The sequence below is a fragment of the Pseudomonas putida genome (assembly GCF_026625125.1).
Lineage (GTDB): Bacteria > Pseudomonadota > Gammaproteobacteria > Pseudomonadales > Pseudomonadaceae > Aquipseudomonas > Aquipseudomonas putida_X.
On record NZ_CP113097.1, the window covers coordinates 4,286,442 to 4,401,784 of the forward strand.

100 protein-coding genes (2 of these 100 cut by a window edge) are annotated in these 115,343 nt (G+C 62.0%); 51 read left to right on the plus strand and 49 right to left on the minus strand.

Annotation, left to right across the window (positions count from 1 at the left end; all coding sequences use genetic code 11):
- The 4 genes from OSW16_RS19730 to acs form a co-directional block, all read right to left on the minus strand.
- Nucleotides 1–492, minus strand: partial view of an ABC transporter permease gene (locus OSW16_RS19730; RefSeq protein ID WP_241804635.1) — the 5' portion only. It extends 207 nt beyond the left edge of the window; the window shows 492 of its 699 coding nt (coding positions 1–492); it begins with the start codon at nt 490–492; its stop codon lies off the left edge, out of view.
- On the minus strand, nt 489–1,178 hold the full coding sequence (locus OSW16_RS19735; protein WP_267817820.1) for an ABC transporter permease: 690 nt from the start codon (nt 1,176–1,178) through the stop codon (nt 489–491). The genes OSW16_RS19730 and OSW16_RS19735 overlap by 4 nt, the downstream gene beginning before the upstream one ends.
- Before the next feature lie 88 nt (nt 1,179–1,266).
- Complete coding sequence (locus OSW16_RS19740; RefSeq protein ID WP_267817822.1) at nt 1,267–2,052, minus strand: ABC transporter substrate-binding protein; 786 nt, start codon at nt 2,050–2,052, stop codon at nt 1,267–1,269.
- Between the two features lie 507 nt (nt 2,053–2,559).
- Nucleotides 2,560–4,521: an acetate--CoA ligase gene (gene acs, locus OSW16_RS19745; RefSeq protein WP_241804638.1), complete on the minus strand. Its 1,962-nt coding sequence runs from the start codon at nt 4,519–4,521 to the stop codon at nt 2,560–2,562.
- Nucleotides 4,522–4,947: 426 nt separating this feature from the next.
- Between acs and OSW16_RS19750 the strand changes: the two genes are divergently transcribed.
- Nucleotides 4,948–5,202, plus strand: coding sequence for a DUF2790 domain-containing protein (locus OSW16_RS19750; protein ID WP_241804639.1), 255 nt, complete (start codon nt 4,948–4,950; stop codon nt 5,200–5,202).
- A 71-nt stretch (nt 5,203–5,273) separates the two neighbouring features.
- Here OSW16_RS19750 and OSW16_RS19755 read toward each other — a convergent pair whose 3' ends face one another.
- On the minus strand, nt 5,274–6,833 hold the full coding sequence (locus OSW16_RS19755; protein WP_267817825.1) for a sigma-54-dependent transcriptional regulator: 1,560 nt from the start codon (nt 6,831–6,833) through the stop codon (nt 5,274–5,276).
- 256 nt (nt 6,834–7,089) lie between these two features.
- On the opposite strand from OSW16_RS19755, the gene phhA reads away from it, so the two are divergent.
- The 4 genes from phhA (at nt 7,090) to OSW16_RS19775 (ending at nt 9,895) form a co-directional block, all read left to right on the plus strand.
- Complete coding sequence (phhA, locus tag OSW16_RS19760; protein ID WP_012315607.1) at nt 7,090–7,878, plus strand: phenylalanine 4-monooxygenase; 789 nt, start codon at nt 7,090–7,092, stop codon at nt 7,876–7,878.
- A gap of 39 nt (nt 7,879–7,917) precedes the next feature.
- Nucleotides 7,918–8,274 (plus strand): 4a-hydroxytetrahydrobiopterin dehydratase, encoded by a 357-nt coding sequence (locus tag OSW16_RS19765; RefSeq protein ID WP_003254532.1) that lies wholly within the window; start codon nt 7,918–7,920, stop codon nt 8,272–8,274.
- Between the two features lie 212 nt (nt 8,275–8,486).
- Entirely contained in the window at nt 8,487–8,612 is a 126-nt protein-coding gene (locus OSW16_RS19770; protein WP_256215917.1) for a hypothetical protein, read from the plus strand.
- Nucleotides 8,613–8,707: 95 nt separating this feature from the next.
- Complete coding sequence (locus tag OSW16_RS19775) at nt 8,708–9,895, plus strand: MFS transporter (protein ID WP_267817829.1); 1,188 nt, start codon at nt 8,708–8,710, stop codon at nt 9,893–9,895.
- Between the two features lie 29 nt (nt 9,896–9,924).
- Here OSW16_RS19775 and OSW16_RS19780 read toward each other — a convergent pair whose 3' ends face one another.
- Entirely contained in the window at nt 9,925–12,942 is a 3,018-nt protein-coding gene (locus OSW16_RS19780) for an FAD-binding and (Fe-S)-binding domain-containing protein (protein ID WP_267817831.1), read from the minus strand.
- Between the two features lie 152 nt (nt 12,943–13,094).
- Between OSW16_RS19780 and OSW16_RS19785 the strand changes: the two genes are divergently transcribed.
- Nucleotides 13,095–13,979, plus strand: a complete 885-nt coding sequence (locus OSW16_RS19785) for a LysR substrate-binding domain-containing protein (protein ID WP_267817833.1) — start codon at nt 13,095–13,097, stop codon at nt 13,977–13,979.
- A gap of 142 nt (nt 13,980–14,121) precedes the next feature.
- Here OSW16_RS19785 and OSW16_RS19790 read toward each other — a convergent pair whose 3' ends face one another.
- The 6 genes from OSW16_RS19790 to OSW16_RS19815 all read right to left on the minus strand — a co-directional run bounded on the left by OSW16_RS19790 (nt 14,122) and on the right by OSW16_RS19815 (nt 20,964).
- The gene (locus OSW16_RS19790; protein ID WP_241804644.1) at nt 14,122–15,543 is read right to left on the minus strand and encodes an amino acid permease; all 1,422 of its coding nucleotides are present in this window, start codon (nt 15,541–15,543) and stop codon (nt 14,122–14,124) included.
- Between the two features lie 990 nt (nt 15,544–16,533).
- The gene (gene rluB, locus OSW16_RS19795) at nt 16,534–17,598 is read right to left on the minus strand and encodes a 23S rRNA pseudouridine(2605) synthase RluB (protein WP_267817835.1); all 1,065 of its coding nucleotides are present in this window, start codon (nt 17,596–17,598) and stop codon (nt 16,534–16,536) included.
- 227 nt (nt 17,599–17,825) lie between these two features.
- Nucleotides 17,826–18,623 carry an SMC-Scp complex subunit ScpB gene (gene scpB, locus OSW16_RS19800; protein WP_267817837.1) on the minus strand — a complete coding sequence of 266 codons (798 nt, stop codon included), beginning with the start codon at nt 18,621–18,623 and terminating at the stop codon, nt 17,826–17,828.
- The gene (locus OSW16_RS19805; RefSeq protein WP_241804692.1) at nt 18,610–19,335 is read right to left on the minus strand and encodes a segregation and condensation protein A; all 726 of its coding nucleotides are present in this window, start codon (nt 19,333–19,335) and stop codon (nt 18,610–18,612) included. Before OSW16_RS19805 ends, scpB begins: the two co-directional genes overlap by 14 nt.
- 125 nt (nt 19,336–19,460) lie before the next feature.
- On the minus strand, nt 19,461–20,090 hold the full coding sequence (locus OSW16_RS19810) for an L-threonylcarbamoyladenylate synthase (RefSeq protein WP_267817839.1): 630 nt from the start codon (nt 20,088–20,090) through the stop codon (nt 19,461–19,463).
- A 13-nt stretch (nt 20,091–20,103) separates the two neighbouring features.
- On the minus strand, nt 20,104–20,964 hold the full coding sequence (locus OSW16_RS19815) for a PHP domain-containing protein (protein ID WP_267817841.1): 861 nt from the start codon (nt 20,962–20,964) through the stop codon (nt 20,104–20,106).
- Between the two features lie 67 nt (nt 20,965–21,031).
- On the opposite strand from OSW16_RS19815, the gene OSW16_RS19820 reads away from it, so the two are divergent.
- The 5 genes from OSW16_RS19820 to OSW16_RS19840 all read left to right on the plus strand — a co-directional run bounded on the left by OSW16_RS19820 (nt 21,032) and on the right by OSW16_RS19840 (nt 24,771).
- Entirely contained in the window at nt 21,032–21,625 is a 594-nt protein-coding gene (locus OSW16_RS19820; protein WP_267817843.1) for a septation protein A, read from the plus strand.
- A 1-nt stretch (nt 21,626) separates the two neighbouring features.
- On the plus strand, nt 21,627–21,926 hold the full coding sequence (locus OSW16_RS19825) for a YciI family protein (protein ID WP_039604111.1): 300 nt from the start codon (nt 21,627–21,629) through the stop codon (nt 21,924–21,926).
- A gap of 78 nt (nt 21,927–22,004) precedes the next feature.
- Complete coding sequence (locus OSW16_RS19830; protein WP_241804650.1) at nt 22,005–22,682, plus strand: response regulator transcription factor; 678 nt, start codon at nt 22,005–22,007, stop codon at nt 22,680–22,682.
- Between the two features lie 273 nt (nt 22,683–22,955).
- Nucleotides 22,956–23,372 (plus strand): Spy/CpxP family protein refolding chaperone, encoded by a 417-nt coding sequence (locus OSW16_RS19835; RefSeq protein ID WP_241804651.1) that lies wholly within the window; start codon nt 22,956–22,958, stop codon nt 23,370–23,372.
- A gap of 58 nt (nt 23,373–23,430) precedes the next feature.
- Complete coding sequence (locus OSW16_RS19840; protein WP_267817847.1) at nt 23,431–24,771, plus strand: sensor histidine kinase; 1,341 nt, start codon at nt 23,431–23,433, stop codon at nt 24,769–24,771.
- A gap of 113 nt (nt 24,772–24,884) precedes the next feature.
- On the opposite strand, the gene OSW16_RS19845 is transcribed toward OSW16_RS19840, so the two are convergent.
- Nucleotides 24,885–25,442, minus strand: a complete 558-nt coding sequence (locus OSW16_RS19845) for an NAD(P)H nitroreductase (protein ID WP_267817849.1) — start codon at nt 25,440–25,442, stop codon at nt 24,885–24,887.
- Nucleotides 25,443–25,623: 181 nt separating this feature from the next.
- On the opposite strand from OSW16_RS19845, the gene OSW16_RS19850 reads away from it, so the two are divergent.
- Nucleotides 25,624–27,078, plus strand: a complete 1,455-nt coding sequence (locus OSW16_RS19850) for a TrkH family potassium uptake protein (protein ID WP_241804654.1) — start codon at nt 25,624–25,626, stop codon at nt 27,076–27,078.
- Here the strand turns inward: OSW16_RS19850 and OSW16_RS19855 are convergent.
- Nucleotides 27,035–28,096: an AraC family transcriptional regulator gene (locus OSW16_RS19855; protein ID WP_267817853.1), complete on the minus strand. Its 1,062-nt coding sequence runs from the start codon at nt 28,094–28,096 to the stop codon at nt 27,035–27,037. The genes OSW16_RS19850 and OSW16_RS19855 overlap by 44 nt on opposite strands.
- Nucleotides 28,097–28,251: 155 nt before the next feature.
- Here OSW16_RS19855 and OSW16_RS19860 point away from each other — a divergent pair, with 155 nt between their 5' ends.
- On the plus strand, nt 28,252–28,563 hold the full coding sequence (locus OSW16_RS19860) for a DUF962 domain-containing protein (RefSeq protein ID WP_241804656.1): 312 nt from the start codon (nt 28,252–28,254) through the stop codon (nt 28,561–28,563).
- Nucleotides 28,564–28,578: 15 nt separating this feature from the next.
- Here the strand turns inward: OSW16_RS19860 and OSW16_RS19865 are convergent, their stop codons facing one another.
- Nucleotides 28,579–29,391 carry a UDP-2,3-diacylglucosamine diphosphatase gene (locus OSW16_RS19865; protein ID WP_267817855.1) on the minus strand — a complete coding sequence of 271 codons (813 nt, stop codon included), beginning with the start codon at nt 29,389–29,391 and terminating at the stop codon, nt 28,579–28,581.
- 127 nt (nt 29,392–29,518) lie between these two features.
- Here OSW16_RS19865 and OSW16_RS19870 point away from each other — a divergent pair, with 127 nt between their 5' ends.
- Together OSW16_RS19870 and OSW16_RS19875 are read left to right on the plus strand one after the other, a co-directional pair.
- Nucleotides 29,519–30,292: a helix-turn-helix domain-containing protein gene (locus OSW16_RS19870; protein ID WP_267817857.1), complete on the plus strand. Its 774-nt coding sequence runs from the start codon at nt 29,519–29,521 to the stop codon at nt 30,290–30,292.
- 110 nt (nt 30,293–30,402) lie between these two features.
- Nucleotides 30,403–31,293 (plus strand): DMT family transporter, encoded by an 891-nt coding sequence (locus OSW16_RS19875; RefSeq protein ID WP_267817859.1) that lies wholly within the window; start codon nt 30,403–30,405, stop codon nt 31,291–31,293.
- Here OSW16_RS19875 and OSW16_RS19880 read toward each other — a convergent pair whose 3' ends face one another.
- Nucleotides 31,294–31,575 (minus strand): SelT/SelW/SelH family protein, encoded by a 282-nt coding sequence (locus tag OSW16_RS19880; protein WP_267817862.1) that lies wholly within the window; start codon nt 31,573–31,575, stop codon nt 31,294–31,296.
- Between the two features lie 66 nt (nt 31,576–31,641).
- On the opposite strand from OSW16_RS19880, the gene OSW16_RS19885 reads away from it, so the two are divergent.
- Nucleotides 31,642–33,825: a patatin-like phospholipase family protein gene (locus OSW16_RS19885; RefSeq protein WP_267817864.1), complete on the plus strand. Its 2,184-nt coding sequence runs from the start codon at nt 31,642–31,644 to the stop codon at nt 33,823–33,825.
- A gap of 21 nt (nt 33,826–33,846) precedes the next feature.
- Here the strand turns inward: OSW16_RS19885 and OSW16_RS19890 are convergent, their stop codons facing one another.
- Together OSW16_RS19890 and recQ are read right to left on the minus strand one after the other, a co-directional pair.
- Nucleotides 33,847–34,284, minus strand: a complete 438-nt coding sequence (locus tag OSW16_RS19890; RefSeq protein WP_267817866.1) for a MarR family transcriptional regulator — start codon at nt 34,282–34,284, stop codon at nt 33,847–33,849.
- Nucleotides 34,285–34,425: 141 nt separating this feature from the next.
- Nucleotides 34,426–36,570, minus strand: a complete 2,145-nt coding sequence (gene recQ, locus OSW16_RS19895) for a DNA helicase RecQ (protein ID WP_267817868.1) — start codon at nt 36,568–36,570, stop codon at nt 34,426–34,428.
- A 244-nt stretch (nt 36,571–36,814) separates the two neighbouring features.
- Between recQ and OSW16_RS19900 the strand changes: the two genes are divergently transcribed.
- The 13 genes from OSW16_RS19900 to OSW16_RS19955 all read left to right on the plus strand — a co-directional run bounded on the left by OSW16_RS19900 (nt 36,815) and on the right by OSW16_RS19955 (nt 49,494).
- The gene (locus OSW16_RS19900; RefSeq protein WP_012315632.1) at nt 36,815–37,402 is read left to right on the plus strand and encodes a YecA family protein; all 588 of its coding nucleotides are present in this window, start codon (nt 36,815–36,817) and stop codon (nt 37,400–37,402) included.
- A gap of 7 nt (nt 37,403–37,409) precedes the next feature.
- Nucleotides 37,410–37,775, plus strand: coding sequence for a YbaN family protein (locus OSW16_RS19905; RefSeq protein WP_241804664.1), 366 nt, complete (start codon nt 37,410–37,412; stop codon nt 37,773–37,775).
- A 195-nt stretch (nt 37,776–37,970) separates the two neighbouring features.
- Nucleotides 37,971–38,852, plus strand: a complete 882-nt coding sequence (icmH, locus tag OSW16_RS19910) for a type IVB secretion system protein IcmH/DotU (RefSeq protein WP_267817871.1) — start codon at nt 37,971–37,973, stop codon at nt 38,850–38,852.
- A gap of 26 nt (nt 38,853–38,878) precedes the next feature.
- Nucleotides 38,879–40,951 carry a type VI secretion system Vgr family protein gene (locus tag OSW16_RS19915; protein WP_267817873.1) on the plus strand — a complete coding sequence of 691 codons (2,073 nt, stop codon included), beginning with the start codon at nt 38,879–38,881 and terminating at the stop codon, nt 40,949–40,951.
- Nucleotides 40,948–41,871, plus strand: a complete 924-nt coding sequence (locus OSW16_RS19920) for a hypothetical protein (protein WP_267817875.1) — start codon at nt 40,948–40,950, stop codon at nt 41,869–41,871. The genes OSW16_RS19915 and OSW16_RS19920 overlap by 4 nt, the downstream gene beginning before the upstream one ends.
- Entirely contained in the window at nt 41,868–45,080 is a 3,213-nt protein-coding gene (locus OSW16_RS19925) for a T6SS effector BTH_I2691 family protein (RefSeq protein WP_267817877.1), read from the plus strand. The genes OSW16_RS19920 and OSW16_RS19925 overlap by 4 nt, the downstream gene beginning before the upstream one ends.
- Complete coding sequence (locus OSW16_RS19930) at nt 45,077–45,877, plus strand: DUF6708 domain-containing protein (RefSeq protein WP_267817880.1); 801 nt, start codon at nt 45,077–45,079, stop codon at nt 45,875–45,877. The genes OSW16_RS19925 and OSW16_RS19930 overlap by 4 nt, the downstream gene beginning before the upstream one ends.
- Nucleotides 45,874–46,014 carry a hypothetical protein gene (locus tag OSW16_RS19935; protein ID WP_267817883.1) on the plus strand — a complete coding sequence of 47 codons (141 nt, stop codon included), beginning with the start codon at nt 45,874–45,876 and terminating at the stop codon, nt 46,012–46,014. Before OSW16_RS19930 ends, OSW16_RS19935 begins: the two co-directional genes overlap by 4 nt.
- A 472-nt stretch (nt 46,015–46,486) precedes the next feature.
- A complete protein-coding gene (locus OSW16_RS27175) occupies nt 46,487–46,891 on the plus strand; it encodes a DUF6708 domain-containing protein (RefSeq protein WP_418942208.1) in 405 nt (134 codons plus the stop codon).
- Between the two features lie 70 nt (nt 46,892–46,961).
- Nucleotides 46,962–47,222 (plus strand): PAAR domain-containing protein, encoded by a 261-nt coding sequence (locus OSW16_RS19940; protein WP_267817885.1) that lies wholly within the window; start codon nt 46,962–46,964, stop codon nt 47,220–47,222.
- 111 nt (nt 47,223–47,333) lie between these two features.
- Entirely contained in the window at nt 47,334–48,137 is an 804-nt protein-coding gene (locus tag OSW16_RS19945) for a DUF6708 domain-containing protein (protein ID WP_267817886.1), read from the plus strand.
- A gap of 299 nt (nt 48,138–48,436) precedes the next feature.
- Entirely contained in the window at nt 48,437–49,240 is an 804-nt protein-coding gene (locus tag OSW16_RS19950; protein ID WP_267817888.1) for a DUF6708 domain-containing protein, read from the plus strand.
- Nucleotides 49,237–49,494 carry a PAAR domain-containing protein gene (locus OSW16_RS19955; RefSeq protein ID WP_267817890.1) on the plus strand — a complete coding sequence of 86 codons (258 nt, stop codon included), beginning with the start codon at nt 49,237–49,239 and terminating at the stop codon, nt 49,492–49,494. The genes OSW16_RS19950 and OSW16_RS19955 overlap by 4 nt, the downstream gene beginning before the upstream one ends.
- Nucleotides 49,495–49,625: 131 nt before the next feature.
- Here the strand turns inward: OSW16_RS19955 and OSW16_RS19960 are convergent, their stop codons facing one another.
- The gene (locus tag OSW16_RS19960; protein WP_267817892.1) at nt 49,626–58,706 is read right to left on the minus strand and encodes a retention module-containing protein; all 9,081 of its coding nucleotides are present in this window, start codon (nt 58,704–58,706) and stop codon (nt 49,626–49,628) included.
- Between the two features lie 470 nt (nt 58,707–59,176).
- On the opposite strand from OSW16_RS19960, the gene OSW16_RS19965 reads away from it, so the two are divergent.
- The 3 genes from OSW16_RS19965 to OSW16_RS19975 all read left to right on the plus strand — a co-directional run bounded on the left by OSW16_RS19965 (nt 59,177) and on the right by OSW16_RS19975 (nt 64,129).
- Nucleotides 59,177–60,550 (plus strand): TolC family outer membrane protein, encoded by a 1,374-nt coding sequence (locus OSW16_RS19965; protein WP_267817894.1) that lies wholly within the window; start codon nt 59,177–59,179, stop codon nt 60,548–60,550.
- Between the two features lie 78 nt (nt 60,551–60,628).
- Nucleotides 60,629–62,764, plus strand: coding sequence for a type I secretion system permease/ATPase (locus OSW16_RS19970; RefSeq protein WP_267824054.1), 2,136 nt, complete (start codon nt 60,629–60,631; stop codon nt 62,762–62,764).
- A gap of 9 nt (nt 62,765–62,773) precedes the next feature.
- Nucleotides 62,774–64,129 (plus strand): HlyD family type I secretion periplasmic adaptor subunit, encoded by a 1,356-nt coding sequence (locus OSW16_RS19975; protein ID WP_267817896.1) that lies wholly within the window; start codon nt 62,774–62,776, stop codon nt 64,127–64,129.
- Nucleotides 64,130–64,250: 121 nt separating this feature from the next.
- Here the strand turns inward: OSW16_RS19975 and OSW16_RS19980 are convergent, their stop codons facing one another.
- The 3 genes from OSW16_RS19980 to OSW16_RS19990 form a co-directional block, all read right to left on the minus strand.
- The gene (locus tag OSW16_RS19980) at nt 64,251–64,850 is read right to left on the minus strand and encodes a tRNA-uridine aminocarboxypropyltransferase (RefSeq protein ID WP_267817898.1); all 600 of its coding nucleotides are present in this window, start codon (nt 64,848–64,850) and stop codon (nt 64,251–64,253) included.
- A gap of 75 nt (nt 64,851–64,925) precedes the next feature.
- Complete coding sequence (locus OSW16_RS19985) at nt 64,926–66,491, minus strand: methyl-accepting chemotaxis protein (protein WP_267817900.1); 1,566 nt, start codon at nt 66,489–66,491, stop codon at nt 64,926–64,928.
- A 138-nt stretch (nt 66,492–66,629) separates the two neighbouring features.
- Nucleotides 66,630–67,523 carry a LysR family transcriptional regulator gene (locus OSW16_RS19990; protein ID WP_241804681.1) on the minus strand — a complete coding sequence of 298 codons (894 nt, stop codon included), beginning with the start codon at nt 67,521–67,523 and terminating at the stop codon, nt 66,630–66,632.
- A 224-nt stretch (nt 67,524–67,747) separates the two neighbouring features.
- Between OSW16_RS19990 and speB the strand changes: the two genes are divergently transcribed.
- Nucleotides 67,748–68,698, plus strand: coding sequence for an agmatinase (gene speB, locus OSW16_RS19995; RefSeq protein WP_012315641.1), 951 nt, complete (start codon nt 67,748–67,750; stop codon nt 68,696–68,698).
- Nucleotides 68,699–68,831: 133 nt separating this feature from the next.
- On the plus strand, nt 68,832–70,211 hold the full coding sequence (locus OSW16_RS20000) for a sodium:solute symporter (protein ID WP_241804682.1): 1,380 nt from the start codon (nt 68,832–68,834) through the stop codon (nt 70,209–70,211).
- 146 nt (nt 70,212–70,357) lie between these two features.
- Here OSW16_RS20000 and OSW16_RS26950 read toward each other — a convergent pair whose 3' ends face one another.
- On the minus strand, nt 70,358–70,486 hold the full coding sequence (locus OSW16_RS26950) for a PA1414 family protein (RefSeq protein ID WP_008090807.1): 129 nt from the start codon (nt 70,484–70,486) through the stop codon (nt 70,358–70,360).
- Between the two features lie 124 nt (nt 70,487–70,610).
- Entirely contained in the window at nt 70,611–71,504 is an 894-nt protein-coding gene (ptrR, locus tag OSW16_RS20005) for a putrescine utilization regulator PtrR (RefSeq protein ID WP_241804683.1), read from the minus strand.
- A 106-nt stretch (nt 71,505–71,610) separates the two neighbouring features.
- Between ptrR and OSW16_RS20010 the strand changes: the two genes are divergently transcribed.
- Nucleotides 71,611–72,780, plus strand: coding sequence for an MFS transporter (locus OSW16_RS20010; protein ID WP_267817904.1), 1,170 nt, complete (start codon nt 71,611–71,613; stop codon nt 72,778–72,780).
- A 249-nt stretch (nt 72,781–73,029) separates the two neighbouring features.
- Here OSW16_RS20010 and OSW16_RS20015 read toward each other — a convergent pair whose 3' ends face one another.
- Both OSW16_RS20015 and OSW16_RS20020 read right to left on the minus strand, forming a co-directional pair.
- On the minus strand, nt 73,030–73,956 hold the full coding sequence (locus OSW16_RS20015; RefSeq protein WP_241807209.1) for a DMT family transporter: 927 nt from the start codon (nt 73,954–73,956) through the stop codon (nt 73,030–73,032).
- Nucleotides 73,957–74,061: 105 nt separating this feature from the next.
- Nucleotides 74,062–74,457, minus strand: a complete 396-nt coding sequence (locus tag OSW16_RS20020; protein WP_267817906.1) for a transcriptional regulator — start codon at nt 74,455–74,457, stop codon at nt 74,062–74,064.
- Between the two features lie 185 nt (nt 74,458–74,642).
- Here OSW16_RS20020 and OSW16_RS20025 point away from each other — a divergent pair, with 185 nt between their 5' ends.
- Nucleotides 74,643–74,915: a hypothetical protein gene (locus tag OSW16_RS20025; RefSeq protein WP_267817908.1), complete on the plus strand. Its 273-nt coding sequence runs from the start codon at nt 74,643–74,645 to the stop codon at nt 74,913–74,915.
- A gap of 94 nt (nt 74,916–75,009) precedes the next feature.
- On the opposite strand, the gene OSW16_RS20030 is transcribed toward OSW16_RS20025, so the two are convergent.
- On the minus strand, nt 75,010–76,371 hold the full coding sequence (locus OSW16_RS20030; protein WP_241807212.1) for a DEAD/DEAH box helicase: 1,362 nt from the start codon (nt 76,369–76,371) through the stop codon (nt 75,010–75,012).
- 105 nt (nt 76,372–76,476) lie between these two features.
- Here OSW16_RS20030 and OSW16_RS20035 point away from each other — a divergent pair, with 105 nt between their 5' ends.
- Entirely contained in the window at nt 76,477–77,778 is a 1,302-nt protein-coding gene (locus OSW16_RS20035) for a mechanosensitive ion channel family protein (protein WP_267817912.1), read from the plus strand.
- A gap of 208 nt (nt 77,779–77,986) precedes the next feature.
- On the opposite strand, the gene OSW16_RS20040 is transcribed toward OSW16_RS20035, so the two are convergent.
- The 6 genes from OSW16_RS20040 to OSW16_RS20065 all read right to left on the minus strand — a co-directional run bounded on the left by OSW16_RS20040 (nt 77,987) and on the right by OSW16_RS20065 (nt 82,003).
- The gene (locus OSW16_RS20040; protein ID WP_267817914.1) at nt 77,987–78,256 is read right to left on the minus strand and encodes a DUF3077 domain-containing protein; all 270 of its coding nucleotides are present in this window, start codon (nt 78,254–78,256) and stop codon (nt 77,987–77,989) included.
- A gap of 78 nt (nt 78,257–78,334) precedes the next feature.
- Nucleotides 78,335–78,577: a hypothetical protein gene (locus OSW16_RS20045; RefSeq protein WP_267817917.1), complete on the minus strand. Its 243-nt coding sequence runs from the start codon at nt 78,575–78,577 to the stop codon at nt 78,335–78,337.
- Nucleotides 78,578–78,977: 400 nt separating this feature from the next.
- The gene (locus OSW16_RS20050) at nt 78,978–79,913 is read right to left on the minus strand and encodes an AEC family transporter (RefSeq protein ID WP_267817919.1); all 936 of its coding nucleotides are present in this window, start codon (nt 79,911–79,913) and stop codon (nt 78,978–78,980) included.
- Between the two features lies 1 nt (nt 79,914).
- Nucleotides 79,915–80,790 (minus strand): carboxylate/amino acid/amine transporter, encoded by an 876-nt coding sequence (locus tag OSW16_RS20055; RefSeq protein WP_267817921.1) that lies wholly within the window; start codon nt 80,788–80,790, stop codon nt 79,915–79,917.
- Nucleotides 80,791–80,978: 188 nt separating this feature from the next.
- Nucleotides 80,979–81,578, minus strand: coding sequence for an FMN-dependent NADH-azoreductase (locus OSW16_RS20060; protein ID WP_267817923.1), 600 nt, complete (start codon nt 81,576–81,578; stop codon nt 80,979–80,981).
- 110 nt (nt 81,579–81,688) lie between these two features.
- On the minus strand, nt 81,689–82,003 hold the full coding sequence (locus OSW16_RS20065; protein WP_241806080.1) for a 3-phosphoglycerate kinase: 315 nt from the start codon (nt 82,001–82,003) through the stop codon (nt 81,689–81,691).
- A 48-nt stretch (nt 82,004–82,051) separates the two neighbouring features.
- Here OSW16_RS20065 and OSW16_RS20070 point away from each other — a divergent pair, with 48 nt between their 5' ends.
- The 4 genes from OSW16_RS20070 to OSW16_RS20085 all read left to right on the plus strand — a co-directional run bounded on the left by OSW16_RS20070 (nt 82,052) and on the right by OSW16_RS20085 (nt 86,248).
- Nucleotides 82,052–82,975 carry a LysR family transcriptional regulator gene (locus OSW16_RS20070; RefSeq protein ID WP_012315658.1) on the plus strand — a complete coding sequence of 308 codons (924 nt, stop codon included), beginning with the start codon at nt 82,052–82,054 and terminating at the stop codon, nt 82,973–82,975.
- Nucleotides 82,976–82,988: 13 nt separating this feature from the next.
- A complete protein-coding gene (locus tag OSW16_RS20075; RefSeq protein ID WP_267817930.1) occupies nt 82,989–83,801 on the plus strand; it encodes an alpha/beta fold hydrolase in 813 nt (270 codons plus the stop codon).
- Nucleotides 83,795–84,352, plus strand: coding sequence for a peptidylprolyl isomerase (locus OSW16_RS20080; RefSeq protein ID WP_241806077.1), 558 nt, complete (start codon nt 83,795–83,797; stop codon nt 84,350–84,352). The genes OSW16_RS20075 and OSW16_RS20080 overlap by 7 nt, the downstream gene beginning before the upstream one ends.
- Before the next feature lie 63 nt (nt 84,353–84,415).
- Nucleotides 84,416–86,248: an ABC transporter ATP-binding protein gene (locus OSW16_RS20085; protein ID WP_267817933.1), complete on the plus strand. Its 1,833-nt coding sequence runs from the start codon at nt 84,416–84,418 to the stop codon at nt 86,246–86,248.
- Between the two features lie 13 nt (nt 86,249–86,261).
- Here the strand turns inward: OSW16_RS20085 and OSW16_RS20090 are convergent, their stop codons facing one another.
- Nucleotides 86,262–87,389: a GNAT family N-acetyltransferase gene (locus tag OSW16_RS20090; RefSeq protein ID WP_267817935.1), complete on the minus strand. Its 1,128-nt coding sequence runs from the start codon at nt 87,387–87,389 to the stop codon at nt 86,262–86,264.
- A 261-nt stretch (nt 87,390–87,650) separates the two neighbouring features.
- Here OSW16_RS20090 and OSW16_RS20095 point away from each other — a divergent pair, with 261 nt between their 5' ends.
- Nucleotides 87,651–88,895: a putative porin gene (locus OSW16_RS20095; protein WP_241806074.1), complete on the plus strand. Its 1,245-nt coding sequence runs from the start codon at nt 87,651–87,653 to the stop codon at nt 88,893–88,895.
- Nucleotides 88,896–89,023: 128 nt separating this feature from the next.
- Here the strand turns inward: OSW16_RS20095 and OSW16_RS20100 are convergent, their stop codons facing one another.
- Nucleotides 89,024–90,145: a beta-ketoacyl-ACP synthase III gene (locus OSW16_RS20100; protein WP_267817938.1), complete on the minus strand. Its 1,122-nt coding sequence runs from the start codon at nt 90,143–90,145 to the stop codon at nt 89,024–89,026.
- A 145-nt stretch (nt 90,146–90,290) separates the two neighbouring features.
- Nucleotides 90,291–94,196 carry an ATP-dependent RNA helicase HrpA gene (gene hrpA / locus OSW16_RS20105; RefSeq protein ID WP_267817940.1) on the minus strand — a complete coding sequence of 1,302 codons (3,906 nt, stop codon included), beginning with the start codon at nt 94,194–94,196 and terminating at the stop codon, nt 90,291–90,293.
- A gap of 432 nt (nt 94,197–94,628) precedes the next feature.
- Here hrpA and OSW16_RS20110 point away from each other — a divergent pair, with 432 nt between their 5' ends.
- On the plus strand, nt 94,629–95,993 hold the full coding sequence (locus OSW16_RS20110; RefSeq protein ID WP_267817942.1) for a glutamine synthetase family protein: 1,365 nt from the start codon (nt 94,629–94,631) through the stop codon (nt 95,991–95,993).
- Nucleotides 95,994–96,023: 30 nt separating this feature from the next.
- Nucleotides 96,024–97,331, plus strand: a complete 1,308-nt coding sequence (locus OSW16_RS20115) for an NAD(P)/FAD-dependent oxidoreductase (RefSeq protein WP_267817944.1) — start codon at nt 96,024–96,026, stop codon at nt 97,329–97,331.
- Nucleotides 97,332–97,430: 99 nt separating this feature from the next.
- On the opposite strand, the gene fadD1 is transcribed toward OSW16_RS20115, so the two are convergent.
- Together fadD1 and fadD2 are read right to left on the minus strand one after the other, a co-directional pair.
- Nucleotides 97,431–99,128: a long-chain-fatty-acid--CoA ligase FadD1 gene (fadD1, locus tag OSW16_RS20120; RefSeq protein WP_267817946.1), complete on the minus strand. Its 1,698-nt coding sequence runs from the start codon at nt 99,126–99,128 to the stop codon at nt 97,431–97,433.
- Nucleotides 99,129–99,430: 302 nt separating this feature from the next.
- On the minus strand, nt 99,431–101,119 hold the full coding sequence (fadD2, locus tag OSW16_RS20125) for a long-chain-fatty-acid--CoA ligase FadD2 (protein ID WP_267817948.1): 1,689 nt from the start codon (nt 101,117–101,119) through the stop codon (nt 99,431–99,433).
- A gap of 209 nt (nt 101,120–101,328) precedes the next feature.
- On the opposite strand from fadD2, the gene OSW16_RS20130 reads away from it, so the two are divergent.
- Nucleotides 101,329–102,273, plus strand: coding sequence for an alpha/beta hydrolase (locus OSW16_RS20130; protein WP_267817950.1), 945 nt, complete (start codon nt 101,329–101,331; stop codon nt 102,271–102,273).
- A 33-nt stretch (nt 102,274–102,306) separates the two neighbouring features.
- Nucleotides 102,307–102,777 (plus strand): MaoC family dehydratase, encoded by a 471-nt coding sequence (locus tag OSW16_RS20135; protein ID WP_012315672.1) that lies wholly within the window; start codon nt 102,307–102,309, stop codon nt 102,775–102,777.
- Between the two features lie 40 nt (nt 102,778–102,817).
- Here OSW16_RS20135 and OSW16_RS20140 read toward each other — a convergent pair whose 3' ends face one another.
- The 6 genes from OSW16_RS20140 to OSW16_RS20165 form a co-directional block, all read right to left on the minus strand.
- A complete protein-coding gene (locus OSW16_RS20140) occupies nt 102,818–104,056 on the minus strand; it encodes an RNA polymerase sigma factor (RefSeq protein WP_267817953.1) in 1,239 nt (412 codons plus the stop codon).
- A complete protein-coding gene (locus OSW16_RS20145; protein WP_267817955.1) occupies nt 104,056–104,541 on the minus strand; it encodes an SRPBCC family protein in 486 nt (161 codons plus the stop codon). The genes OSW16_RS20140 and OSW16_RS20145 overlap by 1 nt, the downstream gene beginning before the upstream one ends.
- Before the next feature lie 21 nt (nt 104,542–104,562).
- Nucleotides 104,563–104,907, minus strand: coding sequence for a YciI family protein (locus OSW16_RS20150; protein WP_241806064.1), 345 nt, complete (start codon nt 104,905–104,907; stop codon nt 104,563–104,565).
- 44 nt (nt 104,908–104,951) lie between these two features.
- Nucleotides 104,952–105,377, minus strand: a complete 426-nt coding sequence (locus tag OSW16_RS20155; RefSeq protein ID WP_241806063.1) for a YybH family protein — start codon at nt 105,375–105,377, stop codon at nt 104,952–104,954.
- Between the two features lie 126 nt (nt 105,378–105,503).
- Entirely contained in the window at nt 105,504–106,148 is a 645-nt protein-coding gene (locus OSW16_RS20160) for a LysE family translocator (protein ID WP_267817959.1), read from the minus strand.
- 111 nt (nt 106,149–106,259) lie between these two features.
- Nucleotides 106,260–107,228 (minus strand): threonine dehydratase, encoded by a 969-nt coding sequence (locus OSW16_RS20165; protein ID WP_267817961.1) that lies wholly within the window; start codon nt 107,226–107,228, stop codon nt 106,260–106,262.
- 76 nt (nt 107,229–107,304) lie between these two features.
- Between OSW16_RS20165 and OSW16_RS20170 the strand changes: the two genes are divergently transcribed.
- The gene (locus OSW16_RS20170) at nt 107,305–108,663 is read left to right on the plus strand and encodes a PLP-dependent aminotransferase family protein (RefSeq protein ID WP_267824056.1); all 1,359 of its coding nucleotides are present in this window, start codon (nt 107,305–107,307) and stop codon (nt 108,661–108,663) included.
- 69 nt (nt 108,664–108,732) lie between these two features.
- Here the strand turns inward: OSW16_RS20170 and OSW16_RS20175 are convergent, their stop codons facing one another.
- Nucleotides 108,733–108,990 carry a DUF2790 domain-containing protein gene (locus tag OSW16_RS20175; protein WP_267817963.1) on the minus strand — a complete coding sequence of 86 codons (258 nt, stop codon included), beginning with the start codon at nt 108,988–108,990 and terminating at the stop codon, nt 108,733–108,735.
- Between the two features lie 276 nt (nt 108,991–109,266).
- Between OSW16_RS20175 and OSW16_RS20180 the strand changes: the two genes are divergently transcribed.
- Complete coding sequence (locus OSW16_RS20180) at nt 109,267–109,716, plus strand: GNAT family N-acetyltransferase (protein WP_267817965.1); 450 nt, start codon at nt 109,267–109,269, stop codon at nt 109,714–109,716.
- On the opposite strand, the gene def is transcribed toward OSW16_RS20180, so the two are convergent.
- From def to OSW16_RS20195, 3 genes are all read right to left on the minus strand, one after another.
- Entirely contained in the window at nt 109,671–110,207 is a 537-nt protein-coding gene (gene def / locus OSW16_RS20185; RefSeq protein WP_267817967.1) for a peptide deformylase, read from the minus strand. The two genes, OSW16_RS20180 and def, sit on opposite strands and share 46 nt — an antisense overlap.
- On the minus strand, nt 110,204–111,157 hold the full coding sequence (locus tag OSW16_RS20190; RefSeq protein WP_267817969.1) for a YihY/virulence factor BrkB family protein: 954 nt from the start codon (nt 111,155–111,157) through the stop codon (nt 110,204–110,206). The genes def and OSW16_RS20190 overlap by 4 nt, the downstream gene beginning before the upstream one ends.
- Before the next feature lie 154 nt (nt 111,158–111,311).
- Entirely contained in the window at nt 111,312–111,491 is a 180-nt protein-coding gene (locus OSW16_RS20195; RefSeq protein WP_267817971.1) for a CsbD family protein, read from the minus strand.
- 245 nt (nt 111,492–111,736) lie between these two features.
- Between OSW16_RS20195 and OSW16_RS20200 the strand changes: the two genes are divergently transcribed.
- Both OSW16_RS20200 and OSW16_RS20205 read left to right on the plus strand, forming a co-directional pair.
- On the plus strand, nt 111,737–113,206 hold the full coding sequence (locus OSW16_RS20200) for a right-handed parallel beta-helix repeat-containing protein (protein WP_267817973.1): 1,470 nt from the start codon (nt 111,737–111,739) through the stop codon (nt 113,204–113,206).
- A gap of 110 nt (nt 113,207–113,316) precedes the next feature.
- Complete coding sequence (locus OSW16_RS20205; protein ID WP_241806055.1) at nt 113,317–113,697, plus strand: hypothetical protein; 381 nt, start codon at nt 113,317–113,319, stop codon at nt 113,695–113,697.
- 2 nt (nt 113,698–113,699) lie between these two features.
- Here the strand turns inward: OSW16_RS20205 and OSW16_RS20210 are convergent, their stop codons facing one another.
- Complete coding sequence (locus tag OSW16_RS20210) at nt 113,700–114,536, minus strand: S1 RNA-binding domain-containing protein (protein ID WP_267817975.1); 837 nt, start codon at nt 114,534–114,536, stop codon at nt 113,700–113,702.
- Nucleotides 114,537–114,668: 132 nt separating this feature from the next.
- Here OSW16_RS20210 and OSW16_RS20215 point away from each other — a divergent pair, with 132 nt between their 5' ends.
- On the plus strand, nt 114,669–115,343 hold the 5' portion of the coding sequence (locus OSW16_RS20215; RefSeq protein WP_267817977.1) for a DUF6279 family lipoprotein. 186 nt of this gene lie beyond the right edge of the window; the window shows 675 of its 861 coding nt (coding positions 1–675); its start codon is at nt 114,669–114,671; its stop codon lies off the right edge, out of view.

Sequence of the window (115,343 nt, forward strand, 5' to 3'; positions counted from 1 at the left end):
CATGATCACTTCGTTGCTGTACTGCGGCAGCGCCCGGCGCAAGGCCGAAGGCAGCAGGATGCGGCGGTACATCTTCATGCGTGACATGCCCATGGCCTTGGCTGCCTCGATCTCGCCATGCGGCGTGGCCTTGAGGCTGCCAGCGATGATTTCGGCGGTGTAGGCGCTGGTGTTGACGGCGAACGCCAGGCAGGCACAGAAGGTCGCACTGGAAAGCCACGGCCAGAAGATGCTCTGGCGCACTGCCTCGAACTGGGCCAGGCCGTAATAGATCAGGAACAACTGCACCAGCATCGGCGTACCGCGGATGACGTAGGTGTACAGCCAGGCCGTCATGTTCACCAGCGGCTGTTTGGACACCCGCATCAGGCCCAGCGGCACCGCCGCCAGCAAACCGAACAACAGCGACAGCGCCAGCAGCTTGAGCGTGGTCAGCAGCCCGCCGATGTAAAGCGGCATCGCTTCCCAGATGACGTTGTAGTCGAAGATCATAGCTCAGCCACCTTGACGCCCACCGAGTAGCGCTTCTCGAGATACTTGAGCGCCAGCAGCGAGACACTGGTGAGCACCAGGTACAGCGCAGCCACCGCCAGGAAGAAGGTGAAAGGTTCGCGGGTGGCGTCTGCCGCCTGCTTGGCCTTGAACATCATGTCCTGCAGGCCCACTACCGAAATGAGCGCCGTAGCCTTGGTCAGCACCAGCCAGTTGTTGGTGAAGCCCGGAATCGCCAGACGGATCATCTGCGGCACCAGAATGCGGAAGAACACCTGCCGCCCGCTCATGCCGTAGGCCGCGCCGGCCTCCGCCTGCCCCTTGGGGATACCAAGGAAGGCACCACGGAAGGTTTCCGACAGATAGGCGCCAAAGATGAAGCCCAAGGTACCGATCCCTGCCACCAGCGGATTCAGGTCGATGTAATCGTCATAGCCGACCAGCGGCGCCACACGGTTGATGATGTCCTGCCCGCCGTAGAAGATCAGCAGGATCAGCACCAGGTCCGGAATACCACGGATCACCGTGGCATACATATCGCCCAACCAGGCCAGCCAGCGCACCGGCGACAAGCGCAGCGCCACGCCAATCAGGCCGAGTACGATGGCCAGGGCCATCGACGACAGGGCGAGCTGCAGCGTCAGCCACGCCCCGTCGAGGATGACTGCCCCGTAGCCTTTCAACATGATGAGGTCCTCGACCTAGAGAATGAAAAATGGTGCAAACCTCAGAGCCTCTGCTGTTTGCACCATTGCACAGGTGAAACCCGACGTCTTACTTCGAGTCTGGACCGTAGATGTCAAAATTGAAGTACTTGTCCTGGATCGCCTTGTACTTGCCGTTGGCACGGATGGCGTCGATCGCGGCATTGATGCGCTCGGCGTTGGCCTTGTCACCCTTGCGCACGGCGATGCCGACACCGTCACCGAAGTACTTCACGTCGGTGAACGACGGGCCCACGAAGGCGAAGCCCTTGCCAGCGTCGGTTTTCAGGAAGCCGTCTTCGAGCAGGGTGGCATCGGCCACGGTGCCGTCCAGGCGGCCAGCGGCGACGTCCAGGTAGATTTCGTTCTGGGTACCGTACGGCACCACGGTAGCGCCTTGCGGGGCCAGCACTTCCTTGGCGAAGCGGTCGTGGATCGAACCACGCTGCACGCCGATCTTCTTGCCCTTGAGCTCAGCCAGGCTGTCGCTCACGGCAGTCCCTTCCTTCATCACGAGGCGAGCCGGGGTCAGGTAGTAACGCTTGGTGAAGTCGACCGACTTCTTGCGGTCTTCGGTGATCGACATGGACGACAGGATCGCGTCGATCTTGCGAACTTTCAGTGCCGGGATCAGACCATCGAACTCCTGTTCTACCCAGGTGCACTTGGCTTTCATCTCTTCACACAGGGCGTTGCCGATATCGTAGTCGAAACCAGCGATGCTGCCGTCGGGCTGCTTGAAGGCGAAGGGTGGGTAAGCGGCTTCGATACCGATTTTCAACGGCTTTTCATCAGCCTGCGACACCAGGGAAAACACGGAAAGCGCCAGGGCGCCAAGCAGTGCGAGCTTCTTCATCAGGTAACTCCATCGGTACGGGGCAATACAAGGCAGGAGTAACAACTGCCCGATATGCGAATGGGTACAACGCGAGCCGCGCAGGGTTCGACCAAGGTCGCAGACCACGAGCGAGTGAGTGGCATTTTAACGACAGCCCGGTAGTCGATATTTCTTCAAAGCGACAACTACTTACAGAAGCGCTTGAAACGGCAGCGGGCGAGGTTGACAGCCCCTGCAAGATATGCAAGAGCGCAAGAAAAACAACCTACAGACCTAGCAATTACTGGGCCTATTATTGGCAAAGCCTTGTACGACGGCAAGTGCAGCGTGCCGCCATGGGAAAAATGGCGCCATGAACGCACCGAAACGAGTCATGAGTGTTCCCGCTCGCCCCGTGACTGTGCGTAATCGGTGACAAACAGAGTTACCGATGAATGTCGGGTAACAGTAAAGCAAAAACCCCGCCGGTCGCCCGTACGGGGTTTTCGTTTGAAGCAGAACTGCGCTGCAGCCCTGCTCAGCTCATCAAGCCGATGCCAGGCTCATCGCTTTGTGCGTATCGATCAAGTGCTGCACCACGCCCGGGTCGGCCAAGGTGGAGATATCCCCCAGCGAGCCGTATTCCGCCGTGGCGATCTTGCGAAGGATACGCCGCATGATCTTGCCCGAGCGCGTCTTCGGCAGCCCTGGCGCCCACTGAATGACATCTGGCGAGGCAATCGGGCCGATTTCCTTGCGCACCCAGTTCTTCAGCTCCATGCGCAACTGCTCGCTGGGCTCCACACCGGCGTTGAGGGTCACGTACACATAGATGCCCTGCCCTTTGATGTCGTGCGGCACACCCACCACCGCAGCCTCAGCCACTTTGGCATGGGCGACCATGGCGCTTTCGATCTCTGCGGTACCCATACGGTGGCCGGAAACGTTGAGCACGTCATCCACACGGCCCGTGATCCAGTAGTAACCATCCTCGTCACGGCGCGCACCGTCGCCGGTGAAATACATGCCACGGAAGGTCTTGAAGTAAGTATCGACGAAGCGGTCATGATCGCCATACAGCGAGCGGGACTGGCCCGGCCAGGAATCGAGGATGACCAGGTTGCCCTCGGCCGCGCCATCGATCAGGTTGCCCAGGTTGTCCACCAGCGCCGGCACCACACCGAAGAACGGACGGGTCGCCGAACCCGGCTTCAGGCCCGTGGCGCCTGGCAGCGGGCTGATCAGGATGCCGCCGGTCTCGGTCTGCCACCAGGTGTCGACGATCGGGCAGCGCTCCTTGCCGACGGTCTTGTAGTACCAGTTCCACGCCTCAGGGTTGATCGGCTCACCGACCGAACCCAGCAGGCGCAGGCTCGAGCCATCGGCCCCCTCAACGGCCGCCTGCCCTTCGGCCATCATGGCGCGGATCGCGGTAGGGGCGGTGTAGAGGATGTTGACCTTGTGCTTGTCGACGATCTTCGACACCCGGGTAATGTCCGGGTAGTTCGGTACGCCCTCGAACAGCAGCGTGGTAGCACCATTGGCCAGCGGGCCGTAGACGATGTAGCTGTGGCCGGTGACCCAACCGACGTCCGCGGTGCACCAGTAGACCTCGCCGGGGCGGTAGTCAAAGACGCGCTCGTGGGTCAGCGCGGCGTACACCAGGTAACCACCCGTTGTGTGCAGCACCCCTTTGGGTTTGCCGGTGGAGCCGGAGGTGTAAAGAATGAACAACGCCTCTTCGGCGCCCATTTCCTTTGGCGCACAATGGCTGGAAGCCACCTTCATCAGGTCTTCGTACCAGATGTCGCGGTGCTGGTGCCAGGCGATGTCACCACCGGTGCGCTTGCACACGATGATTTTCTGCACGCTGCTGGTTTCAGGGTTGGTCAGCGCCAGGTCGACGTTGGCCTTGAGCGGAGTACGGCGGCCGCCGCGCAAACCTTCGTCGGCGGTGATCACCACCTTGGACTTGCAATCGATGATGCGCCCGGCCAGCGCTTCAGGCGAGAAACCGCCAAACACGACCGAGTGAATCGCACCGATGCGGGCACAGGCCAGCATCGCCACCACGGCCTCGGGGATCATCGGCATGTAGATGGTGACTACATCGCCACGGTGCACGTCCTGCCCGCGCAGGGCGTTGGCGAACTTGCAGACCTGCTCGTGGAGTTCGCGGTAGGTGATGTTGCGGTGTTCGGAAGGGTCGTCGCCTTCCCAGATGATCGCCAGTTGGTCGCCGCGCTCTTCGAGGTGGCGGTCCAGGCAGTTGGAGGAAACGTTCAGAGTGCCATCGGCAAACCACTTGATATCGACATGGTGATCGTCGAAGGAAGTCTGCTTGACCTTGGTGAAAGGCTTGATCCAGTCAATGCGCTGGGCCTGCTCACGCCAGAAGCCGTCCGGATTGATCACCGATTGCTGGTACATGGCCTTGTAGGTGGCCTCGTCGGTCAGGGTAGTGGCCGCAACCTCGGGACGAACGGGATACAGTGGAGCCGCACTCATCTGTGTTACCTCGGTGTAATAGTTGTTTTTGTATGGAACCGTTTGTAACTGTACCAGAGCGGCAAAAGCCATACGACGATGGTAGTAACGCGACGGGCTGCGCACCTCGTGACCCGCCGGAAAGGCTCTAGGCCGCAGCTGGCAGCCTGGCGAGAGGTAATGCACAAGATTTTGCCGGGGGGATTGTTACAGTTTCTGTCAAAAGGCGAAAAAACTTTATCAAAACCCCTACTGTTTCCCGTAATTACCCAGGCATAACATTCACCTCGCCAGCAACGGCAAGGCGATTAACAACTGGTAACAGTAACAGCCCCCACGAAGGCAATACGTTAATCCCACGCTAATCCGACAGTTGAACACTTGGCTTTACTTGTGGCGCCACAAGCGCCGCATGCCCTCTCACGACCTTAGACAGGTAAATTGAAAATGAAAGCGTTACTGGTATTGGTACTTGGCGGTCTTTGCAGTGCGGCAATCGCCGGTGAAGCAAAGGATGTCGAGCAGATTCCGGTTGAGCAGTACAGTTATTCGCAGCACCTGGACATCGCCCGCGTCATCTCCATGAGCGAAGTGCCAAACGTGTGCGAAGTCGTGCCGGCCCGCATGACCTATGAGGACTCCAAGGGCCAGAAGCATATTCTCGAATACCGCGTGATGGGTAACGGCTGCTCCAACGGCTGATGAATGATCTGGGCCCTGCGGGGCCCATTCATTAACGATTGCATAATGAACCGCTTGAGTTCACTCCAGCACTATTCGTTCGACTTGCCCAACGAATAATCCCGCAACTTATTGGCAATGGTCGTATGTGAAACACCCAGCCGTTTGCCCAGCGCCCGGCTACTTGGGTATTCACCGATCAGACTTTCCAGTACAGCCTTTTCGAAGCGCCCGACAATCTGCGAAAGATCACCTTCAAGGGTAAACTCACCCAAGGGTTGCCGTACGCCGTAATCCGGCAAGCGAATATGTTCGCTCTTCACCATTGCGCCTTCGCACAACGATACCGCCTGGAACAATACGTTTTCCAGTTGCCGGACATTGCCCGGCCAATGGTAGTGCGCCAGCTTGTCCATCGCCGCAGGCGCCAGGCGCGGCATGGCACAGCCAATCTGCCGGCTGGCCTGATCGAGAAAGTGCTGCACCAACCCTTCCAGGCCGTCCATGCACTCGCGCAACGGCGGTATGTGCAACGACAACACATTGAGGCGATGGTACAGGTCCTGGCGAAATTCACCCCGGGCGCACAGCTCGGACAGGTCCACCTGGGTGGCGCAGATCACACGTACATCCAGGTACACCTCTTCATCACTGCCTACCCGGCGGAAGCAGCCGTCCTGCAGAAAGCGCAGCAGCTTCACCTGCAGGCGCGGGCTCATCTCCCCCACCCCGTCGAGGAACAGTGTGCCACCCGCGGTCAACTCCAGAAGGCCCAGCTTGCCTTCGGCGCGCGCGCCCTCGAACGCACCGGGGCCATAACCGAACAGCTCGGTTTCCGCCATGGACTCTGGCAGGCCGGCACAGTTGAGTGCCATCAAGGGCGCCTGGCCCCGCGGGCTGGCCAGATGACAGGCACGCGCCAGCAGCTCCTTGCCGGTGCCTGTCTCGCCTTCGATCAGCAATGGCGCGTCCAGTGGCGCCATGCGCCGTGCCTCACGCACCACCGCCGCCATCACACGCGAGCTCTGGAATATGCTGTCGAAACCGCGCAGCTCCTGCTTGCGCACGCTGTAGATCCGCTCGCCGATGCGGTCGGCACGGTGCAGGGTCAATACCGCGCCAGCCAATGCCTCGCTGTCGTCATGCTCGGACTGCAACGGGGCGATGTCGGCCAGGAAAATGTCGCCTTTGACCTTGACCCGCAGGCCATTGATTCGCGATTTGTTAGCCCGCACCAGTTCCGGCAGGTCGAAGTCTTCGGCATAACGCGCCAACGGGATGCCCGGCACCTCGTCGACCCTCACGCCCAGCAACTGCGCCGCGGTGCGGTTGGCGGCGACGATGCTGCCACCCATGTCGACCGACAGCACCGGGAAGTCCAGGGCACCCAGCAACGCGTTGAGCTCCATGTGCCGTCGCTCACTGGGCATCAGGCCGACGCGCTTGACCCCGAACACCCCGGCGATCGACTCGAATTTCGGGCGCAGAGCCTGGAACTGCAGGTTGATCAGGTTCGGGCAGTGCAGGTAGATGGCGTTGCCATGGTCGCCACCGACTTCACCACGGAGCACGTTGATACCGTACTCCACCAACAGGTTGAGAATGTCGCGCAGGATGCCGATGCGGTTCTGGCAATGCACTTTGATACGCATGAAAGCTCTCGAAGCGGCGAAGTTTTTCAACAGGCCGCATAAAACCCGTAAAGAAAAGCTGACAAAAACACAGCAATGGTCAGCCCGACACACCAAATTTTCCGCGACCCTGCGGCATTTGTAAAATTATCGTTACGTAAATCACCTGAGAACTGCCGCCCAAGGGTTCGGGCACCCCGTGCAATCGGTCGGATGAAGGGATATTTCTTGGGTATGTCGTGGACATAACAATAAAAGCCCTCACCAGGAGAGCCACATGAAACAGACGCAATACGTGGCACGCGAGCCCGATGCGCAAGGCTTTATCGACTACCCGCAGCAAGAGCATGCGGTGTGGAATACCCTGATCACCCGTCAGCTGAAGGTCATCGAAGGCCGGGCATGCCAGGAGTACCTCGATGGCATCGATCAGCTCAAACTGCCCCATGACCGCATCCCGCAGCTGGGCGAGATCAACAAGGTGCTGGGCGCCACCACCGGCTGGCAAGTTGCCCGTGTGCCGGCGCTGATCCCTTTCCAGACCTTCTTCGAGCTGCTGGCCAGCAAGCGCTTCCCGGTCGCTACGTTTATCCGCACCCCGCAAGAGCTGGATTACCTGCAAGAGCCCGACATCTTCCACGAGATCTTCGGCCACTGCCCACTGCTGACCAACCCCTGGTTCGCCGAATTCACCCACACCTATGGCAAGTTGGGCCTGGCCGCGACCAAGGAACAGCGCGTCTACCTGGCGCGGCTGTACTGGATGACCATTGAGTTCGGCCTGATGGAAACCGCGCAGGGCTGCAAGATCTATGGCGGCGGCATCCTCTCGTCGCCCAAGGAAACCGTCTACAGTCTGTCCGGTGAGCCGGAGCACCAGGCCTTCGACCCGATCGAAGCCATGCGCACCCCCTACCGTATCGACATTCTGCAGCCGCTGTACTTCGTGCTACCGAACCTCAAGCGCCTGTTCGACCTGGCCCACGAAGACATCATGGGCATGGTCCAGCAAGCCATGCAGCTGGGGCTGCATGCACCGAAATTTCCACCCAAGGTCGCCGCCTGAGCGACCTCGCCGACAACAACTCGAATCGGAAAACACCTTATGAATGCCTTGAACCAAGCCCACTGCGAAGCCTGCCGCGCCGATGCGCCAAAAGTCACCGACGAGGAACTGGCCGAACTCATCCGCGAGATCCCGGACTGGAACATCGAAGTACGTGACGGTCACATGGAGCTGGAGCGCGTGTTCCTGTTCAAGAACTTCAAGCATGCCCTGGCCTTCACCAATGCCGTAGGCGAAATCGCTGAAGCTGAAGGCCATCACCCAGGCCTGCTGACCGAGTGGGGCAAAGTGACTGTCACCTGGTGGAGCCACTCCATCAAAGGCCTGCACCGCAACGACTTCATCATGTGCGCGCGCACCGACAAGGTTGCCGAAACCGCTGAAGGGCGCAAGTAAACGCGCTGGCCAAGGCCGCTGCGCGCCCTGTTCGCGGGGGGCGCAGCGGCCTTTTCGTGCCCGGGCAATGTCCGGTATCCGCCCGCAAAACCGACAAGCGACCGGGAAAAATTACAAACTGTCATCCAGACTTGTGTATCCTGCGTCAGCTTTGCGAAGCTCCAAACGCGCCTGGCGCAGCCTTTTGACTCACACTTGCGAGGAACGACGAGATGCACGAAATCCCGAATCTTCCCTTCCCAAGCCTGAACCCCGAAGAGCAAACCGTTGCCGCTCATTCCGAACCGACGCCTGCCGTCGAGGATGGCGACGATCAATCCAGCGCTGACCAGGAATAACCGCGCAACCCCGACTGTGTGAAAACGGCTGACTTTCGGACTACCGCTGTCATCACGTTTTCACACCGTCCAGAACCTCTGCCACGTAGGCCCCCATGCCCGACTCACCGCGCCCCCTTGCGGTCACCCTGCAAGTCGTCTCCATCGTCCTGTTCACCTTCATCGGCTACCTGAACATCGGCATCCCCCTCGCCGTACTGCCTGGCTATGTGCACAACGATCTGGGTTTCAGCACCGTCGTCGCCGGCCTGGTGATCAGCGTGCAATACCTCGCCACCCTGCTCAGCCGCCCCACAGCCAGCCGCATCATCGACAACCTGGGCAGCAAGAAGGCCGTCATGTATGGCCTCGCCGGTTGCGGCCTGAGTGGCGTGTTCATGCTCGCCTGCGCCTTTCTCACCCACCTGCCCTGGCTGAGCCTGGCCTGCCTGCTGGTCGGCCGCCTGGTACTGGGAAGTGCAGAGAGCCTGGTCGGCTCGGGCTCGATAGGCTGGGGGATTGGCCGGGTCGGCGCCGAGAACACCGCTAAAGTCATCTCCTGGAACGGGATCGCCAGCTACGGTGCACTGGCCATCGGCGCCCCACTGGGCGTGCTGATGGTCAAGCACCTGGGGCTGTGGAGCATGGGGGCGAGCATCATCGCGCTGTGCGCGGCAGGCTTGCTGCTGGCATGGCCAAAACGCGCTGCGCCGATCGTCAGCGGCGTGCGCCTGCCGTTTCTGCGGGTACTGGGCAAGGTGTTCCCACACGGTTCGGGCCTGGCCTTGGGCTCGATCGGCTTTGGCACCATCGCCACCTTCATCACCCTTTACTACGCCAGCCGCGGCTGGGCGAACGCAGCACTGACCCTGAGCCTGTTCGGTGCCAGTTTCATCTGTGCGCGGCTGCTGTTCGGCAACCTCATCAACCGGATTGGCGGGTTCAAGGTGGCGATCGCGTGCCTGTCGGTCGAGACACTGGGGCTGTTGATGCTGTGGCTGGCACCCAGTGCAGAACTCGCCTTGGCCGGCGCGGCGCTAAGTGGCTTCGGCTTCTCGCTGGTATTCCCGGCACTGGGCGTGGAAGCGGTGAACCAGGTTTCGGCAGCCAATCGCGGGGCGGCGGTGGGGGCGTACTCGCTGTTCATCGACCTGTCGCTGGGGATTACCGGGCCACTGGTGGGCGCGGTGGCCTCGGGGTTCGGCTTCGCTTCGATGTTTTTGTTCGCGGCAGCGGCAGCCTGCAGCGGGCTGCTGTTGAGCCTGTATCTGTACCGTCAGGCACGGCGTTTCAGGCAGAGTTGAGTGGGGGCGAAGCGCCCCCACTCCTCGCTTCAGCGGACGTACTGCAACACCACTTCCAGCGGATGACGCATCTGCCGTTCGGTCATGCGCTTGACCTGGCTACGACACGAATAGCCGGTTGCCAGCGCCTCCCCTTGTTTGTCCAGCTTGGTCGCCCAGGATTGCTCGAAGATGGTCCGCGACGCCTGCTGGTTACGTGCCTCGTGCCCGTAGGTACCGGACATACCGCAGCACCCCGTGGCCTCGGTCACCAGCTTCAGGCCCAAGCGCGCGAATAGCTGCTCCCACTGGCGGGTGCTGGCCGGCACGTTGGTTTTTTCGGTGCAGTGGGCCATCAGCCGGAAGCTTGCAGGCTCGGCCTGCCCCTGCTCGGGCAGCACCTCCATCAACCACTCCTGCGGCAACAGCACCTTGGGGCAGCCCTCCAGGCCCGGCACCTTCTGGTACTCCTGGCGGTAGACCAGGGTCATGGCAGGGTCCAGGCCCACCAGCGGCACACCGCAGTCAGCCAGGGCCTTGAGCTGGGTGGCATTGCGGATTGCCGCTTTGGCGAATGCCCCCAAAAAGCCCTGCACGTGCAGCGGCTTGCCATTGGCACTGTAAGGCGCCAGGAATACACGGTGGCCAAGGCGATTGGCCAGCTCGATGAACGCCGCCAGTAGCGGTGTCTCGAAGTAACGGGTGAAGGCATCCTGCACCAGCACGATGCTGCGCTCGCGCTGGGCCGGGGTCAGCTCGCGCAGCGCTGGAACGCTGGCCACACCAACCCGGCAGCGCGTGAGGGTGGACTGGAAGTTGAAGCGACTGATCAGCGGGCTGTCGACCATGCCGACCTTGTCCGCCAGCAACCTGCTGACCCACTTCGACCCCATCACCGCGTTGTACAGCCCAGGTGCATGGGCCAGGTAGGGGATGGTGAACTCCAGCGAGCCTATCAGGTAGTCACGCACCGGGCGCTGGTAGCGGCCGTGGTACAGCTCGAGGAAGCGCGAGCGGAAGTCTGGCACGTTGACCTTGATCGGGCACTGGCCTGCACATGACTTGCACGCCAGGCAGCCGGCCATGGCGTCGTAGACCTCATGGGAAAAGTCCTCCTGGCCCTGGTTGCGTGCCCGGTTGTTGAGCAGCCGCGCCGGCAGCCCTTTGAGCCAGGATGCCTTGTTGCGCGCCGCAGCCAGCACATCGATGTTCGCTGCACCCTGCAGGCGCAGCCATTCACGTATCAACGAGGCGCGCCCCTTGGGCGAATGCTGGCGCTCACGGGTGGCCTTCCACGAGGGGCACATGGCGTCGTTGGGGTCGTAGTTGTAGCAGGCGCCATTGCCGTTGCAGTGCACGGCGCTGTCGAAGTCCTGCCATACACGCTCGTCGATGGTACGGTCGAGGTCGCCCCGCAAGGTCACGCCATCTACCTTGGTCAACCCTTCGGCGCTGTCCGGCGGGGTGCAGATCTTGCCAGGGTTGAGTTGGTTGCGCGGGTCGAAGGCACCCTTGAGGCGCTGCAGAGCCGGATACAGTTCGCCGAAGTACTCCGGCACATATTCCGAACGCAACCCCTTGCCGTGCTCGCCCCACAGCAGGCCGCCGTAGCGTTTGGTCAACGCTGCCACTGCATCGGAAATCGGCTTGACCAGCGCCGCCTGGGCGGGGTCTTTCATGTCCAGAGCCGGGCGTACGTGCAGCACGCCGGCGTCGACGTGGCCAAACATGCCGTAGGCCAGGCCATAGCCGTCGAGCAGCGCGCGGAAATCGGCAATGTAGTCGGCCAGTTGCTCGGGCGGCACCGCAGTGTCTTCAACGAAAGGTTGCGGGCGCACCTCGCCCTCGACGTTGCCCAGCAGCCCCACCGAACGCTTGCGCATGGTGTAGACGCGAGTCACGGCCTCAGCCCCTTCGGCCAGGGTATGGCCCAGGCGCTCGACACTGGTGTCGCGCTGCAGGTGATCGATGAAGGCTTCAACCCGAGCATTGACCTCGGCAGGCTCATCGCCACAGAACTCTACCAGGTTGATACCCAGCGTCGGGCGCTGCGGGTCGGCCGGGAAGTACTCGGCAACGCTATGCCAGACGATGTCCTTCATCGCCAGCATCAGCACCTTGGAATCCACTGTCTCGATCGACAGGGGCTTGTGCGCCATCAGTGCATTTGCATCGCGCAGCGCGTCCATGAAGCTGGTGTAGCGGACGTTGACCAGCACCGCATACTTGGGAATCGGCAGCACGTTGAGCTTGGCTTCGACCACATAACCCAACGACCCTTCGGCGCCACACAGCACGCTGTTGAGGTTGAAACGGCCCTGCTCGTCGCGCAGGTGCGCCAGGTCGTAGCCGGTCAGGCAGCGGTTGAGCTTGGGGAAGGTGGCTGCGATCAGCTCGGCCTGGGTTTGCTGGATGTCGCGGGCAGTCCGGTACACCTCACCCACCCGACCGGGGGCCGCACAAGCCTGCTCCAGCGCCGCATCGTCGATCGGCAGGCTGTGCAGGCGCTCACCACCGAGCAGCACGCTGTGCAGTTCCAGCACGTGGTCGCGGGTCTTGCCGTAGGTGCAACTGCCCTGGCCGCTGGCGTCGGTGTTGATCATACCCCCGACGGTAGCGCGGTTGGAGGTGGACAGTTCAGGCGCAAAGAACAGCCCGTGAGGCTTGAGCGCGGCATTGAGCTGGTCCTTGACCACGCCAGCCTGCACTCGCACCCAACGCTCCTGGGCATTGATTTCGAGGATGCTGTTCATGTGCCGCGAGAGGTCGACCACGATACCGTCGGTCAGCGATTGGCCATTGGTGCCGGTACCGCCACCGCGTGGGGTCAGTTTGACCTGCTGGAAGCGTTCTTCGGCCATCAGCGCGGCCACCCGCGCGACATCGTCGGCGTCCAGCGGGAATACCGCCGCCTGGGGCAGGCGCTGATAGATGGAGTTGTCAGTCGCCAGCACGGTACGGGTGGCGTAATCGGCGCTGATCTGGCCACGGAAGCCGCTGTTGCGCAGGGCTTCGAGGAATTCTGGGTAACCGGCGCTTGGCGCAGTGGTCGGCAGTTGGGCGATCATCGAAGGATGGCCTCTTGAAATGGGCTAATTCACGGGATTCCTGTCGCCTTGGCATGGATCGAACCACGCAAGGATGACGAATGGGCCAATGTTCCTGTAGTTTCGCCCCAGGGGCAAACGGATAATCCTGCCGCTATCAATGACTTTAATGAATGAATTACCGTCACCTGACACCCTCCATGTCATTGCTGCTGGCTTTCGAGGCTGCCGCCCGGCATGAAAGCTACACCCGCGCCGCTGCCGAACTGTCCCTGACCCAGAGCGCGGTCAGCCGGCAAGTGCAGGCGCTGGAACAGCAACTCGGGCTGACCCTGTTCCGCCGCGAAGGCCGCCAGGTACAACTCACCGACGTGGGCCGGCTGTACCAGCGCGAACTCAGCGAAGCGCTGGGCCGCATCCGCAGCGCCACCTTGCAAGCCCTGGCTTACCAGTCCGGGGTCGGCACGCTGCGCTTGGCTACCCTGCCCACCTTCGGCTCCAAGTGGCTGCTGCCGCGCCTGCATGCCTTCTACAGCGCCCACCCGGGCATGCTGGTACACATTCATTCGCGGATCGAAGCGATCAACTTCGATACCAGCGAGATCGATGCCGCCATCGGCGTGGCCAGCCATGACCTGCCGGGGCTTATCTGCCATCGGCTGCATGCCGAGGAGCTGGTGGTGATCCTCCCGCCGCAAGCCGGCAGCGATGCCCAGGCCTGGGACCCGGCACGCATCAGTGCCGAGGTACTGCTCAACGTCGCCAACAATCCTCATGCCTGGGGCGAATGGTTTTCGCACCATGGCCTGGCGCACCGGGCGATGCGCCTGGGGCCGAGCTTCGAGCTGACGTCACACCTGATTCAGGCGGTGCGCGCAGGGATCGGCATCGGCCTGGTGCCGCGGATATTGGTGGACGAGGAGCTGGCCAAGGGCGAACTGTTCAGCCCGGGCACGGCGTTCGCCAGCCAGCGCAGCTATTACCTGATCTACCCCCCACGGAACGAAGCGCTGCCCTCGCTGCGGGCGTTTCGTGGCTGGCTGCTCGAGCAGATCTGAGTGCTTTCTCCCGTCACAGGCCCTGTCGCTGCCAAGGCGACGCAGAAAGCCTCCAGCAATGCCCGCAAAAACGCTGAGGGCAGGCAATGAAAAACCCGATGCCAGCTACCTGACATCGGGTTTCGTTCACCGCCCGCTGCGCTTACTTGGCAACAGTACCGGCTGCTGCGCCGTTGCCCAGCTCGCGGCGTTTGGGCTTGATGATGTAGAACAGGAACATCATCAGCACCCACACTGGAATGGCATATACCGAAACCTGGATGCCCGGGATTTGCAGCATGATGCCCAGGATCAGCACCACGAACGCCAGGCAGATGTAGTTGCCATAGGGGTACCACAGCGCCTTGAACAGCGGCTTCTGGCCGGTGCGGTTCAAATGCTGGCGGAATTTCAGGTGCGAGAAACTGATCATTGCCCAGTTGATCACCAGGGTCGCCACGACCAGTGACATCAGCAGCTCCAGCGCATCATGCGGCATGAAGTAGTTGAGCAGCACGGCGATCAGGGTAACGGCTGCCGACACCAGGATCGAACGCACCGGCACACCACGTTTGTCGACCTTGGCCAGCGCTGCGGGGGCATCGCCTTGCTCGGCCATGCCCAGCAGCATGCGGGCATTGCAGTAGGTACCACTGTTGTACACCGACAGTGCCGCCGTCAGGACCACGAAGTTCAACAGGTGGGCGGCCACATCACTGCCCAGCAGCGAGAACACCTGCACGAACGGGCTGCTGCCGTAGCTGCCGCCAGAAGCATCGATGCTGGCGACCAGGGTATCCCACGGGGTCAGCGACAGCAGGACGACCAGTGCACCGATGTAGAAGATCAGGATGCGGTAGATGACCTGGTTGATGGCCTTGGGGATCACGGTTTTCGGCTTGTCTGCCTCGGCTGCAGTGAAGCCGAGCATTTCCAGGCCACCGAAGGAGAACATGATGAACGCCAGTGCCATGACCAGGCCGCTGACACCGTTCGGGAAGAAGCCATCATGCGCCCACAGGTTGGTCACCGAAGCTTCGGGGCCGCCGCTGCCGCTGGTCAGCAGGTAGGCACCCAGGCCGATCATGCCGACGATGGCGGCGACCTTGATGATGGCGAACCAGAACTCGGCTTCGCCGAACACCTTCACGTTCATGAGGTTGATGACGTTGATCAGCAGGAAGAAGCCTGCTGCCGTGACCCACGTCGGGATCTCCGGCCACCAGTAGTGAATGTACTTGCCGACCGCCGTCAGCTCCGACATGCCCACCAGGATGTACAGCACCCAGCAATTCCAGCCCGACATGAATCCGGCAAAACCGCCCCAGTACTTATGGGCAAAGTGGCTGAACGAACCGGCCACTGGCTCTTCGACGATCATCTCCCCAAGCTGGCGCATGATCATGAAGGCGATGAAACCGCAGATGGCGTAGCCCAGGATCATCGACGGGCCGGCGTATTTCATCACGCCTGCCGAGCCAAGGAACAGGCCGGTACCAATCGCGCCGCCAAGGGCGATCAACTGGATGTGGCGGTTCTTCAGGCCCCGCTTGAGCTCGCCTGAATGCATGTTGTGTTCACTCATGAACGAAGTCACCTGCATTGTTTTTATCTGTGACGGAATCGGACCCACCGCGCTCGTGGCGCAGCGGAATGGGCAAGGTGGTTACCTTGGTTTCTTGAACACAGCCGCTGCCGGAGCGGATCAGCCGGGTGTGAGCAAGAGTGCGCGGTACGCAAGAGGGTCACAGGTAAAACGCGGCGCACTGTATACCCCTGCAAGCGCGCAGGCGTCAACGCGTTGCGTCGTTTCCTCAGAAAAAACGCAGCGATCCTGTGGTAGGAAGCCTAGAAAGGCGGAGTGATCGGCGTACATGGCGCCTCCATTTGTTGTTCTGTGTGCCCGGCTCTGTGGACGGGCTTTTGCGCACGGCAATGGTCGCTATATCAGCGTGGGACGGGGGTTTGAGCAATAGGGTTGACTGGCGCAGGTGGGGTCTTGGGCGGTGGGGCGCGGCAAGATCTGTTTACAGGGAGGGGGGCCGAGTAGAGAAAGCGGGTGAATTCGTATAGTTTTCTTTACAGCGCGGTTCGAAAACTTGCCAGTCGTCCGAAAAAATCTTTTTCTTCAATATCTTGGCGCGCGGAGAGGCGGGTGCGGAGCTGCTGCGGGCGCAGTAGGCCAGGATGCAGGTTGATGTATTGCCTGTCAGCGTTGTTGGGGCTGCTTTGCAGCCCATCGCCGGCAAGCCGGCTCCCACCTGGACCGCGTTGGGCTTCAGAAGGCCGGCCTGAAGGATGGGGTGGTGCCTGTCAGCGTTGCTGGGGCTGCTGTGCAGCCCATCGCCGGCAAGCCGGCTCCCACCTGGACCGCGTTGGGCTTCAGGAAGCCGGCCTGAAAAGGATGGGGTGGTGCCTGTCAGCGTTGCTGGGGCTGCTGTGCAGCCCATCGCCGGCAAGCCGGACCACAGGTCACCGCGCAAATCTGAAGACTGCGCGGTCCGGGTGGGAGCCGGCTTGCCGGCGATGGGCCGCACAGCGGCCCCAAGTCGCTTAACTGACGGGCCGTGGCGGATCAGCCGCGCGGCTTGCCGCGACCACGCCCTGCCGGCTTATCACCGTCAGGCTTGGCCGGGCGCTTGCGCATCTCGCTCGGACGCTCAGCAACGGCGCTGCCGCGGCTGCCCTTGCGTGGCGCCTCTTCACGCGGCTGGCGAGCCGGACGCTCGGCAGCCGCGGCATCCTGCGCCGGCCGCAGGCTGCGCACACGCTCGCTACGCCCCATCGGCCGCGTCGACTTGCGCTGCAGGCGCTCCATCTTGTCCTTGGCCTTCAGGTTCATGGCAGGCAGCGCCACCGGCTGCAGGCCCACTTCAGCGGCCAGGATGTCGATTTCGCCCTGGGTCATTTCACGCCAGCGGCCCATCGGCAGATCGGAGTTGAGGAACACCGGGCCGAAACGCACGCGCTTGAGGCGGCTGACCACCATGCCCTGCGATTCCCACAGGCGGCGTACCTCACGGTTGCGCCCTTCCATCACCACACAGTGGTACCAGTGGTTGAAACCTTCACCCCCTGGAGCCTTCTGGATGTCGGTGAACTTGGCCGGGCCGTCCTCAAGCATCACGCCCGCCTTCAGGCGTTCGATCATCTCGTCATCGACCTCGCCACGCACACGCACCGCGTACTCGCGGTCCATCTCGTAGGACGGGTGCATCAGGCGGTTGGCCAGCTCACCGTCGGTGGTGAACAGCAGCAGGCCGGTGGTGTTGATGTCGAGGCGGCCAATGTTGATCCAGCGGCCTTCCTTCGGCCGCGACAGGCGGTCGAACACGGTCGGACGGCCTTCCGGGTCGTCACGGGTGCAGATCTCGCCATCGGGCTTGTTGTACATGATCACCCGGCGCGTGGCCTCGGCGGCCTCTTCGCGCTTGATCAGCTTGCCGTCGACAGCGATGGCATCGTGCAGGTCGACGCGCTGGCCGAGGGTGGCCTCGACGCCATTGACCTTGATACGGCCCTGGCTGATCCAAGCCTCGACGTCACGGCGCGAACCCACGCCAATGCGCGCCAGCACTTTCTGCAGCTTTTCGCCGGCTGGCGGGGTGATTTCGGTGTTTTGCAGGTCTTGCTCACTCATCTGGGCACCTCCCGGTGTAGGAATGAAAACAGAGATTCTGGCGACGAACGCGCCAAAAAGTCGCGCATCATACGCGCTTCTAACGGGGAACGCACTGGAGCTTAGAGGGTTTTCAGGGGGTGAAGTGGTTTTCTGCCCAGCGGTTTCGTATTGAAAGCCCCGGCCTCATCGCCGGCAAGCCGGCGCCCACCCGACCGCGCAGCGCCTGTGATCTTGGCGCACAAGACTCAGGGCTGCAGCTTGCCTTGATCCTCGACCGAGGCCTCTGGCTCTGGCTCTGGCTCTGACTCTGGCGCATCCTGCTCTGGCAAATCATCGAAATCGGTCTTGAGCCCCTCCTCCATCGCATCCAGTTCCACCAGCAGGCTACGGAAGCTCGTCTTCTCCTCGGGTTCGGCAACTGCCTGCTCGTCGGCCAGGCTGGCATCGGCCAACGCCTGCAAATGCGCCGGCACCGGTGCATCATCCGGGTCGATCGAGGGCGCCGGCTCCATTTCACGCAGCTCGGCCAAGGCCGGTAACTCGTCCAGGCTCTTGAGGTTGAAATGATCGAGAAACGCCTTGGTGGTGGCGAACATCGCCGGCCGCCCAGGTACCTCGCGATGGCCAACCACCCGGATCCATTCACGCTCCATCAGGGTCTTGATGATGTTGCTGTTGACCGCAACACCCCGCACGTCCTCGATCTCGCCGCGGGTGATGGGCTGGCGGTAAGCGATCAAGGCCATGGTTTCGAGCAGCGCACGGGAATAGCGCTGCGGCCGCTCTTCCCACAGGCGGCCCACCCACGGCGCGAAATTCTCGCGAATCTGCAAGCGATAGCCGCTGGCCACTTCCTTGAGCTCGAAGGCCCGACCACTGCAGGATTTGCCGAGCACTTCCAACGCTTTCTTGAATACCTTCGGCTCAGGGCGCTCGGCCTCCTCGAACAGCTCGTACAGCCGTTCGAGAGATTGCGGCTTGCCTGAGGCGAGTAGAAACGCCTCGATCAGCGACGCCAGGTCGCGGGGTTCATTCAGATTCATCAGGTTCTTCGACAGACTCGGCACGCACCCGGACATGGATAGCGGCGAAAGGCTCATTTTGCACCAGTTCGATCAGCGATTCCTTCACCAACTCAAGAATCGCCATGAAGGTGACCACCACCCCCAGCTTGCCTTCCTCAGCCGTGAACAGTTCGACGAAAGGCACGAAGCCGCCGCCCTTCAGGCGCGCCAGCACTTCGCTCATGCGCTCGCGGGTAGACAGCGTTTCACGGGTGATCTGGTGGCTTTCGAACAGATCGTTGCGGCGCATGACTTCGGCCATGCTGACCAACAATTCTTCCAGGCTGACCTGGGGCAACAGCTTGCGCACCTTGGCCTGGGGCGCCTCCAGACGCGGCACCACGACGTCACGGCCAACACGCGGGAGCTCGTCGATGCCTTCGGCTGCAGCCTTGAAACGCTCGTACTCCTGCAAGCGGCGAATCAGTTCAGCACGCGGGTCGCCTTCCTCCTCCTCGACCTCGGCGGAGCGTGGCAGCAACATGCGCGACTTGATCTCGGCAAGCATGGCAGCCATCACCAGGTATTCGGCGGCCAACTCCAGGCGCACGCTTTTCATCAACTCGACATAACCCATGTACTGGCGGGTGATCTCCGCCACGGGGATGTCGAGAATGTCGATGTTCTGCTTGCGGATCAGGTAAAGCAGCAGGTCGAGCGGGCCTTCGAAGGCCTCGAGGATGACCTCCAGCGCGTCCGGCGGAATGTAAAGGTCCACCGGCATCTCGGTCAGGGCTTCGCCGTAGACCAGGGCCAACTGCAATTGCCGAGGCAGTTCGGCTTCGATGGCCGAAGCCTCGGGTAGCTCCATCTGGCTCACGCGTTGACCAGAAATGGCGTGGGGTCGCCGCAACCTTCGCGGATCAGTTCAGGCTCGTCGCCGGACAGGTCGATGATGGTCGAGGCCTTGAGGTCGCCGAAACCGCCATCAATCACCAGGTCCACATGGTGTTCCAGGCGCTCGCGGATTTCATACGGGTCGGTCATCGGCTCGGTATCCCCGGGCAGGATCAGGCTCACGCTCATCAGCGGCTCACCCAGCTCAGCCAGCAATGCCAGGGTGATGGCGTGGTCCGGCACGCGCAGGCCGATGGTGCGACGCTTCTCGTGCAGCAACAGCCGCGGCACCTCACGGGTGCCATTGAGGATGAACGTGTAGGGGCCGGGTACGTGGGCCTTGAGCAGGCGGAAGGTACCGGTGTCGACCTTGGCGTAAAGGCCCAGCTGCGACATGTCGCAGCACATCAGGGTGAAATTGTGGGTCTTGTCCAGCCCACGCAGACGCCGAACCCGTTCAATCGCTGCCTTGTCACCGATCTGGCATCCCAGTGCGTAGGCCGAATCGGTCGGGTAGACGACCACACCGCCCTTGCGGATGATTTCCACCGCCTGACGGATCAGCCGCGGCTGGGGGTTTTCCGGATGAATCTGGAAAAATTGGCTCACGAAGTCTTCCTGTTCATATCGCCATAGGTTGTTCATGGCTGAATCGGCGCCACAGAGGTGGCAGATCCTCAGGCAATGGCCGGTAGGCACCGATCTCGCCCCAGGTGCCGGGGCCGTGGAAATCGCTGCCAGCGCTTGCCAGCAGGCCGAACTCACGAGTGAGGATGGACATCGTGCCCACCTGCTCGGCAGGCATCATCCCATTGACCACTTCAAGCGCCTGCCCGCCTGCCTGAATATAGTCGGCAATCAGGCGCCTGCGCTTGCTGCGGGTCAGATCGTAGTGCATCGGGTGGGCCAGGCTCACCCAGGCTTTGGACCGGCGCAAGGTGGCAACGGTTTCCTCGAGCGTCGGCCAATGCAGTTTGACGTCACCCAGCTTGCCGGCCCCCAACCACTTGCGAAACGCTTCACCACGGTCTTTGACGTGGCCCGCGCGCACCAGGTGCTCGGCAAAATGCGGCCGCGCCGGCGCGTTACCGCTGTCGCCCAACGCCTGCTGCACGGCGCGGGCACCCTCGAGGGCACCTGGCATGCCCTTGGCCGCCAGCCGCTTGTCGATTTCCTCGGCACGCAGCCAGCGGCCACGGTGCAGGGCTTCGATCGCTTCGAGCAACGGCGGGGCATCAAGCGGGAAGTCATACCCCAGCACATGGATGGTCGCGCCCCCCCACGTGCACGAAAGCTCCACGCCGCTGACCCAGCGCATACCCCGTTCGACGCAGGCCTGGCGGGCCTCGGGCAGGCCTTCAAGGGTATCGTGGTCGGTCAGTGCCAAGGTCTGCACCCCGTGCTCATGGGCCCGGGCGACCAGGACCGTAGGCGACAGGGCGCCGTCGGAGGCCGTGCTGTGACAGTGCAGATCAACATTCATGGAGGAGCGCTACCGCTGGATTCGATGTTTGTTATTATGCCGCCACATCCCGATTCTGGCTGCCATTGTGAAACAATTCATCGATTTCATCCCGCTGCTACTGTTCTTCATCGTCTACAAGCTTGACCCACGCCCCCTGGAAGTTGCCGGGAACAGCTTCGAATTCGGCGGCATCTACAGCGCCACGGCAATGCTGATCATCAGTTCGCTGGTGGTGTATGGCGCGCTGTTCCTGCGCCAGCGCAAGCTGGAGAAAGGCCAGTGGCTGACGCTGGTGGCCTGCCTGGTATTCGGCGGCCTGACCCTGACCTTCCATAGCGAAACCTTCCTCAAGTGGAAGGCGCCGGTGGTCAACTGGCTGTTCGCCTTGGGCTTTGCCGGCAGCCACTTCATCGGCGACCGGGTGCTGATCAAGCGCATCATGGGCCACGCCCTGAGCTTGCCCGATGCCATCTGGACCCGACTGAACGTGGCGTGGATCGCGTTTTTCCTGTTCTGTGGCGCGGCCAACCTGTTTGTCGCTTTCACCTTCCAGGATTTCTGGGTCGACTTCAAAGTGTTCGGCAGCCTGGGCATGACCGTGATATTCCTGGTAGCGCAAGGCTTGTACCTGTCGCGCCACCTGCACGACGACCCTTCTACCTCCAAACCCAAGGATTGACATGCTTTACGCCATCATTGCCAGCGACGTCGCAAATTCCCTGGAAAAACGCCTGGCCGCGCGCCCGGCGCACATCGAGCGCCTGAAGCAGCTGCAAAGCGAAGGCCGCGTGGTGCTGGCCGGCCCGCACCCGGCCATCGACAGCAACGACCCGGGCGAAGCCGGCTTCAGCGGCAGCCTGATCGTCGCCGAGTTCGATTCCCTGAGCGCAGCCCAGGCCTGGGCCGATGCCGACCCGTACATCGCTGCGGGTGTTTACGACCAGGTCATCGTCAAACCCTTCAAGCAAGTCTTGCCCTGATCGATAAATTGTCGGCGTCTGCGGTATCTTTGCCACTGGCGAGCGCGTCAGACGCCGTCGATTTGAATTGAGTGAGTCATGAGCGAGCTGTTACTGATTGATGATGACCAGGAACTCTGCGAGCTGCTCGGCAGCTGGCTGACCCAGGAAGGTTTTGCCGTCCGTGCCTGCCATGATGGCCAGAGCGCGCGCCAGGCATTGGCCGAACATGCGCCGGCAGCTGTGGTGCTCGATGTGATGCTGCCTGACGGTAGCGGCCTTGAGCTGCTCAAGCAGTTGCGTAGCGACCACGCAGAACTGCCGGTGCTGATGTTGTCGGCCCGCGGCGAGCCTCTGGACCGCATTCTTGGCCTGGAACTGGGCGCTGATGATTACCTGGCCAAGCCCTGCGACCCGCGCGAGCTGACCGCCCGCCTGCGCGCAGTGCTGCGCCGTAGCCACCCGACCGCCACCACGACGCAGGTGGAGATCGGCGATCTGGCCTTCAGCCCTGTGCGCGGGGTGGTCAGCATCGATGGCCGCGAGATGACCCTTACGCTGTCTGAAAGCCGCATCCTCGAAGCCTTGCTGCGCCAGCCTGGCGAGCCGCTGGACAAGCAGGAGCTTGCGCAAATCGGCCTTGGCCGCAAGCTGACCCTTTACGATCGCAGCCTGGACATGCATGTCAGCAACCTGCGCAAGAAGATCGGCCCCCACGCCGACGGCCGCCCCCGCATCGTCGCACTGCGTAGCCGCGGCTACTACTACAGTCTCTGAGCTGCAAGCTGCAAGCTGCAAGCTGCAAGCTGCAAGCTGCAAGCTGCAAGCTGCAAGCTGCAAGCTGCAAGCTTCAAGCTTCAAGCTTCAAGCTTCAAGCTTCAAGCTTCAAGCAAGAGCGAGCGCGCACGCCGGGCTTTTTCTTGCAGCTTGCAGCTTGCAGCTCAAAGCCCCTTCTTTACCCAGCCTTTACCGTTCGCTGACCGCGCCTGACCTTGATCTCCCTAAACTGAGCTCATCCGGTAACCACCGGCCCATGACAGGAGAGACACCATGCGCAAGACCTTGATCGCCCTGATGTTCGCCGCAGCCCTGCCGACCGTGGCCATGGCCATGCCCGACGGCGGCCCACGTCACGACGGCCCGCATCATCGCGGTGACGCGCCTTTCGCCCAACTGGACCTGAGCCGCGACCAGCGCCAGCAGATTGGCAAGCTGATGGGCGAGCAGATGAAAAACCGCCACGACATCACCGAACGCTACCTGGCCAAACTGCCAGCAGCAGACCAGAAAGCCATGAAAGACGAACTCAAGGCCAGCCGCGACAAGACCGACAGCCAGGTCCGCGCCCTGCTCAAGCCAGAGCAGCAAAAGAAGTTCGACGAACTGCAGAAAGCCCGCGAAGCACGCAAGGCTGAATGGAAGGAATTCCAGGCCTGGAAAGCTGAAAAAGCCGCCAAGGCCCAGTAAGCTGTCCCACCCATGCCCGGCCCGCCCCCAAGCGGGCCGGGCTTTTCCCGTTTAGGAGGTGCTCTTGCGATCTCTGTTCTGGCGCATCCTGGCCAGTTTCTGGCTGGCTATCACCCTGGTCGCAGGCCTGTCGATCCTGCTGGGCCACATGCTCAACCAGGATGCCTGGATACTCAGCCGCCACCCCGGTCTCAGTACCCTCGCCAGCCGTTGGGTCAAGCACTATGAACACGAAGGCCTGGCGTCGGCCCAGCATTTCCTCGAACGTCGCAAGCAGCGCTTCAAGATCGATGTACAGGTACTCGACGACAGTGGCCAGGCGGTGGTGCCCGGTACCTTCCCGCGCCGTGCCGCAGCCTTCGAGGCGCGCCAGCGCAATGACGAGCGGCACCTGCCGTGGCGTCGCCTGACCGAGGAGTACACCAGCCCCGAGAGCGGCGAGACGTACCTGCTGATCTACCGAATTCCACACCCGGAACTGGATGCCTGGCACCGCGAGAGCCTGCTCTGGCCGTTGAGTGCCTTGGGTATAGCCCTGGTGGTGCTGACCCTGTTCAGCCTGCTGGTGACCCTGTCCATCACCCGCCCTCTGAGCCGCTTGCGCAGTGCTGTGCACGACCTCGGCCAGGCCAGCTACCAGCAGAACAGCCTGGCGCGCCTGGCTGCACGGCGCGATGAGTTCGGCGTGCTGGCCAAGGACTTCAACAAGATGGGCGCCCGCCTGCAGAGCCTGATCGGCAGCCAGCGCCAGTTGCTGCGCGACGTTTCCCACGAACTGCGCTCGCCGCTGGCACGCCTGCGCATCGCCCTGGCGCTCGCCGAACGGGCTGAAGCCGAGCAACGCCAAGCCTTGTGGCCGCGCCTGACCCGCGAATGTGACCGCCTGGAAGACCTGATCAGCGAGATCCTCACGCTGGCCCGGGTCGATGCCGAACAGTCTCACCCCGAAACGGTCGACCTCAACGCCCTGCTGGGCAGCGTGCGCAAGGATGCACAGCTCAGCGCGCCAGAGCAGGACGTTCGGCTGGAGGCGCAACCGGGCTTGACCTTGCAAGGCTGGCCAACGCTGATTGAACGTGCCGTTGACAACCTGCTGCGCAATGCCTTGCGTTTCAACCCACAGGGGCAGCCGATCGAAGTGCGCGCCGGGCGCGAGCAGGGGCGCATCGTTGTGAGTGTGCGTGACCATGGGCCTGGGGTGTCTGCCGAGCACCTGGCGCAGCTGGGTGAGCCGTTCTTCCGTGCCCCCGGGCAGGAAGCAGCGGGGCATGGCCTGGGGCTGGCGATTGCGCGCAAGGCGGCGGAGCGCCATGGCGGGAGCCTGGTACTTGCGAACCACCCACAGGGTGGTTTTGTCGCGCGCCTGGAGTTGCCGCTGGAAGTGGAGGTTGGCAGCTGAATTCAGCGCTCCCGCACCAGTGGGAGCAGCTGCCTTACCCAATGTCTAAACGTTGACGCAAACCACCTTGTGGGGGCCTGCTTGCCGGCGATCAAGCCACAGCGGCCCTGGCGTTACTGGCCCCAGGCGCTGACGAACTCGGCGGTTTGCAGCACTGGCGCCGTACGCGGCTCGGCCAGCGGCGTGCCGACATACAGGTAGCCGATCAACTCTTCGTTCTCGCCCAGCCCCAAGCCCTTGTGCACATGGGCATCGAAGGCCATGTCGCCGGTACGCCACACGGCACCGATGCCTTGGGCATGCGCGGCAATCAGAATGCCATGCGCGGCACAGCCAGCGGCCAGGCGCTGTTCTGACATCGGCACCTTGTAGTGCTCCTGCAGCTTGGCGATCACCACGATCAGCAGCGGCGCACGCAACGGCATGGCGCGGGCCTTGTCCAGCGCAGCCTGGGTGGCATCGCCCTTGTTCTGCACCGCTTCGGCAAACAGCTCGCCGAGCTTGTCGCGGCCCTGGCCTTCGATGGTCAGAAAGCGCCATGGCCGCAGCTGGCCGTGATCGGGCGCGCGCAGCGCAGCCTGGAACAGCGCCTCGCGCTGGGCGGCATTGGGCGCAGGTTCAGTCAGGCGTGGCACGGATACACGGTTGAGCAATGCGTCGAGAGCCTCCATCGGCTACCCTCCTGGCAGTTGAATGTGCGGCCATTCTCAAGCTGCAAGCCACAAGCTGCAAGCGCCACGCAGAAGCCACCCGGTGCACACTGCCATTTCTGCCTGCGGGTAGCTCTCGGCTTGCAGCTGGCAGGCCCATAGGTAGAATGGCGCCCCTCCGTTCAAAGTCAGAGCAGATCACATGGCGTTGCCGACCTTAAGGATCATTGGTTTCATCATCGGCATCTTCCTGATCACCCTGGCGGTCAGCATGGTCGTACCCATGGCGACGCTGGTGATCTTCGAACGTACCGGCGACATGCCGTCGTTCCTCTGGTCAAGCCTGATCACCTTCGTCGCAGGCTTGCTCCTGATCGTCCAAGGCCGTCCGGAGCATGTGCACCTGCGTCCGCGCGACATGTACCTGCTGACCGTCAGCAGCTGGCTGGTGGTAGGCGTATTCGCCGCCCTGCCCTTCCTGCTGACCCAGCACATCAGCTACACCGACGCCTTCTTCGAAAGCATGTCCGGCATCACTGCCACGGGTGCCACCGTGCTCAGCGGGCTGGATACCATGTCGCCGGGCATCCTGATGTGGCGCTCGATGCTGCACTGGCTCGGCGGTATCGGCTTCATCGCCATGGCGGTGGCGATCCTGCCGCTGCTGCGCATCGGTGGCATGCGCCTGTTCCAGACCGAATCGTCCGACCGCTCGGAAAAGGTCATGCCGCGCTCACACATGGTCGCCAAGTCTATCGTCGGGGTGTACGTCTGCTTCTCGGTGCTTGGCGCCCTGGCCTTCTGGTGGGCCGGCATGAAGCCGTTCGACGCCATCAACCACGCCATGTCAGCCATTTCCACCGGGGGGTTCTCCACCTCTGACCAGTCCCTGGCCAAGTGGGACATCCCTGCCGTGCACTGGGTCGCGGTGGTCGTGATGATTCTGGGCAGCCTGCCCTTCGCCTTGTACGTGGCCACCTTGCGCGGCAACCGCAGGGCGCTGATTCGCGACCAGCAGGTCCAGGGGCTGCTTGGCTTGCTGGTGGTCACCTGGCTGGTGCTGGGCACCTGGTACTGGGTCACCACCAACCTGCCTTGGCTCGATGCCTTGCGCCACGTTGCGTTCAACGTGACCTCCGTGGTCACCACCACCGGTTTCGCCCTGGGCGATTACAGCCTGTGGGGCAATTTTTCGCTGATGCTGTTCTTCTACCTGGGCTTCGTCGGTGGCTGCTCTGGTTCGACCGCCGGCGGTATCAAGATCTTCCGCTTCCAAGTGGCCTACATCCTGCTCAAGGCCAGCCTCAACCAGTTGATCCATCCACGTGCGGTGATCAAGCAGAAATACAACGGCCATCGCCTGGACGAAGAGATCGTGCGCTCGATCCTGACCTTCTCGTTCTTCTTCGCGATCACCATCTGCGTGATGGCGTTGCTATTGTCGCTGCTGGGCGTGGACTGGATGACCGCACTGACCGGCGCCGCGGCAACCGTTTCAGGCGTCGGCCCGGGCCTGGGTGAAGTGATCGGCCCGGCAGGCAACTACGCCATGCTGCCGGACGCTGCCAAGTGGATTCTTGCCGGCGGCATGCTGCTCGGCCGCCTGGAGATCATCACGGTGCTGGTGCTGTGCATGCCGGCGTTCTGGCGTCACTGACCGCCTCGGGGTCCGCGCCCAGACGGGCGCGGTACTCGCTGGGGGTAACGTCGAACCAGCGGCGGAAGGCCCGGTAGAAGTTGCTCGGGTCAGCGAACCCCAACAGGTAGGCGGTTTCCAGCAAGGTCATGCCGGGCTGGGCGAGGTACTGCTCGGCCAGCTCACGACGGGTGTCGTCCAGCAATGCCTGAAAGCTGGTGCCCTCCTCCTGCAGGCGGCGCTGCAGCGTGCGCTGGGACAGGTGCAGCGCCTGGGCCAGGGTTTCCCGCTTCGGTTCGCCCTGAGGCAGGATGCGGCATAGCACCTGGCGCACCCGGTGGGTCACCCGGCTTTCAGAGAAGCGTGCCAGGTATTCCCCGGCAAACCGGTCGTGCAGAATGGCCATGGCCTCATTGGCGGTAGGTAGCGCAGCTTCCATGTCGGCGCGCTCGAACACCAGCGCATCGTGGGGCGCACCGAACACCAGCGGGGAATGGAAAGCCACCTTGTAGGGCTCGACGTCCTTGGGTTGAGGCCCCTGGATCAGTACCCGCCGCGGCTGGATGGGTCGCCCGCTGAGCCACTTGCACAGCGCCAGCGCACAGGCCAGCGAAGCCTCCGCACTGTGCCGCGTCGGCGGCAGGTGATCACCGTGCACGGTGAGGATCAGCGAATACCCCTCAGGCCCCAGGCGGAAGCTCAGATCGGAGCTTTCGGCGATGATGCGCTGGTAGCGCACCAGGCGCTCGAAACCTTCGGCCAAGGTGCGGCTGGACATCAACGCGTAGCCCACCACATGGAACGAAGCCGGCCTGACCACCCGTGCCATGTTCAGGCCAATCGCTTCATTGCCCGACAGCTCTACAGCCAGTTGCCAAAGGCGGGTCATGGCATCCTGCGGGAAGCGCGCATCGGGGTCGTCGAGGGCAGCGAAATCCAGGCCGAGCTGCTCGAACATGGCCGGGCAATCGAGCCCTTCCAGCTCGAGCGCCTTCACAATCCCTGATGCCCAGCTGGCTGACGTGGTTCTCTCGCTCATGACAGGCTTCTTATGCTCACCGCTTCATGCGGTTAACCCCAAGGATACTCATTTGGCGCCTATTGTCACTGGTAGGCTCCGCCAATGACTCTAGACTCGATTCAGGCTCCACGCCGTGTATCCTGTCAAAAAGTGTCAATCCTGGAGCACTGCCCATGAACAGCTCAGCGCAGTTTCGCAGTTTTGCCGAGTTCTACCCCTATTACCTGGGGGAGCACAGCAACCCCACCTGTCGGCGCCTGCACTTCGTCGGCACCAGCCTGGTGATCGCCCTGCTGGCGTACACCATCGCCAGCGGCAAATGGCTGCTGTTATTGGCGGTGCCGGTGTTCGGCTATGGGTTTGCCTGGGTCGGGCACTTCTTTTTCGAGAAAAACCGGCCAGCGACCTTCAAGCATCCGCTGTACAGCCTGATTGGCGATTTCGCCATGTTCCGCGACATTCTGCTGGGCAGGATCAGCCTCTAGTTGCCCGGGCGGCTGTCACGCAGGTTCGCGCGACGCCGCCACGCCCTCTGCCTGCCGTAGCTGGGTGTCGGCCAACCGGTACAGCTCGATGCTGCCATCCCAATGCTCGATCAGCGCAGTGCAGGACTCCACCCAATCGCCACAGTTGAGGTAATCCACGTTCCCGACCTTGCGGATTTCGGCATGGTGGATATGCCCGCACACCACCCCGTGAAAGCCACGACGGGTGCACTCATGGGCAATGGCATCCTCGAAATCGCTGATGAAGTTCACCGCACCTTTGACCTTGTGCTTGAGGTAGGCCGAAAGTGACCAATAACCATAGCCGTAGCGGGCCCGCCAATGGTTGAGCCAGCGGTTGAGCACCAAGGTGCATTCATAGGCACGATCGCCAAGGAACGCTAGCCAGCGGTGGTAGCGGGTAATCACATCGAACTGGTCACCATGGATCACCAGCAACCGACGGCCATCGGCCGTGAGGTGCTCAGCCTCGTCCACCAGGTGGATGTTGCCCAGAACCAGCCGGGAGTAGCGCCGCAGGAACTCATCATGGTTGCCCGTCACGTAGATCACCTCGGTGCCGCGTTTGCTCAGGGTCAACAAGCGGCGGATCACATTGGTGTGGGCCTGGGGCCAGTAGATACCGCCACGCAGCTTCCAGCCATCGATGATGTCGCCGACCAGGTAGAGACGGTCGGCCTGGTAGCCCTTGAGGAAGCGCGACAGGTGTTCGGCCTGACAGTCGCGGGTGCCCAGGTGCACGTCAGAGATCCACAGGGTGCGTACGCGCTGCTTGCGCGACGGGCGAGAGAGTTCGGCATGGGTCATGGGGCGGGCTCCGGCGCTGTTTGCTGGAGACTGGCATCGGTACATGACAGGCTGGTGGCAGCGATGTGACCGGTGCTGAGCAGCCAGGATTGATGCACAATGGCGCTCTGCCCTGCGAGGACCCACCATGGCCGCCGGCCCGATTCTTTCCCTTCGCCACTACCGCGATGACGTGATCGCTCACAGCCACGACCACCCACAGTTGGTGTTCGGCCTGCGCGGCCGGCTGGATTTCGAGGTACAAGGGCACGGGGCGCGGATCGACCGTCAAGGCCTGATCGTGGTGCCCGCCGGTGCTCACCATACCTGTGGCAGCGATACTGGCAGCCACTGCCTGGTGCTCGATGTCCCGAGCGACCATTGGCTGGACGAGCAACTCGGCGAGCATGCCGACGCCAGCCGCCGCCTGCTGGACCGCTCTGGCGCGCTGGGCCTGGACCCTCGCCAACAGCAACTGGTGGACTGGCTGGCGGCAAGCCCGGTGGACGACCCGCTGATCGCCCGCCAAGGCGCAGCGCTGTTGCTGACCTGCCTCAACCCTGCGGCGTCGGCCAATGTCACACCCAGCCATCGCCTGCCTTACGCCGCTTTCGACAGCCACATCGAGCAGCATGCAGCCTACCCGCTGCAGGTCGCCGACCTGGCGCGCATCGCCGGATTGTCCAGTGCGCGGCTGCATGCGCGATTTACGGCCGAGTGCGGCATGACGCCCATGGATTACCTCCGCCAGCGGCGCTTGCTCAAGGCGCGCGAACTGGTTACCCAGACATTGCTGCCGATGGGAGAGATCGCCGCGCAGGTGGGGTACAGCTCACAAAGTGCGTTTTCAGCGGCGATGCTGCGCATGTTCGGATGCGTGCCGAGTGCATTGCGACGAGAATCTGGCGACAAACCGCGCTAGGGTGGCGACAGACCGGGCTTGGCAGCGGCTTTACACTGTGCCTGCCCCGGCCTGTTGGGGTCACCGCACGACAAGGCCGGGCCTGACCAGACGGATTTCAAAGGACCACCATGAACCACCGTACCGCCCTGGGCGCCCTGCACATCGGCGCACTGTTCTTCGGCCTGACCGGCGTCTTTGGCAAACTGGCCGCCAGCGCGAGCCCAGCCATCATCGTCTTCGGCCGTGCCGCCTTTGCCGTGCTTGCCCTTGCGCTGTTCGCCAGCATCGCCGGCCCAGGCTGGCAGCGCCTGCGCAGCCAGGACGTCCAGCGCCTCTTGCTGGGCGGTGTGCTACTGGCCGGCCACTGGGTCAGCTTCTTCATCGCCGTCAAAGTCGGTGGCGTGGCTATCGCCACCCTGGGCTTCGCCAGTTTCCCGGCATTTACCGTGATGCTCGAAGGGCTGCTGTTCCGTGAACGCATCCGCCGCAACGAAGCGCTGCTGGTGTTGCTGGTGAGTATCGGCCTGGTGCTGGTGACGCCCTCTTTCGACCTGGCCAGCGACGCCACGGGCGGGCTGCTATGGGCCCTGCTTTCCGGCCTGCTGTTTTCGCTACTGTCGCTGACCAACCGGGCAGGCTCCGGGCGCTTGCCTGCCGTTCAGGCAGCGCTGTGGCAAAACCTCGTGGTCGGCCTGTGCCTGCTGCCGTTCGCTGCGCAGGGCCTGGGTACGGTAGAGCCCATGGATTGGCTGTGGATCGCCCTGCTGGGGGTTTTCTGCACGGGCGTCGCCCATAGCCTGTTCGTCGCCAGCCTGGCGGTGATCAAGGCACGTACTGCCGCGTTGGTTTTCGGCATGGAACCGATCTACGGCATCGCTGTTGCCTGGATGGTGTTCGCCGAAACCCCAACCCTGCGCATGCTGCTGGGCGGTGCACTGATCATCTTCGCCATCGTGCTCTCCAGCCGCCTTGCCGCCGAGCAGCCGCCCAGGCCACGCACCGTGGCCGAGGGCGCCTGATCAGCGGTCGTTGTGCCCAAGGTCGCGCTGCGGGTCGATCTGGTCACGCACACGCTGCTTGAGCACCTTGGCCTCAGGGAAGCCACCGTCAGCCTTGCGCTCCCAGATCTGCACGCCATTGCAAGTGATGCGGAAAGTACCGCCGGTAGCAGGCTCCAGCACCACCCTGGCCAGGTCATCGGCGAAGGTGCTGAGCAGTTCCTGGGCGAGCCAGGCGGCGCGCAGCAGCCATTGGCACTGCGTGCAATAGGTGATGATGATTTCCGGCTTGTTGTCGGCCATGGTGCGCTTTCTCCAGGTGATGGCCGCTTATACTAGCGGTCTTTAGCCCCCTGTTTGAGACTCACGATGCGCCGCCTGCTGTTCTGCCTCCTGCTGACGCTCAGCTCCTTCACCGTGCTCGCCGAGGCGGCACGCCCCAAGGTCGGTTTGGTACTCTCCGGGGGCGCCGCCCGTGGCCTGGCCCACATCGGCGTGCTCAAGGCCCTGGAGGAACAGGGCGTGCGCATCGACGCCATCGCCGGCACCAGCATGGGCGCTGTGGTTGGCGGCCTGTATGCGTCCGGCTACAGCGTCGAGGAGCTGGAAAAGCTCGCCACCACGCTGGACTGGCAGGAAGCCTTGTCCGATGCCCCACCGCGCAAGGACGTGCCCTTCCGGCGCAAGCAGGACGACCGCGACTTTCTGGTCAAGCAGAAGCTGAGTTTTCGAGACGACGGCAGCCTCGGCCTGCCACTGGGCGTGATTCAAGGCCAGAACCTCGCACTGCTGCTGGAAAGCAAGCTGGCCCACACCGCCGATACCCGCGATTTCGACAAATTGCCGATACCGTTCCGCGCCGTGGCAACCGACATCGCCAGCGGCGAGAAAGTGGTATTCCGCCGCGGCCACCTGCCCCAAGTGATCCGCGCCAGCATGTCGATCCCGGCGGTATTCGCCCCGGTCGAGCTTGATGGGCGCCTGCTGGTCGATGGCGGCATGGTCGACAACATACCCGTGGATGTCGCCCGGGACATGGGCGTTGACCTGGCCATCGTGGTCGATATCGGCACCCCGCTGCGTGACCGCAAACAACTGGCCACGGTGGTGGACGTACTCAACCAGTCCATCACGCTGATGACCCGGCGCAATTCCGAAGAGCAGCTGGCCAGTTTGCACAGAGATGACATCCTCATCCAGCCACAGCTGGCCGCGTTCGGCGTCACCGACTTCGGCCGCGCGCGCGACATGATCGAAGCCGGCTACCGCGCAACCCGCCTGCTCGACCCTCGCCTGGCGGCCCTGCGCCAGCCTGAAGGGGATGCCGAACTGGCCATGGCACGCTCACCACGCCAACGCACCCCGGTGATCACCGCCATCAAGGTGGAGAACGACTCCAAGGTCAGCGATGACGTGATCCGCTATTACATCCGCCAGCCGATCGGCGAGCCGCTGGAGCTCGACCGGCTGCAAACCGACATGGGCACCTTGTATGGCCTGGACTACTTCGACCGCGTGCAATACCGCGTGGTCCACAAAGGCAACGACAACACCTTGGTGATCAACGCCCGCGGCAAGCGCGGCGGCACCGATTACCTGCGCCTGGGCCTGAACCTGTCGGATGACCTGCGCGGGGACAGTGCCTTCAACCTGGGCGCCAGCTATCGGGTCAACGGTATCAACCAACTGGGCGCCGAGTGGCTGACGCGCGCGCAGATCGGGGACAAGCAAGAGCTTTACAGCGAGTTCTACCAGCCACTTGACGTGGGTTCACGCTACTTCATCGCCCCTTATCTGGACTTCGGCTCGCAGAATATCGAAGCCACCCTGGACAGCGATCCGATAGCCGAATACCGCCTCGAACGCTATGGCTTTGGCCTCAACATCGGCCGCCAGATCGGCACCTATGGCGAAGTGCGCCTGGGTGCGGGCAAGGCCTGGGGCGAGGCCGAGGTGCGCATCGGCGAACAGGACCTGCCCAAGCTCAGTTTCAACGAAGGCTTCTACGAGCTGAAATACTCGTTCGACACGCTCGACAATGTGTACTTCCCGCACAGTGGCGAGAACATAGGCCTGACCCTGCGCAAATACGACAAATCGCTGGACTCGGACGCGGACTACCGCCAATGGATGTTCAATCTGGACAAGGCATTGAGCAGCGGGCCGAACACGCTGGTGCTCGGTGGGGGGTATGGTCGCACGCTCGACGACACCGAGGTGGTGACGTCGAGCTTTGTGCTTGGCGGGGCACGGCAACTGTCCGGCTTCCGCCAGGACTCGGTATCCGGGCAGAACGTGAGCCTGCTGCGCATGGTCTATTACCGCCGCCTCACGCCGCGCTCTTATCTGCCGCTGGACTTTCCACTCTACATCGGCGGGTCCCTGGAGCGCGGGCGGGCGTGGAACAATGACAATGAGTTCGACAGTGGCTACATCAATGCCGCCAGTATCTTCCTGGGGCTGGACACGCCCCTGGGGCCGCTGAGCCTCAGCTATGGCGCTAACACCGCGGATGAGCAGGCAATCTACTTGAACCTGGGGAACACGTTCTAAGCCTGAAGGCCGAATCGGGCCTCAGGACTTTTCCAGGTTGGCCAGAATCTTTGCATGCACGCGCATGCACACGTCCAGGTCAGCCTCATCAACCCCGGTGAACAATTCCAGGCGCAAGGCATTGGCGATGGTTTCGATCTGCTCGATCAGCGGCTTTGCCGGAGGACACAGCTGGATCTTCTTCGCCCGCCGGTCCTCAAGCACCGCCTGGCGTCGAACCAGGCTCTGGCTTTCCAGGCTGTCCAGCAGACGCGCCAAGGTCGGGCCTTCAACGCCGACGCTTTTGGCCAGCTCGCGCTGGGTAGGCGCTTCTTCGAAACGAGCCAGGTGCAGCAACACCAGCCAGCGCGCCTGGGACAGGTTGAGCCCGGCCAAGCGGCGATCCAGTTCGGCGCGCCAGCCACGGGACATCTGGGCCAGCTGCATGCCGAAACGGTGTTGGTTGTCGGTCAGGGGCATAAACAACTCATTGACTAGAACTAATTATTAGTCAGCTAACCATGCCCCGGGCCATCAGGCAAGGCTGCCCCGCCCGGAAATGTCTGAAAGTCGTCAAAAAGGATGACATTGATCAGTGGATGTCCGAAATGTCTTCCATCATCAAAGCTCGAACTCAGCTGCCAGCGCAGCACGCACGCAGTACAACACCCCTTCGGGCAGGCGCGCGCCGAACAGCGGAGCGATGGCCGAAACCGGCGGCAGCTCGCCTTCGCCATCGAGGAAGGCATCCTGCACCTCCATCAGCAAGTCTTCTGGCAGGTCCAGCGCCTGGTCCAGGCTCAGCTCCTGACGGCCGATAGCTTCGGCCAGCAGGCTGTAGACGTTCTTTTCGCTGCAATTGAGCTGGCCGGCGATCTGCGCCGGGGTCATGCCGGCACGGGCCAGGCTGACCAGTTCGTGGCGCAGATCGAGTACCACCTTGGGCGCCTCCGTGGTGCCACCGGCGTCATTGAGCACTTCGAGGAAGGCCTGCCCGTAGCGCTCCAGCTTGCGCGCACCCACGCCGCTGACCTGGGCCATGTCGCTGAGGCTGGTGGGCTGGCTACGCAGCATCTCCAGCAGCGTTGAGTCCGGGAAGATGACATAAGGCGGCACGCTGTGCTCTTCGGCCAGCTTGCGGCGCAACGTGCGCAGCGCGTCCCACAGTTCGCGCTCCTCGGCGCGCACCAACTGGCTGGCCGGGCTGCCGCCGCCCGAGGACGTTTTCGCCACGGTCTGGGGCTTTAGGTCGCGACGCAACTGCAAGGTCACTTCGCCGCGCAGCAGCGGCCGGCAGCTGTCGGACAGGCGCAGGCCACCGTAGCCTTCCAGGTCGATGTCGACCAGGCCGCGCGCCACCAACTGGCGGAACAGCGAGCGCCATTCGACCTCGGCCATCGCCTTGCCAACACCAAACACCGACAGTTTCTCGTGGCCGAAATTGCGTACCTTTTCGGTATCCTTGCCAAGCAGCACATCGATCAGGTGGCCGACACCATACCGCTGGCCGGTACGGAACACCGCCGACAGCGCCTGGCGCGCAGGCTCAGTGGCGTCCCAGGTCTGGACCTGGTCGACGCAGTTGTCGCAATGCCCGCACGGCTGTTCGAGGACTTCATCGAAATAGGCCAGCAACGCCTGGCGGCGACAACGGGTTTCCTCGCACAGCGCCAACATGGCATCGAGCTTGTGTTGCTCGACGCGCTTGTGGCGCTCGTCCCCGTCGGAGTTCTGCAGCATCTGCTTGAGCATCACCATGTCCTGCAGGCCGTAGGCCATCCAGGCATCGGACGGCAGGCCATCCCGGCCGGCACGCCCCGTCTCCTGGTAATAAGCCTCGAGCGACTTGGGCAGGTCGAGGTGGGCGACGAAGCGCACGTTGGGCTTGTCGATGCCCATGCCGAAGGCGATGGTGGCGACCATGATCAGCCCTTCCTCGTTGAGGAAGCGATGCTGGTTGGCCGAACGGGTTTCAGCAGCCAGGCCGGCGTGGTACGGCAGCGCCGGGAAGCCTTGGGCGCACAGGTAGGCGGCGGTCTCATCGACCTTCTTGCGTGACAGGCAGTAGACGATGCCGGCATTGCCGCGGCGCTCGCCGAGGAAGGCCATCAACTGCTTGCGCGGCGACTCCTTGGGCACGATGCGGTAGAAGATATTGGGCCGGTCGAAGCTCGACAGGAAGCGCTCGGCGCCCTGCAGGTGCAGGCGCTGGACGATTTCCTCACGGGTGCGCATGTCGGCGGTGGCGGTAAGGGCGATGCGTGGCACATGCGGGAAAAGCTCGGCCAGCTGGCCCAGTTGCAGGTATTCGGGGCGGAAGTCGTGGCCCCATTGCGAAACGCAGTGGGCCTCGTCGATGGCGAACAGGGAAACGTCCAGGCCGCGCAGGAAATCCAGCATCCGCGGCTGCACCAGGCGCTCAGGCGCCAGGTACAGCATCTTCACTTCACCGCGGCGCAGCCGCCCGGCCAGATCACGCTGCTGTTCGGCACTGAGGGTGGAGTTCAGGGCCGCGGCCGCGACCCCGAGTTCATCGAGCGTGGCGACCTGATCGTCCATCAGCGCGATCAGCGGCGACACCACTACGGTCAGGCCCGGGCGCAATAACCCCGGTACCTGGAAACACAGCGACTTGCCGCCGCCGGTGGGCATCAGCACCAGGGCATCGCCGCCATTGGCCACGCATTCGATGATTGCTGCCTGGCGCCCACGGAAACTGTCGTAGCCGAAGATATCCTTGAGAACGCGCTGAGCCTGTTCGAGCATGTGCAACTCCACAAATCGCCGTACCATCCTGGACACAGGCTGGACGAAAAACCCGCTCCGCACACGCCAAATGCGTAAGCGGCTTTTGCCAGAAGCCGGGGAAACCCGCCCCTGGGTGAAAAACCGCGAAGTATACCCCAGTGCCAGCCTGTACAGGATGCCCGGTGACAGACGTTCCCTTTGCCCCGCCATCGCCGCAAGGTGCTAGAATTCACTATCGTTTATTCCCCAAGGTAGCCCTGTAATGTCCTTCGCCGAGCAACTGACCCGCCTGCAAGCCTTCCTCGACGCCGACGAGCTGCACGAAGAAGCGCTGGACTACGTCGCCGCCCACGGCTACCTGACCGCGCTGTCGATCTGCTCGGAAGACGTCCCCGAGCGTGAATGGATCGACGCGCTGTTCGCCGAAGAGCCTCATTACGCCAGCGATGCCCAGCGCACCGAGATCGAAGCTACCTTGGTGGCACTGAAGGGCCACATCGCCCGTCAGCTGGCCAGCGACGAAGAATTCGACCTGCCGTGCGACCTGGACCTGACCGACGAGCCGGACGACTCCGACCTGCGCGGCTGGTGCATCGGCTTCATGGAAGGCGTTTTCCTGCGTGAAGAGGCCTGGTTCGAGAACGCCGAAGAAGAAGTCAGCGAGATGCTGCTGCCGATCATGGTCGGTTCGGGCCTGTTCGACGAGCAGCCGGAGTTCGCCGACATCGCCAGCAACGCCAACCTGCAGGACGACATGATCGTGCAGATCCCAGAGGCGCTGAGCGCGTTGTTCCTGCTGCTGCACGCGCCTGACGAGAAGCCTGCGCTGCTCAAGCCCCGCCACCACTGAGTCGGCTGTGCGCTACCTGCTGCTGGCCATCGGCTGGCTCAGCGTTGCGCTGGGGGTGCTGGGGATCTTCCTGCCGGTGTTGCCCACCACCCCTTTTCTGCTGCTGGCGGCGGCCTGCTTCGCCCGCAGCTCGCCACGCTTTCATCACTGGCTGGTCAACCACCCCACCCTGGGGCCGTGGATCCGCGACTACCTGAGCGGTGAAGGTATCCCCTTGAAGGGCAAGGTATACGCCATCGGCCTGATGTGGGCGAGCATCGGCCTGTCGTGCTTCCTGGTACCCCTGTTTTGGGCGCGGGCATTCATGCTGACCAGTGCGGTGCTGGTCAGCCTGTACATCCTGAAGCAGAAGACGTTGCGCAAACCTGACTGAATTGGCCCTGTTGCCAACGGGTCCTTCCTGTTGATTAATTGTTGCCGTTTATTTTCACTGCAACAATTACAAATATATATTAGCGACAATTCCTACATCATTTTAGGACGCCAAAATCTGCACTAAGATTCAGTTCCCCGTTAGTGTTAGGTCCACAGCTAAAACATGGACACTAACAGTGCGCGAGGACTACCAATGCCAGATAAAACGAGGCGTTGCACTGAAACGGACGATTCGAATACTCCTCCTTACGACGTAACCGAGCGCCGAGCAAATCTGCTGCTCAAACAGGCGGTGTGGGGCGATCCCCCCTCATCGGCTCAAGGCGCTTCAGCCGGCCCTGAAATCAACGTGTGCGGCTATCCAGCCGACCCGCAATTCCAGCTGAGGGGCGGCCACAGCAACCTGATGGTCGATGCAGCCATGCCGCTGTTCGGCCTGGCCATGCGCCTTCGCACCCTGGACGCACTCCCCCATATCGCGGCGCTACGCCAGCAGGTGCACACGCAGATTTGCGCCATTCTCGAAGAGGTGGGCCAGCGCGGCTACGACGCTATCCAGATGCAGGCCTACTCCTATGCCTTGTGCCTGCACCTCGACGAAATCGTCATGGCCACACCGTGGGGCAGCAACTCCGTCTGGAGTGGCCGAACATTGCTCAGCGATTTTCATCAGGACACTCAGGGTGGCGAAAAAATATTCGCGGTGCTTTCGCGCATGATGCAAGAGCCTGAGCGTTTCCAGGATGTTCTGGAATTTGTCTACTTGTGCCTGTGCTTTGGCCTGAAAGGCAAGTACGCCCTAGAGCCCAAAGGCGATGAACTGCTGGACGCACTGATAACGGAACTTCACGGCATCATCCGCCAACTTCGCGGGCCCGTGCCTGAAGACGTTTGCGACCCTTACACCAATGTCGTCATGCGCCCGTACAAAAAGCCACGCGATTGGCTGCCTTGGTGGAGTCCATTGGTGATATCGGCTTTGGCCATGGTAGCTGCGTACAACTATTACAGCTACCGCCTGGGCCTGCTCACCGCAGAAGTACTCGAATCGCTCGACCTCATTTTGCAGCAGTAGCTGGAAAAGTGCTTCCAGGAGGAACCGTGTCTAGCCAATCCGATCTGCGTTACACCTTTGAGCCGCTCGTGGGCGATGGCGAATTCGATGTGGTGTCGTTCACCCTCGAAGAGGAACTGAGCCAGCCGTTCACACTGACGCTGGAACTGGTCAGTTTCGAGCACGCTGTCGACTTCGGTCACCTGCTCGACAAACCTGTGCTGTTCACGATCTGGCGTGACGAGTGCCCGGTGCGTTATGTGCACGGCCTGGTCAGCAGCTTCACTCAAGGGGAGACCGGCTTTCATCGTACGCGCTACAAAGCACTGGTCGAACCGCAACTGGCCCGGGCCAGCCTGCGCTCGAACTGGCGCATCTTCCAGCACAAAACCACACGACAGATTCTTGAGCTGATGCTCGAACGCCAAGGCATTACCCGGTCCCAGTTCATCATCAGAAACGACGACCCACCCCGCGAGTTTTGTGTTCAGGCTGGCGAAACCGACCTTGACTTCTTCGCCCGCCTGGCAGGCGAGGCAGGGTTCGTCTATCGCTTCAAGCACACCGCTGAACGGCACGAACTGGTCATCACTGACCGGGTGCTTTCGCTGGGCACGATCAGCGTGATCAAGGATAGAGAGCTGGCCCGCGTCGAGCGCGATGAAACCGCAGCTGGCTACACCGTGCTGTACAACCCAAACAGCGGCGGCTATCAGGCCGAACCCTGCCTGCGTCGTTTCCACTACAGCGAACAAGTACGCACAGCACGCCAGGTGCAACGCGACCATACCTTCACCAACCCCGAGTACCGCCAGGAGCATCGCGCCACCGGTGCTCACCTCGAGCACCAGTCCAAGGCGTACGAACGCTTCGATTACCCCGGCCGCTACAAGCGCGACGCGGTCGGCAAGCCCTTCACCGAAACCCGCATCACCGGTTTGCGCCATGACGCACGCGTTGCCGAGGTCGAAGGCGATGACGAGCGCTTGCAACCCGGCCTGAGTTTCAACCTCGTCAACCACGAGCGTGACGACCTCAACGTGCACTGGCGCGTGAAAAGCGTGGCCCACGAAGGCATCCAGTACTCCAGCCTGGAGGACGAAGCCGCCGGTGCCGAGCAGGGTACCCGTTACCAGCAGACTGCAGTACTGGTACCCGGCCGCTTCGAGTGGCGCCCACAGCCGCTGCCCAAACCGCGCATCGATGGCCCACACATGGCCACCGTGGTCGGTCCGGCCGGCGAAGAGATCTATTGCGATGAGTGGGGCCGGGTCAAGGTCAGCTTCCCCTGGGACCGGGAAAGCAAGAACAACGAATTCAGTTCCTGCTGGGTGCGTGTTTCGCAAGGTTGGGCCGGTGGGAGCTGGGGCTCGATGGCCATCCCGCGCATTGGCCAGGACGTGATCATCCACTACGTCAACGCCGACCCGGACCAACCGATGATCACCGGGCGCACCTACTGCGGTAATCAGCTGCCCCCTTACGATTTGCCACAGCACAAGACGCGCATGACCATCAAGAGCCAGACTCACAAGGGCACAGGCTTCAATGAGCTGCGCTTCGAGGATGAGCTGGGGCGCGAGGAACTCTATATCCATGCGCAACGGGACCAGAACATCGAAGTCGGCAACGATGAGTCGACCTGCATCGGGCGCAACCGTGTAGAGCAAGTGGGCAATGATGAACAGCTGAGTGTTGGCAACAATCTTTGCCAGGACATAGGCCAGGACCGCACCGAACGGACGGGGCGAACGTGCAAGGTGAAGGTTGGCCACGACCTGATCGAGCACGTTGGCAATGACCGCTGCGAATCCACGGGGGTCAATCACTCTGTCACCATCGGAGGTCAAAGCGCACTACTCGTCAAAGGCGGCCAGAAGATCAGCGTCGGCGATGGCGTGGATCAGCAAACGACCGTCTACCAGCTCCGCGCCAGCGAACGTATCGAGTTCAGAAGCCCGGGGGGCAGCATCGTGCTGGACGCCGAAGGCATCACCCTCAATGGCCTGTCACTCACCCTGCTTGGGCCGACCAAAGCCGGGGCAAAAGGCGCTGGAAACGCCCTGGCACTGGACCTCGCCGCCGTTACCGGCAGCCAGTGCGAGGAACGACGCCGATGAGCACAGAAGCCTTGCTCCAACTCATCGCCGACTACCACACCCCACAGCTGCACTGCCATGTACTGATCGACCCGCTGGCAATACCCGAGAACAGCGACCAATCCGTGCTTTCACACTTGAACAAAGCGTTGGGGGAAGGTGCGATGAGTCGGGTGATTCGAGCCGACTTGCCCCATGCCCCGCAGCTGCACCCCGTGCTGGCCTGCCTGTCATCACCCGGCGCGAAACCGAGCCCGCCACTGCTGAAGATGACTGCCCATGCAGCACAACGTGATAACCAGCGCCGAAAGCGCCACGTGTGTGGCTGGTTGCTGAGCGAAGCACCGGCACCGGTCATCGCTGCGCACCTGGCGGCGCTGTGCCGGCTTCCCGGTTCCGCAAGCGAGCCCCGTTTCTACCCCCTCTACGAACCCGTGCGCCTCGAACTGCTGGCTGCGAGCTTCGAACACGTGGAGCGCGGGCCTTGGTGGCCGATCAAGCACTGGCTGTTCGTGAGCAGCGGCGCGCAGCTGGCTGGTTTCAGCGGTGAAGCCCGTCCTCGCAGCGGCTTGCCTGCGTCCGCCTTGCGCATTCAGGACGACGTGGCGTTGATCGAAATGCTCCTCGCGGCCTGGCGAGCCCTGCCATCAGGCCCTGCTGATCCGAAGCCAAGGCCGCTCCCGCCGTTCGCTGCGGTAAAAGCCTCCAACCACATAGATGACGCTCGCAGGCTGGGCTTGAGCGCAACCGATGACATCCTGATTTTCGCCCTGTACCACCTGTACCTGCACCCTCGCCTGCACGCCGCGCCCTACGTGCGCCAGATCATCGACGCCGCTGTGCAACAGCAACGTCCCCTCGCGCCACTGCTCGCCCGCCACGACGATGCGCACTGGCGGCAAATGATCGCCACCCTTGGCCCTTCAGAGGTTCGCCCATGAGCATCAGCCAACGCGTCGCCACCGCCCTCGCCGAAGCCGCAGTCTCGGTCGACCCGTGCAGGGCCTGTGAGCGGCAAGGCCTGCCGATCCTGCCACTGCGCCGCGCCCTGGTGCCCGACACGCGCCCGGGCTACGCCGGCACCGTGGCCGGCGAGCCCCATGTCGAGACCCGAATGGGGCTGCGCACCTTGCGCTCCGGTTATCTGTACGTGCTGCTCGACCAGCGCATCTGGCAGGCCTACGAGGTCACCGACCAAGGCCACCTGCGCCGCTTCAACCCCTACGAGCCACCGCCCGGCCCACCGCCTTCGCTGCCCGCCCGGTGCCTGAACGAAAACCACGATATCCCCTCGTCTTTTCTCACCCTCGACAGCGAAGCCTACGGCTCGGCCTGGCTCGCCTTCTCCAGTGACGCCTGGCCGCGCAGCGTGCTGGATGCGTACAAGCGCGGCCATGCACCTGCGCAGCGTTTCGAGGGCCTGGACCTGGTCCAGGCGCGTGAGCACCCGCAACTGCTGGGCTTGGCGATGACCCCGGACAACCTGCAGGTAGACAAGCAGGTCTTTGAATACGCCCAGCAGCTTTGCGCACCCTTCGACAGTGCACATGGCTTTCACAGCCGGCTGTTGCGCCGAACCGCCCTGCGTGGCTTCGTGGTCAATGCCATGAACAGGCACCAACTGGAACAGGGCGTGCTAGCCGTGGTGCTGGATGACACGGTCGGGCTGGTGCAGGAGTACAACCATCAGCGCCTGAGCTGGCTCGTCAAACGCCAGGCATGGCGCGAGGACCCGCTGCGCGCCTACCAATTCCAGACATCGCAAATTCTGCAGATCATTCGGGCTACGCACAGACAGTGGGCGGCGCAGCAGGTCGCGCCGTTCGGAGCCCCGACTACAGGTGATGGGGCACCGGCCTTTGCTGCGCCCGAGGTGGAGAGGCAACGGCTCGTCGCGGTGCAGGAGCAACAAAGCGATAAACGCCTTGAGGAGCGCTACCACGAGCCCCAGCGTGCCGCCTTCCAGGACGAATACGATCGGCAGGAACGCCAGTTTCAGGCCTATATCGACCAGAACGCCAACGCCTATGCCGAACGCTGCCAAAGCCAGATGTTCACGCTGATCGAGCAATACGACTATGACGGCCATGATCGTGAGTCCGGCGTGGCCTACAGCAAGACCATGGCCGGTTGCCTGGCTGGCGGCGTCACCGAGGCGGCTGCAACCAGCGCAGCGCATGGCCAGCCGCCCTCCGGCACCAGCGAAGCGCTGTGGCTCAAATGGCTGCAGGACCCTAACAGCCCACCCTACCGCGCCGTGTTGCTACGCAATGAATTTCTACTGGCGGCACTGCTGCCCAGTTTTTCCGCCAGCGCCCCCATCAACTGGAACGACAGCGAAAAGCTCTACGCGGCGTTGAGCAAGATGATCACCAGCGAAGAGGGTCGTCTTCACCTGCGTCATCAGCTCAATCAGGCGGTCGCGCAAACTCAAGGCGCGTTGAATGCAGCCAGTCAACGCCTGCAGGCCCTGCTCGGCCCAGGCATCCAGCAAGCCGTGCGACATCTGAACAGCGCCAGTCAGTACCTCTATAACGGCGTACACCTGGTGGAGCTGCAGGTAAAGATGAAACTGAGCGAGTACTACGCCCTGCAGAGCGCGCACCTTCGGGAATTGCAAAACAAGGCAAGCACCACGCTGGCCAAAGCGCGAGACCGGATGATGCCCAGTCTCGAAGAACTGAAAGCCGGCGCCCAGATGAACGCCCGCAAGGTACAACCGATTATCCAGAGCGGTTTGTTGAGCCTAGCGGTCCTCGATCCCAAGGTGGCGCATACGCTGATCGACGTCAGCGTCTGGGTCGAGGGCAAGGCTGAGGTGTTGCGAGAGCAGCTGCTCCAGGAGGTCAGCCAGAATGTGAACCAGCTCAGTCACGCGGCGCAGATGAGCCTGGTAGACATACGGGTCGCGGCGGGCACGTTAGAGCCCGGTGCGCGGAAAATGCTCGAGGGGATACGGATCAGCGCGCTGCAGGCGTCGCAGATGGTGCGACGCAGTTTTTCTGGGCTGAAGGGGGTGGCGGGAAGTGGAGAGTTGCTGCTCACGCTGGGCGGGTTGTATTTGCTGAGTGACAGCCTGGGCAAGAACCTGAAAAAAGTGGAAGAGGAAACTGGGGCGAAGTCTGCTGAAGCCATATTGGCGCTCTATGGAACCAGCTTCGGCCTTCTCGGCGGTGGCTTAGAGGCTCTAGGGTTTGCAGCAATAAAGGCAAATATGGACAGCCTCGTGAGCCAAGGAAAAGCAGCAATTAGGATAGGTTCAACAATCGGTGCAATTGTCGGACTATTCGACTCCATCCAAGCCTCACTCGCAATGAAGCGAAGTTACGAAAGCGGTGATATTCAAGCTGGCAAATTTTACAGATATTCCGCAATCGCATCAGCCTTGGGTACGATCCCTGCCATCCTAAGCATATCCAAACCCGTACTATTGGGTCCTTTAGGATGGGCGATTGCTCTTGGCGTAGCCGCATACGGTTTAAACAAGAATGCCTCGGGGAATGAGTCAACAGCACTAGAACAATGGGTGAAACGCTGTTACTTCGGGGTAGCTAATGAAACCCCCATCATTCACTGGAACTCTCCGGAATATTCAGACATTGCCTTTGCAGAGCTTAACGCTGCAACACTGGAGCTAAGCGGAACGGTTGCTTTCCAATCAGTCCATGCAGATCCATCGACAGACTCAGAAATTGCAAAATTATTTACGATTGCAAAACCAAGACGATTGAAATTTCGAGTGTCAATGCCAAAGTTCATCGAAGCGATTTCAAGCTATCAGATCACCCTCCTATTTCATCGTCGTGGCGATGGCGGAGCGCCACATCAAACTGGCGGCGAACTCATCATGAATAAAGGTTTTTTCACACCCTCGCGAGCGACTAGAACTTCCAACTCAACCAATTTCAATGAATCTTACTCACCAAAAAAACCGGACTACAAACCCGGAAGCATAACTTTCGAGGCGACTCAAAACTCTCAGCCTCTAGGAGCAGATGCTAATATTAGAGAGTTTATTGGCAGCGTTGAACTCACACCCGACGAAGGTGCACCTAGTATTCTCGCCGCATCACTATTCATCTGCTATTGGCCAGACCGGGGGCTGCCTGATTCATATGCTGAGCTTGTAATCCAGGAGCGTAACGAATGAATTTGCCACATCGCGATTTCGGATGGAAATTTGACCTCTGTGGTCCAGATAAAACCCCCGATCCACAGCTAATCTCCGGCTTTATAAACCCACCCCCGAATCACGTTGATGAGAACTATTTAGAGCTACCCACCAACTTATTCAAGACCAGGGGAGCATACATAGTTGGAATAGGCCTTATGTTAGCAATTAACACCTTCTTAATGATTAACATTATTTTTTTCGACTTAAGTTGGTCTTGGCATAGTCTAGACCCGTCTGTATTTATGCTTTTCGTGTCCCTTGCTATATTTATTTGGACACCCTCTTACATCCGCCTGGATATTGGCCACCCTCGCGACCAGCCAATTCGTTTCAACAGACATCGCCGAAAAGTGTATTTCTATCGATATAAATTTGACAACATGCACCCTTATGGAACTAAGAACTGGGGCATCCAACCTGTCTCCTACAATTGGGATGACCTCACAGCCGAAGTTTATCGAATTCACGCCCCCCTTGGATACGGTGGGATTATAGAGAAAGTAATGATAACAGTGCGCAAACATGACACCAATGAAGTGATCGATCGCCTATTTTTGGCTGACGACATAGAGCAAGGGAAACACTACTGGGCCCTTGCTAGACTTTTCATGCAAAAAGGCCCTGAAGCACTTCCGGATTTCGCCTCCCCCCCTGTCGACTGGAACAGTGACGACACCACAAACCCATTCGACCAACTAGCCCCCAAAGTCCAATGGCCACCCGAAATGGATCTTGAATCCCGCACCGCCCCCGGCCAAGGAGAACAACCATGAATTCCGTCGTCCTGCTAGATCACCGCCATGACTGCCCAAAACATGGCATTGGCGTAGTGGAAAAAGGTAGCGCCCACTACACCTTCAATGGCAAGGCCGTTGCGCGAGTACGGGCACAGCCCCCGCCCCGCTGCTGACCTCGATGGTCGAGACCACATCGCCCCCCTGTGCCGCTGACCTTGAAGTGTAGGTAGTCGCCCGATGACGCGGCCGTACTGTGCTCACACTGCAGCAGTTGCGACAGCCGAACAGTTACGCCGAGATCACAATTCAGGATTACATCTAATGCCAGAAGTCTATCGCCCACGGGGTAGGGTTTACAACTTACCCGGCCCAAACACTCCAGCCAAAACGGATAGCAACACAGCTCAACTGGACATACCACCCAACCATGTGAATAGTATCTACATGGAGCTTACCAGAAGGACGATAAGAATCAGAGGCTATTGGATTGTAACAGGAATCATAATAACACTACTGAGCTTCTTCGTGACACTTCCGCCGATACTGGAATTATTGATCTCACCATCAGAAATTAAATTGGATGCTATTGGAATCGGCATTTCCACACTCTTGTTTTGTTATTGGGCCATGATTCCATACATAAGAATGGAAATAGAAACACCGTGCAACGAACCTATTCGCTTCAACAGGGCTCGTCGAAAGGTCTACTTCTACCAGTACCGGTTCGATCGACTTAACCCTTTAGGTAAAAGAAATTGGGGTGTCAAACCTGTCGCCTACAACTGGGATGATCTTACGGCAGAGGTCTATCGTGTCTACAGACCCATGGGGGCCGGCGGACTCATTGAAAACATCCTGTTATCAGTTCGCAACCCGGAAACTGATGAGGTAATCGACCGGGTATTTTTTCCTGTGATCTCGAACAAGGGAAGCAGTACTGGGAGCTTGCCAAGCTTTTCATGCAGGACGGTATCGAAGCTATTCCAGCGTTCGTGCATAGCTCCGTTGACTGGAATACAAAATACTCTTCCAACCCGTTCGAACGCCTAGCCCCCAAAGTTCAATGGCCACCCGAAATGGATCTTGAATCCCGCACCGCCCCCGGCCAAGGAGAACAACCATGAATCCCGTCGTCCTGGTAGATCACCGCCATGACTGCCCAAAACATCGCATTGGCGTAGTGGAAACAGGCAGCGCCGACTACGCCTTCAATGGCAAGGCCGTTGCCCGAGTGGGCGGCCGGATCAGCAGTGGTGCGCTGATCACTGATGGTTCGGCGGGTTATCTGATCAAGGGCAGAGAGGTCGAATGCGAAGGAGATCAGACGATCTACGATGGGGGTCGCCATTACTGGCCTCATCGCGGGCAAGCCCGCCTCTAAGGCCAGCGACAAACCTTTACGAGCGGGCTTGGCCGCGACGAGGTTTGACCTATTGCCAGAGCGCGACATCCCAAGTGCATAGGCCGAAATTTAACCACAGGAAGTTAACATATGACGTTGCCCGGAAGAGCTTTCGGCTGGAAATATGACTTACCCGCCCCGTCCACCCCTTTAGATTTTCGCCCAGTGATAGAAAGATCTCTAACACCACCAAGCCATGTTGACTCAATATACATTGAGCTTCCGAGATCACTATTCAAATTCAGAGGCTACAACCCTATTGTAGGCGGCTCACTCATGCTCGCGGGGTTAATTATGCTCATCTACTTCATCTACGACGATTTCACCTCCCCCACCAGAGCAGACGTTAGCGGACTACTCACAATTGCAGCCACTTATGCAATTTGTTTCTTCATCACATTTGCGTACATACGCATGGACCTTACATACCCACGCAACGAGCCTATTCGATTCAACAGGCGCCGCCAGAGGGTTTATTTCTATCAATACAGATTTGATCGACTTCACCCCTTTGGTCGGAAAGACTGGGGTGTTAAACCTGTTGCCTACGACTGGGAACAGCTTACTGCCGAAGTCTATAGTGTTAATGCCCCAATGGGATACGGTGGGCGAGTTGAAAAAGTCATGATCTCAGTCCGCAAACCCGGCTCCGACGAAGTGATCGACCGCGTTTTTTTCGCCGGTAATATTGAACAGGGCAAACAATTCTGGGCACTTGCAAGAATTTTTATGCAGGAAGGCCAGGACGCCCTCCCAACATTTACCCACGCGCCTACGGACTGGAACAGTGATGATCTGCGCAACCCCTTTCATCGCCTAGCCCCCAAAGTCCAATGGCCACCCGAAATGGACCTTGAATCCCGCACCGCCCCCGGCCAAGGAGACAAAACATGAACGCCGTCGCCCTGATAGGTCACCGCCGTTGCCCGAATGGGCGGCCGGATCAGTAAGTGGGGCGGTGATCACCGATGGTTAGGCGGGTTATCTAATTGAGGGTGAAGGGGTCGCATGCGAACGAGATCAGACGATCCGCGCTGGGGGTCGCCATTACTGGCCTCATCGCGGGCAAACCCGCCCCTAGAGGCTAGCGACAAAACTGTACGGGCGGGCTTGCCCGCGATGAGGTTTGACCTATTGACCTGAGCGCGACATCCAAGTGCATATGCCGAAATTTAACTACAGGAAGTTAACATATGACTTTGCCCAGAAGAGCTTTCGGCTGGAAATATGATTTACCCGACACAGCCATCCCTTCAGATTTTCGCCCAGTGATAGAAGAATTTCTGGCACCACCAAGCCATATTGACTCAATATACATTGAGCTTCCGAGATCGATATTCAAAATGAGAGGCTACGACCCTATCGTAGGCGGCTCAATCTTGCTCGTGGGGTTAATTACGCTGATCTCGTTCATCTACAACGATTTCACCTCCACCACCAAAGCAGACGCTGGTGGACTGCTCATATTTGCAGCCAGTTATGCTTTTGTTTTTTTCTTCATATTTGCGCAAATACGCATGGACCTTACATATCCGCGCAACGAGCCTATTCGTTTCAACAGACTTCGCCAGAGGGTTTATTTCTATCAATACAGGCATGATCAACTTCATCCCTTTGGTTGGAAAAACTGGGGCGTTAAACCTGTGGCCTACGACTGGGAACAGCTTACCGCCGAGGTATATAGTGTTTATTCCCCAATGGGATACGGTGGGCGAGCTGAGAAAGTCATGATCTCGGTCCGCAAACCAGGCACTGACGAAGTGATCGACCGCGTTTTTTTCGCCGGTAATATTGAACAGGGCAAAAAATTCTGGGCACTTGCAAGAATTTTTATGCAGGAAGGCCAGGACGCCCTCCCAACATTTACCCACGCGCCTACGGACTGGAACAGTGATGATCTGCGCAACCCCTTTCATCGCCTAGCCCCCAAAGTCCAATGGCCACCCGAAATGGACCTTGAATCCCGCACCGCCCCCGCCCAAGGAGAACATTCATGAATCCCGTCGTCCTGGTAGGTCACCGCCATGATTGCCCGATACATGGCATTGGCGTAGTGGAAACAGGCAGCGCCGACTACACCTTCAATGGCAAGGCCGTTGCCCGAGTGGGCGACCGCATCAGTTGTGGTGCGGTGATCACTGGAGGTTCGGCGGGTTATCTGATCGAGGGCAAAGAGGTCGCACGCGAAGGCGATCGGACGGACCACGATGGGATGCTGGTCGAGGGCGATAGTGATTGGCTAGTTGAATGACTGGGCTTGGTGTTTTAGGTCGCCAGTGCTGGCCTGATCGCGGCAAGCCCGCTCCTACAGGCCAGCGGCAAACCTGTACGAGCGGGCTTGCCCGCGATTAGGCCAGCCCGTTCAACGTACGTCCGGACACCTCACACCGTATCCACCTTCAACGAATGATCATCCAGCATCCCGTTGATGATGGTCGCCGTGTCATGCCCCGCCGATACCACTCCCCCTGCCCCTGCCGACACCCCGTAATGCTGAGCCAGGTCTACGCCAGCCAAGTCGATGGTCTGTACCGGCGCAGCGCCCGCCACACTGCTGACCTCGATGGTCGAGACCACATCGGCCCCTGTGCCGCTGACCTTGAAGTGCAGGTAGTCGTCCAATGACGCGGCGGTGCCGTGTTCCCCCTGCAGCAGTTGCGACAGGTCCAGCTTATCGCTGCCCGGGGTGAAGTCGGTGACGGTGTCATGGCCCGTGTCGCCTTTGTGCCAGACGAACGTGTCGTTACCGTTGCCGCCGGTCATGCTGTCGTTGCCCGGCCCGCCGATCAGGATGTCGTTGCCACCCCCACCCTTGAGCACATCATTGCCCGCGCCGCCGTCGAGCACGTTGTCGGCGCTGTTGCCGATGAGGGTATCGCCGTAGTCCGAGCCGACCAGGTTGTGGATGCCGTTCAAGGTCTCCACACCGGCACCACCGGTGTCCTGCGCGCCTTCATGGCTCAGGTCGATTGTTACCGCGGCCTTGGCCTGCGCGTAGTTGGCAGTGTGGCCGTCGTGCTCATCGCCGGCAGGTGCAGGCGCCTGCAGCGATGCGATGTCGACCGGGCTGGAGAGGCCCGCAGCGGAGTGCTCAGTGCCGCCATTGATGTGCGGCGCCGCAGCCTGCGCATAGTCCACGACCAGGCTCAGCTTGTAGCTTTCGCCCGCCTTGCCCGCCCCCGTCGGGTCGCTGGCATGGATGCTGTACACCCCGTCATGGCTGGCCGTGAAGCTGCCACCGGCGTCAATGGGCTGGTAACTGCCACCGGCGTCCTTCCACTGCAGCGCCAGGTTGCCACCGTGCTGGTCGTGGTCGAGCTGCAGGGTCTCACCCTTGCGCAGGCTAACGTTGATCACCTCTTCGGCATTGCCTTGCGCCGCAGCCGCGCCTGTGGCGCCGAGGTAGCCGAGCACCACCAACGCTGCAGTCATGCTGCTGGCATCGAGGGTGAACGCGCCGCGATCGATCACCCGCTGCCCCTGCGCCCTGCCATAGCCGTCAGCACATTCGGACATCGAGCTGTCGTGCACATTGATGGTAATGGTCGCGGTGCTCTCGTCGCCGTCGCCATCGCGGAGGGTGTAGACGAACGTGTCGATGGCATCGCGCGGCGCAGCAACGTTCGGGTCGGCGTGGTAGACCGCGTTGCCCTGGGCATCCAGGGTGAGGTAGCCGAACTGGCCTGCCACATGGCTACCCAGCTGGCCGATGGCCGAGGTGGAGGTGTCATGGCCGGCGCGCACGCCCACCACGTAGCCGCAGTCGGCGGGCAGATCGGCACCGATGGCGTCGTTGTACAGCACGTTGCCCCGCACCTCATCGCCTTTGCTGACACTCACGGTGTCGCAATGGGCCTGCGGTACGTCGTCGACGATGGTGATGTTGACTGTGCTGGTGGTCCAATTGCCCACCGTGTCCTCGACCCTGTAGGTGAAGGATTCGCTCACGGTAGTGGCGCCATCGTTGGCGTGGGGTTGGGAATTGGCTGGCGAGGTCAGCGTGTAGGTGTAGGAACCGTCTGCGTTCAGATGGATCTGGCCGTACTGGCCGACGGCGTGCCCGATCAAGGTGTAGGTCAGTGCCCCCACTCCACCCCCCACCTGCCCGACCAGGCTGCCGGAGGCGGTTTCCGCTGGCGAACCTGGGTCACTGCCATTGACGCTACCGGCCGCCAGGTCATGGCCGTCCTTGTTGAGGTCCAGGGCTTTCTCGAACACGGTGACGCCGCCATCGCCGCATGGGTGCAGCGATTTGTCGTGCACGTTGATGGTCACGGTGGCGGTGCTTTCGTCGCCGTCGCCATCGCGCAGGGTGTAGACGAAGGTGTCGATCGCGTCGCGCGGCGCCACGGCATTGGGGTTGGCGTGGTACTCCGCGTTGCCCTGGGCATCGAGGGTCAGGTAGCCGTATTGGCCGTAGACGTGGCTGCCGAGCTGGCCAACCGCCGAACTGGAGGTGTCATGACCGGCGCGCACCCCTACCACGTAGGCGCCGTCGCCCAGGGTGTCGGCACCGACCACGTCGTTGTACATCACGTTGCCGCGCACGATGTCGCCTTTGGCCACGCTGACAAAGTCGCAATGGGCCTGAGGGACGTCATCGACGACGGTGATCTTGACCGTGCTGGTGGTCCAGTTGCCCACCGTGTCCTCCACCCGGTAGGTGAAGGATTCACTGACGGTATTGGCGCCGTCGTTGGCATGGGTCGGCGAATTCGCCGGCGAGGTCAGCGTGTAGGTATAGGAGCCGTCAGCGTTCAAGTGCAACTGGCCGAATTGGCCGACGGCATTGCCGACCAGGGTGTAGGTCAACGCCCCCACGCCACCAGCGACTTGCCCGACCAGGCTGCCGGACGCAGTCTCGCGGGTTGAGCTGGGGTCACTGCCAGTGACGCTGCCGGCCGCTAGGTCGTTGCCATCCTTGTACAGGTCCAGGGCGTTCTCGTACACCCACACGCCACCGTCACCGCACGGCTGCAGCGCCGGGTTGTGCACATTGATGGTGAGGGTCGTGGTGCTCTCGTCGCCATCGCCATCGCGAATGGTGTAGACGAACGTGTCGAGCGCATCACGCGGTGCCACGGCATCCGGGTTGGAGTGGTACTGGGCATTGCCCTGGGCATCGATGGTCAGGTAACCATACTGGCCATGCACCTGGCTGTTGAGCTGGCCGATGGCAGACGTGGAGGTGTCACTGCCGGCGCGCACGCCGACCACGTACTGGCCGTCGCCACGGGTGTCGGCACCGACCACGTCGTTGTACATCACGTTGCCGCTTACCACGTCGCCCTTGTACACACTGACGAAGTCGCTGTTGGCGGTGGGCACGTCGTCGACGATGGTGATGACGATGGTGCTGGTGGTCGAATGGCCGGCGGAATCCTGCACCTGGTAGGTGAAGCTTTCCGTCAAGGTATTCGCGCCATCGTTGGCGTGGGTGGGCGAATTGGCGGGCGAGGTAAGCGTGTAAGTGTAGGAGCCATCTGCGTTCAGGTGGATCTGCCCGTATTGGCCTACAGCGTTGCCGACCAAGGTGTAGGTCAGCGCGCCAACGCCGCCGCTGGTGGAGCCGGCCAAGGTGCCGGCAGCTGTTTCCTGCGGCGAGCCGGGGTCGCTCCCCGTAACCGTGCCTGCCGCAAGATCGTTGCCGTCCTTTTGCAGGTCCAGGGCCTTCTCGTACACCGTCACATCGCGGTCCTCACAGGTCATCAGTGCACTGTGCACGTTGATGGTGAGGGTGGTGGTGCTTTCGTCGCCATCGGCATCGCGGACGGTGTAGACGAAGGTGTCGACGGCATCACGCGGCGAGGCAACGTTGGGGTTGGAGTGGTACTCGGCATTGCCGTAGGCATCGATGGTCAGGTAGCCAAACTGGCCATTGACCTGGGTGTTGAGCTGGCCGATGGCTGAGGTCGAAGTATCGCTGCCGGCGCGCACGCCGACCACATACTGGCCGTCGCCACGGGTGTCAGCACCGACCACGTCGTTGTACATGACGTTGCCACGCACCACATCGCCTTTGTCCACGCTGACGAAATCGCTGTTGGCGGTGGGTACGTCGTCGACGATGGTGATCACGATGGTATTGATGGCCGAATTGCCCAGCGAATCCTGCACCTGGTAGGTGAAGGTCTCGGTCACGGCATTCGCCCCATCGTTGGCATGGGTGGGCGAATTGGCGGGCGAGGTAAGCGTGTAGGTGTAGGAGCCATCCGCGTTCAGCTGGATCTGGCCGTATTGGCCTACGGCATTGCCCACCAGGGTAAAGGTCAACGCGCCCACCCCACCGACCGTAAGCGTGCCGGACGCCGTTTCGTGGGTCGAGCCAGGGTTGCTGCCGGTGACCGTGCCTGCCGCCAGGTCGCTACCGTCCTTGTGCAAGTCCAGCGCGTTTTCATACACGGTCACATCACGGTCAGCACAGACGATCAGACCGTTGTGCACATTGACGGTGAGGGTCGTGGTGCTTTCGTCACCGTCGGCGTCACGGATGGTGTAGACGAAGGTGTCGATGGCATCCCGGGAAGAGGCGATAGCGGGGTTGGAATGGTATTCCGCGTTGCCATAGGCATCGATGGTCAGGTAGCCGTACTGGCCGTTCACCTGCGTGTTGAGCTGGCCGATGGCCGAACTGGAGGTATCGCTGCCAGCACGCACACCCACCACATACTGGCCGTCGCCGCGGGTATCGGCGCCCACCACGTCGTTGTACATCACGTTGCCGCGCACCACGTCGCCTTTGAAGACGCTGACAAAATCGCTGTTGGCGGTGGGCACGTCGTCGACGACGGTTATGACGATGGTACTGGTGGTCGAATTGCCGAGGGAGTCCTGCACCTGGTAGGTGAAGGTTTCGGTCACGGTATTGGCGCCGTCATTGGCAGGGTTCGGGGAGTTCGCCGGCGAAGTCAGCGTATAGGTGTAGGAGCCGTCAGCGTTGAGCTGAATCTGGCCGTACTGGCCTACGGCATTTCCGACCAGTGTGTAGGTAAGCGCACCTACCCCGCCGCTGGCTGAGCCGACCAATGTACCGGATGTGGTTTCCTGGCTCGAACCCGGGTCGCTGCCCGTGACATTGCCGGCGGCCAGGTCGTTACCGTCCCTTTGCAGGTCCAGGGCTTTCTCGTAAACCGTGATGTCACGGTCTTCGCAGGCCATCAACGAATTGTGCACATTCACGGTTATGGTCGTGGTGCTTTCGTCGCCATCGGCGTCGCGAATGGTATAGACGAAGGTGTCTACAGCGTCCCGTGGAGAAACGACACTGGGGTTGGAGTGGTACTCGGCGTTGCCCTGGGCATCGATGATCAGGTAGCCGTACTGGCCGTTGACCTGGGTATTGAGCTGGCCGATAGCCGATGTGGAGGTATCGCTGCCGGCACGCACGCCGACCACATGCTGGCCGTCGCCGCGTGTATCGGCACCGACCACGTCGTTGTACATCACATTGCCGTACACCACACCGCCTTTATCCACGGCGGCGTGATCGTCATGAGCCTGAGGCAGGTCGTCGATTATGTTGACGTCCAGGCTGCCGGTCGCGGTGCTGCCATCGACATCCTTGGCGATCACTTGGAAGTGCTCGCTCAGCGAGTTGCTGCCCGCACCGTCGGCATGCTGCTCTGCCTCCGTCAGGGTGTAGCTGTAGCTCACCACGCCCGTCGCCGGGTCATACCCGGTCACGGTCAGGGTGTTGCCTTCAGACGTGACAATCGACTGCGGGAAGCCCGCCACCACGCCACCGCTGACTACACTGATGCCACCCACGCTCAGGCTCTGCAAACCGTCTGGTGCGGTGACCTTGAAGGTGCCCTGCTGGGTCAGGGCGCCGGCATCGGGTGCGCTGCCGTCCTGCAGGTTCTTTTCGTAGACCGTCAGCTCGCCGCCCTGCACGCCAAGGCCATCGAGCGAGACCGGGTCGTTGAGGTTGGTCACGTTCAGCGTCAACGTCGCGCTGCTGGTGTCGCCGTCGGCGTCCTTGATGGTGTAGTTGAAACTCTCCACGCCCTGGCCGCCGCCACCCAGGTTTTTGAAGTCCGGGTCGCTGGTGTTCAGCGTGTAGGTGTAGGAACCGTCTGCGGCAAGCACCAAGGTGCCGTAAGTACCGGTGAAGGTCCCAGCGATTACCGGGCCACCGGGCACACGGTCGGCGCCCTGTATGTCATTGCCCAGTACATTCCCGGTCAGTGCGGTGTGCTGTTCGGTGGCCGCAACAGCGTTGCTGTCATCCACAGCTTGGGGCACATCGTCCCGGATGGTCACATCCAGGCTGCCGGTCGCCGTGCTGCCATCGACATCCTTGGCGACCACTTGGAAGTGCTCGCTCAGCGAATTGCTGCCCGCGCCGTCGGCATGCTGCTCTGTCCCTGTCAGGGTGTAGCTGTAGCTCACCACGCCCGTCGCCGGGTCATACCCGGTCACGGTCAGGGTGTTGCCTTCAGGCGTGACAATCGACTGCGGGAAGCCCGTCACCACGCCACCGCTGACCACGCTGATGCCACCCACGCTCAGGCTTTGCAAACCGTCTGGTGCAGTGATCTTGAAGGTACCCTGCTGGGTCAGGGCGCCAGCATCGGGTGCGCTGCCGTCCTGCAGGTTCTTTTCGTAGACCGTCAGCTCGCCGCCCTGCACGCCAAGGCCATCGAGCGAGACCGGGTCGTTGAGGTTGGTCACGTTCAGCGTCAACGTCGCGCTGCTGGTGTCGCCGTCGGCGTCCTTGATGGTGTAGTTGAAACTCTCCACGCCCTGGCCGCCGCCACCCAGGTTTTTGAAGTCCGGGTCGCTGGTGTTCAGCGTGTAGGTGTAGGAACCGTCTGCGGCAAGCACCAAGGTGCCGTAAGTACCGGTGAAGGTCCCAGCGATTACCGGGCCACCGGGCACACGGTCGGCGCCCTGTATGTCATTGCCCAGTACATTCCCGGTCAGTGCGGTGTGCTGTTCGGTGGCCGCAACAGCGTTGCTGTCATCCACAGCTTGGGGCACATCGTCCCGGATGGTCACATCCAGGCTGCCGGTCGCCGTGCTGCCATCGACATCCTTGGCGACCACTTGGAAGTGCTCGCTCAGCGAATTGCTGCCCGCGCCGTCGGCATGCTGCTCTGTCCCTGTCAGGGTGTAGCTGTAGCTCACCACGCCCGTCGCCGGGTCATACCCGGTCACGGTCAGGGTGTTGCCTTCAGGCGTGACAATCGACTGCGGGAAGCCCGTCACCACGCCACCGCTGACCACGCTGATGCCACCCACGCTCAGGCTTTGCAAACCGTCTGGTGCAGTGATCTTGAAGGTACCCTGCTGGGTCAGGGCGCCAGCATCGGGTGCGCTGCCGTCCTGCAGGTTCTTTTCGTAGACCGTCAGCTCGCCGCCCTGCACGCCAAGGCCATCGAGCGAGACCGGGTCGTTGAGGTTGGTCACGTTCAGCGTCAACGTCGCGCTGCTGGTGTCGCCGTCGGCGTCCTTGATGGTGTAGTTGAAACTCTCCACGCCCTGGCCGCCGCCACCCAGGTTTTTGAAGTCCGGGTCGCTGGTGTTCAGCGTGTAGGTGTAGGAACCGTCTGCGGCAAGCACCAAGGTGCCGTAAGTACCGGTGAAGGTCCCAGCGATTACCGGGCCACCGGGCACACGGTCGGCGCCCTGTATGTCATTGCCCAGTACATTCCCGGTCAGTGCGGTGTGCTGTTCGGTGGCCGCAACAGCGTTGCTGTCATCCACAGCTTGGGGCACATCGTCCCGGATGGTCACATCCAGGCTGCCGGTCGCCGTGCTGCCATCGACATCCTTGGCGACCACTTGGAAGTGCTCGCTCAGCGAATTGCTGCCCGCGCCGTCGGCATGCTGCTCTGTCCCTGTCAGGGTGTAGCTGTAGCTCACCACGCCCGTCGCCGGGTCATACCCGGTCACGGTCAGGGTGTTGCCTTCAGGCGTGACAATCGACTGCGGGAAGCCCGCCACCACGCCACCACTGATCACGCTGATGCCACCCACGCTCAGGCTTTGCAAACCGTCTGGTGCAGTGACCTTGAAGGTGCCCTGCTGGGTCAGGGCGCCGGCATCGGGTGCGCTGCCGTCCTGCAGGTTTTTCTCGTAGACCGTCAGCTCGCCACCCTGCACACCCAGGCCATCGAGCAAGACCGGGTCGTTGAGGTTGGTCACGTTCAGCGTCAACGTCGCGCTGCTGGTGTCGCCGTCGGCGTCCTTGATGGTGTAGTTGAAACTCTCCACGCCCTGGCCGCCGCCACCCAGGTTCTTGAAGTCCGGGTCGCTGGTGTTCAGGGTGTAGGTGTAGGAACCGTCTGCAGCAAGCACCAAGGTGCCGTAAGTACCGGTGAAGGTCCCGGCGATTACCGGGCCACCGGGCACACGGTCGGCGCCCTGTATGTCATTGCCCAGTACATTCCCGGTCAATTCGGTGTGCTGTTCGGTGGCGGCAACCGTATTGCTGTCATCCACAGCCTGGGGCACATCGTCACGGATGACCACGTCCAGCGACCCTTGGGCGACATCGCCGTCACTGTCGCTGACCAGTACCGGGAGATGTTCGCTCTGGGAGTTGTTGCCCGCGCCGTCGACGTGCTGCTCGGCACCGCTCAGGGTGTAGCTGTAGCTCACCACGCCTGTGGCAGGGTTATACCCGGTGATGGTCAGGGTGTTGCCCAGGCCTGTGGTTATCGATTGGCCAACACCGGTGACCACACCAGCCGTCACCACGTTGATGCCACCCACACTGAGGTTGTACACCCCGTCTGGCGCCAGCACGGTAAAGCTGCCTTGCTGGGTCAGGGCTGCGGGGTCGCTGGCCGAGCCCAGGGGCAGACTGGCCTCATCCAGCGTCAGCTCGCCAGGGCTCACATTCAACCCGGAAAGCTCTACCGGGCGGTCTTCATCGATGGGCGTGACGGGTGGATTTGGCTGCTCCGGCGGACTGGGCGGCAAGCCCGCGTTGCCTGCGTTGTCAGCGCCAAATTCGTCACCCACATAGCGGTTGGCCAATTCAGGAATGCCATTGAAGCCAGCCGTGGGAAAGCCCACCACCGGGTCAACCCGATCCGCCACTTCGGTAAGCATCACAAAACTGTGGCCACCGCCCAGTGCCCCTGGCGCGCCGTTGCCACCATTACCAGCGGCAGGCGCTTCAGTGCTGACACTGGGGTCGTCGCCGGCGGCAATCGCCCGCTGAATACGCTCGACGTCGCTCAATTGCGCCTGGCTCGGCGCAACATCCTGCGTCTGAACGTGGGCTGGCTGGTTAGCCAAGAGTTCGTGGGTCATCACAAGGCTGCTATCGCGGCCGAGTGTCAGCTCGGCGCCGTTATCCAAGCGCACAGCCACGGCGCCGGCGACACCCGTTTGCAGCTGCTCGCCCGCGTACAGGCGGTCACCTTCGATCAGAAGACGCTGGCTGCCATCGCTGCCAACGGCGAATACCTGCCCCACCACCTTGCTGACCACACCGACTGACTTAGCCATGAGCGCACGCCTCCCTAACCGATTGGCTACACAGCCAACAACATGGCAGAGGGAGGTCAACGGCTTCGCGTCCGTCCGATTGTCTCAACCGTGAGCATCGTGCGCGAAGGTCACTGATCTGGCGATAGTAACAATGTAAATTTGCCATCAGCTGATGCCAAATTTTTGTCGCCAAATTCCGCTTTTACCTACCTACCCCACGTCCTTAGCCATAAAAACTCTGGAACTCTTTGCGATGCAGGAAACTCGCAGGCTACAGCGGCTTCCCAAATCACTTGGGTAAAACAATGTCTTGGTTTCGATAGAGCGCATAAGTTTTTTTTCGCATAGGGCTTATGAAAAAATCTTCTTAGCTCGCGCGCTAAATGTTCTTAGCTCTGTTGTTACAAACATGAAACGGTTTTAACTAAAAAAATCGTCATTTTTTTGGCGAATAGCAGGACCATTTTGAGATCAGGGAGAAGTACCCCATGCGCGTTTTCAACCCCATCACCAGTGCAATTCTGTTGGCCATGGCGTGCGCCAACGTTCAGGCGATGTCACTCACCGAGGCCGTCCAGAGCGCCGTGGACTACCACCCGGAAATAAGCTCCAACCGTAACAGCCGGTTATCCGCCGACGAGGACGTGAAATTCGCCCGTGGCGGCTACTACCCAACCGTCGACCTGGTAGCCGGGTACGGCAGGCAGCGTTCGGACAACCTCAACACCCGCGGCCTGAACCCTGACGGTACGCGCAACCACAACAAAGAAACCCTGAACTACACCCAGTCGGAGTTGCGTCTTCGGCAAATGATCTTCGATGGTTTCAACACCGCCAACGAAGTGGGGCGTACCGAGGCGGTAGCGACCTCCCGCGCCTACTACACACAGGCCGTCGCCCAAGATGTCGCCCTGCGCGCGATCGAGGTGTACCTGGAAGTGCTCAAACGCCGCGAGTTGGTGACCCTGGCAAAGAACAACCTGCAGGCGCACTTGCGCGTCAGCGACCAGATAGGCCTGCGTAGCGAGCGGGGCGTGGGCAGCACTGCCGACCTTGACCAATCCCGCGCACGCCGGGCTCTGGCAGAAAACAATCTGGACACCGCCGAGGTCGACCTGGCCGATGCCGAAGCCAATTTCTACAGCGTGGTCGGCCGCCTGCCGGATGAGCTGGAAGGCCCGCAATCGGTCAAGGTGCAAATGCCGGGCACGCTGGACGAGGCGCGCGAAGGCATGCGCCAGAACAACCCCTACCTGAAATCTGCCCAGGCCGACGTCAACGCCGCCGAGCAGCAGTACGAAGTGGCCAAATCACCGTTCTACCCGCGCCTGGACGCGGTGCTGGCCACCGGCGCCAACAACAACCTCGGTGGTGAAAAAGGCCACAGCAACAACGACTGGCAGGCCGGCGTAGAACTCACCTACAACCTGTTCCGCGGCGGCAGCGACAAGGCCCGCCTGCAGTCCGACGCTCACAAGATCAACCAGGCGCTGGACATCCGCAACAACGCGTTGCGCGAGCTGACCGAAAACCTCAGCCTGGCCTGGAACGCCATGAACAACGCGCGTAAGCAGACCCCTACCGCCCGCGAGTACGCAGAAACGACGCAGCGTGTGCGCGCCGCTTATCAGGACCAGTTCGGCCTGGGCCAACGCACCCTGCTCGATGTGCTCGACAGCGAGAATGAGCTCTACAACGCCAACCGCCGTTACACCGAGGTGCGTTACACCGAGGAGTACTCGATGTATCGGGTGCTGGCGACCATGGGTGAGCTGCTGAGCAAACAGCGTATTTCGCTGCCGCCGGAGGCCATTGCCAACAACGACGTACGCACCGAGGCCAGGTTGCCTGACATGCGTTGAGCCAGCCGCTCGCAACTGGCACGCAGTACCGCACCTCACCCCCTAACACCGTGGCGGGAGTAGTTCATCGTGACCAGTATGCAAAGCGCACAACCGCGCCCCGATATCGATGACCCGCTGCTCGATGGCCTGCTGATCCTATGCCACCTGCATGGTCGGCCGGCCAGCCGCGCCAGCCTGAGCAGTGGGCTGCCACTGTTCCAGCAACGCCTGGGGGCGGATTTGCTGCCACGCGCTGCGGCGCGTGCCGGTTTGCAAGGGCGTGTGTTGCAGCGTGAACTGGAGGCCATTTCGCCGCTCAACCTGCCGGTGCTGCTGTTGCTCAAAGACGGCCGCAGTGCCGTGCTGCAGCGCTGGGGCGAAGATGGCCGGGCGCTGATCCTGCCCTGCGAGGCTGAAGGCGGCGAACAATGGGTAGAGCGCGAGGCGCTGGAACAGGCCTACGCAGGCCACGCCCTGTTCGCACGCCCCCGTCATACCCTGGAGGAGGTCCGCTCGCCACTGCTACCGCGGGTCGAGGCCTGGTTCCGCGATACCTTGCGCCATTCCCGCTGGCTGTACGGCGATGCGTTGCTGGCCAGCCTGCTGATCAACCTGCTGGGCCTGATGGTGCCGCTGTTCGTGATGCAGACCTACGACCGCGTAGTACCCAACCAGGCTCTTTCGACCCTGTGGGTGCTGGTCGCTGGCCTGTTCATCGGCACCGCCTTCGAGCTGGTGCTGCGCATGGTCCGCGCCCACCTGCTGGACCAAGCCGGCAAGAAGACCGACCTGATCCTCTCCGCCGCCCTGTTCGAACGCATCACCGGCATGGCGATAAAGGCCAAACCTGCCAGCATCGGCGGCTTCGCCCAGAGCATCCACGACTTCCAGGGCCTGCGCGAATTCCTCACCGCAGTCACCCTGACCAGCATCATCGACCTGCCCTTCGTCGCCCTCATGCTACTGGTGATCGGCCTGCTGGGCGGCTGGCTGGTACTGATCCCGCTGATCGCCTTCCCGCTGGCGGTGGGCTTTGCCCTGCTCATTCAGGCACGCCTGCGCGACACCGTGCAAAAAAGCCTCAGCCTCGGTGCGGTACGCCAGGCATTGCTGATCGAAACCCTCGGTGGCCTGGAAACCCTCAAGGCCTGCGGTGCTCAGAGCGAGCGCCAGTACCAGTGGGAACACACCAATGGCGCCATCGCCCGGCTCGACGCCCACGCCCGCAACCTGTCGTCGCTGGCGAGCAACGGCACGCTGTTCATCCAACAGTTCTGCGGCATGGCCACCATCGTCGCCGGGGTGTACAGCATCATCGCCGGTAACCTCAGTGTCGGCGCCCTGGTCGCCAGCTACATGCTCGGTAGCCGAGTACTGGCACCGCTCGGGCAGATCGCAGGGCTGATCACCCGCTATCAGCAAGCGCAACTGACGATGCGCAGCACCGATGCCCTGATGGCCCTGCCGCAAGAACGCCAGGCCGAACAGCAAGCCCTGGAACACACCGCCCTCAAGGGCGGCCTGACCCTCAGCCATGTCAGCTTCCGTTACCCAGCACAGATCGGCCCGGCACTGCAGGATGTCAATGTGACCATCAAGCCGGGTGAGCGGATCGGCATCATTGGCCGCAGCGGCTCGGGCAAAAGCACCTTGGGCCGGCTACTGATGGGCTTTCATCACCCAGAAGAAGGCCAGGTGTTGCTGGACAACCTCGACCTGCGCCAACTGGACATCGCCGACCTGCGCAGCCAGCTTGGCTACGTGGCCCATGACCTGCCCCTGCTGGCCGGCAGCCTGCGTGACAACCTCACCCTCGGTGCCCGCCACGTGAGCGATGCGCGCATGCTCGAAGTGGCCGAGCTGACCGGCGTCAGCGAGCTGGCCCGCCAGCACCCGCAGGGTTTCGACCGCCCGGTGGGCGAACGCGGCCAGCTGCTCTCCGGCGGGCAGCGCCAGGCCGTGCTACTGGCCCGTGCGCTGCTGCTGGAGCCGCCCATCCTGATCCTCGACGAACCTACCAGCCACATGGACAACAGCAGCGAAGAGCAACTGCGCCAACGCCTGCTGAACTGGGTGCCTGGCAAGACCCTGCTGCTGGTCACCCACCGCACCTCGATGCTGAGCCTGGTGGACCGCCTGCTGGTGCTGGACAACGGCAAGATCGTCGCCGACGGGCCCAAGGATGCGGTCATCGATGCCCTGCGCAAGGGCCGCATCGGCGCAGCTCTCTAGGAGGTTTACATGCCCATCGGCCACAGCGTGCGCAGCACCCACAGCAGCGCCGACAAGCGCACCGAACACGACTACATGCCAGAGCTGGCCAGCGCCACCCTGCAGGATTCCCCGCGCCTGTCGCGCCTGACCGTGTGGCTGGCGGCGGCGCTACTGCTGGCGGCCGTGATCTGGGCAAGCCTGGCAGTGCTCGACGAGGTGACGGTCGGCGAAGGCAAGGCGATCCCTTCGAGCAAGGTGCAGGTGGTGCAGAACCTTGAAGGCGGCATCGTCACCGAGATCTTCGTGCGCGAAGGCCAGATGGTGGACAAAGGCGCCACCCTGCTGCGCCTGGACGACACGCGGTTCCAGTCCAACAAAGGCGAAAGCGAGGCTGACCGCTATGCCTTGACTGCCCAGGTCGAGCGCCTGTCAGCAGAAGCCGAAGGCCGGCCCTTCGTGCTGTCCGACGAGGTACGGGCCAAGGCGCCCCAGGTGGCCGAGGACGAGCGGTCGCTGTACGACTCGCGCCAGCGTCGCCTGGCCAGTGAAAAGCAGACCCTCAACGAGCAGTTGCGACAGAAGACCCAGGAATTGGCCGAGTTCCGTTCCAAGGTCGAGCAGTACCGCTCGGCGGTAGGCCTGCTGCAACAGGAATTGGACATGTCGGCCCCCCTGGTGAGCAAAGGTGCCATCTCACCGGTGGAAATCCTGCGGCTCAAGCAACGCACCGTAGAAGCTCGCGGCCAACTCAACGCCACCAACCTGGCCATCCCCCGTGCCGAGGCCGCCGTGGCTGAGATCAGGAGCAAGATCCAGGAATCAGAGGCCGGCTTTCGCTCCGACGCCGCCAAGGAGCTCAACGACAAACGCACGGAGCTGTCGAAGATCACCGCCACCAGCATCGCCATCGACGACCGGGTCAACCGCACCACCGTGGTGTCGCCGGTGCGAGGTATCGTCAAGATGCTCAAGGTCAACACCATTGGCGGCGTGGTGCAGCCGGGCAGCGACCTGGTGGAGATCGTGCCGATCGAGGACAACCTGCTGATCGAGGCGAAGGTGCGGCCACAGGACGTGGCGTTCCTGCACCCGGGGCAACCGGCGATGGTGAAGTTCAGTGCGTATGACTACACCATTTATGGCGGTATGAAGGCCAAGCTCGAGCTGATCGGTGCCGATACCGTGACCGATGACAAAGGCAATGCGTTTTACCTGATTCAGGTACGCACCGAGAAGAACCACCTGGGCGGCGACAACAAGCCGCTGCTGATCATCCCCGGGATGGTGGCCACGGTGGATATCATCACCGGGCAGAAGAGTGTGCTGGATTATCTGCTCAAGCCGGTGCTCAAAGCACGGACCGAGGCGTTGCGGGAGCGGTGAACCGGGAGCCTGGAACTCGGCAGACCTTGAGGTCTCCCGCGCACAGCCGCCTTGGCACGAGGCTACAGGCTAAATAAACGCCTGCAATCGTTGGCAGATAAAGGCCCCGCCTGTGCCGTTATCAGCCTTCGCCATGATTTCTTTGGAACGTCTCAGTCCCCATCGCCCTGATCTGCCCTTCGATCAACGCTTCGAACGGGCGCAGCAACGCATCGAAACACGCCGGCTGCTCCAGCACATTCAAGGCCTGCACCACCGCCTCTATGGTCGACACCGCTCCCGGCTCCGGCGCCTTGCGCACGCGGTAGCGCGAGGGCGACACCTGCGCCAGCGTCACCCTGGGCAACGCTTCGAGCAATGGATTGAGGTACAAAAGCTTGCGAGCCTTGCGCCAGGTGCCATCGGGGACAATCAGCATGAGCGGCCTGCCCTCAGCATCGCCATAGGCGGCGAGCACCTGGGCCTGCTCACCTGGGAACAAGAGCACCGGCCGATACCCCGGTGCGCTCAGCAAATCACCCAGGTCTTCAAACACCTCGCCAACGCGCAACTCGGCATTGACCAGCCCAAGCGCAGCCAGGCGTGCGGTGTTCAGGGCGTGCGAGGTTTCACTGGGGTGCTGCAGCAGGAGCACACGGGTGCGGCTGTCGAGCGAGGGGATCAGTGGGCAAAGGCAGTGATGGAGCGGGCGCTGGCAGCGCTCGCAGCGGGGTCTGGACATCGGCTTCTCCTTACCGGGCGCAGTGTGCCACAGCCCTGAGGAAAAGCCCCACATCCTTGTGGGAGAGGCTGTGAATCAGCGGTTGAAACGCTCCGCCAGGCTGTGCAGATACTCCGCCATTCGCTCCAGGTCCTGGCTGATCTCAGCCCCCTGCTTGGCCTGCCCCGCCGTTTGGTCACACAACTGGGCGATGCGCACGATCTGCTGGTTGATGTCTTCAGCCACGTGGCTTTGCTGCTCGGACGCCGTCGCCATCTGCTGGCTCATGCCCGTGATACGGCTGACCGCCTGGGCGATCCCGGCCAGCGCCGACTGCACCGCCTCGACACTGTGCACGCTGTCGCGTGAAATCTGTTCGCCACGGCTGGCAGTGCTCACCGCCCGCTCGGCGCCAGCGCGCAGCGAGGCGATGATCTGGTGGATCTCCTCGGTCGAGGTGCGCGTGCGCTGCGCCAGCGAGCGCACCTCATCGGCCACCACGGCAAAGCCCCTGCCCTGCTCACCCGCCCGCGCCGCCTCGATCGCGGCATTGAGCGCCAGCAAATTGGTCTGTTCGGCAATCGAGGTGATGGTGTCGACCACACTGCCGATCGACTGGGTCTGTTCAGCCAGGGCATTGACCGCCTGGCCAATGTCGCTGACCGCCTCGCTCATGCTGCCCATCGCCTTGAGGCTCTGCTGGGCCAGTTCGCTGCCCTGCTGCGCCAACTGGTCGGCATCGCCTGCTGCATGCGCGGTGCTTTGCACGTTATGCGTCACTTCCTGGATGGTCGCCGCCATTTGCGCAATGGCGGTGGCCGACTGGTCGGTCTCACTGCGCTGGCGATCGAGCATCTGTGCCTGGGCATCGGACAGGTCGGCCGACTGGGCGGCCCGCGACTTCACGCCGACGCCGGCGTCCACCAGCCGCGTCAGGGCGGTCTGCAGCCTGGCTTCCTCGCTGATGATTGCCAGGTCGAGCTGGCCATGCAGGCCCGGATTGTCACTGTACGTCAGCGCTACCAGCGGGCTGGTGAAGGCCTTGGGATGTTCGGCCAGTGTGCGGCGGATCGCCTGGTTATGCCGCTGTTCGATCAGGTACCAGGCCAACAGCATGCTGGCCATCAGTACGCCCAGCGCTGCATAGGGCGGTAACCAGAGGTAGCCGGCGGCCGACAGTAGGCCTGCACCGATCAGCGGCCAGCCATCGCCAACGCCACGCCCCAGCCGCGCGGCCCAGGGTACGGCCGGGCGCCCGGCGCGCAGGCGTGCATACAGCCGCTCTGCACGGTGGATCTGTTCACGGCTGGGCACCGAACGCACCGACTCGTAACCGCTGACGCGGCCGTTCTCATAGATGGCGGTGACATAGGCACTCACCCAGTAGAAATCACCATTCTTGGCGCGGTTCTTCACCACGCCCATCCAAGGTTTACCTTGTTTGAGGGTGTCCCACATATGCCCGAAAACCGCCGGTGGCATGTCGGGGTGACGCACCAGGTTGTGGGGCTGGCCCACCAGCTCGTCGTAGGTGAACCCGCTGATCGCCACGAACGCGTCGTTGCAGTACGTGATGTGGCTGTTCAGGTCGGTGGTAGAGATCAGCCGCTGGTCGCTGGAAAAGGTTCTTTCATGCTCAGTGACGGGCAAATTCATGCGCATCTGGGCGGTCCTTGCTTGTATAGATGAAGGGGAAAATCATCAAAGCAAGTAGAGGTTTAGCAGAACGCCATCAGCGTAGTGGTCAGGTTTGTAGGAAATTTACTCATCCCGACGGAATGACCGGAAACGCCTTGTACATCAGCCAACATTGAGTTGGCTTTTGAGCAAATCGCGGAAGGTCTGAATCAAGGGCTCCCGGCTGCGGCCGCGGCGGATGATCAACGAAAATGGCGCTTGATAGCCGAAAGTAGCCGGAGATAGTACACGCAAGTCGCCCTTATCGACCCAAGCCTGGGCATAGTGCTCGGGCAGGTAGCCGATATAGGCACCGGACAGGATCAGAATCAGCTGCGCCTCCATACTCTCGACGGTCGCCGCGCTATGTTTGAAGCCGTGCCGGGCCAACTCCGCCTGGCTCCAGTAACCACGCCCGACCATGCGCTGTTGGGTCACCACCGGCTCGGGAATGCGCCGCTCGACGAACAACGGGTGGCGACTGCTGCAGTACAACCAATGCTGCTCGCGGTACAGCGGCTGGTAAACCAGGCCACTCATGCGCGAGGAGAATGCCCCGATCGCCAGGTCCAGGCGGTTGTCCTGCACGCCCAGCTGCAGCTCATAGGGGCTGGACACCGAAAGGTGCAGGTGCACCGCCGGGTGCTCCTGGCTGTAGGCGCCGATCGCTTCAGCCAAAGGCAGCGCGCGGTCGCCCACGGTTGAGTCGATCACCCCGAGGTTGAGCGTACCGCGCAGCTCCCCCTTGAGCGCTGCGGCGTATTGCTCGAAGCCATCGAGCTCCGCCAGCAGGCGCAAGGTCTCCTGGTGGAACAGCTCGCCCTTGCTGGTCAGGCTGAAGCCGCCACGGCCCCGGTGGCACAGCACGATGCCCAAGGCACCTTCGAGCTGGCTCATGTAGGTACTGATGGCCGAGGTCGACAGGTTGAGATCGCGCTGTGCATTGGCGAAGCCTTGGTGGCGCACCACGCTGACAAAGATGCGCAGCAGTTTCAGGTCAGGCAGGGTCGAGGCCATGGTGCAACGGTTCCGCAGTGTCGTTTGCGCGCAGTCTACCCGCTACGGTGGCGTTTAGTTCAGAAATTCCTGAAGTAAGTATTTGCCGGTAGCGATTTTTCCCACGCACTACCTTCAGCAGACTTGGCCGAAATGTCCCTGCCCGCCGGCATGACCGTATTTCAAGGCGCGCGGCGGCACAGGTTCGAACAAACAAAACAATCGACCGACTGATGAGGCCCACCGTGGACAAAGTTCTCCATCAACCACTGGGCGGCAACGAAATGCCGCGTTTCGGCGGCATCGCCACCATGCTCCGTCTACCCCACCTGCAAAGCGCTGAAGGCCTGGATGCCGCGTTCATCGGCGTGCCCCTGGACATCGGCACCTCGCTGCGCTCCGGCACCCGCTTCGGGCCACGGCAGATCCGCGCCGAATCGGTGATGATCCGCCCGTACAACATGGCCACCGGTGCCGCCCCGTTCGACTCGCTGTCGGTGGCCGATATCGGTGACGTGGCGATCAACACCTTCAACCTGCTCGATGCCGTGCGCATCATCGAAGAAGCCTACGACGAGATCGTCGAGCACAACGTCATCCCGATGACGCTGGGTGGCGACCACACCATCACCCTGCCGATCCTGCGCGCCCTGCACAAGAAACACGGCAAGATCGGCCTGGTGCACATCGACGCTCACGCCGACGTCAACGACCATATGTTCGGCGAGAAGATCGCCCACGGCACCACCTTCCGCCGCGCGGTGGAAGAGGGCCTGCTCGATTGCGACCGCGTGGTCCAGATCGGCCTGCGCGCCCAGGGCTATACCGCCGACGACTTCAACTGGAGCCGCCGCCAAGGTTTTCGCGTGGTGCAGGCCGAAGAGTGCTGGCACAAGTCACTGGAACCGCTGATGGCCGAAGTACGTGAAAAGGTCGGCGGCGGCCCGGTGTACCTGTCCTTCGACATCGACGGTATCGACCCGGCCTGGGCACCTGGCACCGGCACCCCGGAAATTGGCGGCTTGACCACCATCCAGGCGATGGAGATCATTCGCGGCTGCCACGGCCTGGACCTGATCGGCTGTGACCTTGTCGAAGTCTCCCCGCCTTACGACACCACCGGTAACACCTCGCTGCTCGGTGCCAACCTGCTGTTTGAAATGCTCTGCGTGCTACCGGGCGTCGTGCGCCGCTGAAACTTGTTGCACCCCGGCAGGAGCCATGAGGGAGGGCCACAGAGGCCCGCCAACACAAGACAAGACCGCCAGGTGCCGTGAGGCCGCCTGAGTGGTCGATCTCGCCATAATAAAGATAATCGGGAGACCCCCAATGGCCTTGGACATCATTGTTGTAATGATCTATACCGCCGGCATGCTCGGGCTGGGCTGGTATGGCATGCGGCGCGCGAAAACACACGAAGACTACCTGGTGGCAGGGCGCAACCTGGGCCCGACCTTGTACATGGGCACCATGGCCACCACCGTGCTCGGCGGCGCCTCCACCGTCGGCACCGTACGCCTTGGCTATGTGCACGGCATCTCCGGCTTCTGGCTATGCGCAGCCTTGGGCCTGGGCATCATCGCCCTCAACCTGTTCCTCGCCAAACCGCTGCTGCGCCTGAAGATCTTCACCGTGACCCAGGTACTGGAGCGGCGCTACAACCCCATGGCGCGCCAGGCCAGTGCGGCAATCATGCTGGCCTACGCGCTGATGATCGGCGTCACCTCGACCCTGGCCATGGCGACTGTCCTGCAGGTATTGCTGGACTTGCCGTTCTGGATGTCGCTGCTGCTCGGCGGCGGGGTGGTGGTGGTCTACTCGACCATCGGCGGCATGTGGTCGTTGACCCTGACCGACATCGTCCAGTTCGTGATCAAGACCGTGGGCCTGATGTTCATCCTGCTGCCGGTGTGCCTGTACAACGCTGGTGGCTGGGACACCCTGGTAGCCAAGCTGCCGGCGGCCAGCTTCGCCTGGACCACCATCGGCTGGGACACCATCATCACCTACTTCCTGATCTACTTCTTCGGCATCCTGATTGGCCAGGACATCTGGCAGCGGGTATTCACCGCCCGCGACGAGAAGGTCTGCCAACGTGCCGGTACCACTGCAGGCCTGTACTGCGTGCTCTATGGCCTGGCTTGTGCCCTGATCGGCATGGCCGCGCACGTGCTGATGCCGGACCTGGCCAACCCGAACAACGCGTTCGCAGAGATGATCAAGAGCCAGTTGCCTGATGGTATCCGTGGCCTGCTGATGGCCGCTGCCCTGGCTGCGATGATGTCGACCGCCAGTGCCGGCCTGCTGGCCGCCTCGACCACCATTACCGAAGACCTGCTGCCTAAATTGCGTGGCGGCAAGCAATCGAGCCTGGGTGTCAGTCGCCTGTTCACCCTGCTCACCGGCTTGGTGGTGCTGGGCATCGCGCTGGCGGTGAACGATGTGATCAGCGCACTGACCCTGGCTTATAACCTGCTGGTCGGCGGCATGCTGATCCCGCTGATCGGGGCGATCTTCTGGAAACGTGCGACCACCGCAGGGGCCATTGCCAGCATGACGCTGGGCTTTGCCACGGCGCTGTTGTTCATGTTCAAGGATGGGTTGGACGCCAATACGCCGATCTACTACAGCCTGGCGGTTGGCCTGGTGAGCTTCGTGCTGGTCAGCCTGCTGTCGCGCAAACCGGTGGGAGTGGTTACGCTGGCTTGAGGATGGCGCAGGCCTTAACAGCGCCCTTGGGATCGAGTGCCGCGCGGGCAGTGCTCGGTCCCATACAAGCTCAAAATCAAAGCATGCATCCCGGCAACAACGAAAAAAGCCGCGCCATCATCACTGATATCGCGGCCTCGTTGTGTTCAGCGACGACGCGGCTGGCGCCTGCGCTGCTCTTCATCAGTCGGGATCGGCACCGGCTGTAGAGGTGGTGGTATCAGCCCCAGGGCGACAGCCAAGTCGTGGAGCCAGTTGAACATTTGGTTTTTCATAGTGCCCCCTTGACGGGTCAGCCTCTCGGTCAATCAATCCTACGATGTTTCATACAGATCATAGTCCGATGTCCTGTATTACGCATGCCCTTGTTGTTACAGATAGGGGCAAGTTTGACGCGGATCAAGCGGAAACGGTGGATTCCGACGGCTGGTTAATCGTTTCGCTTTGTTGCAAATCGACCCACGCCTGCAAATTCGCCCCACGCATCCCCTGCCGCCACATCAGCCAGGTCACCGCCTGATCGAACGGCGCCTGCAGCCGGTGGACCCGCACGCGGTCCCGCCCCGGCAGGCTGTCGAGCATCGACTGCGCCATCAGCGCCACCCCTGCGCCGGCTATCACACAAGCCAGCATGCTCTGATAAGACTCGATTTCCATTACCCGCCCCATTGGCGTATGGGCATGGGCATACCACGCCTCCAGGCGCATCCGGTAGGAGCACCCTTGACGAAAAGTGAACACCGCCTTGCCCGCCACATCGCTGGCGCTGTGCACCGGTGGGTGTTCGGGGCTGGTGATCAGTACCAGTTCTTCTTCGCACAAGGGCACACCATCCAGCCCCGCCAGGCTCGGCGGCCCGTCCACCAGGGCGGCGTCCAGGCGGTGGCTGAGCAATCCCTCAAGCAACTCGCCACTGGGGGCAGCCTGCACCTGCAGGTTAACGGCCGGATAGGCCTGATGGTAACGCGCCAACAACGCTGGCAGGTGAATGGCCGCGGTGCTGTACATGGTGCCCAGGATGAAATCGCCGGCCGGCTGCCCGCCCTGCACGGCGGCCATGGCTTCGTCCCGCAGCGCCGCCAGACGGTTGGCGTAATCCAGCAGCACCTTACCGGCGGGTGACAACTGCAGGCGCTGGCGCTCACGCAAGAACAGTTCCACGCCCAGTTGCTCTTCGAGTTGGCGCAAGCGCGTCGAAAGGTTCGACGGCACCCGGTGCAAGCGCTCGGCGGCGCGGGTGATGGAACCTTCCTCAGCGACCGCCTGGAAAATACGCAGCTGGCTGAACTCCATGACATTCTCCAAAACAGAACAACTTCATCATCATTATTCAATTTTATTGAAAACAAAAGCGCCCTAACCTCCCCTTCATCGTTTACAGGCTTGCGGGAGTGTTCTCATGTCGCCATTCGTACAACTGTTGGCCAGCGCCGTGGCGCTGATGATGGCCATGGGCATCGGCCGCTTCGCTCTCACCCCGCAACTGCCGCAACTGATCGCCGAAGGCCAGTTCGACCTGACCAGCGCAGGGCTTGTCGCAGCAGCCAACTACCTTGGCTATTTCGTTGGTGCCGCGTATGCCATGTTCGCCCGCACCCCCGCCCAGGTCAGGCTGTGCCTGCACGGCGGGCTGTGGCTCTGTGTGGTGCTGACCCTGGCGTCCTGGGCTGCGGACGGGTTCTGGAGCCACCTGCTGCTGCGTTTCGGTACGGGCGTAGCCAGTGCGTGGGTGCTGGTGATGATCACCAGCCTCAGCCAGCAACTGGCCAACGCCAACAATCGTCCGCGCCTTGGCGCCCTGGTGTTCGCCGGGCCTGGGCTGGGCATCGCCGTGACCGGCCTGCTGGCACTGGTCGCTCACTCGCTTGGGTTGAGCTCCGCGGCGTTGTGGCTGGTGTATAGCGTTGCCGCGCTGGTCATGTTGCTGGCGGTGCGCCCTTGGCTGCCTCGCGCTCAGGCACCCGCTGTGGTGCTGAGCACGGTGCAGGGAGGCGCGACACGCAGCGTTGGCATCGGCCGCCTTGGCCTGGTGTATGGCTTGTATGGCGTGGGCTACATCCTGCCGGCCACGTTCCTGGCGCAAATGGCCAACCAACAGTTCCAAGGCAACTGGATGGCGGACCTGTTCTGGCCGGGGTTTGGTGTGGCGGCGGCGTTGGGCGTGGTGCTGGTGAGTGTGCGACGCGCCGGCCGCACTTCGGCCTGGCTGACCGCGACCTTGTGGCTGCAAGGCCTTGGCGTACTGGCCTGCCTGATGGGCGGCGGCCTTGGCTTGGCCTTGGGCGTGGTGCTCTGCGGTACGCCGTTTCTGGCATGCATGCAGCTGGTGATGCAACGCTCGCGGGAGCTGGCGCCCCATGCCACGCAGCGCAATGCCGGGCAGCTGACAGCGTGCTTTGCGCTGGGACAGTTGAGCGGCCCGTTGCTGGCGGCGCTGAGCAACCATTACAGCGGGGGCTTGCAGCCGGCGCTGGCAACGGCGGCGGCTGGGTTGGGGCTGGCGGGGGTGTTGGTGCTTACGGGCACACGCCATAACCGCGACTGCCAGATTGCGGGACGGGTTGCCTGATGGATCGAGGCTGATCAGTACCGGCCCTATCGCCGGCAAGCCGGCTCTCACATGAATTGCGCCGACTGTTAGAAACTGGACAAGGCGGTTGAGTGCACAGGTGAAGCGTAGGCCTGAAGAACTGCGCGGTCGGAGGTGGGAGCCGGCTTGCCGGCGATGGGCCGCATAGCGGCCCCAAAGCCACGCTAATCTCATCGAGCGCGATCGAATGATTACCGATCCGGTCGGCACGTACAGCAAAGACGACGCCTACCCCACAAACCTGCGCAACTGCTGCTTCACCCAAGGCTCGGCACTGACCAGCACCACGCCGAGCAAAACCATCACTGCCCCAAGCACGAAATTCACGCTCAGCGGTTCATCCAGCAACAGCACGCCAAACGTCACCCCAAACAACGGGGTAATGAAGGAAAACACCGCCAGATTCGAAGCCAGGTACTTGCGCAGCAACCAGAACCACGTCAGGTAGCTGACAAATGAAACCACAATACCCTGGAACAGCACGCTGCCGACCGCCAAAGGCGTCCACACGACCTTGTCGATCTGCCCGCTAAGCAAGGCGATCAGCACCAACCCGACAAACCCCACCGCCAGCTGATAGAACAGCGTCAACGTCGCAGGCGCCTCAGACAAACGCGAACCCCGTACCACCACCGTCGTTGCCCCCCAAGCCAAACCGGCCAGGACACCGAATGCATCGCCGAGCAGCATGCGCCCGTCCATCTCCTCGAACGACAGCCCCCCGGCAAATGCGGTAGCGATGCCGCCGAACGCCAAGACGATGCCCAGCCACTGCAACAGGCGCAGCCGCTCGCTGGGCAGCATCAGGTGCAGCCCAAGTGCCGTGAACACCGGTGCGGTGTAGAGAAACACAGACATATGCGCCGCGGATGTCAGCTTCAGCCCCTCGGCGATGAACAGGAACTCCAGGCCAAACAAACCGCCGGCCAGCAGCCCGCCACGCCAAGTGCTCCCGACCTGCCCCCAGCCACCGCGCCAGCAGATCATCAAGCCAACCAGCACGGCGGCAAGGCCGTTACGCAGTGCAGCCTGCATCACCGGCGCAATATCAACCGCAGCGGATTTGATCAATACCTGTTGGCAACCCCAGATCAGGCACAGCCCCAGCATGACCTGAAAGGCAAACGCATCGGGATTCTTGCGGGCCGCACTCATGGGCGGACCTCTTGGGTGATCGATGACATGGGCAAGGCTCGGCAGTATTCAGGAACTGCCGATTATCGGTTTTTCCGAGCAGGCCTTGCCAGCCTCAATGCGACCTCAAGCGATCTGCGCCTTCGCCGACACCTGCTCGAAGGTGGTTTCGTCCAGCGCATCCTCCTGTTCATCGAGCACCTGGCGGGGGTGCTCGAAGCCCGGGATGCTGCTGTCGATCAGGCTCATCAGCCGCGAACCACGCTCGGTCAGCACGAAGTTCTCACCGTTACCACCCTCTTCCGGCGGCCGGCTTTCGATGAAGCCGCGCTCGAACAGCAGCTTCTCGTACTCGCAGGCACGGGTCTTGAGTTGATCCACATCGGTGACTTGCTGACCTTCGCAGGCCATCGCCGCAGCGTGCTGCTCGGCATAGGGGCGTGGTGTAAAGCTATGACCGGCGCCGTTCTGCACCTCGTGCAACAAACGCTCGATCAAGTCCCAGTCGTAGGTGATGCTCATGGCTATGGCCTCTTGCGATGTACGAATGGAGTACACAGGTTGGGACCAGCCGGGGTTTGAGTACGTTCCAATCTTCTCGGCACAGGGGTAGCCAGATTTGCCGGCACGGCCGCCCGTCACGGACGCTGAACTTCCGGGCCTCACGAGCTCTCCACCGAGCACAACCACCGCCGGAGGTATAAAGGATGAAACCGCTGCTGCGCATCGCCTGTGCGACTGCCGTGTTCTGCGCCCTGCCCGCCTGGGCCTGCACACCGGAAGAGGCTACCCAGAAACGTGAGGAACTGGCAGAGCTGGTGAGCCATTTGACCGAACAAAACCCGCAGAAAGCGAAGGAGATCAATGATGAGCTCCAAGGGATGGAGCTGGGCACGGCGAGTAAGGACCTGCCCGACAAGTGTCAGCTGATCGAAAAGCGGATCAAGGAATTGAAAGAGGCGGAAAAGAAAGCGGATTGACAGCAGGACTGCTGGCGCAATCGCCGACAAAGCAGCGCTCGCAGGTGAACACCCGGGAGCCGGCTTGCCGACGAATGCGCCTTAGCGCAGGGTATTACTCAGCAGCAGGCTTGCGCTTCTTCAACGGCGCCATGCCATCGGAGCTCGCCAGTGGCGCGTTGGCCTTTGGCTTGGCGGTCGGCTTACGCTTGGCAGCCGCTTTTTTGTCGCCAGCCTTCTTCTCGGTCTTTTTCTTCTTGGTGCCGGCAGCCTTGCCCGACGCCTTGACCTTCTTCGGCCCGTTGTAGGTGCCTTTGACTTCCTTGATCACACGGCGCTCGAACTGCTGCTTGAGGTAGCGCTCGATGCTGGACATCAGGTTCCAGTCATTGTGGGTGATCAACGAGATCGCCAGGCCTTCGCCGCCGGCACGGCCGGTGCGGCCAATGCGGTGCACATACTCGTCGCCGCTGCGCGGCATGTCGAAGTTGATCACCAGGTCCAGGCCGTCGATGTCCAGGCCACGGGCGGCCACGTCGGTGGCCACCAGTACCTTGGAGCTGCCTTGCTTGAAGCGCTCGATGGCCAGTTTGCGGTCCTTCTGGTCCTTTTCACCGTGCAGCACGAACGCTTTTACGTCTTTGGCGACCAGGTGGCCATAGATGCGGTCAGCGAGCACGCGGGTATTGGTGAAGATGATCGCCTTGTCGAACTTTTCGTTGGCCAGCAGCCACTGCACGATCGCCTCTTTGTGCTGGTCGTGGTCCGCGGTGATGACCTGCTGGCGGGTGCCTTCGGCCAGCTGCGAAACACTGTTGAGCATCAGGTGCTCAGGGTTTTTCAGCACTTTGCCGATGATGTCGCGCAGGGCCGCGCCGCCGGTGGTGGCCGAGAACAGCAGGGTTTGCTCACGGTTTTCGCATTCTTTGCACAGGCGCTCCATGTCTTCGGCGAAGCCCATGTCGAGCATGCGGTCGGCTTCGTCGAGGATCATCACCTGTACATGGGACAGATCGAGGTTGCCGGCATTGAGCTGCTCGAGCAGGCGGCCCGGGGTGCCGATCAGCACATCCGGCACCTTGCGCAGCATGGCGGCCTGTTCCTTGAAGTCTTCACCGCCGGTGACCAGGCCCGCCTTGATGTAGGTGAACTGCGAGAACAGCTGCACTTGCTTGAGGGTCTGCTGGGCCAGCTCACGGGTCGGCAGCAGGATCAGCGCGCGGATCTCGACGCGCGCGCCTTTGAGGTCGACCAGGCGGTTGAGCAGCGGCAGGACGAAGGCCGCGGTCTTGCCGCTGCCGGTCTGCGCGGTCACCCGCAGATCACGCCCTTGCAGGGCCAAGGGGATGGCCGCGGCCTGCACCGGGGTTGGCTCGACAAATTTAAGCTCGGCCACGGCTTTAAGCAGGCGTTCATGCAGGGCGAATTGGGAGAACACGGAGGTAACCTCAGGCAAGTGCGGGAAATTCAGTTGCATAGGGTAACGTTTTCTGCAGCCGGAGCCGAATTTCTTTTGGCAACTTTGTCGCCAACCGCGCTCTAATGGCGCTTCGTTTCGCAAGCAAAGACCGTACTGAAGCTCATGGATATGCAAAAACTCTGGCGCGACAGCCTCGACCTGTGGGGCACCCTCGACCAACACCCCATGCTCCACGCCGCCATCGGCCTGGCCGTGCTGCTGTTGGTTTCCCTGGTAATCGGCCGCCTGGCGCGCTTTCTGATCCTGCACGGCACGCGCCTGCTGGCCCGTCAGCCTGCGCTCAAATGGCTCGACGACCTGCGCCACAACAAGGTGTTTCACCGCCTGGCGCAGACCACACCGTCGCTGGTGATCCAGTTCGGGCTGAAACTGGTACCGGAGCTGTCCGATACCGCCCAGCATTTCCTTGGCAACATGGCGCTGGCCTTCACCCTGCTGTTCATGACCCTGGCGCTGTCGTGCCTGCTCGATGGCCTGCTCGACATCTATGCCCGCACCGAACATGCCCGCACCCGCTCGATCAAGGGTTATGTGCAACTGGCGAAGATGATGCTGTGGATTTTCGCCTCCATCGTCATCGTCGCCACGCTGATCGACCGTTCCCCCCTGTTGCTGCTGTCTGGGCTGGGTGCGATGTCGGCCGTATTGCTGTTGGTGTACAAGGACACCTTGCTGTCGTTCGTCGCCAGCGTGCAGCTCACCAGTAACGACATGCTGCATGTTGGCGACTGGATCGAGATGCCCCAGGTTGGTGCCGATGGCGATGTGGTCGATATCACCCTGCATACGGTGAAGGTGCAGAACTTCGACAAGACCATCGTTTCGATCCCAACCTGGCGGCTGATGAGCGAGTCGTTCCGCAACTACAGGGGCATGCAGCAATCGGGCGGCCGGCGGATCAAACGCAGCCTGTTCATCGATGCATCGGGCGTGCGTTTCCTGACCCGGGAAGAAGAACAGCGCCTGAGCGGCGTGCGCCTGCTCGGTGACTACCTGGCCGGCAAGCGCCAGGAACTTCATGAGTGGAACGAAGCACTGGGGCCTGTGGCCGAGCTGTCGGCCAACCGTCGCCAGTTGACCAACATCGGCACCTTCCGCGCCTTTGCCCTGGCTTACCTGAGAAACCACCCCAACGTGCATCAGGACATGACCTGCATGGTCCGGCAGATGCAGACCGGCGCCGAGGGGGTGCCGCTGGAGATCTACTGCTTCACCACCACCACGGTGTGGGCGGATTACGAGCGGATCCAGGGGGATATCTTCGATTACCTGCTGGCAGTGTTGCCGGAGTTCGGGCTGAGCCTGTATCAGCAGCCGAGCGGCAATGACATGCGCATCGGGCTGGCGGGGCGCGCTTCGACGGAGCGAGCGCCGCATCGCCTGGAAGACCTGAGCGAGGCTTGAGATCGCAGGGGCCGCTGTGCGGCCCATCGCCGGCAAGCCCGGCTCCCACATGGATTGCGCCGGCCTCTAGAAATTGGGCAAGACGGTAGCTTCCTCAGGTAAGCGCAGGCCTGAAGAACTGCACGGTCGTGGTGGGAGCCGGCTTGCCGGCGATGAGGCCCTCAGCTACCCCGCATAAACACAAAAGGGGAACGGCGCAGTGACTGGTTCAAGAGCTTTTCATCATCCCCAGTTCGGCATCATCAAGCAGGGCCTTGGCTAGGGCGCAGAGGTAATGCGAGGCCCAAAGTAGCTGGGGTTTATCTTCCATCAGACCGTCGATGGACAGGTCACGGGCATAACCCATCAGTTCCGAGGCCTGTTCGCGAGCACTCTGGCAAGGGATGCCGGGTTCGATGCGGAATAATGGATGGTTTTGATTTTCACCTTGGTAAAAGATGGTTCTGCCAACAGTGAAGTTGGTTTCTTCGGTGGCCACAGATTCATCTCCCTGAAGTTCCAGATGCCTGGACTCGCTCTATCACCACAGGTCAGCCCAGGCAAATCATGATGCGGATTAATGTAACGTTTGAGAATCCGCTGGCTTTTGGACTTGAGCCAGCGCTGATTCAAGTAACCTGCGCAGGGTTTCAAGTTCGTGCATGGACGTCATCATCAACACCGCAACGGGTGACCTCGGTTGCAACAAAACGGCTTGCTGAGCGACGGCTTCTGCACGTAGCGCATAGTCGGCGGCCATCAGCAGCGTGTCTTCCAGGGAGTGGAGGTTGTAGGGTGGATCGGGGACTATCTTCAGCATGATGTAACCCTCAATTTGTGGATCGGGACCACCGCCCTTTGCTGTCAAACAAAGGGTGGCAGCTGTGCACGGGTTGACAGACCGGTCAAATTGAGAAACCCGGCGCACCCGAAGGCGCCCCACGCACAGCCACCATTGAAGGCAAAGCTATGGATTGCAATTTGAGTCGGCCTGTCAAAGCCGATCGTTGAAACTCAACGACCAGCCGAGACTAGTGGCCAACCCAGCACACCACAATCACCGGCAGTATCTTTGGGAAATGCCCTACAGGAAAGGGACTAAATCTGATTTAGTTATCCGCTAGACGTAACAGCGTGTAAGGCGTGCAGGCCATGTGCGCTTCAAGATTCGTCCATGGAAGCGGCCTTGTGTCGCGAAAGGGCTGCACAGCAACTCCAAATCACCCCGCATACCCCAGCAGGTACAGCAAACCAGTCAAGGTGACCAGAGAAGCCACCGTCGACAACAGGATCGTGCGCGATATCAGCCCCGCTTCCCGGTTGTAATACTCCGCCAGCATGAACGGCCCGGTCCCCGTCGGCAGTGCAGCCAGCAGTACCGCTGAAGCGGCCCACATGGTCGGCAGGCTGAACACCTTGAACGCCAACACCCACGTCAGCGCCGGCTGCCCCACCAGCTTCATCGCAATCAGTGGCCATGGGCTGGCCTGGGCGCCGCTGCGTTTCTCTGCCAGAAACGCCCCCAGCGAAATCAACGCACACGGCGTGGTCGCCACGGCGAGCATGTCGAGAAAATGCATCACCGGTTCCGCCACGCCCAGACCGGTCATTGCCCAAGCAGCCCCCACCACGGGCGAAATCACCAAGGGATTCTTCGCCAGCGCCTTGCCCACTACCCACATGGCGCGGCCGATCCGCTTCTCGTCCTGTAGGCCGATCTCGATCAGCGTCAGCGATATCGCAAATACCAGGCAGACCACGATCAACGACGAGATCAACGCCGGCTGTAATCCGGGCTGACCGAACAGCAGCAAACACAATGGGATGCCGATATAGCCGGTGTTGGCATACCCCGCGCTGAGCCCATCGATACTGGCCGCGACCAGCCCGTGGCCGTTGCACAGCCGCCAGGCCAGGGTGGCCACGAACATGGCCAGCGCCCCTGCGCCGAAGGCCACGATGAACCCTGGGTGCCATACCTCAGTCCAGGTCGCAGTGGCCGTGACTTTGAACAACAGGGCCGGCAGGCACAGCCAGACCACCATCTTGTTGATCTCGGCCGCAGCCTTGTCGCCAAGCTTGTTGGTGCGGCGGCAAAGGTAACCGACCAGGATCAGCGCAAAGATCGGCGCGACGATGACCAGGATGGTGTGCATGTCAGGCCCTGCGCACCAGCGGTGCATGCGTACGGCTGCCCAGGCGGCTCAGCCACACCGAGGCCAGGATGATTGCACCACCGATGAACAGGCGCCCCAATGGCTCGTGCTGGTTCCAGATAAGAAGGTTGAGCAGCAGCCCCACCGGCACGTGCAGGTTGTTCATCACTGCCAGCGTACCGCCTGAGACCATGCACGCACCCTTGTTCCACCAGTACAAGCCCAGCGCCGTCGGACACAGCCCGAGGAACAGCAGCACCAGCCATTGCACGTCGGTGCTCGGCAAATGCTGGGTGTTGCCAAACAGCAGGAAGGCCGGCAGCACAATGATCAACGCACCCAGATAGAAGTAGCCGAAACGCTTGTAATGTGGCAGGTCGCTGGGGTGGCGGGCAACCAGATGGCGGTACAGCACCTGCCCGGCAGCGTAAGTGAAGTTGGCCAACTGCAGCAGCAGGAAGCCAATGAAGAAGTCGCCACTGATGCTGTCGAAGCGGATCACCGCCGCACCTGCGACCGCCACCAGGGCGGCGAGCAAGGCCCAAGGATTGAAACGGCGGTTCAGCGCGTCCTCGATCAGGGTCACGTGCAAGGGCGTGAGAATCGTGAACAGCAGCACCTCAGGTACGGTCAGCACGCGGAAGCTCAGGTACAAGCAGACATAGGTGATGCCGTACTGCAGCGCACCGATCAGCAGCATGGAGCGCATGAAGCGCGGTTCGACCTGGCGCCAGCGGGTCAGCGGCAGGAAGACCAGGCCCGCCAGTACCACCCGTGCGAGCACGGCAAAGTAGCTGTCGACGTGCCCGGCCAGGTACTCGCCGATCAGGCTGAAGGAAAACGCCTGGATCAGCGCGACGATTATCAGGTAGCCCATGGTTGCCTCTCGTAAATCAAGGCCGCGACCTTAGCGGGTTGCGCCCGATGTGTTCAACCCTGCGCAGTGTGGGGGTTGCGCATTTCATGGGCGTGAGCGATTCACCCACAAAAAAGCCCGGCCATCGAGGCCGGGCAGGTACACCCAAAGGAGCAAACAAGGTGTCAGGGTTGGGAATTCGTTGCCGCTCAGGCCATCGTGGCGAGCTTGTCCTTGGCCTGGTTGAGGCCTTTTTCGTGGAAGTCACCGCTCATGTTCAGGCCTTCGGCATGGATGAAGTTCACATCGTGAATGCCGATGAATGCCATTACCTGGCGCAGGTACGGCTCTTGATGGTCGCTGGTGGCGCCAGCGTGGATGCCGCCACGGGCCGTCAGCACAATGGCACGCTTGCCGGTCAGCAGGCCTTGCGGGCCGGTCGGGGTGTACTTGAAGGTGATGCCGGCACGCAGGACGTGGTCAAGCCAGGCCTTGAGCGTGCTGGGGATGGTGAAGTTGTACATCGGTGCAGCCATCACCAGCACGTCGGCCGCCAGCAGTTCATCTGTCAACACGTTGGAGCGCGCCAGGGCGTCCAGCTCAGCGGCATTGCGCTGTTCTTCAGGCTTCATCCAGCCACCGAGCAGGTTGGCGTCCAGGTGCGGAACCGGGGCCACCGCCAGATCGCGGACAGTGATCTCGTCGGCCGGGTGCGCTGCTTGCCATTGTTCGATGAAGTCACGGGTCAGTTGACGGGAAACGGAATCCTGTTGGCGGGCGCTGCTTTCGATGATCAGTACGCGGGACATGGGGTGCCTCCATCGGCAGAAAGGGTTGCGATTCGATGGAGGTGAGATTAAGGCTTGACCTATCGATAAAAAAGCGTAAAAAGTGGGTTCAATTTATCGAATAATCAGTTTTATACCGCTTTGCAGTCCAAGGCGATACGCAGCTTGATGATCTGCCGGTTGAACTTGGCCGTGACGTCCACACTTTTGCCCGCCGGTACGTTCACCCGGCGTACCCGTGGCGCCTCCGGGCCGTTGCGGAACGTCACCTTGCAGGCCGCCGGCACTTGCCCATAGTTGTTCAGGGTGATGGCGCCGATGTCGTACGCGGTGTCGTAGGCGGTGTAGTCCAGCTTGACTCCGGCCAGTTCCTTCTCCACGTCGATGGGGTAAGCCATGGCCCCGAGGGGCAGGCACATCAGTATTGCCGCACAACATTTCTTCATGGGGCGCTCTCCTTGAAAGAGCGCAGCTTAGGTCAACAGGAGCCAAAGATGAAAGCGCCGCGCGTAACCCTGGATCAGTGGCGAACCTTGCAGGCAGTGGTCGATCACGGTGGGTTTGCCCAGGCAGCCGAAGCTCTGCACCGTTCTCAGTCGTCGGTCAGTTACACGGTGGCGCGCATGCAAGAGCAGCTCGGCGTGCCACTGCTGCGCATCGATGGCCGCAAAGCCGTGCTGACCGAGGCAGGCAACGTACTGCTGCGCCGCTCACGGCACCTGGTCAAGCAGGCCAGCCAGCTGGAAGACCTGGCGCACCACATGGAGCAAGGCTGGGAAGCCGAGGTCCGGGTCGTGGTCGATGCCGCCTACCCCAGTGCCCGCCTGGTACGTGCCCTGGCGGCGTTCATGCCACAGAGCCGGGGTTGCCGGGTGCGCCTGCGCGAGGAAGTGCTGTCGGGCGTGGAGGAGGTCATGCATGAAGGCATCGCCGACCTTGCCATCAGCAGCTACAGCATCGGCGGCTATCTGGGCACCGAGCTCAGTGCTGTGGAGTTCGTGGCCGTCGCCCACCCCGAGCACAGCTTGCACCGCCTGGGCCGGGAGATCACCTTCCAGGACCTGGAAAGCCAGTTGCAGGTGGTGATCCGCGACTCCGGCCGCGCCCAACCCCGCGATGTGGGCTGGCTAGGCGCCGAACAGCGCTGGACCGTCGGTAGCCTGGGTACCGCCACCACCTTCGTCAGCAGCGGGCTGGGTTTTGCCTGGCTGCCGCGGCACATGATCGACCGCGAACTGCGCGAAGGGGTGCTCAAGCCGCTGCCACTGGACCAGGGTGGCAGCCGACATCCACTGTTCTACCTTTATTCGAGCAAAGAAAAGACCTTGGGCCCGGCCACGCAGATCCTCATCGACCTGCTGCGCAATTTCGATACCGCGCCACTGGACGTGCCCTTCGCAGCCCCGCCGCAAGCCTGAGAGAACCGCGCCCATGGCCTATTTCGAACATGAAGGATGCTCGCTGCATTATCAGGAATACGGCCAGGGCGACCCCCTGGTACTGCTGCACGGCCTGGGCTCCAGCAGCCAGGACTGGGAGCTGCAGCTACCCGCGCTCAGCCGTCACTACCGAGTGATCCTCATGGACATCCGCGGCCACGGCCGCTCCGACAAGCCCCGCGAGGGCTACCAGATCGCCACATTCAGCGAAGACCTGCTGGCCCTGCTCGAACACCTGCAGACCGGCCCGGTGCACTTCGTGGGGCTGTCGATGGGCGGCATGGTCGGTTTCCAGTTCGCCGTCGACCATCCGCAATGGCTGCGCAGCCTGTGCATCGTCAACAGCGCCCCCGAGGTCAAACGCCGCACACGCAGCGACTGGGTCTGGTGGGCCAAGCGCTGGGGCCTGGCGCGCATCCTCAGTGTCGAGACAGTCGGCAAGGGCCTGGCCCAGCGCCTGTTCCCCAAACCGGAGCAAGCCGACTTGCGCCAGAAGATGGCGCAACGCTGGGCACGCAACGACAAACGCGCCTACCTCAAGAGTTTCGACGCCATCGTCGACTGGGGCGTGCAGGAACGCATCGGCCAGATACACTGTCCCACGCTGGTGGTCGCTGCCGACCACGATTACACCCCGGTCCAACTCAAAGAGCGCTACGTTGCCCTGATGCCGCAGGCAAGGCTGGTAGTCATCGATGATTCCCGGCACGCTACACCCCTCGATCAACCCGAAGTCTTCAACCAGACTTTGCTGCAGTTCCTCGCAGCCGCTTCCACCTCTCAAGGATCTTTGAGCTCATGCTGAAAAAACTTCTGCTCACCGCCTGCTCGGTCGCCTTTGCCACCACCGTCATGGCCTCCGACAAGACCCCTCACGTAGTGCTCGACACCAGCTTTGGCCAGGTCGAAATCGAGCTCAATGCCGAGAAGGCGCCGCTCAGTACCAAGAATTTCCTCGAATACGTCGATAGCGGTTTCTACAACAACACCATTTTCCACCGCGTGATCCCGGGCTTCATGGTCCAGGGCGGGGGCTTCACCGAGCAGATGGTGCAAAAACCGACCCGTGACCCGATCCGCAACGAAGCCAGCAACGGCCTGCAGAACACCCGCGGCACTCTGTCGATGGCCCGCACGTCCAACCCGAACTCGGCCACCAGCCAGTTCTTCATCAACGTGGCCGACAACGACTTCCTCAACCCGGGCCGCGACGCCGGCTACGCCGTGTTCGGCAAAGTGACCAAGGGCATGGAAGTGGTCGACCAGATCGTCAACTCCCCCACCACCGTCAAGAAAGGCATGCGCGATGTGCCGGCCGACCCGGTGTTCATCAAGTCAGCCAAACGCATCGACTGACCGCAGGCTTCACAAGGACGTGAAACCGCCTGAGGGTCGGGTTGAACAGGAGTGTTGTCACCCATGCTGTACCGCCGTTTCGAACAACTGATCGATATTTTCCGCGATGCGCCCAGCGAGTCGCCGCCCACCCAGGTGTGGCCGTTCTACCTTTACTACCTACGCCAGGTGTGGCCGAGTTTTCTCGCCCTGCTGGTGGTCGGCCTGGTCGCCTCGCTGATCGAGGTGGCGATGTTCAGCTACCTGAGCCGCATCATCGACCTGGCCCAGGGCACGCCCAATGCCAACTTCTTCAGCGAGCACAGCGGTGAGCTGATCTGGATGCTGGTGGTGATCCTGCTGCTACGGCCGGTGTTTTTCGGTCTGCATGACCTGCTGGTGCACCAGACCATCAACCCGGGCATGACCAGCCTGATCCGCTGGCAAAACCACACCTATGTGCTCAAGCAGAGCCTGAACTTCTTCCAGAGCGACTTTGCCGGGCGTATCGCCCAGCGCATCATGCAGACCGGCAACTCCCTGCGCGACTCGGCAGTACAGGCGGTGGATGCGTTGTGGCATGTACTGATCTATGCGATCACCTCGCTGGTGCTGTTCGCCGAGGCCGACTGGCGCCTGATGCTGCCGTTACTGGCCTGGATTGCCAGCTATGTCGCCGCGCTGTTCTACTTCGTGCCACGGGTCAAGGAGCGCTCGGTGATCTCCTCCGATGCCCGCTCCAAGCTGATGGGGCGTATCGTCGACGGCTACACCAACATCGCCACCCTCAAGCTGTTCGCCCACACCGACTACGAGCAGCAGTACGCCCGCGAAGCGATTCGCGAGCAGACTGAAAAGACCCAGCTGGCGTCGCGGGTGATCACCAGCATGGACGTGGTCATCACCAGCCTTAACGGCTTGCTGGTGGTCGCCACCACCGGCCTGGCCCTTTGGCTGTGGAGCCAATCGCTGATCACCGTCGGCGCCATCGCCCTGGCCACCGGGCTGGTGATCCGTATCGTCAACATGTCGGGCTGGATCATGTGGGTGGTCAACGGCATCTTCGAGAACATCGGCATGGTGCAGGACGGCTTGCAGACCATCGCCCAGCCGGTCACTGTCACCGACAAACCCAAGGCAGCGCCGCTGAAAGTGACCCGTGGCGCGGTGCGCTTCGATAACGTCGACTTCCACTACGGCAAGGCTCGCAACGTGATCGACGGGCTGAACCTGGACATCCGCCCGGGCGAAAAGATCGGCCTGATCGGCCCCTCCGGCGCCGGCAAATCTACCTTGGTCAACCTGCTGCTGCGCCTTTACGACGTGCAGGGCGGGCGTATCCTGATCGACGGGCAGGACATCGCCGAGGTGAGCCAGGCCAGCCTGCGGGCGCAGATCGGCATGATCACCCAGGACACCTCACTGCTGCATCGCTCGATCCGCGACAACCTGTTGTACGGGCGCCCTGATGCCAGCGAGCAAGCGCTGCACGAAGCCGTGCGCCGGGCCCGTGCCGACGAATTCATTCCGCAGTTGTCGGATGCCCAAGGCCGCACGGGCTTCGACGCGCATGTGGGCGAGCGTGGGGTCAAGCTTTCCGGTGGCCAGCGCCAGCGCATCGCGATCGCGCGGGTGCTGCTCAAGAACGCGCCCATCCTGATCATGGACGAGGCCACTTCAGCGCTGGACTCTGAGGTGGAAGCGGCGATCCAGGAAAGCCTGGAAACCCTGATGCAAGGCAAGACGGTGATCGCCATCGCCCACCGCCTCTCGACCATTGCGCGGATGGACCGCCTGGTGGTGCTGGACCAGGGGCATATCGTCGAAAGTGGCAGCCACAGTGAACTGCTGGCCCAGCAAGGGTTGTATGCCAGGCTATGGCATCACCAGACGGGCGGCTTCGTCGGGGTGGATTGAGGCCTGGCAGGTCTCAATCCCGGCGGTAAGGCAACATCTCACGCGCCTGCTCGGCATACCCCATGACCCCTGCCCGCTCCTGCTGCAGGAAATCACCCACCGCCCTGCGCAGCCCTGGGTGAAGCAGATAATGCCAGGAGCGGGTCAGCACCGGCTCGAAGCCACGAATCAGCTTGTGCTCGCCCTGCGCGCCGGCATCGAAGCGCTGCAAGCCTTCGGCAATCGCAAAGTCCATGCCTTGGTAGAAGCAGGTCTCGAAGTGCAGCCGGTCGAACTCATCCAGGCAGCCCCAATAGCGCCCAAACAGGCTATCGCCACCCACCAGGCTCAGGGCCATGGCCACATTGCGACCGCCCTGACGGGCCATCACCACCCTTAGGGCCTCGGGCATGCGCTGGGCCAGCAGGCTGAAGAATTCGCGGGTCAGGTACGGCGTACGCCTACGCACGGCGTAGGTATTGGCGTAGCAGAGGTAGATGAAATCCCATTGGGCCTCTTCCAGTTCATCGCCACGGTACCAACGGAAGTCGATGCCCTGCCCCGCCACCTGCTCACGTTCCTTGCGCATCTGTTTGCGCTTGCGCGAACTCAAGCTGTCGAGAAAATCCTGAAAGTCGCGGTAGCCACGGTTGCGCCAGTGGAACTGGCACCCCAGGCGCTCCATCCAGCCGGGCAAGCCGGCCATATCTGCATCCAGGCCAGGGTCGGTGAAGTTGATGTGAGCCCCGGATAGCCCGGCTTTGCTCAAATACTCAGGCAACGCCTGGAGCACCAGCAGGCCATCGGCCGGGTCGACGCTGAGCAGGCGCGGGCCGCTGACCGGGCTGAACGGCACGGCGCCGAGCAGTTTGGGGTAATAGGCAATACCGGCACGCTCACAAGCGTCGGCCCAACCATGATCGAACACGTACTCACCGTACGAGTGCCACTTGCGGTACGCCGGCAGCAGCGCACGCACCTGCCCGTCACGCTCCAGCACCAGGTGTTCTGCCGCCCAGCCGGTAGCTGGCGCGACACTGCCACTGTCCTCCATGGCGCTCAGGAAGGCATGGCGCAGGAACGGCTGGCCGGCAGGCACCAGGGCGTCCCAGGTCGCCGCAGGGAGGTCACGCAAATGGGCAAGGCTGTAGAGGCTGGTCACGATGTCGACTCGCGGAGTGAGGGCATCAGTATCAGGGAATACCGGCCTCTCACTCAAATGCCGAATGCCGGCCCGATCCTTTGATTCTCAATTACTTAACGGCAGTGCCACTAAATAGACATTATTCTGTCATTCGCCCCCGCAATACTTGCGCCTGTTTTCCGGAACCTCAGAACCTGTCTATTCAGGCCCTTTCCGAAGACATGCCAACATGGGGGTGGACGCTGAGCCTCCCCAATATTTTTTAGTAGGGAGAACCTTATGCGTCTTGTTTCTACACTTACCGGAGTGAGCCTTACCGGCATGATGCTGGCTCTGAGTACTCCGGCCAGTGCGGCTGTCGACGCCAAGCTGCTCGAAATGCTCCGCGCCAACGGCTCGATCAACCAGGCGCAGTACAACGAACTGCAAGGTGACCTGGCAAAAGAAACCAAGGAAAAGGCCGACCAGAAAGCTCAGTCTGAACGCATGAGCTCCTTCGAACAAAAAGTGGCATGGGCTGCCAAGACCCAGGTCAAAGGCGATGTGCGCCTGCGCTACGAAGACGTCAACGTCGACGACCCGAACAGCAGCAGCGGCAACCAGGACCGCCAGCGCGTCCGCGCCCGCGTCGGTTTCTACAGCGAGATCAACCCGCAAGTCGACGCTGGCATCCGCATCGCCACCGGCAGCAGCGCAGACCGCCGTTCGACCAACCAGAGCTTCGACAACTACTTCGACAAGAAATCGCTGTGGGTCGACCTGGCCTACCTCGACTGGCACCCCACCGCAATTCCGAACCTGCACCTGATCGGCGGCAAGATGGCACAGCCTTGGGTGAGCATGGGTGACATCATCTGGGACGGCGACATCAACCCGGAAGGCGTTGCCGCTACCTACAAGACCGACCTCGGCGGCGCCGAAGTCTTCGCCAGCGCGGGCCAGTACACGCTCAAGGACAACGTGGACGGTGACGGCGTGCAGTACAAGCACGACGCCCAGGTCTACCACGGCCAGTTGGGCGCCAAGTTCGCCCCCGCCGATGTACTCAAGCTCACCGTCGGCGCGAGCATCTATGGCTACGACAACGACAAGGAAGCGACCATCCTGCAGTCGTTCGGCAATACCACCAACGAGTTCAACCTGGTGGAAGGCTTCGGCCAGCTGGACTTCACCGGCCTCGCCATCCCATTGTCGGCGTATGGCCAGTACGTGAAGAACACCGAAAGCACCGACGGCGAAGACCAGGCCTGGCTGGCTGGCCTGAAGACCAAAGTCGGCGCCTGGAGCCTGGACTACAACTACCGCGATGTTCAGCGCAACGCCGTGGTCAGCCTGTTCACCGACTCCGACTTCGGCAACGGTTACACCGGCTCGCGCGGCCACAAGTTCAAGGTCGGTTATGAAATCGACAAGAACTTCTCGCTGGGCGCTGCCTACCTGATGGCCAAGACCGACCTGTCGCAGTTGCCCAACAGCAACGCCGATGTCGACACCCTGCAGGTGGACCTGGAAGCCAAGTTCTAAGCTGCAACGGCCAAGCTTCACTCAAGGCGGGAAATGCCGACCCCATCCGGCATTTCCCGCCTTTTTTCGCCTGCCAGAAATACACAGGCCCCGCCGCCGGCAACCCGGCGCAGGGCCAGTGCCCACCGTCAGCGTTTGCGCAGAATCACACTGCCAATCGAATAACCTGCCCCAAATGAGCTCAACACGCCCAGCGAACCCTTGGCCAAGTCATCCTGGTACAGGTGGAAGGCGATCACCGACCCCGCCGAGCTGGTGTTGGCATAACGGTCGAGAATCACCGGAGCCTCTTCCTCGGCCACCTCACGCCCCAGCAGCTTCTTGACGATCAGGTGGTTCATGCTCAGGTTGGCCTGGTGCAGCCAGAAGCGCTTGACGTCTGAAGGCTGCAGACCGTTCTCACCCAGGTGCTTGCCGATCAGCTCGGCGACCATCGGGCACACTTCCTTGAATACCTTGCGGCCTTCCTGCACGAACAACTTGTCCCGCGTACCGATACCTTCTTCCGCAGCACGGTTGAGGAAGCCGAAGTTGTTGCGGATATTGTTGGAGAACGAGGTCTGCAACTTGGTACCGAGGATATCGAACTGGTGCGCCGAGGTGGCCTGGTCGGCACGCTCGACCAGCACGGCGGTGGCGGCGTCACCAAAAATGAAATGGCTGTCGCGGTCGCGGAAGTTCAGGTGCCCGGTACAGATTTCCGGGCTGACCACCAGCAAGGCACGGGCCTGGCCCAACTGCACGCTGTTGGCTGCGGTCTGGATACCGAACGTGGCCGAGGAGCAAGCCACGTTCATGTCGAAGGCGAAGCCCTCAATACCCAGCGCCTGCTGCACTTCGATGGCGATGGCCGGGTACGGGCGCTGCAGGTTGGAGCAGGCGACGATCACACCGTCGACATCGGCAGGCGTGCGCCCTGCGCGCTCGAGCGCCTGACGGGCAGCGGCCACGCCCATCTCGCAGAGGATCGACTGCTCGTCATTTGAACGCTCCGCCAGCCTCGGCTTCATGCGCTGCGGGTCGAGAATGCCGGCCTTGTCCATGACGAAGCGGCTCTTGATACCCGAGGCCTTCTCGATAAAGGCGGCGTCCGAAAGAGGCGCAGCCTCGATCTCGCCGCGCTCGATGGCGGCAGCGTTGTCGCGGTTGAACTGTTGCGACCAGGTGTTGAAAGATTCCACCAGTTCTTCGTTGGAAATGCTCTGGGCCGGGGTATACAGGCCGGTGCCGCTGATCACGACGTTATGCACGATCGTTCCTCTGGTCAAAGGCCATCGCCACAGGGCGCTGGCTGGAGTAATAGCACTTTAGTACCAAGTCCAAGGCGCAGGTTGAACCCGCGAGGGGCCGCCATGCGGCCCCGAATTGCTTCAATATTGCCACAAGTTCCCGGGTTTAGGCTTCTACCTGAGACCACTGTTTGCTGAGACGTTTGTCAGAAATCGGTACTTTCGTGCCCAACTGCTGGGCAAACAGCGACACCCGATATTCCTCCAGCAACCAGCGGTACAAGGTCAACTGCGCGTCGCGCTTGCCCTCCTGGGCATGCTTGTCGGCACGGGCCTTGTACTGGGCCCAGAGGTTGGCCAGCTCGCCACTCCAAACCCGGTCCTTCTGCACCTGGCTGCCAAGCTTCTCAAGGCGCAACTCCACCGCTTTGAGATAACGGGGCAGCTCCTTGAACCACACCCCAGGCGTCTCGCGCACGAAGCCCGGATACACCAGGTTGGCCAACTGCTGCTTGATGTCGTTAAGCGCCACCGCCTGGCTCAGGTCGATCTTGCCTTTGAAGCGCTTTTGCAGGCCGTGCCAGAGTTTGAGCACTTCCAGCGTCTGGCGGGCCAGGCGCTCGGCGTGTTCCGCCCAGCTTCCCCGCTTGCGCTCGGCAAGCCCGGCCAATGCCGCGCCATCGCGCGGTAGCGTGGCCTCCCCTTCGAGGATGCAGCTATCGAGGCTGGCCAGCAGAATGTCCTCCACCAGCGCTTCGACGCGGCCCAGTTCGCGGTACAGCAAGCCCAGTTCGGTCAGCCCCGGGAGCTTGCCACGCAAGAACTTGGCAGGCTCGGCCAACTGCTGCAGCAACAGGCGCTGCAAAGCACGGCGATGCTGGAACTCGGCTTCGGCCTGGGTCGAGAAACGCCCTTCGCGCACGCTGCCGCTCTCTTCCACCAGCGCCGGGTACACCGTCATCGACAGCCCGGCGATCTTCTGCTGGGCGGTCTGCTTGACCTCACTGAAGGCCTTGGCCTGAACCGGCTGCGCGCTCTTGTCTTCGCGCGGCACCGCCAGCGCTGCCTGGCTGGCGGCGGCAAAGCGTGCGGTCAACTCGGCCAGGTCGCGGCCCTCTCCGAGGAACTTGCCCTGGCCATCGACCACCTCGATGTTCATGCGCAGATGCCCTTCGACCAGGCCTACCGACTCTGCCCAGGCCTCATCGGACACACGGGCGCCGGTCATGCGCAACAGCTCCTGGCCCAAGGCCTGAGGCAAGGCACCCTGGCCGAACGTCATGCGCGCCAGCGACGCCTTGACGAAGTCCGGGACCGGTACGAAGTTCTTGCGCAAGGCCTTGGGCAGGTTGCGCACCAGCGCCACGCACTTGGCTTCGAGCAAGCCCGGCACCAGCCACTCCAGGCGCTCGCCCGGCAGGCTTGGCAGCAGCGGCGCAGGTACCCTCACAGTCACACCGTCGCGGGGGTGGCCCGGTTCGAAGTGGTAGCTCAACGGCAGGCGCAGTTCGCCTACCTGCAAGCTGTCCGGGTATTGCGCCGCCGTGACTTCGCTGGCCTCGCGGGCCAACACGTCTTCCTCACGCATGATCAGCAGGCTGGCGTCCTTCTGGCTGCCCATGCGGTACCAGCTGTCGAAGGTCGCGGTCTGGTGGATCTCCGCTGGCAGGCGCGCTTCGTAGAAGGCGTAAAGGGTTTCTTCATCCGCCAGAATGTCGCGCCGGCGCGCCTTGGCTTCCAGCTCATCGAGCTCTTCAAGCAGGCGTTTGTTGGCGGCCAGGCACTTGGCCCGCGACTGGATCTCGCCGCCAACCAGCCCTTCGCGTATGAACAGTTCACGCGAGGTAACCGGATCGATCGGGCCATAGTGCACTGGGCGGCGGCCGACCAGGATCAACCCGTACAGGGTGATCTGTTCGTAGGCCACCACCTGCCCACGCTTCTTCTCCCAGTGCGGTTCGAAGTGGTTCTTCTTGACCAGGTGAGTCGCCAGCGGCTCGATCCAGTCGGGCTCGATCTTGGCCACCATGCGCGCATACAGCTTCGTGGTCTCCACCAGCTCGGCGGCCATCACCCATTGCGGGCGCTTGCGGCCAATACCCGAGGAAGGGTGTACCCAGAAGCGCCGCTGACGCGCACCCTGGTAGTCGCCGTCTTCGGTCTTGTGGCCGATCTGGCTGAGCAGCCCGCTGAGGATGGCTTTGTGCATCTTCTGGTAGTCGGACGGTTCCTTGTTGACCGTCAGCTGCAGGTCACGGCAGATCAGCGACAACTGACGATGGGCGTCGCGCCATTCGCGAAGACGCAAATAGTTGAGGAAATGCTTGCGGCACCAGTTACGCAGCGGGTTGGCCGTCAGCGCCTGGCGCTGCTCCTCGAAGCCACGCCACAGGTTGACCAGCGCGGCGAAATCGGAATCCACATCCTTCCACTGCGCATGCGCCTGGTCAGCCGCCTGCTGACGCTCCGGCGGGCGCTCGCGGGGGTCCTGCACCGACAATGCACTGGTGACGATCAGCACTTCCTGCAGGCTGCCCTGGCGAGCGCCTTCGAGCAGCATCCGGCCCAGCCGGGGGTCGATCGGCAGGCGCGCCAGCTGACGGCCCAAGGGCGTCAGCTGGTTTTCACGGTTGACCGCCGACAGCTCCTGCAGAAGGTTGAAGCCGTCGCTGATGGCCTTGCCATCGGGCGGCTCGATGAACGGGAAGGCATCGATGGCGCCCAGACGCAGGTGCAGCATCTGCAGGATCACCGCCGCCAGGTTGGTGCGCAGGATCTCGGGGTCGGTGAAGGCTGGCCGGCCGTTGAAGTCTTCTTCGCTGTAAAGACGAATGCAGATGCCCGGCTCGACACGGCCGCAACGGCCTTTACGCTGGTTGGCGCTGGCCTGGGACACCGCTTCGATCGGCAAACGCTGGACCTTGGCACGGTAGCTGTAGCGGCTGATGCGCGCAGTACCGGTGTCGATCACATAACGGATGCCGGGCACGGTCAGCGAGGTTTCTGCCACGTTGGTGGCCAGCACCACACGCCGGCCGGTATGCGACTGGAAGATACGCTGCTGCTCGGCCGGAGACAGGCGCGCATACAGCGGCAGGATCTCGGTATGACGCAACTGGGCCTTGCGCAGGATTTCGGCGGCATCGCGAATCTCGCGCTCCCCCGGCAGGAACACCAGCACGTCGCCGGGGCCCTTGCCCTCGCCGCGCTCGTGATGGGCGATCTCATCGAGGGTGGCGAGGATGGCCTGGTCGACGGTGAGGTCCTCTTCGACCTGGTTGCCTTCTTCGTCCTGTTCGCTGGTCAGCGGGCGATACCAAGTGTCCACCGGATAGGTACGACCAGACACCTCGATGATCGGCGCCCCGTCGAAATGCTTGGAGAAGCGCTCCAGGTCGATGGTCGCCGACGTGATGATCAGCTTCAGGTCCGGGCGGCGATGCAGCAGGGTCTTGAGGTAGCCGAGCAGAAAATCGATGTTCAGGCTGCGCTCGTGCGCCTCGTCGACGATGATCGTGTCGTAGCGCTCGAGGAAGCGGTCATGTTGGGTTTCGGCCAACAAGATGCCATCGGTCATCAGCTTGACCAAGGTGTTGGCGTCGCTCTGGTCCTCGAACCGCACCTGGTAACCGACCAGGGCGCCCAGCGGTGTGCCCAGCTCTTCAGCCACCCGGGCAGCAACGCTGCGCGCCGCAATCCGCCGTGGCTGAGTGTGGGCGATCAGGCCGTGGCTGCCGCGGCCCAGCTCCAGGCAGATCTTGGGCAACTGAGTGGTCTTGCCCGAACCGGTCTCACCGGCAATCACCAGGACCTGGTTTTCGGCCAATGCCTTTTTGATCTCGTCGCGCTTGGCGGCAATCGGCAGGCTGTCGTCGTAGCGGATGCGCGGCACGCTGTGCTGGCGCGCGGTGACCTGGGCGCAAGACGCCTGGACCTTCTCCACCCACTGCGCGAGCTTGGCCTCGTCGGGGCGCTTGCGCAGCTCATGCAGTTGCCGGCGCAGGCGATGGCGGTCGGCAATCATGGCGTGGTCGAGGTTTTGCAGCAGTTTGTCGATGGCGTGGTCAGTCATGGGGCTTTTTAGTGATGCAGGTGAGCCTGCTTGTGCATGATCGGCATTCGATGGATGCGCGATTGTCGCAGATTTACCGGCATTTTGCTGTGTGTACCGGCCCGCCCGAATGTTTAGCCGATACCAGAGTGAAGGTTGCCATTCACTGCTTTAATCAACCTGACGTCGCATGTGAGTATCCAACGCATGATCTGTGCCCAGCCCATCGCCCCGCCGCTTTCGCGCCCTTCGCTACCGAAGGCCCGTACGTGCGCCGGTGAGAACCCGCTGGTCCATGTGATCCTGGCCTTCTGGGCTCTCTGGCACTGTCGCCACGCCCGCCCACCGGACACTTCACTCGCGCATCTGACAAAACCCGGCCACCCTTCGGCCGATTGACTCAGCCGGGCCGCCACCAGGCGGCGGCCCTGTATGCTCACGAGCGAATTTCTCATGCACTTTGCACCCGTAGAACACGCCCAACGTTTCCTTGCCGAAAACCCCGATATCGAGCTGTTCGAACTGTTCATCCTCGACGCCAACGGTGTGCCGCGCGGCAAGCTGCTGCACCGCGAGGAACTGCTGGCGGTGTACCAGAGCGGCCGCCCGCTGCCCAGCACCATCCTGGGCCTGACCCTCAACGGCGATGACGTGGAAAACTCCGGGCTGGTCTGGGACGTCGGCGACATCGACTGTCGCGCCTACCCCTTGGAGGGCAGCCTGGTGCGCCTGCCGTGGCGCCGCGTGCCGACCGCCGCCGTGCAAGTCAGCATGCACCCCAGCGAAGGCCTGCCGGCCAGCGTCGCCGACCCACGCCATGTACTGGTACGCACGATCGAAGCGCTCAAGGCCGATGGCTACCACCCGGTGATGGCCTGCGAGCTGGAGTTCTTCCTGCTCGACCAGCAGCGTGACGCCCAGGGCCGTCCGCAACCGGCGTTGGACAACGACGGCGGCCGCCCGCGCAGCACCCAGGTCTATGGCCTGCGTGAGCTGGAGCAGATAGAGCCGTTTCTCGCCGACCTTTACGCGGCCTGCAAAGCCCAGGGCATCCCGGCCCGCACGGCGATTTCGGAGTACGCCCCCGGCCAGGTGGAAATTACCCTCGAGCATGGCGATGCCCTGGAAGCGATGGACCAGGCCGTGCGCTACAAGCGCCTGGTCAAAGGCGTGGCGCACGCCCACGGCATGCAGGCGTGCTTCATGGCCAAACCCTTCGCGCAGCTGGCCGGCACCGGCATGCACATGCACCTGAGCCTGGCCGACAGCGCCGGTAACAACCTGTTCGCCAGCCAGGACAAGGCCGGCACCCCGCTGCTGCGCCAAGCGGTTGCCGGCATGCTGCGCCACCTGCGCGACGCGCTGCTGCTGTTCTGCCCCAACGCCAACTCGTTCCGCCGCTTCCAGGCCAACAGCTATGCACCGCTGGCGCCAACCTGGGGTGTCGACAACCGCACGGTGAGCTTGCGCGTGCCCGGCGGGCCGGCCAACAGCCGCCATGTCGAACACCGGATCTGTGGCGCCGACGCCAATCCGTACCTGGCCGCCGCGGCGATTCTCGCGGCCAGCCACTGCGGCATCCGCGAACGACTCGACCCGGGCGCACCGGTCGAAGGCAACGGCTACGCCCAGGCCACCGAGCACCTGCCCACCGACTGGCTGACCGCCCTCGACGCCCTGGAGCGTTCGGCGTGGGCACGCGAAGCACTCGGCAAGGACTTCCTCGGGGTGTACTTGAAGGTCAAGCGCGCCGAGTACCGCCAGTTCATGGCCGAAGTCAGCGAACAGGACTGGCGCTGGTACCTGCACCAGGCCTGAGCCTCACCCTATTCAAAATAAGGAACACCCATGAACGCAGCAGTGAACAACGGCCCGGCCCAGCGCGCGCCCTCCTATTACAGTGCCTCGCTCAACGACCATACGCAGTACCCGCAGCTCAAGGGCACTGTGCAGGTGGACGTGGCGATTATCGGCGGCGGTTTCACCGGCGTGGCCACCGCCGTGGAGCTGGCCGAGCGCGGCCTGAAAGTGGCGGTGGTGGAAACCAACCGCATCGGCTGGGGCGCCAGCGGCCGCAACGGCGGACAGGTCACCGGCAGCCTCTCGGGCGACGAGGCCATGCGCACGCAGATGCGCGACCGCCTGGGCAGCGAGGTGGATGACTTTATCTGGCACTTGCGCTGGCGCGGGCACCAGATCATCGAGCAGCGGATCGAGCGCTATGGCATCGACTGTGACCTCAAGCGCGGCCACCTGCATGCAGCGATGAAACCGTCACACCTCAACGAACTGCGCGCCTTCGAAGCCCAGGCGCATCGCCGCGGCATGGGCGACCAGGTGCAGATGCTCGACCGCAACGCGGTTGCCGAACATCTGCAAAGCCCGTTGTACCTGGGCGCCCTGAAGAACCTGCGCAACTTGCACCTGCATCCGCTCAACCTGTGCCTGGGCGAAGCGCGTGCCGCGCACGCCTTGGGCGCGCTGATCTTCGAGAACTCCGAGGTGCTGGACATCGTGCACGGCCCGCGCCCTGCAGTGGTCACTGCCCAAGGCCGAATCGAAGCACGCCAGGTGATGCTGGCCGGCGACGTTTACCACAAGCTGGAAAAGCGTCAGCTCAAGGGCAAGATCTTCCCCGCCATGGGCGGCATCGTCACCACCGCGCCGCTGGGCGAACTGGCCGAACAGATCAACCCCCAGGACCTGGCGGTGTACGACTGCCGTTTCGTGCTCGACTACTATCGCCTCACTGCCGACAAACGCCTGCTGTTCGGCGGCGGCGCCAACTATTCAGGCAAGGATTCACGTGATATCGCAGGTGAGCTGCGCCCATGCATCGAGCGCACCTTCCCGGCCCTCAAAGGGGTGCCGATCGAGTTCCAGTGGAGTTGCGCGATGGGGATCGTGGTCAATCGCATACCGCAACTGGGCAAGCTTTCGGACAACGTCTGGTACTGCCAGGGCTATTCGGGGCACGGCATCGCCACCAGCCACATCATGGGCGAAATCATGGCCGAGGCGCTGACCGGTACGTTGGAGAAGTTCGATACCTTTGCCGGGTGCAAGCACATCACGGTGCCGATGGGGGACCTGCTGGGCAATCCGCTGTTGGCGGCGGGGATGTGGTACTACCAGATGCTGGAAAAACTGCGCTGATTGCACTCCCCGGCAGGCGCGGCGGGATGTCGCGAAAGGGGCCGCGAAGCGGCCCCGGATTTCCAGTGTGATGCGGATATTGCCGGGCGTTGGTGAGGATCAGGCGATCTTCTTCAGGCCCTGCTTCTTCAGCTCTTCATCACGCAACTCGCGGCGCAGGATCTTGCCCACGTTGGTGGTTGGCAACGCATCGCGGAACTCGATGTAACGCGGCACCTTGTAGCCGGTGACGTTGGCGCGCATGTGCTCCATCACCTGCTCCTTGGTGATGGTCATGCCCGGCTTGACCACAATGAACACCTTGATCAATTCGCCCGACTTTTCGTCCGGCACACCGATCGCAGCGCACTGCAGTACGCCCGGCAGGGCAGCCAGTACGTCCTCCAGCTCGTTGGGATACACGTTGAAGCCCGAGACCAGGATCATGTCCTTCTTGCGATCGACGATGCGCATGTAGCCATCGGGCTGGATCAGGGCAATGTCCCCGGTCTTGAGCCAGCCGTCACTGTCGAGGATCTCGGCGGTGGCCTCTTCACGCTGCCAGTAGCCCTTCATCACCTGCGGCCCCTTGACGCACAGCTCGCCCACCTCGCCCAACGGCAGTTCGCTGCCACTGTCATCGATGACCTTGCACAGGGTCGAGGGCACCGGGATACCGATGGTACCGACCTGGTTGGCTTCGGCCGGATTGACCGCCGCAACCGGGCTGGTCTCGGTCATGCCATAGCCTTCGCAAATGGCGCAACCGGTGACGGTTTTCCAGCGCTCGGCCACACTCAGTTGCAGCGCCATGCCACCGGACAGGGTGATCTTCAACGCCGAGAAGTCCAGCGCACGGAACGCCTCGTTGTTGCACAGGGCAACGAACAGGGTGTTGAGGCCGACGAAGCCGCTGAACTTCCACTTGCCCAGTTCCTTGACCATTGCCGGCAAGTCACGCGGGTTGCTGATCAGCACGTTGTGGTTGCCGATCAGCATCATCGCCATGCAATGGAAGGTAAAGGCATAGATGTGGTACAGCGGCAGCGGGGTGATGAGGATCTCGCAACCTTCATGCAGGTTCGACCCCATCAGCGCCCGGCACTGCAGCATGTTGGCCACCAGGTTGCGGTGCGTCAGCATTGCGCCCTTGGCCACACCGGTGGTACCGCCGGTGTACTGCAGCACGGCAACATCATTGGCTTGCGGGTTGGCCTCGACCACCGGCTGGCCCTTGCCCCGCGCCAGGGCATCGTTGAAGCGCACGGCGTTCGGCAGGTTGTAGGCCGGCACCATCTTCTTCACGTACTTGACCACGCTGTTGATCAGCAGGCGCTTGAGCGGTGGCAACAGGTCGGCCACTTCGGTGACGATCACATGCCTGACCTGGGTCTTGGGTACCACCTTCTCGGCCAGGTGAGCCATGTTGGCCAGGCACACCAGGGCCTTGGCACCGGAGTCGTTGAACTGGTGTTCCATCTCCCGTGCGGTGTAAAGCGGGTTGGTGTTGACCACGATCAGCCCGGCGCGCATGGCGCCAAACACTGCTACCGGGTACTGCAGGACATTCGGCAGCTGCACGGCAATGCGATCACCCGGCTTGAGGTCGGTGTGCTGCTGCAGCCAGGCCGCAAAAGCGCCCGACAGGGCATACAACTCGCCGTAGGTGATGGTCTTGCCCAGGTTGCTAAAGGCCGGTTTATCGGCAAAGCGTTGGCAGGATTGCTTGAGTACCGCCTGGATATTGGGAAATTCGTCAGGATTGATTTCCGCCGTAATCCCGGCTGGGTATTTATCCTTCCAAAAATGGTCGATCATGGAAGCCCACTCCTTCAGCAACAGCGAAGTTCGATTTACGCGTCGATGCGTTTATTATTGATATGAGATGGCGGTTCGTTGCAAACCGAATCATCTGAAAGCGGGCCGAGAGTAACAGCTTTGCAAAGGGTCGCCTAGAGGCCAAATCGGGCCTTATGGTCACAAAAATGACTCAATGAACGATACAAGTCATTTTTAGAGTATTTGACTTAAAGTGGCGAGCTTCAAGCCGCAAGCTGCAAGCTAGAGCCATGCGCGCCCCGCTTGCAGCTTGCAGCTTGAAGCTTGAAGCTTGCAGCTCCCTAGGCGATGTCGCGCAGCTCGCGACGCAGGATCTTGCCCACCGGTGTCATCGGCAACGACTCACGCAGCACGATGTGCTTGGGCACTTTGTAACCTGTGAAGTTGGCCTTGCAGTAGGCCTTCAGCTCATCGACGCTCAGGCCACCCTCACGGGGCACCACGAACAGTTTCACGGCCTCCCCCGAACGCTCGTCCGGCACGCCGATGGCGGCGCAGTTGGCCACTTTCGGGTGGCCCATGATCACGTCCTCGATCTCGTTGGGGTACACGTTGAAGCCAGAGACGATGATCATGTCCTTCTTGCGGTCGACGATACGCGTGAAGCCGTCCGGGTCGATCACGGCAATGTCGCCGGTCTTCAGCCAGCCATCGGCATCCAGGGTCTGCGCCGTCGCCTCGGGTTGCTGCCAGTACCCCTTCATCACCTGCGGGCCCTTGATACACAACTCGCCCCGCTCGCCCAACGGCAGTTCATTGCCCTCATCGTCGATCACCTTGAACGCGGTGTCTGCCACCGGTATGCCCACGGTACCCAGGCGTGCCAGCTCGCCATAAGGGTTGGTGCTGGCCACTGGCGACGTTTCTGTCAGGCCGTAGCCCTCGACAATGCGGCAGCCGGTCAGGCTCTCCCAACGTTCGGCGGTGGCTTTGACCAGCGCCGTACCGCCAGAGTTGGTCACCTTGAGCGCCGAGAAATCCAGCTGGCGGAAGCCCGGGTGATCCATCAGCGCCACGAACAGGGTGTTAAGCCCCAGCAGTGCGGTGAACCGCCATTTGCCCAGTTCCTTGATGAAGCCAGGGATATCGCGCGGGTTGGTGATCAACACGTTATGGTTGCCGGTGACCATCATGCACATGCAGTTCGCGGTAAAGGCATAGATGTGGTACAGCGGCAGCGGCGCGATCATCACCTCCTGGCCTTCCTTGATCAGCTTCTGCCCGTCCGGGCCATGCTGCGAAAAGCACGCCAGCACCTGCAGCATGTTGGCCACCAGGTTGCCGTGGGTGAGCATGGCGCCCTTGGCCAGGCCCGTGGTGCCGCCGGTGTACTGCAGCACGGCGATGTCGTCGAGGCTCAGCGTTACCGGTTTGTGGCTCAGCGCCGCGCCCTGGCGCAGTGCCTGCTTGAACGACATGGCCTGCGGCAGATGATAGGCCGGGACCATTTTCTTGACCTTGTCGACCACGGTGTTGATCAACCAGCCCTTGGCCGTAGGCAACAGGTCGCCCATCTTCGCCTCGATCAGGTATTGGATGCCGGTATCGGGCAACACCTCCTGGACCCGCTTGCCGAACATGTTCAGGTAGACCAGGGCGCGGGCACCGGCGTCTTTGAACTGGTGGCGCATTTCACGCTCGGTGTACAGCGGGTTGGTGTTGACCACGATCAGCCCGGCGCGCAGGGCACCGAACACCGCAATGGGATACTGCAGCACGTTGGGCATCTGTACGGCGATGCGGTCACCCGGCACCAGGTCGGTGTGCTGCTGCAGCCAGGCAGCAAAGGCCGCCGACAGGCGGTCGAGTTCGCCATAGGTCAGGGTCTTGCCCAGGTTGCTGAACGCCGGGCGGTCAGCGAAGCGCTTGCAGGAGCGCTCGAAAACCTCGACGACCGAGCTATACGCATGGATATCGATGGTGGAAGGCACGCCCGCCGGGCGCTTGTCATTCCAGAAGTCGGCTTGCATTTATTATTGTTCCTCTGCCTGAACCCGCTCTTAGCCTGTAATCCCTTTGCCTGATGGCAAAAAGGCGTTCAACCGACGTTAGCAGGTAAGCCAGAGGTGGCATATAAGCCAAGGGCCGCCATTAACATTGTGAATCTTATTTGTGCCCTTCCTGCAATCCGGCCGCTTGCGCATACTCTGTGCTCGTACCCCAGTGCAAAGGATACGCCATGCCATACGACGCCTTTTGGCTGCCGGCCAGCGAGCATTGCAACCTCTACGTGCACCAATGGCTGCCGGCTACCCCGGTCAAGGCGGTGGTGCTGCTGGCCCATGGCATGGCCGAACACGGCGGGCGCTACCAGCACCTGGGCCAGGCGCTGAGCGCTGCCGGCTATGCGCTGCTGGCTGCAGACCTGCGCGGCCACGGGCGTACCGCCGAACAGGGCAGCCTCGGCCTGTTCGCCCGGCAACATGGCTGGAATGCCGTGGTCAACGACCTGGCCCTGCTCACCCAGCACATCGGCCAGCAGTTCCCCTGCACACCCCTGTTCCTGTTCGGCCACAGCATGGGCAGCTACATCGCCCAGGCCTACCTGATGCACCACAGCGGCAGCGTGCACGGGGCGATCCTCAGTGGCTCCAATTTCCAGCCGCCGGCGCTGTATCGCCTGGCGCGCCTGATCGCCCGGCTGGAGGCCTGGCGCCAAGGGCCGCAAGGCAAGAGTGCGCTGATCGAGTGGCTTTCGTTCGGTTCGTTCAACAAAGCATTCAAACCCAACCGCACACCCTTCGACTGGCTCAGCCGCGACCCTGACGAGGTGGACAGGTACGTCAGCGACCCTTTGTGCGGTTTTCGCTGCAGCAACCAGTTGTGGCTAGACTTGCTGCTCGGCCTGGCGCAGATCAGCCAGGCGAAGAACCTTGCGCAGATCGATCCGAACCTGCCGTTGCTGGTGATTGGCGGTGAATGTGATCCGGTGAGTGCCGGCAAGCGTCTCACCCATCTGGCCGACGCCCTGCGCGCGACCGGCAATCGACATGTACAACTGCGCGTCTACCCGAAGGCGCGCCACGAAGTGCTCAATGAACTCAACCGGGACGAGGTCACCGCCGATATCCTCGCGTGGCTGGAACAGGCGCTGGCCCTTGGCCGCCCTGCCCGCAGTGAATGATAACGGCCTTGTCCGCCCATCAAGGAAGCGCCAATGACCCAGGTCACCAACACGCCTTACGAAGCTCTAGAAGTCGGCCAGAAGGCCAGTTACGAAAAGTCTGTGGAAGAACGTGACATCCAGCTGTTCGCCGCGATGTCCGGTGACCACAACCCGGTGCACCTGGATGCCGAATTCGCAGCCAAGAGCATGTTCCGTGAGCGCATCGCCCATGGCATGTTCAGCGGCGCGCTGATCAGCGCGGCAGTGGCCTGCACCCTGCCCGGCCCCGGGACCATCTACCTGGGCCAGAAGATGAGCTTCCAGAAGCCGGTGAAAATCGGCGATACCTTGACCGTACGCCTGGAAATCCTCGAAAAGCTGCCCAAATTCAAAGTGCGTATCGCCACCAACGTGTACAACCAGAACGATGAGCTGGTGGTAGAGGGCGAGGCAGAGATCCTGGCGCCGCGCAAGCAGCAGACGGTAGAGCTGGTATCGCCGCCGAACTTCGTCGCCAGCTGATCATTCAGGCAGTACCGGCGACAGGGCCGGTGCTGCCGGGTCATTCCAACGCCTTGAGCTTGCCCTCGATATGCCGCCGCTCCGGCGCCTGACGCGTCAAGTCCAGCGCCTGCCGCCAGGCCGCACGGGCCTTTTCAACCTGCCCCAACTGGCAATGCAGCTCCGCCCTTGCCGCATGCGCCAGGTGGTAGTCGCGCAACTCACCCGTCGCCAGGATCGTTTCAACCTCCACCAACCCCGCCTGCGGCCCATCCCGTTTGGCCAGTGCCACCGCTCGGTTGAGCGCCACCACTGGTGACGGCCATTGCCGCTGCAGCACATCGTAAAGGCCGACAATCTGTGCCCAGTCCGTTTCACTGGCGCTCCTGGCCTGCGCATGCACCGCTGCAATGGCCGCCTGCACCGTGTAGGCACCGAACGCCCGGCTGCGCAACGCCCGCTGCACCAGTTCACAACCTTCATTGATTTGCGCACTGTCCCACAGGCTTCGATCCTGCTGGTCGAGCAGCACCAGATTGCCCTCGGCATCGCACCGTGCTCGCTGGCGTGAGACCTGCAGCAACATCAGCGCCAGCAACCCGACCGCCTCCGGGTCCGGTAGCAACTGCACCAGCAAGCGGCCCAGCCGAATCGCTTCGTCACTTAACGCCTGCTGCAACAAAGCCTCGCCCGAAGACGCCGAATAGCCTTCGTTGAACACCAGGTAAATCACCCGCAACACGCTTTCCAGGCGCTCAGGCAATTCGTTCAGCTCCGGCACCTGGTAAGGGATGCGTGCATCGCGGATCTTGGCCTTGGCGCGCACGATGCGTTGGGCGATGGTCGCCGGGCTCTGCAGGAAGGCACGGGCGATCTGCTCGGTGGTCAGGTCACAGACTTCGCGCAGGGTCAACGGCACCTGCGCATCGGCAGCCAGGGCCGGGTGGCAACATGTGAAAATCAGCCGCAGGCGATCATCGGCGAGCAGCGCCTCTTCACTGGGGTCTGGCCCCTGGCCCTCGATGAGCATGATCAGGTCAGCCTGGGAACGGTCGAAACGCGCGCGGCGCCGCACCGCGTCAATGGCCTTGAAACGGCCGGTCGATACCAGCCATGCACGTGGATTTTGCGGGATACCGTCGCGTTGCCAGCGCTCGACGGCAATGAAGAAGGCATCATGCATGGCCTCCTCTGCCAGGTCGAAATCCCCCAGCAGGCGGATCAGCGTGGCCAGGATACGCCGTGAGTCCCGGCGGTAAACCGCCTCGATTTCAGCGCGCACCTGCAACAGCGTTGCCATCAGTCCGGCATCCGCTGGGTCACCACCTCCACCAGGCGGTCCAGGCTTTCTCCCCACCCCTGGTGAAACCCCATTTCTTCATGGGCCGTGCAGTCGGCAGCGCTCCAGTGCCAGGCCCGAGCGGTATAGCGGGTCTTGCCATGTTCCTCGTCAAACGTCACCACTGCGGTCATGAAGGCTTTGGCAGACGGCACCCAGCCTGGCCCGAACGCATCGGTGAACACCAGCCGACGTGGCGCGGCAATCTCCAGGAACACACCCTGGGTGGGGTACTCGGTACCGTCGGGCGCGCGCATCAAGGTACGAAACAGGCCGCCGACCCAGAGCTGCATTTCACATTCCGGCGTGGTCATGCCGTGCGGCCCCCACCACTGCATCAGCCACCGGGGTTCGGTCCAGGCACGAAACACCTTGGTGGGCGGGGCGTCGATCAGGCGGCTGATGGACAACTCGTGCTGCGCTTGCGCAGGTTGGGCAAGGCTCATTCTTGTTGTTCTCCATTGCGGTCAGGGTTGCAGGTCGCGCACGGGCCTCACTTCAACGCTGCCGACCCGTGCTGCCGGGATGCCTTTGGCAATGTTCAATGCCTCGTTGAGATCGCGGGCATCGACCAGGTAAAAACCCGCGAGCTGCTCTTTGGTCTCGGCGAACGGGCCATCGGTCAGGCTCATGTGGCCACTGCGCACGCGCACCGTGGTTGCGGTCTGCACCGGTTTCAGCGCCTCGGCCGCGAGCATGCGCCCACAGCGCTGCAGCGACTCGGCGTAAGCCATGCATTCGGCGTCTTCGGGGCTGTCGGGCAGGCTGTGCAGCAGCCCCTCGTCACAATAGACCAGGCACAGGTATTTCATGGTGATCTCCACGGCATTGGCAACGTGCGTTTGGCGATAGCGGATCAGGGTTTGAGATCGAACAGCGCTTTCTGGGTTTCCATATCGAAAGGCGCCGACCAATGTTCGTGGATGACCCGCCACTGGCCGGCGGCCTTGCGATAGCCCACGGTGACACGCATGAAACCGCACTGGCTTTCGTCGTCCGACGGGCCGCAGCGGTTGAGCCAATGGGCCAGGCCCAAGTCGCCATCGGCGTATACCGTGAGTTCGGCCAATTCGAAAATCATCGGGCCGGTGCAAAAGCCCATGCACAATTCCCAATGGGCCTGGTACGTGGCCTTGCCCTTGAACTGCAATTGCTTGATCGCATCGAAGGCGACGATGTCGTCGGCATAGGGGGCGGTGATTGCTGGGATGTCACGATCGCGCACCGCTTGCATCCAGCGCTCGATCAGTTCACGGATTTCGCTTTCGGCCTGGGTATTCATGAGGAGCTCTCCGACGTGCTGGTGGCGCCGGTACTCGGCGCCTTCACCACTGGTCGAACGGGAGCGCAGCAAATCGACAACAGGCAGAAAAAAGGCTGAAGAGCGTGGTTGCCCCCCAGTAGCCGCCTACACCGCCGGGCTGGCCAGTATGAATTCGCGATAACCTGAAACGATCACGTACACCGCGAAATAGCAGAAAATCGCCGCCGAAAGCAGGTACGACCAGGTCAGCAAACGGTCACCGAGCAGGCGCCCACCATGGCTGGCGATGCCGCACAGGCTCAGGCACCAGACCAGCCCTGCGGCGAAAAAGCCGCCAAGAAACAAGCCGGCCTCCAGCACGCTACCGCCACCGGAGCGGGATATCAGCACGCCACCGACAGCGGCGAACCACAAAATGGCGGTGGGCGACGACATGGCCAGGAAGATACCGCGCATGAACTCGCGCCAGGCCGATTCCGCCACCGCCTCGCTACGCACTTGCATGTGCCCACCGCGCCAGGCCGCCAGCAGCATCTTCAGGGCGAACCACACCAGCAGCGCCGAACCACCCAGCCACAAGGCCCAGCGCACGCTCTCGAACTGCAGCAACACGGTCATGCCGGCCAGCGCTGCGATTGCGTACACCAGGTCACCGACGCACGTCCCCAGGCCGAGCCAGAAGCCTTGCAGGAAACCGCGCTGCATGGCCAAGGTGATCATGGCGATATTGGCCACACCGATATCCAGGCACAAGGACAGGCTGAGGAGAAAACCGTTGGAGAAAGGCATGGGGTACTCGATGGCCGCTGATGAGCGCCGTAGAGCCTACCACGAGTAGGTTGCATCAGGTTCCCATCACAACAAGGCTGTCAAACCCAGCTGGCACTCATGGCAAAAGAATCATTCAAAACCTTCACTACCCGTGAGAATCTGCGCATACCGGCCCCGGTCCACGTTCGCCCCGCTCAACACCACCGCCACACGCTTGCCGGCCTGCCGTTCGCGCTCTTGCATCAACGCGGCCAGCGCTGCAGCGCCTGCACCTTCGGCAGTGTTGTGCGTAGCCTCGTGGTAAACCCGCATGGCCTCGGCGACCTCACTGTCGGTGACCCGCACGATCCGCGCAGCATGTTCGTGCACCAGGGCAAAGGCTTGTGGATGGGGTACCCGGCAAGCCATGCCATCGGCGAAGGTTTCAGCAGTAGCGGTGGTGACGATACGACCCTGCTCGAAGCTTTGTGCATGGGCATCGGCGGCACTGGACACCACGCCGACGATCTGGGTACTCAAACCTAGCAGGTTACGCGCCTGGATCAGCCCGCAAATGCCTGACCCCATGCCGATCGGCACGTAAACGCAGTCCAGATCACGCACAGCCTCAAACAGCTCCAGGGCATAAGTGGCCACGCCGCGCACCAACTCCGGGTGAAACGAAGGCACCATGGCATAACCCAATTCTTCAGCCAGCCGCGCCGCTTCCTCACGGGCCACATCGAAGTCCACACCATACTCGACCAACTCGGCGCCCAGCGAGCGCATGGCAGCGTTCTTCTCTGAGGAGTTGCCCTCAGGCACTACGATGACCAACGCAATACCTGCCTGCCGCGCCGCCAGGGCCATGCTTTGCCCGTGGTTGCCACGTGTCGCGGTCACCAGCCCGCGGGGTGGATTGCCGCCGGCCAGCAGCGAGCCCACATACACCAGCCCGCCCCGGACCTTGAAGGCCCCGGTAGGTGCGTGATTTTCGTGCTTCACCCACACCTTGCAGCCCAGCCGCTCAGCCAGCAACGGCCAGGCGTGCTGGGGGGTGGCGGGTACGTGTTGGTGAACGTAATCGGCGGCTTCGCGCAGGGCGGCGAGGTCGAACATGGCGATCATCCCTTCTCGGTGTGTAGTTGATCCGATCCTAAGCGACGGGCATTGTATGGGTACAACCTTATATTGCATGGGTAGCAATTTCGTGTGGATCCCGCAGCTCGTCGATGATGACCAACCCCGGTATCTAGCCTTGGTCGATGCAATAGGCAACGCAATCGAGAGCGGCGTGCTCAAGGTCGGTGACCGCCTGCCGCCGCAACGGCGGCTAGCCTGGAAACTGGGCCTGAACCCCAGCACCACCCAACAAGCCTACCGTGAAGCCGCCGCCCGCCACCTGGTGGCCGGCGAGGTGGGCCGCGGGACCTATGTGCTGGCTGGAAGCAAGGAAGCGACCTTGTTTCGCCTCAAGCACTGCGAAGGGCAAAAAACGCTGATCGACCTGTCGACCAATGTGCCAGTCGCCGATCCGCACAATCATGATCTGCACGACTGCTTGCGCCAGCTGCTGCAAGCTCGCGACCAGGGCTTGCTCGATCATTACCTGGGCCCCGAGCAGTTGCTGCTGGGGCGCATCCGTGGCGCCCACTGGCTGGCCAATCGCGGCCTGGCCCTGTCGGCGGACCAACTGTTGCTGTGCGGCGGGGCCCAGCAGGCGCTGGCACTGGTACTGCAGTCATTCTGCCAGGCGGGCGAGCCCGTGATGCTTGAAGCCCTGACCGCGCCGGGCATCAAGGCCGCCTGCCGGCAACTGCGGCTGCCGGTGCATGGCGTGGCCCTGGACGACCAAGGCCTGCGGCCCGATGACCTGGACCGGGTGGCACGCGCCAGCGGTGCCCGCGTGCTGGTGACCACCCCCACCCTGCACAACCCCACAGGCGCCTGCATGGATGATGGTCGCCGCCAGGCAATCGCTGGGGTGGTCAAACGCCTGGGGCTGCTGGTGATCGAGGATGATGTTTATGGCGCGCTCAGCGGACGACCGCCGCATTACCCATTATTGGGCGATCAGGGGATCTACATCAGCAGCCTGTCCAAGACGGTGGCTGCAGGCTTGAGGCTGGGCTGGATCGTGGCCAGCCCGAAGTTGCTGTCACAGGTCGACCCGCACGCCCAGGCCAGCCACTGGCCCGTGTCGCCATTGGCCCTGCATGTCGCCTGCCAGTGGATCGATGACGGCACTGCCGCCCGGCGGCTGGCCTGGCAGAAAGCAGAACTTAGCCAGCGCTGGCGCCTGGCACGCAGGCTACTGGCCGATGGGCTGCACAACACAGGCCAGCCTTCACCCCACGCGTGGCTGGGCACGCCGCAGGGGGCTGAGGGGGTGGTACGGCGGTGCCGTGAGCAAGGTGTGGAAGTCGTCCCGGCGAGTGTCTTCGCCATTGGCGCGAGCGAGGTGCAGGCCGTGCGCATCAGCCTGTCGGCGGCAAGCAGCCGGGCTGAACTGAAACGAGGGCTGGAGGTGGTACGGCAGGTACTGTCCGGATAATGATCCGAGGGTAACGAAAGCGGCCTGTTCGCTGCTGCCCGGTGCGAATAGGCCGCTGACGCAGGACCATCAACCCTGCTGGCAACCTTCGCCCATGGCACGGTACTGAATGGTGTGCACCTGGCCTTGATGGTCTTCATAGGTCATGGTCGCAGGCACCACTTCGCAGACATTGGGGATGGTCGACAGGTTGATCACCCGTTTGATGTCAAGGTTCATGGAATAGTCGTACTGCTGGGCCACAGGCTCGGTGGAGGCGGGTTTGGCCTCATCGGCAAGGGCGAACGAGGACATACCGACCAGTGCAAGAATCAGTAATGGTTTCATGGATGTTTGGCCTTTGAATCAATCAAGCTGATCGATTGACTTCATATGCCGTCAATGGCGCGGAGAAGTTGTCATCAACTGCAAAGATGACACGAAGTACCGATCCCGCTGTGTCGTACTGCCAGGGGGGATAGGTCAAATTCTACTCCCGGCATGGAATAGTTGAACCCCGAACTCGGACATTCACCCTTGCAGTTTTTGCAACAATCTGCGACAAAGCGAAACGGTTTGATGGCCCGAAATCATTGGGCTAGAGCTGTTTGCCAGCGGAACGCCATGCCTCCACTCCTTTGTACCCCACTGACCGACCTGGAACGGCGGCTGCTGGACCACTTCTATCGCCAGCATGGCTCGCGTATGCGCGCAGCCAGCGACGGTGAGTTGTGGGTGGCGCGCAGCGGCGCAATCATTGCGGGGTTGAGCTTGAGTGCTGTTGCCGGTGGCCAGTGGCTCACCGGCCTGCTGGTAGCGCCAGCGTGGCGAAACCAAGGTGTCGCCGCACGCCTGGTCCACGCAGCACTGGGCGAAGGGCGTGGCCCAACGTGGCTGTTCTGCCACCCGGACCTCGAAGCCTTTTACCACCGCCTGGGTTTCTCCCCTGCGAGCGTGTTGCCTGAAGCGCTGGGGTCACGCCTGGCCCGCTATCAACGCAGCAAACGGCTGATAGCGATGGTGCAGGGTCAATCGTCGCTGGCGTCCAGGCCAGGGAACAGCACCTCGGTGTAACCGAACTTGGCGAAATCCTGAATCCGCGAAGGGTACAGCCGCCCGATCAGGTGGTCGCACTCATGCTGGACCACGCGGGCATGAAACCCATCAGCGACCCGGTTGACCGGATTGCCCTGCGGGTCGATGCCCTCATAGCTGATGTGCTTGTAGCGAGGCACGACCCCACGCAGGCCGGGCACAGACAAGCAGCCTTCCCAACCCTCCTCGATCTCAGTGGACAGCGGAGTGATCACCGGGTTGAGAAGAATGGTTTGGGGCACCGCTTCGGCATCCGGGTAACGCTCACTGCGCTCGAACCCGAAAATGACCAGTTGCAGGTCGATACCGACCTGCGGTGCGGCCAGCCCCACGCCGCCGACATGGCGCATGGTTTCGAACATGTCGTCGATCAACTGCTGCAGTTCGGCGCTGCCGATCAGGTGTGCTGGCACGGGTGCAGCGACGCGCAGCAGGCGTTCGTCGCCCATCTTGAGGATGTCACGGATCATCGCGGGTTCGGCTCGCTGGGCTGGGGCTCGACAGGGTGTTCATGGCCGAGCACGGTCAGGGTCTGCTTGGGTTCATCGCCATCGAAGTCCTTTTCGCCAGGGTCTTTGCCCTCAGCGGACATGTGTTCGATCACAGCATTCATCTCCGCACCCAACAACAACACGGCGGCAGAAATGTAGAAATACAACAGCAACACGATGATCGCACCGATACTGCCATACATGGCATTGTAATCGGCGAAAGTCTTCACATAGTAAGCGAAAGCCAGCGAGGCGATGATCCAGACCACCACCGCCAGCACCGAGCCTGGGGTGATGAAGCGAAACTTCTGTTTCACGTCGGGCATCACGTAGTAGATCACCGCCACCGCCACCATCATCAGGATGATGATTGCCGGCCAACGCAAGATCGTCCACACCGTGACGATCACTTCCTGCATGCCGATCTGCGCGGCGATCCACTCCATCACCTGCGGCCCCAGCACCATCAATGCGGCCGCCGCCAGCAACATGCCGGCAATGCCGACGGTATAGAAAATCGACAACGGTATGCGCTTCCACACCGGGCGCCCTTCGGGCACGTCATAGGCGGCATTCATGGCACTCATCATCAGCCGTACGCCTGCAGATGCAGTCCACAACGCGATGACGATACCCACCGACAGCAGGCCACCTTTGGACTGCTGCAACTGATCGATGACGGGGTTGACCTGTTCCAACGCCTGGGGGGGCAATACCAGTTCCGACTGCAGGCGCAGCCAGGAGAAAAAGTCCGGCAAATGCAGGAAGCCGATCAGCGCAATGAGGAACAGCAGGAACGGGAACAAGGAAAACAGCATCTGGTAAGCAAGCGCAGAGGCGTAAGTGGACATCTCGTCGTCAAGGAACTCCTTGACGGTGCGCACCAGAATACGGTGAAGGGGCAAGCCACCCAGGTCGGGAAAAATCATAGCGTCTCCTTTCGCCGCTTGATCAGTACATCAGGGAAGTCTAATAGACCACGCGACTGGTGTGCTGCTCCCTGCTGGACTTGAAGAAAATTCGCACTCTTGAACGACAGCCCCATCACCGTCTGCAGGCAACGGGGCTGTGGTCATACTTCGATCAAGGCTTTTTCACAGCATCCTTGACGTCACCTTTGATCTGCTGCCCTTCGCCCTTGACTTCCTGGGCCTTGCCTTCCGCACGCAGCTTGTCATTGTCGGTGACTTTGCCAACACCTTGCTTGATGTTGCCCACTGCTTCGTTGGCCATACCTTTGATTTTGTCTTTGGTGCCGCTCATGGCAAATCTCCTGCAAATGGAGACACGTAAACCGTGTCGACAGAAGGTGGACCCAGCGGCCACGCCAGGAGTTTCAAACATTTTTGCACTCGCAAGCTGAGCGGTAAATCTGCGGGCGAATACCGCACTGAATCGGCTTCCTACGCCTGCGCATTGCCGGCCTGCTGCCCTAGAATCGCGGGCAAACAGCAGCCCAATGGCGGCTGCATGCCTATAAAAACAACAGCTTACGGAACCCTGCACCCATGCGTTTGATGCCCCTGCTCGCAGCTTTGCTGCCGCTGCTTCCCCTGCCTGCGCTCGCTGGCGCACCGGCCACCGAAACCCTGCGGGTCGACCGCTACGCCGACGACGACCAGCCAGGCACCCTGCGCTGGGCGATCGAAACCAGCAACCAGAACCCCGGCCACTACCGCATCGACATCGCCGCAGTCGGCCAAGCACCGTTCGTCATTCGGCCGACCCGCGCGCTGCCTGAAATCAAAGGCCCGGTGCAGATCACCGGCCTGCCTTGGGCGCGCGACGGCCAATACATCGCCATTGACGGCGCCGGCTACATCAAGGACCAGGGTGTACGTACCTGCCCCGGCGCCCTGCCCGGCCAGTTCGGCACCAACGTGCGCACCACCACCAACCCAGGGCTGGTGCTGCGCGACACCCAGGGCGTCCACCTCAGTGGCCTGGAAGTGCGTAACTTCTGCATCGGCATTCTGGTCAACCGCGCCAGCCACAACGTCATCGAAGACAACCGCATCGTCGCCAACAAGGGCGGTGCCGGCATCATGCTCACCGGCGATGACGGTGCCGGTAACCCCACAGCCACCACCACGGTGAACAACAAGGTGCTGCGTAACCAGTTGATCGACAATGGCGACGGCCTGGAGCTGACCCGCGGCGCGGCGTTCAACCTGGTGGCCGACAACCTGTTCCGCTCGACTGGCGCCAACCCAGAGCCGTCCCAAGGCATCGAGATTCTGCTGGGCAACGACAACAGCGTGGTCCGCAACCGTTTCGAAAACTACTCCGACGGCTTGCAGATCAACTGGGGCAACCGTAACTATCTGGGCGCCAACACCTTCAGCGGCAACTCGATCGGGGTCAGCGTCACCGGCCAAGGCAATATCCTCGACGGCAACCTGATCCACGGCAACCGCATCGGCGTGGCCCTGCGCCCAGAGCCGGAGGTCACCACCACGCGCCTGACCGGTAACCGGATCTGGGGCAACAGCCAGGATATCCGCCGCTGCGAAGCTGGCGGCTCCTGCGTACCCGATCAGCGCACAGGCGCCATCGTGTTTGGCGTGCCAGCCCAGGCCCATGCACTGTACGTAGGTTCACGCGGGGTCGGTGCAGAGCTGCCGAAAAAGGACCAGGCCGTGATCTGCAATGCCCAGGGCCAGCCCAAGCCCTGCCAGGCGTTGCCCAACCACAACCAGCAAGCCCCACGGCTGCTGGCCCTGGAAGGCAATGTGCTGCGCGGTGAAGTGCAGGGCCCGGCATCGAGCCTGCTGCGGATCGAGCTGTTTGGCAATGCCCAGGTACAAGGCACTGAGGCCGAGCAGTACCTGGGGGAAGTGCTGGTGAACAGCGATGCCAAGGGGCAGGCGCAGTTTGCCCAGGTGCTGGAGAATGCCGAGGGGATGCGCAGCTTCACCGCCACCGTGACCACGGCAGACGGCGCGACCTCCGAGCTGAGCCAGCCGCTTCGCCGTTAGTGTCGATGGCCTCCTCGCCGGTACGCGACGAGGAGGCCCGCAAACCTTGCTCCGCCATCCGCCACGCCTCACAATGCAGCCCTTTATAGCGTCACACCGCAGGAACCTGCATGAAACTCGACAAACCCGCCGCCATTGCCCGGCGCAACGAAGCATTGGCCAAGCCAGTGCTGACCAGTGCCAACACGCTGTTCGCCATCCTCGACCCCAAACGCAACCTGTGGTGGTTCGAAGTGCCGGTGGCGCTGCTGCGCAAGGGCCAGCCCGACTGGGTCAACCTGCTGCTGCACAGCCCTGAAAGCGACGAACTGCAGCACCTGAAGGTCCCCACCAACTTCCTCAAGGCGCATCAGGAGCAGATGGAAGTGCGCAATGCTGGCAAGCGCCGCTCGACCATCAGCCTGGCGCTGAGCGCCGACCGTGATTCGCTGCTGCGCGACACCCGCCCGGGCGGCGAGCAGCTCGACTTCAGCACATTCGTGCAGGCCTGACCTCAGACCCGCTCGATGCGATCGTCATGGATGACGATCCGGCCCTGTTTGAACAACGCGCCGATGGCCTTCTTGAAGTTGCCCTTGCTGACGTTGAACATGCGGCTGATCACCTCTGGGTCGCTCTTGTCGCACACCGGCAACACGCCCCCTTCGGCCTCCAGGCGCTGCATGATCTGCTCATGCAGCCCGTCCGCCAGGGCCTGGCCGACCGGCTGCAGGCTCAACGCGATCTTGCCGTCATGGCGCACTTCTTTGATGAAACCCTTCTCATGCATGCCCGAACGCATGAACTTGAAGATCTCATTCTTGTGAATCAGGCCCCAATGGCGGTTGTTGATGATGGCTTTGAAGCCCATCGGCGTCTCCCCCGCCACCAGCAGCTCGACCGGCTGACCGACCTGATAATCGGCCGGGGTGCGGTCCAGATAGCGGTCCAGGCGTGACGTGGCGGTGATGCGCCGGGTGCGCTTGTCGAGGTAGACATGCACCACGCAGTAATCGCCGACCTTCAGTGGCCGCGCCTCTTCCGAGTACGGCATCAGCAGGTCCTTGGACAGGCCCCAATCGAGGAAGATGCCCGCACCGTTGATGTCCTTGACCTTGAGGCTGGCAAACTCGCCCACCTGCACCTTGGGCTTCTCGGTGGTGGCGATCAGCTGGTCTTCGCTGTCCAGATAGAGAAACACGTTGAGCCAGTCATCGACCTCGGTTTCGGCGTTCTTCGGGATATAGCGCCCGGGCAGCAGGATCTCGCCGTCGGGGCCGCCGTCCAGGTAGAGGCCGAAGTCCACGTGTTTCACGATTTGCAAACTGTTGTAACGCCCAAGCAGAGCCATTTCCGATGTTCCTCAAGACAAGGCGGCTATTCTACACCTGAAGCCAGCGCGCCGCCCGACCGCTGATTCGGCGGAACCGTCGCGGGGTACTCGCGTCTACCGTGTGGCCAGCCATCTGCAAGGGATCAGCACATGTTTCTACGCCTGTCCAAAGCCCTGATCATCGCCACGGCATTCGCGCTGGCACTGGTGGCCTGCAGCCGTATAGACCTGGCCTACCGCAACCTCGACCGGCTGGTCCCGTGGTCGCTGGACGACTACCTGGCCATGAACCGCGACCAGAGGTCGCTGCTCGACGAACGGCTCAAGCAGCACCTGGCCTGGCATTGCACCACCCAACTGCCTGGCTACCTGGACTGGCTCGACCGCATACGCTCCATGGTCGCCGAGGGGCAAGTCACCGACCAGGCGCTGCAACAGCGCATGAATGAAGCCCGCCAGGCGATCGGTCGCGTCGCAGAAGCGATCACCCCGTCGGCCACCGAGCTGCTGCGTGGCATGAGCGACGCCCAGGTCGCACAGATGGGCGATGCATTCCGTGAAGACATCAGTGAACGGCAAAAGAAATACGTCGATACCCCCCTGCCAAAACAAGTCGCCCGCCGTGCCGAGCGCATGGAAAAACGCCTGGCACCCTGGTTCGGCGAACTCACCACCGCACAACGCCAGCGTGTGCAAGCCTGGGCACAGGCGCTGGGCGACCAGAACCGCCAGTGGATCGCCAACCGTGCGCACTGGCAACAACAGCTGATGCTGGCCATGAACCAGCGCAGCGATGCCAGTTTCGAACCGCGCCTTGCGCAATTG

Bases quoted from the DNA above. Each gene is read 5' to 3' on its own strand.
- OSW16_RS19735 (WP_267817820.1), bottom strand. From the start codon at position 1,178: ATGTTGAAAGGCTACGGGGCAGTCATCCTCGACGGGGCGTGGCTGACG.
- OSW16_RS19740 (WP_267817822.1), bottom strand. From the start codon at position 2,052: ATGAAGAAGCTCGCACTGCTTGGCGCCCTGGCGCTTTCCGTGTTTTCC.
- acs (WP_241804638.1), bottom strand. From the start codon at position 4,521: ATGAGTGCGGCTCCACTGTATCCCGTTCGTCCCGAGGTTGCGGCCACT.
- OSW16_RS19750 (WP_241804639.1), top strand. From the start codon at position 4,948: ATGAAAGCGTTACTGGTATTGGTACTTGGCGGTCTTTGCAGTGCGGCA.
- OSW16_RS19755 (WP_267817825.1), bottom strand. From the start codon at position 6,833: ATGCGTATCAAAGTGCATTGCCAGAACCGCATCGGCATCCTGCGCGAC.
- phhA (WP_012315607.1), top strand. From the start codon at position 7,090: ATGAAACAGACGCAATACGTGGCACGCGAGCCCGATGCGCAAGGCTTT.
- OSW16_RS19765 (WP_003254532.1), top strand. From the start codon at position 7,918: ATGAATGCCTTGAACCAAGCCCACTGCGAAGCCTGCCGCGCCGATGCG.
- OSW16_RS19770 (WP_256215917.1), top strand. From the start codon at position 8,487: ATGCACGAAATCCCGAATCTTCCCTTCCCAAGCCTGAACCCCGAAGAG.
- OSW16_RS19775 (WP_267817829.1), top strand. From the start codon at position 8,708: ATGCCCGACTCACCGCGCCCCCTTGCGGTCACCCTGCAAGTCGTCTCC.
- OSW16_RS19780 (WP_267817831.1), bottom strand. From the start codon at position 12,942: ATGATCGCCCAACTGCCGACCACTGCGCCAAGCGCCGGTTACCCAGAA.
- OSW16_RS19785 (WP_267817833.1), top strand. From the start codon at position 13,095: ATGAATTACCGTCACCTGACACCCTCCATGTCATTGCTGCTGGCTTTC.
- OSW16_RS19790 (WP_241804644.1), bottom strand. From the start codon at position 15,543: ATGAGTGAACACAACATGCATTCAGGCGAGCTCAAGCGGGGCCTGAAG.
- rluB (WP_267817835.1), bottom strand. From the start codon at position 17,598: ATGAGTGAGCAAGACCTGCAAAACACCGAAATCACCCCGCCAGCCGGC.
- scpB (WP_267817837.1), bottom strand. From the start codon at position 18,623: ATGAATCTGAATGAACCCCGCGACCTGGCGTCGCTGATCGAGGCGTTT.
- OSW16_RS19815 (WP_267817841.1), bottom strand. From the start codon at position 20,964: ATGAATGTTGATCTGCACTGTCACAGCACGGCCTCCGACGGCGCCCTG.
- OSW16_RS19825 (WP_039604111.1), top strand. From the start codon at position 21,627: ATGCTTTACGCCATCATTGCCAGCGACGTCGCAAATTCCCTGGAAAAA.
- OSW16_RS19830 (WP_241804650.1), top strand. From the start codon at position 22,005: ATGAGCGAGCTGTTACTGATTGATGATGACCAGGAACTCTGCGAGCTG.
- OSW16_RS19835 (WP_241804651.1), top strand. From the start codon at position 22,956: ATGCGCAAGACCTTGATCGCCCTGATGTTCGCCGCAGCCCTGCCGACC.
- OSW16_RS19845 (WP_267817849.1), bottom strand. From the start codon at position 25,442: ATGGAGGCTCTCGACGCATTGCTCAACCGTGTATCCGTGCCACGCCTG.
- OSW16_RS19850 (WP_241804654.1), top strand. From the start codon at position 25,624: ATGGCGTTGCCGACCTTAAGGATCATTGGTTTCATCATCGGCATCTTC.
- OSW16_RS19855 (WP_267817853.1), bottom strand. From the start codon at position 28,096: ATGAGCGAGAGAACCACGTCAGCCAGCTGGGCATCAGGGATTGTGAAG.
- OSW16_RS19860 (WP_241804656.1), top strand. From the start codon at position 28,252: ATGAACAGCTCAGCGCAGTTTCGCAGTTTTGCCGAGTTCTACCCCTAT.
- OSW16_RS19865 (WP_267817855.1), bottom strand. From the start codon at position 29,391: ATGACCCATGCCGAACTCTCTCGCCCGTCGCGCAAGCAGCGCGTACGC.
- OSW16_RS19870 (WP_267817857.1), top strand. From the start codon at position 29,519: ATGGCCGCCGGCCCGATTCTTTCCCTTCGCCACTACCGCGATGACGTG.
- OSW16_RS19875 (WP_267817859.1), top strand. From the start codon at position 30,403: ATGAACCACCGTACCGCCCTGGGCGCCCTGCACATCGGCGCACTGTTC.
- OSW16_RS19880 (WP_267817862.1), bottom strand. From the start codon at position 31,575: ATGGCCGACAACAAGCCGGAAATCATCATCACCTATTGCACGCAGTGC.
- OSW16_RS19885 (WP_267817864.1), top strand. From the start codon at position 31,642: ATGCGCCGCCTGCTGTTCTGCCTCCTGCTGACGCTCAGCTCCTTCACC.
- OSW16_RS19890 (WP_267817866.1), bottom strand. From the start codon at position 34,284: ATGCCCCTGACCGACAACCAACACCGTTTCGGCATGCAGCTGGCCCAG.
- recQ (WP_267817868.1), bottom strand. From the start codon at position 36,570: ATGCTCGAACAGGCTCAGCGCGTTCTCAAGGATATCTTCGGCTACGAC.
- OSW16_RS19900 (WP_012315632.1), top strand. From the start codon at position 36,815: ATGTCCTTCGCCGAGCAACTGACCCGCCTGCAAGCCTTCCTCGACGCC.
- icmH (WP_267817871.1), top strand. From the start codon at position 37,971: ATGCCAGATAAAACGAGGCGTTGCACTGAAACGGACGATTCGAATACT.
- OSW16_RS19920 (WP_267817875.1), top strand. From the start codon at position 40,948: ATGAGCACAGAAGCCTTGCTCCAACTCATCGCCGACTACCACACCCCA.
- OSW16_RS19925 (WP_267817877.1), top strand. From the start codon at position 41,868: ATGAGCATCAGCCAACGCGTCGCCACCGCCCTCGCCGAAGCCGCAGTC.
- OSW16_RS19930 (WP_267817880.1), top strand. From the start codon at position 45,077: ATGAATTTGCCACATCGCGATTTCGGATGGAAATTTGACCTCTGTGGT.
- OSW16_RS19935 (WP_267817883.1), top strand. From the start codon at position 45,874: ATGAATTCCGTCGTCCTGCTAGATCACCGCCATGACTGCCCAAAACAT.
- OSW16_RS27175 (WP_418942208.1), top strand. From the start codon at position 46,487: ATGGAAATAGAAACACCGTGCAACGAACCTATTCGCTTCAACAGGGCT.
- OSW16_RS19940 (WP_267817885.1), top strand. From the start codon at position 46,962: ATGAATCCCGTCGTCCTGGTAGATCACCGCCATGACTGCCCAAAACAT.
- OSW16_RS19945 (WP_267817886.1), top strand. From the start codon at position 47,334: ATGACGTTGCCCGGAAGAGCTTTCGGCTGGAAATATGACTTACCCGCC.
- OSW16_RS19950 (WP_267817888.1), top strand. From the start codon at position 48,437: ATGACTTTGCCCAGAAGAGCTTTCGGCTGGAAATATGATTTACCCGAC.
- OSW16_RS19955 (WP_267817890.1), top strand. From the start codon at position 49,237: ATGAATCCCGTCGTCCTGGTAGGTCACCGCCATGATTGCCCGATACAT.
- OSW16_RS19960 (WP_267817892.1), bottom strand. From the start codon at position 58,706: ATGGCTAAGTCAGTCGGTGTGGTCAGCAAGGTGGTGGGGCAGGTATTC.
- OSW16_RS19965 (WP_267817894.1), top strand. From the start codon at position 59,177: ATGCGCGTTTTCAACCCCATCACCAGTGCAATTCTGTTGGCCATGGCG.
- OSW16_RS19970 (WP_267824054.1), top strand. From the start codon at position 60,629: ATGCAAAGCGCACAACCGCGCCCCGATATCGATGACCCGCTGCTCGAT.
- OSW16_RS19975 (WP_267817896.1), top strand. From the start codon at position 62,774: ATGCCCATCGGCCACAGCGTGCGCAGCACCCACAGCAGCGCCGACAAG.
- OSW16_RS19980 (WP_267817898.1), bottom strand. From the start codon at position 64,850: ATGTCCAGACCCCGCTGCGAGCGCTGCCAGCGCCCGCTCCATCACTGC.
- OSW16_RS19985 (WP_267817900.1), bottom strand. From the start codon at position 66,491: ATGCGCATGAATTTGCCCGTCACTGAGCATGAAAGAACCTTTTCCAGC.
- OSW16_RS19990 (WP_241804681.1), bottom strand. From the start codon at position 67,523: ATGGCCTCGACCCTGCCTGACCTGAAACTGCTGCGCATCTTTGTCAGC.
- OSW16_RS20000 (WP_241804682.1), top strand. From the start codon at position 68,832: ATGGCCTTGGACATCATTGTTGTAATGATCTATACCGCCGGCATGCTC.
- OSW16_RS26950 (WP_008090807.1), bottom strand. From the start codon at position 70,486: ATGAAAAACCAAATGTTCAACTGGCTCCACGACTTGGCTGTCGCCCTG.
- ptrR (WP_241804683.1), bottom strand. From the start codon at position 71,504: ATGGAGTTCAGCCAGCTGCGTATTTTCCAGGCGGTCGCTGAGGAAGGT.
- OSW16_RS20010 (WP_267817904.1), top strand. From the start codon at position 71,611: ATGTCGCCATTCGTACAACTGTTGGCCAGCGCCGTGGCGCTGATGATG.
- OSW16_RS20015 (WP_241807209.1), bottom strand. From the start codon at position 73,956: ATGAGTGCGGCCCGCAAGAATCCCGATGCGTTTGCCTTTCAGGTCATG.
- OSW16_RS20020 (WP_267817906.1), bottom strand. From the start codon at position 74,457: ATGAGCATCACCTACGACTGGGACTTGATCGAGCGTTTGTTGCACGAG.
- OSW16_RS20025 (WP_267817908.1), top strand. From the start codon at position 74,643: ATGAAACCGCTGCTGCGCATCGCCTGTGCGACTGCCGTGTTCTGCGCC.
- OSW16_RS20030 (WP_241807212.1), bottom strand. From the start codon at position 76,371: ATGCAACTGAATTTCCCGCACTTGCCTGAGGTTACCTCCGTGTTCTCC.
- OSW16_RS20035 (WP_267817912.1), top strand. From the start codon at position 76,477: ATGGATATGCAAAAACTCTGGCGCGACAGCCTCGACCTGTGGGGCACC.
- OSW16_RS20045 (WP_267817917.1), bottom strand. From the start codon at position 78,577: ATGCTGAAGATAGTCCCCGATCCACCCTACAACCTCCACTCCCTGGAA.
- OSW16_RS20050 (WP_267817919.1), bottom strand. From the start codon at position 79,913: ATGCACACCATCCTGGTCATCGTCGCGCCGATCTTTGCGCTGATCCTG.
- OSW16_RS20055 (WP_267817921.1), bottom strand. From the start codon at position 80,790: ATGGGCTACCTGATAATCGTCGCGCTGATCCAGGCGTTTTCCTTCAGC.
- OSW16_RS20060 (WP_267817923.1), bottom strand. From the start codon at position 81,578: ATGTCCCGCGTACTGATCATCGAAAGCAGCGCCCGCCAACAGGATTCC.
- OSW16_RS20065 (WP_241806080.1), bottom strand. From the start codon at position 82,003: ATGAAGAAATGTTGTGCGGCAATACTGATGTGCCTGCCCCTCGGGGCC.
- OSW16_RS20070 (WP_012315658.1), top strand. From the start codon at position 82,052: ATGAAAGCGCCGCGCGTAACCCTGGATCAGTGGCGAACCTTGCAGGCA.
- OSW16_RS20075 (WP_267817930.1), top strand. From the start codon at position 82,989: ATGGCCTATTTCGAACATGAAGGATGCTCGCTGCATTATCAGGAATAC.
- OSW16_RS20080 (WP_241806077.1), top strand. From the start codon at position 83,795: ATGCTGAAAAAACTTCTGCTCACCGCCTGCTCGGTCGCCTTTGCCACC.
- OSW16_RS20085 (WP_267817933.1), top strand. From the start codon at position 84,416: ATGCTGTACCGCCGTTTCGAACAACTGATCGATATTTTCCGCGATGCG.
- OSW16_RS20095 (WP_241806074.1), top strand. From the start codon at position 87,651: ATGCGTCTTGTTTCTACACTTACCGGAGTGAGCCTTACCGGCATGATG.
- hrpA (WP_267817940.1), bottom strand. From the start codon at position 94,196: ATGACTGACCACGCCATCGACAAACTGCTGCAAAACCTCGACCACGCC.
- OSW16_RS20110 (WP_267817942.1), top strand. From the start codon at position 94,629: ATGCACTTTGCACCCGTAGAACACGCCCAACGTTTCCTTGCCGAAAAC.
- OSW16_RS20115 (WP_267817944.1), top strand. From the start codon at position 96,024: ATGAACGCAGCAGTGAACAACGGCCCGGCCCAGCGCGCGCCCTCCTAT.
- fadD1 (WP_267817946.1), bottom strand. From the start codon at position 99,128: ATGATCGACCATTTTTGGAAGGATAAATACCCAGCCGGGATTACGGCG.
- fadD2 (WP_267817948.1), bottom strand. From the start codon at position 101,119: ATGCAAGCCGACTTCTGGAATGACAAGCGCCCGGCGGGCGTGCCTTCC.
- OSW16_RS20130 (WP_267817950.1), top strand. From the start codon at position 101,329: ATGCCATACGACGCCTTTTGGCTGCCGGCCAGCGAGCATTGCAACCTC.
- OSW16_RS20135 (WP_012315672.1), top strand. From the start codon at position 102,307: ATGACCCAGGTCACCAACACGCCTTACGAAGCTCTAGAAGTCGGCCAG.
- OSW16_RS20140 (WP_267817953.1), bottom strand. From the start codon at position 104,056: ATGGCAACGCTGTTGCAGGTGCGCGCTGAAATCGAGGCGGTTTACCGC.
- OSW16_RS20145 (WP_267817955.1), bottom strand. From the start codon at position 104,541: ATGAGCCTTGCCCAACCTGCGCAAGCGCAGCACGAGTTGTCCATCAGC.
- OSW16_RS20150 (WP_241806064.1), bottom strand. From the start codon at position 104,907: ATGAAATACCTGTGCCTGGTCTATTGTGACGAGGGGCTGCTGCACAGC.
- OSW16_RS20155 (WP_241806063.1), bottom strand. From the start codon at position 105,377: ATGAATACCCAGGCCGAAAGCGAAATCCGTGAACTGATCGAGCGCTGG.
- OSW16_RS20160 (WP_267817959.1), bottom strand. From the start codon at position 106,148: ATGCCTTTCTCCAACGGTTTTCTCCTCAGCCTGTCCTTGTGCCTGGAT.
- OSW16_RS20165 (WP_267817961.1), bottom strand. From the start codon at position 107,228: ATGTTCGACCTCGCCGCCCTGCGCGAAGCCGCCGATTACGTTCACCAA.
- OSW16_RS20170 (WP_267824056.1), top strand. From the start codon at position 107,305: ATGGGTAGCAATTTCGTGTGGATCCCGCAGCTCGTCGATGATGACCAA.
- OSW16_RS20175 (WP_267817963.1), bottom strand. From the start codon at position 108,990: ATGAAACCATTACTGATTCTTGCACTGGTCGGTATGTCCTCGTTCGCC.
- OSW16_RS20180 (WP_267817965.1), top strand. From the start codon at position 109,267: ATGCCTCCACTCCTTTGTACCCCACTGACCGACCTGGAACGGCGGCTG.
- def (WP_267817967.1), bottom strand. From the start codon at position 110,207: ATGATCCGTGACATCCTCAAGATGGGCGACGAACGCCTGCTGCGCGTC.
- OSW16_RS20190 (WP_267817969.1), bottom strand. From the start codon at position 111,157: ATGATTTTTCCCGACCTGGGTGGCTTGCCCCTTCACCGTATTCTGGTG.
- OSW16_RS20195 (WP_267817971.1), bottom strand. From the start codon at position 111,491: ATGAGCGGCACCAAAGACAAAATCAAAGGTATGGCCAACGAAGCAGTG.
- OSW16_RS20200 (WP_267817973.1), top strand. From the start codon at position 111,737: ATGCGTTTGATGCCCCTGCTCGCAGCTTTGCTGCCGCTGCTTCCCCTG.
- OSW16_RS20205 (WP_241806055.1), top strand. From the start codon at position 113,317: ATGAAACTCGACAAACCCGCCGCCATTGCCCGGCGCAACGAAGCATTG.
- OSW16_RS20210 (WP_267817975.1), bottom strand. From the start codon at position 114,536: ATGGCTCTGCTTGGGCGTTACAACAGTTTGCAAATCGTGAAACACGTG.